This window comes from Nocardia sp. CDC153 (genome assembly GCF_035818515.1).
In the GTDB taxonomy this organism is placed as follows: domain Bacteria; phylum Actinomycetota; class Actinomycetes; order Mycobacteriales; family Mycobacteriaceae; genus Nocardia.
Window position 1 is genome coordinate 960,286 of sequence record NZ_JAYKYU010000002.1, and the last position, 112,050, is coordinate 1,072,335.

The 112,050-nt window shown below is 67.5% G+C and carries 110 protein-coding genes (2 of these 110 cut by a window edge); 48 read left to right on the forward strand and 62 right to left on the reverse strand.

Going from position 1 to position 112,050, the window contains the following annotated elements; all coding sequences use genetic code 11:
- A protein-coding gene (locus VMT65_RS12995) for an LmeA family phospholipid-binding protein (RefSeq protein ID WP_326308391.1) crosses the window boundary here: on the forward strand, nt 1–329 show its 3' end. 403 nt of this gene lie to the left of the window's left edge; 329 of the gene's 732 nt are visible here — the last part of the coding sequence; the start codon falls outside the window, past its left edge; it ends in the stop codon at nt 327–329.
- A gap of 237 nt (nt 330–566) precedes the next feature.
- On the opposite strand, the gene mhpA is transcribed toward VMT65_RS12995, so the two are convergent.
- The 5 genes from mhpA to VMT65_RS13020 are packed head-to-tail and all read right to left on the reverse strand — an operon-like array spanning nt 567 to nt 6,451.
- Complete coding sequence (mhpA, locus tag VMT65_RS13000) at nt 567–2,126, reverse strand: bifunctional 3-(3-hydroxy-phenyl)propionate/3-hydroxycinnamic acid hydroxylase MhpA (protein WP_326308392.1); 1,560 nt, start codon at nt 2,124–2,126, stop codon at nt 567–569.
- Entirely contained in the window at nt 2,123–2,479 is a 357-nt protein-coding gene (locus tag VMT65_RS13005; RefSeq protein ID WP_326308393.1) for a DoxX family protein, read from the reverse strand. Before VMT65_RS13005 ends, mhpA begins: the two co-directional genes overlap by 4 nt.
- Nucleotides 2,476–4,386, reverse strand: coding sequence for an acyl-CoA synthetase (locus tag VMT65_RS13010; protein WP_326308394.1), 1,911 nt, complete (start codon nt 4,384–4,386; stop codon nt 2,476–2,478). Before VMT65_RS13010 ends, VMT65_RS13005 begins: the two co-directional genes overlap by 4 nt.
- Nucleotides 4,383–5,321 carry a fumarylacetoacetate hydrolase family protein gene (locus tag VMT65_RS13015; RefSeq protein ID WP_326308395.1) on the reverse strand — a complete coding sequence of 313 codons (939 nt, stop codon included), beginning with the start codon at nt 5,319–5,321 and terminating at the stop codon, nt 4,383–4,385. Before VMT65_RS13015 ends, VMT65_RS13010 begins: the two co-directional genes overlap by 4 nt.
- Nucleotides 5,318–6,451, reverse strand: coding sequence for a VOC family protein (locus VMT65_RS13020; protein ID WP_326308396.1), 1,134 nt, complete (start codon nt 6,449–6,451; stop codon nt 5,318–5,320). Before VMT65_RS13020 ends, VMT65_RS13015 begins: the two co-directional genes overlap by 4 nt.
- Before the next feature lie 132 nt (nt 6,452–6,583).
- On the opposite strand from VMT65_RS13020, the gene VMT65_RS13025 reads away from it, so the two are divergent.
- Entirely contained in the window at nt 6,584–7,234 is a 651-nt protein-coding gene (locus VMT65_RS13025) for a TetR/AcrR family transcriptional regulator (RefSeq protein ID WP_326308397.1), read from the forward strand.
- A gap of 276 nt (nt 7,235–7,510) precedes the next feature.
- Here VMT65_RS13025 and VMT65_RS13030 read toward each other — a convergent pair whose 3' ends face one another.
- Nucleotides 7,511–8,338: an oxidoreductase gene (locus VMT65_RS13030; RefSeq protein WP_326308398.1), complete on the reverse strand. Its 828-nt coding sequence runs from the start codon at nt 8,336–8,338 to the stop codon at nt 7,511–7,513.
- 100 nt (nt 8,339–8,438) lie between these two features.
- Here VMT65_RS13030 and VMT65_RS13035 point away from each other — a divergent pair, with 100 nt between their 5' ends.
- Nucleotides 8,439–9,014 (forward strand): TetR/AcrR family transcriptional regulator, encoded by a 576-nt coding sequence (locus VMT65_RS13035; protein ID WP_326308399.1) that lies wholly within the window; start codon nt 8,439–8,441, stop codon nt 9,012–9,014.
- Between the two features lie 7 nt (nt 9,015–9,021).
- Here the strand turns inward: VMT65_RS13035 and VMT65_RS13040 are convergent, their stop codons facing one another.
- Both VMT65_RS13040 and VMT65_RS13045 read right to left on the reverse strand, forming a co-directional pair.
- A complete protein-coding gene (locus VMT65_RS13040) occupies nt 9,022–9,585 on the reverse strand; it encodes a hypothetical protein (RefSeq protein ID WP_326308400.1) in 564 nt (187 codons plus the stop codon).
- 385 nt (nt 9,586–9,970) lie between these two features.
- The gene (locus tag VMT65_RS13045) at nt 9,971–10,201 is read right to left on the reverse strand and encodes a DUF3039 domain-containing protein (RefSeq protein WP_326308401.1); all 231 of its coding nucleotides are present in this window, start codon (nt 10,199–10,201) and stop codon (nt 9,971–9,973) included.
- Nucleotides 10,202–10,383: 182 nt separating this feature from the next.
- Between VMT65_RS13045 and VMT65_RS13050 the strand changes: the two genes are divergently transcribed.
- Complete coding sequence (locus tag VMT65_RS13050) at nt 10,384–10,734, forward strand: DUF3099 domain-containing protein (RefSeq protein ID WP_326309161.1); 351 nt, start codon at nt 10,384–10,386, stop codon at nt 10,732–10,734.
- On the opposite strand, the gene VMT65_RS13055 is transcribed toward VMT65_RS13050, so the two are convergent.
- The gene (locus tag VMT65_RS13055; RefSeq protein ID WP_326309162.1) at nt 10,731–11,975 is read right to left on the reverse strand and encodes an MFS transporter; all 1,245 of its coding nucleotides are present in this window, start codon (nt 11,973–11,975) and stop codon (nt 10,731–10,733) included. The genes VMT65_RS13050 and VMT65_RS13055 overlap by 4 nt on opposite strands.
- A gap of 247 nt (nt 11,976–12,222) precedes the next feature.
- Between VMT65_RS13055 and VMT65_RS13060 the strand changes: the two genes are divergently transcribed.
- From VMT65_RS13060 to VMT65_RS13070, 3 genes are all read left to right on the forward strand, one after another.
- Nucleotides 12,223–13,215, forward strand: coding sequence for a GlxA family transcriptional regulator (locus VMT65_RS13060; RefSeq protein ID WP_326308402.1), 993 nt, complete (start codon nt 12,223–12,225; stop codon nt 13,213–13,215).
- A complete protein-coding gene (locus tag VMT65_RS13065) occupies nt 13,212–13,955 on the forward strand; it encodes a VOC family protein (protein WP_326308403.1) in 744 nt (247 codons plus the stop codon). The genes VMT65_RS13060 and VMT65_RS13065 overlap by 4 nt, the downstream gene beginning before the upstream one ends.
- Nucleotides 13,956–14,039: 84 nt before the next feature.
- Nucleotides 14,040–14,477, forward strand: coding sequence for an ester cyclase (locus tag VMT65_RS13070; protein WP_326308404.1), 438 nt, complete (start codon nt 14,040–14,042; stop codon nt 14,475–14,477).
- A gap of 578 nt (nt 14,478–15,055) precedes the next feature.
- Here the strand turns inward: VMT65_RS13070 and VMT65_RS13075 are convergent.
- Nucleotides 15,056–15,532 (reverse strand): macro domain-containing protein, encoded by a 477-nt coding sequence (locus VMT65_RS13075; RefSeq protein ID WP_326308405.1) that lies wholly within the window; start codon nt 15,530–15,532, stop codon nt 15,056–15,058.
- Between the two features lie 150 nt (nt 15,533–15,682).
- Between VMT65_RS13075 and VMT65_RS13080 the strand changes: the two genes are divergently transcribed.
- Nucleotides 15,683–16,222 (forward strand): hypothetical protein, encoded by a 540-nt coding sequence (locus VMT65_RS13080; protein ID WP_326308406.1) that lies wholly within the window; start codon nt 15,683–15,685, stop codon nt 16,220–16,222.
- Nucleotides 16,223–16,664: 442 nt separating this feature from the next.
- On the opposite strand, the gene VMT65_RS13085 is transcribed toward VMT65_RS13080, so the two are convergent.
- Entirely contained in the window at nt 16,665–17,243 is a 579-nt protein-coding gene (locus tag VMT65_RS13085; protein ID WP_326308407.1) for a DUF7691 family protein, read from the reverse strand.
- A 301-nt stretch (nt 17,244–17,544) separates the two neighbouring features.
- On the opposite strand from VMT65_RS13085, the gene VMT65_RS13090 reads away from it, so the two are divergent.
- The 3 genes from VMT65_RS13090 to VMT65_RS13100 are packed head-to-tail and all read left to right on the forward strand — an operon-like array spanning nt 17,545 to nt 19,499.
- A complete protein-coding gene (locus VMT65_RS13090; protein ID WP_326308409.1) occupies nt 17,545–18,168 on the forward strand; it encodes an ArsR/SmtB family transcription factor in 624 nt (207 codons plus the stop codon).
- Nucleotides 18,165–18,899, forward strand: a complete 735-nt coding sequence (locus VMT65_RS13095) for an SRPBCC family protein (protein WP_326308410.1) — start codon at nt 18,165–18,167, stop codon at nt 18,897–18,899. Before VMT65_RS13090 ends, VMT65_RS13095 begins: the two co-directional genes overlap by 4 nt.
- 27 nt (nt 18,900–18,926) lie before the next feature.
- Nucleotides 18,927–19,499 carry a dihydrofolate reductase family protein gene (locus tag VMT65_RS13100; RefSeq protein ID WP_326308412.1) on the forward strand — a complete coding sequence of 191 codons (573 nt, stop codon included), beginning with the start codon at nt 18,927–18,929 and terminating at the stop codon, nt 19,497–19,499.
- 66 nt (nt 19,500–19,565) lie between these two features.
- Here the strand turns inward: VMT65_RS13100 and VMT65_RS13105 are convergent, their stop codons facing one another.
- A complete protein-coding gene (locus tag VMT65_RS13105; protein ID WP_326308413.1) occupies nt 19,566–20,132 on the reverse strand; it encodes a CGNR zinc finger domain-containing protein in 567 nt (188 codons plus the stop codon).
- 115 nt (nt 20,133–20,247) lie between these two features.
- On the opposite strand from VMT65_RS13105, the gene VMT65_RS13110 reads away from it, so the two are divergent.
- Nucleotides 20,248–21,111: an NAD(P)-dependent oxidoreductase gene (locus tag VMT65_RS13110; protein ID WP_326308414.1), complete on the forward strand. Its 864-nt coding sequence runs from the start codon at nt 20,248–20,250 to the stop codon at nt 21,109–21,111.
- A gap of 62 nt (nt 21,112–21,173) precedes the next feature.
- Here the strand turns inward: VMT65_RS13110 and VMT65_RS13115 are convergent, their stop codons facing one another.
- The 7 genes from VMT65_RS13115 to VMT65_RS13145 all read right to left on the reverse strand — a co-directional run bounded on the left by VMT65_RS13115 (nt 21,174) and on the right by VMT65_RS13145 (nt 25,843).
- Nucleotides 21,174–21,746, reverse strand: coding sequence for a F0F1 ATP synthase subunit B family protein (locus tag VMT65_RS13115; RefSeq protein ID WP_326308415.1), 573 nt, complete (start codon nt 21,744–21,746; stop codon nt 21,174–21,176).
- Nucleotides 21,743–22,249, reverse strand: a complete 507-nt coding sequence (locus VMT65_RS13120; RefSeq protein ID WP_326308416.1) for a F0F1 ATP synthase subunit B — start codon at nt 22,247–22,249, stop codon at nt 21,743–21,745. The genes VMT65_RS13115 and VMT65_RS13120 overlap by 4 nt, the downstream gene beginning before the upstream one ends.
- 8 nt (nt 22,250–22,257) lie before the next feature.
- Complete coding sequence (locus tag VMT65_RS13125) at nt 22,258–22,515, reverse strand: F0F1 ATP synthase subunit C (protein ID WP_040810042.1); 258 nt, start codon at nt 22,513–22,515, stop codon at nt 22,258–22,260.
- Between the two features lie 44 nt (nt 22,516–22,559).
- Nucleotides 22,560–23,324, reverse strand: coding sequence for a F0F1 ATP synthase subunit A (gene atpB / locus VMT65_RS13130; RefSeq protein WP_442789966.1), 765 nt, complete (start codon nt 23,322–23,324; stop codon nt 22,560–22,562).
- Nucleotides 23,325–23,350: 26 nt separating this feature from the next.
- On the reverse strand, nt 23,351–23,662 hold the full coding sequence (locus tag VMT65_RS13135) for a hypothetical protein (protein ID WP_326308418.1): 312 nt from the start codon (nt 23,660–23,662) through the stop codon (nt 23,351–23,353).
- Nucleotides 23,663–23,894: 232 nt separating this feature from the next.
- Complete coding sequence (locus VMT65_RS13140; RefSeq protein WP_326308420.1) at nt 23,895–25,508, reverse strand: solute symporter family protein; 1,614 nt, start codon at nt 25,506–25,508, stop codon at nt 23,895–23,897.
- Nucleotides 25,505–25,843 (reverse strand): DUF485 domain-containing protein, encoded by a 339-nt coding sequence (locus tag VMT65_RS13145; protein ID WP_326308421.1) that lies wholly within the window; start codon nt 25,841–25,843, stop codon nt 25,505–25,507. Before VMT65_RS13145 ends, VMT65_RS13140 begins: the two co-directional genes overlap by 4 nt.
- Nucleotides 25,844–26,056: 213 nt before the next feature.
- Between VMT65_RS13145 and VMT65_RS13150 the strand changes: the two genes are divergently transcribed.
- From VMT65_RS13150 to VMT65_RS13160, 3 genes are all read left to right on the forward strand, one after another.
- On the forward strand, nt 26,057–27,574 hold the full coding sequence (locus VMT65_RS13150) for a DUF7782 domain-containing protein (RefSeq protein WP_326308422.1): 1,518 nt from the start codon (nt 26,057–26,059) through the stop codon (nt 27,572–27,574).
- Nucleotides 27,575–27,968: 394 nt separating this feature from the next.
- Nucleotides 27,969–28,937, forward strand: a complete 969-nt coding sequence (locus tag VMT65_RS13155; protein ID WP_326308423.1) for a sigma-70 family RNA polymerase sigma factor — start codon at nt 27,969–27,971, stop codon at nt 28,935–28,937.
- 288 nt (nt 28,938–29,225) lie between these two features.
- Nucleotides 29,226–29,594, forward strand: coding sequence for a hypothetical protein (locus VMT65_RS13160; protein ID WP_326308424.1), 369 nt, complete (start codon nt 29,226–29,228; stop codon nt 29,592–29,594).
- Here the strand turns inward: VMT65_RS13160 and VMT65_RS13165 are convergent.
- Nucleotides 29,587–30,420 carry an SDR family NAD(P)-dependent oxidoreductase gene (locus VMT65_RS13165; protein WP_326308425.1) on the reverse strand — a complete coding sequence of 278 codons (834 nt, stop codon included), beginning with the start codon at nt 30,418–30,420 and terminating at the stop codon, nt 29,587–29,589. The genes VMT65_RS13160 and VMT65_RS13165 overlap by 8 nt on opposite strands.
- Nucleotides 30,421–30,494: 74 nt before the next feature.
- On the opposite strand from VMT65_RS13165, the gene VMT65_RS13170 reads away from it, so the two are divergent.
- Entirely contained in the window at nt 30,495–30,902 is a 408-nt protein-coding gene (locus VMT65_RS13170; protein WP_326308426.1) for a winged helix-turn-helix transcriptional regulator, read from the forward strand.
- Here VMT65_RS13170 and VMT65_RS13175 read toward each other — a convergent pair.
- The 4 genes from VMT65_RS13175 to VMT65_RS13190 form a co-directional block, all read right to left on the reverse strand.
- Nucleotides 30,892–31,713, reverse strand: a complete 822-nt coding sequence (locus VMT65_RS13175) for a helix-turn-helix domain-containing protein (protein WP_326308427.1) — start codon at nt 31,711–31,713, stop codon at nt 30,892–30,894. The two genes, VMT65_RS13170 and VMT65_RS13175, sit on opposite strands and share 11 nt — an antisense overlap.
- A 117-nt stretch (nt 31,714–31,830) precedes the next feature.
- On the reverse strand, nt 31,831–33,978 hold the full coding sequence (locus VMT65_RS13180; protein WP_326308428.1) for an MMPL family transporter: 2,148 nt from the start codon (nt 33,976–33,978) through the stop codon (nt 31,831–31,833).
- A gap of 93 nt (nt 33,979–34,071) precedes the next feature.
- The gene (locus VMT65_RS13185) at nt 34,072–35,631 is read right to left on the reverse strand and encodes an MFS transporter (protein ID WP_326308429.1); all 1,560 of its coding nucleotides are present in this window, start codon (nt 35,629–35,631) and stop codon (nt 34,072–34,074) included.
- 29 nt (nt 35,632–35,660) lie between these two features.
- Nucleotides 35,661–36,017 (reverse strand): VOC family protein, encoded by a 357-nt coding sequence (locus VMT65_RS13190; RefSeq protein ID WP_326308430.1) that lies wholly within the window; start codon nt 36,015–36,017, stop codon nt 35,661–35,663.
- A gap of 219 nt (nt 36,018–36,236) precedes the next feature.
- Between VMT65_RS13190 and VMT65_RS13195 the strand changes: the two genes are divergently transcribed.
- Both VMT65_RS13195 and VMT65_RS13200 read left to right on the forward strand, forming a co-directional pair.
- Nucleotides 36,237–37,136: a LysR family transcriptional regulator gene (locus VMT65_RS13195; protein ID WP_326308431.1), complete on the forward strand. Its 900-nt coding sequence runs from the start codon at nt 36,237–36,239 to the stop codon at nt 37,134–37,136.
- 58 nt (nt 37,137–37,194) lie between these two features.
- Nucleotides 37,195–38,046, forward strand: coding sequence for an NAD(P)H-binding protein (locus VMT65_RS13200; RefSeq protein WP_326308433.1), 852 nt, complete (start codon nt 37,195–37,197; stop codon nt 38,044–38,046).
- Here VMT65_RS13200 and VMT65_RS13205 read toward each other — a convergent pair.
- Complete coding sequence (locus VMT65_RS13205; protein WP_326308435.1) at nt 38,036–38,608, reverse strand: TetR/AcrR family transcriptional regulator; 573 nt, start codon at nt 38,606–38,608, stop codon at nt 38,036–38,038. The genes VMT65_RS13200 and VMT65_RS13205 overlap by 11 nt on opposite strands.
- Nucleotides 38,609–38,693: 85 nt before the next feature.
- Here VMT65_RS13205 and VMT65_RS13210 point away from each other — a divergent pair, with 85 nt between their 5' ends.
- The gene (locus tag VMT65_RS13210) at nt 38,694–40,154 is read left to right on the forward strand and encodes an MDR family MFS transporter (RefSeq protein ID WP_326308436.1); all 1,461 of its coding nucleotides are present in this window, start codon (nt 38,694–38,696) and stop codon (nt 40,152–40,154) included.
- A 96-nt stretch (nt 40,155–40,250) separates the two neighbouring features.
- Here VMT65_RS13210 and VMT65_RS13215 read toward each other — a convergent pair whose 3' ends face one another.
- From VMT65_RS13215 to VMT65_RS13235, 5 genes are all read right to left on the reverse strand, one after another.
- Complete coding sequence (locus VMT65_RS13215) at nt 40,251–40,694, reverse strand: SRPBCC family protein (RefSeq protein ID WP_326308437.1); 444 nt, start codon at nt 40,692–40,694, stop codon at nt 40,251–40,253.
- Nucleotides 40,694–41,050, reverse strand: coding sequence for an ArsR/SmtB family transcription factor (locus VMT65_RS13220; protein WP_326308439.1), 357 nt, complete (start codon nt 41,048–41,050; stop codon nt 40,694–40,696). The genes VMT65_RS13215 and VMT65_RS13220 overlap by 1 nt, the downstream gene beginning before the upstream one ends.
- Nucleotides 41,051–41,169: 119 nt before the next feature.
- A complete protein-coding gene (gene ppc / locus VMT65_RS13225) occupies nt 41,170–43,932 on the reverse strand; it encodes a phosphoenolpyruvate carboxylase (protein WP_326308440.1) in 2,763 nt (920 codons plus the stop codon).
- 60 nt (nt 43,933–43,992) lie between these two features.
- Nucleotides 43,993–46,671, reverse strand: coding sequence for a bifunctional acetate--CoA ligase family protein/GNAT family N-acetyltransferase (locus VMT65_RS13230; RefSeq protein ID WP_442790245.1), 2,679 nt, complete (start codon nt 46,669–46,671; stop codon nt 43,993–43,995).
- Between the two features lie 28 nt (nt 46,672–46,699).
- Nucleotides 46,700–47,938, reverse strand: a complete 1,239-nt coding sequence (locus VMT65_RS13235) for an acetoin utilization protein AcuC (protein WP_326308441.1) — start codon at nt 47,936–47,938, stop codon at nt 46,700–46,702.
- 204 nt (nt 47,939–48,142) lie between these two features.
- Here VMT65_RS13235 and VMT65_RS13240 point away from each other — a divergent pair, with 204 nt between their 5' ends.
- Nucleotides 48,143–48,829, forward strand: a complete 687-nt coding sequence (locus VMT65_RS13240) for a metal-dependent transcriptional regulator (protein WP_326308442.1) — start codon at nt 48,143–48,145, stop codon at nt 48,827–48,829.
- Between the two features lie 3 nt (nt 48,830–48,832).
- The gene (galE, locus tag VMT65_RS13245) at nt 48,833–49,819 is read left to right on the forward strand and encodes a UDP-glucose 4-epimerase GalE (protein ID WP_326308443.1); all 987 of its coding nucleotides are present in this window, start codon (nt 48,833–48,835) and stop codon (nt 49,817–49,819) included.
- Nucleotides 49,820–49,823: 4 nt separating this feature from the next.
- On the opposite strand, the gene VMT65_RS13250 is transcribed toward galE, so the two are convergent.
- Nucleotides 49,824–50,960, reverse strand: a complete 1,137-nt coding sequence (locus tag VMT65_RS13250; protein WP_326308445.1) for a DUF4192 domain-containing protein — start codon at nt 50,958–50,960, stop codon at nt 49,824–49,826.
- 251 nt (nt 50,961–51,211) lie between these two features.
- On the reverse strand, nt 51,212–51,646 hold the full coding sequence (locus VMT65_RS13255) for a VOC family protein (protein WP_326308446.1): 435 nt from the start codon (nt 51,644–51,646) through the stop codon (nt 51,212–51,214).
- 95 nt (nt 51,647–51,741) lie between these two features.
- On the opposite strand from VMT65_RS13255, the gene VMT65_RS13260 reads away from it, so the two are divergent.
- Nucleotides 51,742–52,692, forward strand: a complete 951-nt coding sequence (locus VMT65_RS13260; RefSeq protein WP_326308447.1) for a helix-turn-helix transcriptional regulator — start codon at nt 51,742–51,744, stop codon at nt 52,690–52,692.
- 124 nt (nt 52,693–52,816) lie between these two features.
- Nucleotides 52,817–53,374: a hypothetical protein gene (locus VMT65_RS13265; protein WP_326308448.1), complete on the forward strand. Its 558-nt coding sequence runs from the start codon at nt 52,817–52,819 to the stop codon at nt 53,372–53,374.
- Nucleotides 53,375–53,524: 150 nt separating this feature from the next.
- Here VMT65_RS13265 and VMT65_RS13270 read toward each other — a convergent pair whose 3' ends face one another.
- Nucleotides 53,525–54,358 carry a sensor domain-containing protein gene (locus VMT65_RS13270; protein ID WP_326308450.1) on the reverse strand — a complete coding sequence of 278 codons (834 nt, stop codon included), beginning with the start codon at nt 54,356–54,358 and terminating at the stop codon, nt 53,525–53,527.
- A gap of 105 nt (nt 54,359–54,463) precedes the next feature.
- Here VMT65_RS13270 and VMT65_RS13275 point away from each other — a divergent pair, with 105 nt between their 5' ends.
- From VMT65_RS13275 to speD, 4 genes are all read left to right on the forward strand, one after another.
- Nucleotides 54,464–55,417, forward strand: a complete 954-nt coding sequence (locus VMT65_RS13275; RefSeq protein ID WP_326308451.1) for a proteasome assembly chaperone family protein — start codon at nt 54,464–54,466, stop codon at nt 55,415–55,417.
- A 46-nt stretch (nt 55,418–55,463) separates the two neighbouring features.
- Complete coding sequence (locus tag VMT65_RS13280; protein ID WP_326308452.1) at nt 55,464–57,974, forward strand: DEAD/DEAH box helicase; 2,511 nt, start codon at nt 55,464–55,466, stop codon at nt 57,972–57,974.
- A gap of 207 nt (nt 57,975–58,181) precedes the next feature.
- A complete protein-coding gene (locus VMT65_RS13285) occupies nt 58,182–59,282 on the forward strand; it encodes a type III PLP-dependent enzyme (RefSeq protein ID WP_326308453.1) in 1,101 nt (366 codons plus the stop codon).
- Between the two features lie 12 nt (nt 59,283–59,294).
- Nucleotides 59,295–60,509 (forward strand): adenosylmethionine decarboxylase, encoded by a 1,215-nt coding sequence (speD, locus tag VMT65_RS13290; RefSeq protein WP_326309165.1) that lies wholly within the window; start codon nt 59,295–59,297, stop codon nt 60,507–60,509.
- A gap of 115 nt (nt 60,510–60,624) precedes the next feature.
- On the opposite strand, the gene VMT65_RS13295 is transcribed toward speD, so the two are convergent.
- Nucleotides 60,625–61,662: a beta-ketoacyl-ACP synthase III gene (locus tag VMT65_RS13295; protein WP_326308454.1), complete on the reverse strand. Its 1,038-nt coding sequence runs from the start codon at nt 61,660–61,662 to the stop codon at nt 60,625–60,627.
- A 161-nt stretch (nt 61,663–61,823) separates the two neighbouring features.
- Here VMT65_RS13295 and VMT65_RS13300 point away from each other — a divergent pair, with 161 nt between their 5' ends.
- The 3 genes from VMT65_RS13300 to VMT65_RS13310 are packed head-to-tail and all read left to right on the forward strand — an operon-like array spanning nt 61,824 to nt 63,936.
- On the forward strand, nt 61,824–62,408 hold the full coding sequence (locus VMT65_RS13300) for a TetR/AcrR family transcriptional regulator (protein ID WP_326308455.1): 585 nt from the start codon (nt 61,824–61,826) through the stop codon (nt 62,406–62,408).
- A gap of 51 nt (nt 62,409–62,459) precedes the next feature.
- Nucleotides 62,460–63,443, forward strand: coding sequence for an aldo/keto reductase (locus VMT65_RS13305; RefSeq protein ID WP_326308456.1), 984 nt, complete (start codon nt 62,460–62,462; stop codon nt 63,441–63,443).
- Between the two features lie 55 nt (nt 63,444–63,498).
- Complete coding sequence (locus VMT65_RS13310; RefSeq protein WP_326308457.1) at nt 63,499–63,936, forward strand: RpiB/LacA/LacB family sugar-phosphate isomerase; 438 nt, start codon at nt 63,499–63,501, stop codon at nt 63,934–63,936.
- Here VMT65_RS13310 and VMT65_RS13315 read toward each other — a convergent pair whose 3' ends face one another.
- The 4 genes from VMT65_RS13315 to VMT65_RS13330 all read right to left on the reverse strand — a co-directional run bounded on the left by VMT65_RS13315 (nt 63,937) and on the right by VMT65_RS13330 (nt 67,786).
- Nucleotides 63,937–65,532, reverse strand: a complete 1,596-nt coding sequence (locus tag VMT65_RS13315; protein WP_326308458.1) for an acyl-CoA synthetase — start codon at nt 65,530–65,532, stop codon at nt 63,937–63,939. It abuts the gene before it with no gap.
- 34 nt (nt 65,533–65,566) lie between these two features.
- Entirely contained in the window at nt 65,567–66,025 is a 459-nt protein-coding gene (locus tag VMT65_RS13320; RefSeq protein WP_326308459.1) for a gamma-glutamylcyclotransferase family protein, read from the reverse strand.
- Nucleotides 66,022–66,807, reverse strand: a complete 786-nt coding sequence (locus VMT65_RS13325) for an MBL fold metallo-hydrolase (RefSeq protein WP_326308460.1) — start codon at nt 66,805–66,807, stop codon at nt 66,022–66,024. Before VMT65_RS13325 ends, VMT65_RS13320 begins: the two co-directional genes overlap by 4 nt.
- A gap of 67 nt (nt 66,808–66,874) precedes the next feature.
- Nucleotides 66,875–67,786, reverse strand: coding sequence for a hydrogen peroxide-inducible genes activator (locus VMT65_RS13330; protein WP_326308461.1), 912 nt, complete (start codon nt 67,784–67,786; stop codon nt 66,875–66,877).
- A gap of 106 nt (nt 67,787–67,892) precedes the next feature.
- Here VMT65_RS13330 and VMT65_RS13335 point away from each other — a divergent pair, with 106 nt between their 5' ends.
- From VMT65_RS13335 to VMT65_RS13350, 4 genes are all read left to right on the forward strand, one after another.
- Nucleotides 67,893–68,480, forward strand: a complete 588-nt coding sequence (locus VMT65_RS13335) for a peroxiredoxin (RefSeq protein WP_326308463.1) — start codon at nt 67,893–67,895, stop codon at nt 68,478–68,480.
- A gap of 20 nt (nt 68,481–68,500) precedes the next feature.
- Nucleotides 68,501–69,040 carry a carboxymuconolactone decarboxylase family protein gene (locus tag VMT65_RS13340; protein ID WP_326308464.1) on the forward strand — a complete coding sequence of 180 codons (540 nt, stop codon included), beginning with the start codon at nt 68,501–68,503 and terminating at the stop codon, nt 69,038–69,040.
- A gap of 189 nt (nt 69,041–69,229) precedes the next feature.
- Nucleotides 69,230–69,979: an HNH endonuclease family protein gene (locus VMT65_RS13345; RefSeq protein ID WP_326308465.1), complete on the forward strand. Its 750-nt coding sequence runs from the start codon at nt 69,230–69,232 to the stop codon at nt 69,977–69,979.
- 21 nt (nt 69,980–70,000) lie between these two features.
- Complete coding sequence (locus VMT65_RS13350) at nt 70,001–70,693, forward strand: PhzF family phenazine biosynthesis protein (protein WP_326308466.1); 693 nt, start codon at nt 70,001–70,003, stop codon at nt 70,691–70,693.
- On the opposite strand, the gene VMT65_RS13355 is transcribed toward VMT65_RS13350, so the two are convergent.
- Nucleotides 70,690–71,046 carry a VOC family protein gene (locus VMT65_RS13355; RefSeq protein ID WP_326308467.1) on the reverse strand — a complete coding sequence of 119 codons (357 nt, stop codon included), beginning with the start codon at nt 71,044–71,046 and terminating at the stop codon, nt 70,690–70,692. The two genes, VMT65_RS13350 and VMT65_RS13355, sit on opposite strands and share 4 nt — an antisense overlap.
- Nucleotides 71,047–71,208: 162 nt before the next feature.
- On the opposite strand from VMT65_RS13355, the gene VMT65_RS13360 reads away from it, so the two are divergent.
- Nucleotides 71,209–72,717: an MFS transporter gene (locus VMT65_RS13360; RefSeq protein WP_442790246.1), complete on the forward strand. Its 1,509-nt coding sequence runs from the start codon at nt 71,209–71,211 to the stop codon at nt 72,715–72,717.
- Between the two features lie 3 nt (nt 72,718–72,720).
- Here the strand turns inward: VMT65_RS13360 and VMT65_RS13365 are convergent, their stop codons facing one another.
- Both VMT65_RS13365 and VMT65_RS13370 read right to left on the reverse strand, forming a co-directional pair.
- Nucleotides 72,721–73,947: an aminotransferase family protein gene (locus tag VMT65_RS13365; RefSeq protein ID WP_326308469.1), complete on the reverse strand. Its 1,227-nt coding sequence runs from the start codon at nt 73,945–73,947 to the stop codon at nt 72,721–72,723.
- A 105-nt stretch (nt 73,948–74,052) separates the two neighbouring features.
- Entirely contained in the window at nt 74,053–74,730 is a 678-nt protein-coding gene (locus VMT65_RS13370; RefSeq protein WP_326308470.1) for a DUF5134 domain-containing protein, read from the reverse strand.
- Between the two features lie 191 nt (nt 74,731–74,921).
- Here VMT65_RS13370 and VMT65_RS13375 point away from each other — a divergent pair, with 191 nt between their 5' ends.
- Nucleotides 74,922–75,110, forward strand: coding sequence for a hypothetical protein (locus VMT65_RS13375; RefSeq protein WP_326308472.1), 189 nt, complete (start codon nt 74,922–74,924; stop codon nt 75,108–75,110).
- A 17-nt stretch (nt 75,111–75,127) separates the two neighbouring features.
- Here VMT65_RS13375 and VMT65_RS13380 read toward each other — a convergent pair whose 3' ends face one another.
- The 4 genes from VMT65_RS13380 to VMT65_RS13395 form a co-directional block, all read right to left on the reverse strand.
- Entirely contained in the window at nt 75,128–76,957 is a 1,830-nt protein-coding gene (locus VMT65_RS13380) for a vWA domain-containing protein (RefSeq protein ID WP_326308473.1), read from the reverse strand.
- A gap of 3 nt (nt 76,958–76,960) precedes the next feature.
- Nucleotides 76,961–78,001 carry an ATP-binding protein gene (locus tag VMT65_RS13385; protein ID WP_326309166.1) on the reverse strand — a complete coding sequence of 347 codons (1,041 nt, stop codon included), beginning with the start codon at nt 77,999–78,001 and terminating at the stop codon, nt 76,961–76,963.
- Between the two features lie 98 nt (nt 78,002–78,099).
- A complete protein-coding gene (locus VMT65_RS13390; RefSeq protein WP_326308474.1) occupies nt 78,100–78,828 on the reverse strand; it encodes an IclR family transcriptional regulator in 729 nt (242 codons plus the stop codon).
- Between the two features lie 5 nt (nt 78,829–78,833).
- Complete coding sequence (locus VMT65_RS13395) at nt 78,834–80,303, reverse strand: APC family permease (protein WP_326308475.1); 1,470 nt, start codon at nt 80,301–80,303, stop codon at nt 78,834–78,836.
- A 237-nt stretch (nt 80,304–80,540) separates the two neighbouring features.
- Here VMT65_RS13395 and VMT65_RS13400 point away from each other — a divergent pair, with 237 nt between their 5' ends.
- On the forward strand, nt 80,541–82,079 hold the full coding sequence (locus VMT65_RS13400) for an APC family permease (RefSeq protein ID WP_326308476.1): 1,539 nt from the start codon (nt 80,541–80,543) through the stop codon (nt 82,077–82,079).
- A 345-nt stretch (nt 82,080–82,424) separates the two neighbouring features.
- Entirely contained in the window at nt 82,425–82,886 is a 462-nt protein-coding gene (locus VMT65_RS13405) for a GNAT family N-acetyltransferase (RefSeq protein ID WP_326308477.1), read from the forward strand.
- On the opposite strand, the gene VMT65_RS13410 is transcribed toward VMT65_RS13405, so the two are convergent.
- Nucleotides 82,875–83,504, reverse strand: a complete 630-nt coding sequence (locus VMT65_RS13410) for a Pr6Pr family membrane protein (protein WP_326308478.1) — start codon at nt 83,502–83,504, stop codon at nt 82,875–82,877. The genes VMT65_RS13405 and VMT65_RS13410 overlap by 12 nt on opposite strands.
- Nucleotides 83,505–83,665: 161 nt before the next feature.
- Between VMT65_RS13410 and hrpA the strand changes: the two genes are divergently transcribed.
- Nucleotides 83,666–88,045 (forward strand): ATP-dependent RNA helicase HrpA, encoded by a 4,380-nt coding sequence (hrpA, locus tag VMT65_RS13415; protein ID WP_326308480.1) that lies wholly within the window; start codon nt 83,666–83,668, stop codon nt 88,043–88,045.
- Between the two features lie 210 nt (nt 88,046–88,255).
- Here the strand turns inward: hrpA and nrdR are convergent, their stop codons facing one another.
- The 3 genes from nrdR to VMT65_RS13430 form a co-directional block, all read right to left on the reverse strand.
- Nucleotides 88,256–88,732, reverse strand: coding sequence for a transcriptional regulator NrdR (nrdR, locus tag VMT65_RS13420; RefSeq protein ID WP_326308481.1), 477 nt, complete (start codon nt 88,730–88,732; stop codon nt 88,256–88,258).
- 102 nt (nt 88,733–88,834) lie between these two features.
- Entirely contained in the window at nt 88,835–90,064 is a 1,230-nt protein-coding gene (locus VMT65_RS13425) for a hypothetical protein (RefSeq protein WP_326308482.1), read from the reverse strand.
- Between the two features lie 105 nt (nt 90,065–90,169).
- On the reverse strand, nt 90,170–90,577 hold the full coding sequence (locus tag VMT65_RS13430) for a hypothetical protein (RefSeq protein WP_326308483.1): 408 nt from the start codon (nt 90,575–90,577) through the stop codon (nt 90,170–90,172).
- Nucleotides 90,578–90,747: 170 nt separating this feature from the next.
- Here VMT65_RS13430 and lexA point away from each other — a divergent pair, with 170 nt between their 5' ends.
- On the forward strand, nt 90,748–91,563 hold the full coding sequence (gene lexA / locus VMT65_RS13435) for a transcriptional repressor LexA (protein ID WP_442790220.1): 816 nt from the start codon (nt 90,748–90,750) through the stop codon (nt 91,561–91,563).
- A gap of 70 nt (nt 91,564–91,633) precedes the next feature.
- Here lexA and VMT65_RS13440 read toward each other — a convergent pair whose 3' ends face one another.
- From VMT65_RS13440 to VMT65_RS13460, 5 genes are all read right to left on the reverse strand, one after another.
- A complete protein-coding gene (locus tag VMT65_RS13440) occupies nt 91,634–92,098 on the reverse strand; it encodes a DUF2231 domain-containing protein (RefSeq protein WP_326308484.1) in 465 nt (154 codons plus the stop codon).
- A 126-nt stretch (nt 92,099–92,224) separates the two neighbouring features.
- Entirely contained in the window at nt 92,225–93,046 is an 822-nt protein-coding gene (locus tag VMT65_RS13445; protein ID WP_326308485.1) for a hypothetical protein, read from the reverse strand.
- Nucleotides 93,047–93,208: 162 nt separating this feature from the next.
- Nucleotides 93,209–94,687, reverse strand: coding sequence for an alpha/beta hydrolase (locus tag VMT65_RS13450; protein WP_326308486.1), 1,479 nt, complete (start codon nt 94,685–94,687; stop codon nt 93,209–93,211).
- A gap of 265 nt (nt 94,688–94,952) precedes the next feature.
- Nucleotides 94,953–95,261 (reverse strand): hypothetical protein, encoded by a 309-nt coding sequence (locus VMT65_RS13455; protein ID WP_326308487.1) that lies wholly within the window; start codon nt 95,259–95,261, stop codon nt 94,953–94,955.
- 104 nt (nt 95,262–95,365) lie between these two features.
- The gene (locus VMT65_RS13460) at nt 95,366–96,313 is read right to left on the reverse strand and encodes an acyl-ACP desaturase (protein ID WP_326309168.1); all 948 of its coding nucleotides are present in this window, start codon (nt 96,311–96,313) and stop codon (nt 95,366–95,368) included.
- Nucleotides 96,314–96,709: 396 nt separating this feature from the next.
- Here VMT65_RS13460 and VMT65_RS13465 point away from each other — a divergent pair, with 396 nt between their 5' ends.
- Nucleotides 96,710–97,747 (forward strand): lysylphosphatidylglycerol synthase transmembrane domain-containing protein, encoded by a 1,038-nt coding sequence (locus VMT65_RS13465; protein ID WP_326308488.1) that lies wholly within the window; start codon nt 96,710–96,712, stop codon nt 97,745–97,747.
- 10 nt (nt 97,748–97,757) lie between these two features.
- Here the strand turns inward: VMT65_RS13465 and VMT65_RS13470 are convergent, their stop codons facing one another.
- Nucleotides 97,758–98,012 carry a hypothetical protein gene (locus VMT65_RS13470; RefSeq protein ID WP_326308489.1) on the reverse strand — a complete coding sequence of 85 codons (255 nt, stop codon included), beginning with the start codon at nt 98,010–98,012 and terminating at the stop codon, nt 97,758–97,760.
- Nucleotides 98,013–98,182: 170 nt separating this feature from the next.
- Between VMT65_RS13470 and VMT65_RS13475 the strand changes: the two genes are divergently transcribed.
- On the forward strand, nt 98,183–98,458 hold the full coding sequence (locus VMT65_RS13475) for a YggT family protein (RefSeq protein ID WP_326308490.1): 276 nt from the start codon (nt 98,183–98,185) through the stop codon (nt 98,456–98,458).
- A gap of 351 nt (nt 98,459–98,809) precedes the next feature.
- Here VMT65_RS13475 and VMT65_RS13480 read toward each other — a convergent pair whose 3' ends face one another.
- From VMT65_RS13480 to VMT65_RS13490, 3 genes are all read right to left on the reverse strand, one after another.
- On the reverse strand, nt 98,810–100,324 hold the full coding sequence (locus tag VMT65_RS13480) for an HNH endonuclease signature motif containing protein (RefSeq protein ID WP_326308491.1): 1,515 nt from the start codon (nt 100,322–100,324) through the stop codon (nt 98,810–98,812).
- A 66-nt stretch (nt 100,325–100,390) separates the two neighbouring features.
- Nucleotides 100,391–100,840, reverse strand: a complete 450-nt coding sequence (locus VMT65_RS13485; RefSeq protein ID WP_326308492.1) for a hypothetical protein — start codon at nt 100,838–100,840, stop codon at nt 100,391–100,393.
- 52 nt (nt 100,841–100,892) lie between these two features.
- Complete coding sequence (locus VMT65_RS13490) at nt 100,893–102,143, reverse strand: MFS transporter (RefSeq protein ID WP_326308493.1); 1,251 nt, start codon at nt 102,141–102,143, stop codon at nt 100,893–100,895.
- A gap of 126 nt (nt 102,144–102,269) precedes the next feature.
- Between VMT65_RS13490 and VMT65_RS13495 the strand changes: the two genes are divergently transcribed.
- From VMT65_RS13495 to VMT65_RS13505, 3 genes are read left to right on the forward strand one after another with little or no spacing between them, the layout of a single operon-like run.
- Complete coding sequence (locus VMT65_RS13495) at nt 102,270–103,202, forward strand: LysR family transcriptional regulator (RefSeq protein WP_326308494.1); 933 nt, start codon at nt 102,270–102,272, stop codon at nt 103,200–103,202.
- Nucleotides 103,203–103,231: 29 nt separating this feature from the next.
- Nucleotides 103,232–103,744 carry a mycothiol transferase gene (locus VMT65_RS13500; protein ID WP_326308495.1) on the forward strand — a complete coding sequence of 171 codons (513 nt, stop codon included), beginning with the start codon at nt 103,232–103,234 and terminating at the stop codon, nt 103,742–103,744.
- Between the two features lie 31 nt (nt 103,745–103,775).
- Nucleotides 103,776–104,180, forward strand: coding sequence for a VOC family protein (locus VMT65_RS13505; RefSeq protein WP_326308496.1), 405 nt, complete (start codon nt 103,776–103,778; stop codon nt 104,178–104,180).
- On the opposite strand, the gene VMT65_RS13510 is transcribed toward VMT65_RS13505, so the two are convergent.
- Nucleotides 104,177–105,157 (reverse strand): oxidoreductase, encoded by a 981-nt coding sequence (locus VMT65_RS13510; RefSeq protein ID WP_326308497.1) that lies wholly within the window; start codon nt 105,155–105,157, stop codon nt 104,177–104,179. The genes VMT65_RS13505 and VMT65_RS13510 overlap by 4 nt on opposite strands.
- 250 nt (nt 105,158–105,407) lie before the next feature.
- Here VMT65_RS13510 and VMT65_RS13515 point away from each other — a divergent pair, with 250 nt between their 5' ends.
- Nucleotides 105,408–106,001, forward strand: coding sequence for an SRPBCC family protein (locus tag VMT65_RS13515; protein WP_326308498.1), 594 nt, complete (start codon nt 105,408–105,410; stop codon nt 105,999–106,001).
- A 96-nt stretch (nt 106,002–106,097) separates the two neighbouring features.
- The gene (locus tag VMT65_RS13520) at nt 106,098–107,357 is read left to right on the forward strand and encodes a KasA/KasB family beta-ketoacyl-ACP synthase (RefSeq protein ID WP_326308499.1); all 1,260 of its coding nucleotides are present in this window, start codon (nt 106,098–106,100) and stop codon (nt 107,355–107,357) included.
- Here VMT65_RS13520 and VMT65_RS13525 read toward each other — a convergent pair.
- Complete coding sequence (locus VMT65_RS13525) at nt 107,351–108,109, reverse strand: SDR family NAD(P)-dependent oxidoreductase (RefSeq protein ID WP_326308500.1); 759 nt, start codon at nt 108,107–108,109, stop codon at nt 107,351–107,353. The genes VMT65_RS13520 and VMT65_RS13525 overlap by 7 nt on opposite strands.
- Nucleotides 108,110–108,205: 96 nt before the next feature.
- Here VMT65_RS13525 and VMT65_RS13530 point away from each other — a divergent pair, with 96 nt between their 5' ends.
- Nucleotides 108,206–109,201, forward strand: a complete 996-nt coding sequence (locus VMT65_RS13530; RefSeq protein WP_326308501.1) for an SDR family NAD(P)-dependent oxidoreductase — start codon at nt 108,206–108,208, stop codon at nt 109,199–109,201.
- A 119-nt stretch (nt 109,202–109,320) separates the two neighbouring features.
- Here VMT65_RS13530 and VMT65_RS13535 read toward each other — a convergent pair whose 3' ends face one another.
- Nucleotides 109,321–110,766, reverse strand: coding sequence for a hypothetical protein (locus VMT65_RS13535; protein WP_326308502.1), 1,446 nt, complete (start codon nt 110,764–110,766; stop codon nt 109,321–109,323).
- Nucleotides 110,767–110,923: 157 nt separating this feature from the next.
- Nucleotides 110,924–112,050: the 3' portion of an MFS transporter gene (locus tag VMT65_RS13540; RefSeq protein ID WP_326308503.1), read on the reverse strand. It continues 232 nt past the right edge of the window; the window shows 1,127 of its 1,359 coding nt (coding positions 233–1,359); the start codon falls outside the window, past its right edge — the gene reads right to left on this strand; the stop codon is at nt 110,924–110,926.

The window sequence follows — 112,050 nt, forward strand, 5'->3', positions numbered from 1 at the left end:
ACCAGGCGATCGCGCAGACGCTGCACGGCCTGGCATCCGACGTCACATCGAACTCCGGCACGGGCACCGTCAGCATGACCGTCCTCGGCGGCCTGGCCCACTTCGAAGTTCGCCCACAGGTCGTCGACCACACGATCCAGATCGACACCGTCTCCAGCCGCGGCCTGCCGAGCGGGCTGGTCGACCAGATCATGGGCGTGCTCACCCAAAGCCTGCAGACCCTGCCGCTGGATACGAAGGCCGACAGCCTGACGGTGACCAACACCGGAATCACTGTGCAGCTCAGTGGCGGTCAGACCACCTTGCACGGCAGCGGCGATTCCTGTTGATACAGACACACCGATCCTCTCGCCGTCATGAGATCTCGGGAACCTGTTGCGATGTAACCTCGGGGGTCAATCGGTTCCCGAGTTCGACGCCGTCGATTTCGAGGCCAAGGCGAGAAGATAGCGGGACATGCGATTCCTCCTACCCAGACTTCGACAAGGGGTCCAGCGGTAGCGATCACGCATAATTCCGCTACCTTAACACCCGCTCTGACGGCATCGTCACGAGTGGCATTCGCATCAATCGGTGGCTTCCCGGGTCGCCGAGTCGGTATGCGCCGGACGCCTACCCGGAGTGAAACTCGGCAGTGACGAACACAGATCCGAGAGCGTTTTTCCGCAGGTCTGCACGGTGCCGTCGGGGCGAACCAGTACGGCGTCGGCGTGACCGTCGCGCAGCCAGCGATGCAGCGCGGTACCCGGCATGGCACGCAACACCACACCACCCCGCTGTTCGACGGTCGCCGCGTCCACCGGCGAGGGGGCGGATGTCGTGATGACCGTGTAGCGCCCGGCGATGAGGTCGTCGACTCGACGGCCGTCGGGTAGGCAGTCGTTGGGGACCAGCCGTCCGGCCAGACCTCGCCGCAGCGGCGGCGCGGTCACCAGCGCGGAGCGGTGCAGCGGTGGGGATTCGCCGCTGATGATCGTCTCGGTCAGGCCGGGTAGCAGGTGCAGTCGCGGAGCGAGCAGGCTGCGCAGTCGATTGCCCAGTTCGCCGCCCTCGGTCATGGTCAGGCCCATGAGTTTGGCCAGGCGGATCATCATGTGCGCGTGTGGTTTCCGCTCGGTTTCGTAGGTGTCGAGCACGGATTCCGGCAGTTCGCCGCGCAGCACCCCGGCCAGCTTCCAGCTGAGGTTGGCGGCATCGCGCACGCCCGCGCCCATGCCCTGGCCGATGAACGGCGGGGTGAGGTGGGCGGCGTCGCCGAGCAGGAACATCCGCCCGGCACGCCATCGGTCGGCCAGTTGCGCGCGGAAGGTGTACTCCGCCACCCGGACCAGCTCGAAGTCCTCGCGGTCGGCGTCGGACAGCCAGGGGCCCAGCAGTGGCCACAGGTGGTCGAGATCGCGGTAATCGTCCGCGGATTCGTCTGGCCGCAAACGGAATTCCCACCGGTGGCGGGCCGTGCCGATGCGCATGTAGGTCGCGGCTCGACGCGGGTCGCACACCTGGTGCACGCCTCCCCAATGCCCGGGATCGATCGTGGTCGCGAGGTCGACGACCAGCCAGCGCTGCTCGAATCGCAAGTCGCGCATGCGCGTGCCGATGGCGGTGCGCACCAGGCTGTTCGCGCCGTCGCAACCCAGCACGTAGCGGGCGCGCACCGACTCGGGTCCGCCGGTCGCGCGGTCTTCGAAATCCACTCGGACACAGTCCTTCTCGACTGTCAGTCCGGTGACTTCGACACCGCCGCGCAGCGAGACCGCCGGATGCTGGATCAGATTGGCCCGCAACAGCGCCTCCAGCTCCGGCTGGTCGAACAGGTTGGCTTCGGGGAAGCCATTGCGACCCCCGGCCGGATCGCGGTCGAATTGCGCCAGCACCCGATGCCGCGGATCCACCAGGCGCAGCCCGAGGGCGGGCCGGGTGATCGCGTCGAATCCCGAGCCGATGCCGAGAGTTTCGACGATCCGCCGGATCTCACCGTCGAGATGGACGGCGCGCGGCTGCGGGTAGACGCCCTCCCACCGCTCGAGGACCAGCGATTCGATGCCGTACTGGGCGAGCAGCGTGGCCGCGGTGAGCCCGGACGGACCCGCACCGACGATCACCACCGGAACCGGGGCGGCGTTCATGAGGGCTCACCCACCACCGTGGCGACATAGGCCGCGGCGGACACGGCGGTGAGAGCGGCGGGCACGAGATCGGCTGCGCCGTCACCGTTTCGGAGGTGACTGGCGACCGCACCGGCCATCAACAACACCAGTCCGGCACCTGCCGCCCGGCCGAGCGCGGGGCGGCGAAGTCCGAGCAGCAGCCCACCGGCCGCGAGGAGTTCGATCGCGCCGATGCCGCGGTAGGCGGTGGTGGAATACCCGAGATGGGCCGCGCGTTCGCGCATCGGCGCGACCGCCGCGACCTTGGCCGCCCCGAGGGACAGGAATTCCGCCGCCAGCACGCCCGTGAGCACCTTCGGCACGGTTTTCATTGCCGCACCTCGATTTTCGAGTCGATCGCATAGCGGCCCAGAATCGCTTCGACCCCATTGCGGTCGGCATCGGAATCGAGTATGACGGTGGCGGCGATCGTGCCGTCCTCGACGGCGGCGTTGACACCGGCGACACTGGGGACGGTCGCCAGCGCGTCGAGAAGTTCGCGGCGGGTGGCGTCCGCGCGCAGGCCCAGCTTGTAGGGTTTGCCGACATCGGTGACGGGCAGGGCGTCGAGGATGGTGACCGTCTTGGGCGCGGCGGCGCGCTCGTGCACGCGTTGTGCGGCCCATGCCACCAGGTCGTCCTCGGTCACCTCGGACTCCGGCGCGACCGTGACATAGGCGACCGGGACCTCACCGGCGTGCACGTCCGGTCGCCCGACCGCGCCGGCCGCAGTGACCCGCGGGTGGCTCAGCAGGGCGTCCTCGATGCTCGCGGGATCGATATTGTGGCCGCCGCGGATGATGAGATCCTTTGCGCGACCGTGCAGATGGATGAAGCCGTCGGCGTCGATGTGGGCCAGGTCGCCGGTGCTCAGCCACCCGTCTACCAGGGTGCCCAGGCCGTCGAGGCGATGGCCGTTTTCGTCGCGGTCGGTGACGTACCCGGCGAAAACCGTTGGGCCACTGATGGTGAGTATGCCGGTCTCGCCCGCGGACAGCCGCTCCCAGGTCCCGTCCTCGCTCGGGCGGACGACCGCGACCTGCTGATAGGGCATGCGCTGCCCCACCGCGCCGGGCCGGGGAGCGTCGGGATAACTGCGCGCCGTAGCGCAGGTGGCCTCGGTGAGGCCGTACCCCTCGACCAGGGTGACCCCCGTATGACGCTGGAAGTTCTCCCGCACCGCGAGCGGCAGGGGCGAGGCACCGACCATCGCGTAGCGCAGGCTCGAGATGTCGGCGTCGATCGGGCATTGGGCCAGTACCGCGTACACCGTGGGCACCGCGCTCATCGCGGCAATCCGGTAGTGCGCCACGATCTTCCAGAACTCCGCATACAGCGCGAAGTCCCGGTAGCCGAGCGGACCGGCCCACACCACCGGCTGGCCCCGGAACAGCGGTGCGAGCAGGGTCACGACCAGCGCGTTGACGTGGAACAGCGGCAGCGCCGCGAAGATCACCGATTCTTCGTCGACCATCGAGTTGGCGGCGATCATCCACGCGTTGGCGACCTCGCCGGAGTGGCGGTGCGCGGCCAGCTTCGGCACGCCGGTCGTGCCGCCGGTGTGGAACAAGGCCGCCAGGTCCGAGGCCGCCGGCGGCTGCCCGAGAAAGCGGGTCGAATCCTGCTCGGCGGCCAGGGCATCGAGGTAGCCGACCAGGATGTCCGCGATCACCGGCAATTCCGGTGCGGGCTCCGGAGCCTTGGTCGGACGCAGCACCAGCACGGCGTCGACCAGACCGCGTTCGGCCAATTCCCGTGCGCCGTCCCAGGAGTCGAGCGAAAGCTCGGGACCGGCGACGATCAGGACCCGCGCGCCCGAGCGGCGCAGCAGTTCGGCGATGTGATCGGGCGACAGGCCGCCGTTGATCGGCGCGGCGATGCCCGCCAGCTGGGCGGCCAGGGTCGCCGGGACCAGCTCCGCGCAATTGGGCGCGATCAGCGCCACCGCATCGGTGCGGCGCACGCCCAGCGTGTGCAGCAGGTTGGCGTACCGGTGGACGTCGCCCAGCAACTGGGAGTAAGTGCGCTGCAAGGGTTCTCGCCAGCGTGATGCCTCCGGAAGCACGGTGAGCGCGGTGCGCTCCGGCCACCGTGCCGCCGCGCGGACGAGCAGGGCGTAGGTCGATTCGGGCAAGCCTCGCGCCTCGAGCGGCACCGCCTCGATCGCGGCCAGGTCCTCCGGACCGGCGTAGCGGGGCCACAGCAGTTCCTCGGTGCCCAAGGTCGTCAAGTCGGTCATCGGGCGTACCTCACGACCGTGCGCTGGCGTCCCAGGTCCAGGGCGCCGTCGTCGGTGCCGATCGCCGCCTCGACCACGTCCCCGTCCTTCAGATACTTCGGGTTCTTGGCCTGACCCTGGAAGAACATCTTCCACTTGACCTTCGGCGGCAGCAGCGAGCCGATGATCTCCACCGGCTTCGGCGGGGCACTGAGCGCGGTGCCCACGGGGGTGCCGGTGAGCAGCAGATCTCCGGCGTCCATCCGCTGGAAGCGGGTCAGCGCACGCAGCGCCTCGACCGGCCGGTAGATCATGTCCGCGACCGTCATGTCCTGGCGCAGCTGGCCATTGACCCACAGTCGCAGCCGCAGATCGTCGAATCGCTTCAGCTCATCGGCGTCCAACAGCACCAGCGCCGGGCCGACGGGAGTGAAGGTCGGATACGACTTCGCCTCGTAGAACTGGGTTTTCGGCAGCTGGACATCGCGAGCGGAAACGTCGTTGGTGACGACCAGGCCCGCGATGTAGTCGGCCACGTTCTCCGCGCTGATCTCCGAACCGACCGACATCTCACGGCCGAAGACCAGACCGATCTCCACCTCGTAGTCGAGCAGGCTCACGTGCCCGGGCCGGATGATGTCATCGTGGGGTCCGCTGATCGATCCGGATGCCTTGCGGAAGAACGTGAGCGGCACCGTCTCCGGATCCATGCCCGCGTCCTTCACGTGGGAGGCGAAGTTCGTCATCTGCGCCACCACACGGCACGGCGCGGTCACCGGCGAGATCAGCGAAAGACTCTCCACCGCCACGGTTTCCGCGCCGGATGCGGCCGCGGCGATCGCGTCACGGTCGGCGATCAGTTCCCGCGTGGTCGTCGCGGCGGTGTCGATGCGGGCCGCGCCCGCGGGGGTCCGCACCCACCAGGCGTCGGCGGTGCGGAGGATGGATGTGCTCATGAATTGGCCACTTTCAACAGGCCGCGCAGGCGGCGGAGATCGAATTCGTTGTCCTCACGCAGCGCGTCGACAATCGAGCGCAGTTCGCGCAGCGATTCGGCGCCGGGCTTGATGCCGAGGAAGTCCTTGGTCACGGGCGGACCCCATTGCGCCAGACCGGAAGCGCTCATCGGCGCCCAGCCCGGCTCGAGGGTGCAGTCGAACATGTCGCCGTCGCTGAAGTGTTCGACCATGAATCCGTCGGGATCGCGCCAGTAGTCGAAGATCTGGCTGCCCTGGATATGGCGGCCGATCCCCCACGACCGGTGATAACCCTGCTCGCGCAGGTACTCTCCGCCCGCGGCGAGCGCATCCAAGTCGGCGACCTGATACGCCGAGTGCACATACCGGTTCGACGGCCCGAGCGTCAGCGCGAGCGTGTGATGGTCGGCCGGCACCGAACCCCGGTCACAGCGAATGAAACTCATGACCGGACCACGCTCCCGCTGGCCCGGGTAGTACAGGAAGTCGCTGACGATCAGACCCAGGTTCTGCAAATACCAGTCGAGGGTCTCGCGGTATCGCGTCGACTGGATCACGACGTGTCCGAGCCTGCGCACGCGCGCCGGTGCGCGCAGCGGTCGCTGCGTCGCATTCACCCGGGCCACCTCGTGCCCGAAGTTGAACACGTGCGGCCGTTGCGTCGGCAGGGCTTCCAGTTCGTGGGTCTCGGCGACCACCCGCACCCGCAGCCGACTCGGATCCACCAGATCGACGGTCAGTCCGCCCAGCGACTCCGGCAATGGCACGGCGCGCGCACCGGTCGCATCGGCTAGTCGCAGCAGATCGGCGGAATCGGCGGCACGGAAGGCCGGACCGACGAAACGCGAGCGGCTCCCCCGCCGGATGAGCACGCAGGGCGCGCCCGGATCAGTCCCGCGTAGCTGCAACTCGTCCACCGTGCGCGAGGCGGTCGCGAATCCGAAGGCGTGGGCGAAAGTCTCCGCCCGGTCCAGGTCGGGCTTCTCGAACTCCAGCCACGCCAGATCCAGCACCTTGACCACGGGATTGCCCGCCCGGCCCGGATGCTCGCCCGCGTGCGCCCCCTGCTCGCTGTGCAGACCGGTGTGTACGTCGTGATGGCCGCTCATCGACCACTCCCTTCCAAGTACTGACGATATCGTCACTTACGGACAGGGTGTCAGTCAAGCGTGTCTGACGATTCCGTCAAAATTGATTCGAGCGGCTACGATGGGGGCCTGGACAGCAGGAGAGGTGTATCGATGTCCGCGAGCAATGGGTCGGGACCCAACCGCCTGGAACGCCGCAAGGCCCGCACGCGCGCCGCGCTGATCGGCGCGGCGCAATCGCTGCTGGCCGAGGGCAAGATCACCGTGCCGATCCTGGAGATCACCCAGGCGGCCGACGTCGGCATGGGCTCGTTCTACAACCATTTCCAGAGCCGCGAGGAGCTGTTCCAAGCCGCCGTCGAGGAAGCGCTCGACCGCCACGGCGCCCTGCTCGATCTGCTGTGCGAGGACGTCGAGGATCCGGCCCAGGTCTTCGCGCAGAGCTTCCGCCTCACCGGCCGCCTGCACCGCCTGCATCCCACCCTGAGCAAGGTCCTGCTCAATGACGGTCTCCGCCTGGCGAATTCGGACCGCGGGCTCGCGCCCCGCGCCCGCCGCGATATCGAAGCCGCGGTCAAGGCCGGGCGCTTCGACATTCGCGATCCGGAACTGTCGATGACGATCGTCGCGGGCGCGGCCGTGTGCCTCGGCCAGCTGCTGCACGACCACCCCGAACGCGACGACGCCGAAGCCTCCGACCAGGTGGCCGAGGACCTGCTGCGCATGTTCGGCCTCTCCCCCGAGGAAGCCCACGAGATCTGCCGCCGCCCGCTGCCGTCATTGGACCTACTGCCCGCCGACTGACGGACGGCAGAACCGCATCAATGGACTTGCCCCACAACCGAACAGCGGCGACGCCAGCTGCGGCAGAGGAGGAATAGCCCGCCCACTCCCGCGCAGGAGCCCACCCGCTGAAAGGGCCCTGTCGATGCCCTTCCAGCGCTCGCCACTACAGCGCGAAATCGGCTTCGATCACCAGCCGACCAGTGCGGTCGTCCGCGGGAGACGAGATCTCTCCCTAACCTCGCCACCAGCCGGTTCCGTCAGCGGCATAGTGTGTTTGCCGCTGGCTATGATCTGTCAGTCACGGAACCCAGTGGCGCGCTTGATGATCGCGTCGAAGGCGCGGTCGGGCAGCAGCCATTTCACGAAGATCAACGGTCGGGCGCCGAAGCCGACGGTGTAGCGGGTCTTGGGGCGGCGCGCGGTGACGGCCTTGCCGATCGCGTCGGCGATCACCCGGGGCGGGGAGTTGCGGCGGGGGTTGGCTGAGCTCAGCGTGGTGGCCACCGCCTGGGCTTGGGTGGCGTAGGCGGTGTCGCCGGAGACCTTGCGCAGGTGATCGGCGGCGATGCCGCCCCATTCGGTGGCGATGCCGCCGGGCTCGATCACCACGACGTTGACACCGAAGGGCTGGGCCTCCAGGCGCAGGCAGTCGCTGAGTCCTTCGAGGGCGAATTTGGTGCCGTGGTACCAGCCACCGAGCGGGGTGTAGATCTTGCCGCCGACGGACGTGACGTTCACGATCGTGCCCGAGCGTTGTTCGCGCATATGCGGAAGCACCAGTTGCGCCAGCCGAGCCGCACCGAAGACATTGACTTCGAACTGGTAGCGGGCCTCGTCGAGGGGCACGTTCTCGACCGCGCCGTAGGAGCCGTATCCGGCGTTGTTGACCAGCACGTCGATGCGCCCGGTCTCACTGATGATCCGGGCGATGCCCGCGGTCATCGACGCGTCGTCGGTGACGTCCATGGCCAGCGGACGGATGCCGTGGTCGGTGAGTTTCTGCAGGCGGTCGACGCGCCGCGCCGCGCCGTAGACGGTGTAGCCGAGGTCGGCCAGTTTGCGGGCGGTGGCCTCGCCGATGCCGGAGGAGGCTCCGGTCACGAGGGCGGTCTTGGTGGTCATATGGCCTCCCAGCGGTAAGATGAACTGCGGTTCACGTTCTATCATGAACCGCAGTTCACGTTATTGGCAAGTATCGACCGACCACTGTGAGAGACATTCCATGACCCAGGCCCGAGCCCCGCGCGCCGACGCGGTCCGCAACCGCACCAAGATCCTGTCCGCCGCCCGCGAACAGATCACCGCCCACGGCCCCGACGCGGGCATGGACCAGATCGCCGCCGCGGCCGGGGTCGCCGTCGGCACCCTGTATCGGCATTTCCCGACCAAGACCGACCTGGTCGCGGCCGTGGTCATCGATCACGTCGCCAGGATCGCCGACGACGCCGAAGCCGCTTGCGCGCGTGTGGAATCCGGGGCACGCGCCTGGGACGAGATCACCGGGTTCCTGACCGGGGTCATCGAGCTGACCGCCACCAACCACGCCGCCAAAGCCGCCGCACAAGCCCTCGGCGCGGACCCCGCCGCCAAGACCGAGGAAGACCGCGCCACCACCGCGCTCGCCGTCCTCATCCAGGCCGGACAAGCAGCAGGCGACATCCACCCCGACGTCACCGTCGGCGACATCTACCTACTGTTCTCCTCCGCCCCCACCAGCCAACCGCACTCCGCCCGCACCCGATGGCTCACCCTCGTACTACCCGGCCTGACAACCCAGGCCAGAACCAGCAATCCCTGAGACACGTCTAGGTCGCTGCCAGTGCTCGCGCAGAGCCCAGACGCGGCGCACTCGCCACCGCGATACTGATGCGGGCGACGCTCACCAATGCGCCGAGCGTGACCGGAAGCACCACCAGATCCCTTGGCGCTTCGACGATCAGGGTCAGCAAGGTGATCAACAATGTCGCGTCGATGAACACCGCGACCGCCGCCGTGACGAGCAGCGCCTTCGCGGCCAACCGGGTTGGGACGCGCACGAACCGGCTCGCGCGTCCGGTCGCGGCGATGGCGGCGACGGCGCACGGCACACCGACCAGCACGGCGAATACCATCGCCACGAGTCCGATGACCGTCAGCGAGCGCGGTACGGCGCCGAAGGACCCCAGCAGCGCCGCGGCGCCCCACAGCAGCCCGACGACCTCATGCAGTTCGCTGTGGGCACCACTGGACCTACCGTGATCGGAGCGCGTTCGGCGGCCGAGTTGTGCGCTAGGTTTCCTTCGCGACGGCTCGTGGTGGAGATGCCACTCACACACCCGACCGATCGTTTCGTCGAGAGCTCCGAAGACGAGGGACTGGTCGTCTGGCAAGAGAGCGCGTATGCGGTGTGCCGCCTAGATGAAGGGCCGGAACAGGCGCGACGGATACTGCTGCAACATGATCCGTCGTTCTCATATCGCGCGTTCGTGACAGGCCATGAGTTTCCGCCACGTCGGCGGATGCTCAGAACATCGGTATCGAGGCGATCGTTGTCGGGGCCTACGACGGTGAAGGCGTCGTCGCAGCCATCCGCAAGTGAGCGGTACACAAACGCCCTGACCAGCAGAAACGGGCAGTCCTTCGTCATCCACCCACCGATGACGAAGGACTCGACCGAGCGGACCCGCTCTCGAATCCGCCGAAAGTGGCACTCAAAGTGGCACTTCAGAGCCACAAAACGCCCACCGAGCGGCCGAAATGCCTGGTCCTAGAACATCACTTTTTCATCATGTCGTAGATGCGCTTGCAGTCCGGGCAGACCGGGGAGCCCGGCTTGGGGGAACGGGTGACCGGGAAGACCTCGCCGCAGAGGGCGACCACGTGGGTGCCCATGACGGCGGACTCGGCGATCCGGTCCTTCTTCACGTAGTGGAAGACCTTGGGGGTGTCGTTGTCGGTCGATTCGTCGACGGTCTCGTCCGGACGGACCAGGGTGTCTGCGCTCACCCGTCCATGATGCCAGGGTGGGGCCGGGGCTTCAGAACAAGGCCCGGAGCGGGCGGCGTGTGCATCCGACGCGCTGTAGTGGAAGACTCGGGAGCATGCAGCGTGACGGCGAATCCCCAGCCGACGGCACCAGCGGCGAGGATCGCCCCGACGTCGAATTCCTTCCCGCCGGATCGATCCCCATGCCGCCGCGCCCGTCGCAGGGCTACTTCCCGGGCGAGCAGAAGCAGCATCCGGCGCTCATCACCGAGGCGCAGCTCTCGCTCGAGCAGCAGCATCGCAATCGGGTGCGGCGCTATATCGCGATCATGTCGTTCCGGATTCCGTGCCTGGTCGGCGCGGCCGTGGCGTACAGCGTGTGGCACAGCTGGTGGTTGTCGCTGCTGATCATCGGCGTGTCGATTCCGCTGCCGTGGATCGCGGTGCTCATCGCCAACGACCGCCCGCCCCGCAGCAAGGACGAGCCCAGCCGGTGGGACGGGCGACGCAATCAGACGGCGCTGGAGTCGCGGCCGCACAAGGCGATCGACTAGGCCGCGGCGAGCTCCACGCGTGGCCTGCGGATGCTCGCCGAGAACACCGCCGCGAGGCCGCACAATCCGCCAGCGATGAACCACGCCATCGTGTAGCTGCCCTGCGCGTCACGGATGACGCCCGCGCCGAAGGCAGCCAAGGCCGCGCCGATCTGGTGCGAGGCGAAGACCCAGCCGAAGGCGACCGGTCCGTCCGCGCCGAAGTTCTCCCGGCACAGCGCGACCGTGGGCGGGACGGTGGCGATCCAATCCAGGCCGTAGAAGATGATGAACGCCCACATGCTGGGGTGCACTTCCGGGCCGAACAGGATGGGCAGGTACAGCAGTGAGGTGCCGCGCAGGGTGTAGTAGACGACCAGCAGGTATCGGGAGTCGAAGCGGTCGGTGAGCCAGCCCGACGCGATGGTGCCCAGCACATCGAAAAGACCGGTGACCGCGAGCAATCCGGCCGCGGTGGTCGCGGGCATGCCGTGATCGTGGGCGGCGCTCACGAAATGGGTGCCGATCAGGCCGTTGGTGGACGCGCCGCAAATGGCGAAACCGCCTGCCAACAGCCAGAACACGGGCCTGCGGACGATCTTGGCCAGCACCGTGACGGCGCGGGCCGCACCACCGGGGGCCGAGGTGCGCACCCCCACCTCACTGCCGGGCTCGGCACCGTAGGCGAGGACTCCCGCGTCACTGGGAAAGTCGCGCAGGAACAACAGCACCAGCGGCACCACGGCCAACGCCAGCAACGACACCACGAGAGACGGTGTGCGCCAGCCGTGATCACGCGCCAGGCTGGCGATGAGCGGCAGGAACACGAGCTGCCCGGCCGCGCCCGCGGCGGTGAGGACACCGGTGACCAATCCCCGATTCCTCACGAACCAACGCCCGGTAATGGTGGCCACGAATGACATCGACATCGACCCCACGCCGACCCCGACCAGCACACCCCAGGTGGCGATGAGCTGCCAGGACTCGGTCATGAGCAAGGTCAGTCCGCTGCCCGCGGCGATCAGCAGCAGCGCGGACGCCACCACCCGCCGAATCCCGAACCGATCCATCAGCGCCGCGGCGAACGGTGAAATCAGCCCGTACAGCACGACATTCACCGACACGGCAGCGCCGATGGTGCCGTGCGACCATCCGAACTCGTCGTGCAGCGGATCCATGAGCACACCCGGCACCGAGCGGAACCCGGCCGCCCCGATCAGCGCGACGAAACTCACCGCCGCCACGATCCACGCCGGATGCAACCCGGTCCGCGCGGGCGGATCCGTCGGGTCCGCGCCGGACCGGGTCGCGCTGTCGGGTAGATCGGTCGCGGCGGGGAGCAAGCCACCAGGCGGGGTCGCGCCCAATGGCGTTGCGCCGTCGGTTGATTCCCGGTCGAGATCGTCCTTCAGTTCGCTCACCGGTCGAGCGTGACCGAAAACGGGTTTCCGGACGAGTGGCCTGAATGCCACAATGCGTCAAGATCCAGCCATCGAGACAGGGAGGATCATGCCGAACGCATCGACACCGCATCTGGTGGCCGTCCTCGTGGTGGAGCCGACCGTCGGGTTCGATATGGCGATTCCACCGGTCGTCTTGGGCGCGGCCGCCGACGAGGACGGGAACCCGCTGTACGAGGTCCACACTTGCGGGGTATCGACGGGTGGGGTCGCCGCGACCACCGGGTACACCGTCATTCCCGAGTACGGTCCGGAGTTGCTGGCGCGCGCCGACACCGTGATCGTGCCCGGCACCCGGATCCCCGGGCCGCGCCAGACTGGCGAGCTGCCGGCCGATCTCACCGCCGCGCTGGCCACCATTCGCCCCGACGCCCGCATCGTCTCCATCTGCACCGGCGCGTTCGTGCTGGGCGCGGCCGGGATTCTGGACGGCCGCCGCGCGACCACGCACTGGCAGTTCGCCGATCGGTTCCGGGCGCTGTATCCGAACGTTCTGCTGGACGAGAACCAGTTGTTCATCGCGGACGGAAACGTCTGGTCCTCGGCGGGTTTGGCGGCCGGAATCGACCTGTGCCTGCACCTGATTCGCACCGATCACGGCAGCGCGGTCGCCAATGGCGCGGCCCGCTACTGCGTGGTGCCGCCGTGGCGCGAGGGCGGGCAGTCGCAGTTCATCGAGCGGCAGGTTCCCGAGGCGGGCAGCGACGGCACCGCACCGACACGCCGGTGGGCGCTGCATCATCTGGATCGAGATCTGGACCTGAACTCCCTTGCCGCGCATGCTCATATGAGCGTGCGCACCTTCACCCGCCGGTTCAAGGCCGAGACTGGCATGGCGCCGGGCGCCTGGATCCTGCAGCAGCGCATCCGGCACGCCCGGCACCTGCTCGAGACCACGGATCTGCCGATCGACGAGGTGGCGCGCAGCGCCGGAATGGGCACCTCCGCCTCGCTGCGCCACCACATGCGCCTGGAACTGGGCGTGCCCCCGCTGGCCTACCGCAAGACCTTCCGCAAGCGCGAAACATTGGAGACAGCATGACAATTCGTTGGGTGTGGGCCTTCCTGGACCGTCCCGCCGCACAATTCGACACCGCCGCCGAGTTCTGGACCACCGTCACCGCCACCACCCTGTCGCCGACCCGCGGCGACCACGACGAATTCGTCACGCTACTCCCGAAATCCGGCGCACCCACTCTCAAAATGCAGCGGATCGACGGCCCGGCACGCATCCACCTGGACCTGGACGTCGACGACGTCTCCGCCGCCACCGACCGCGCGGTCCAGCTCGGCGCCACCCTGGCCGAGGACAACATCCTCACCGAGCGCATCGGCTACGCCGTCCTGCACTCCCCCGCCGGAATGCCGTTCTGCATCACGCCCTTTCACGACGACGCGGGCCCCCTCACCCCGACGGTCGAGGGCCCATCCGGCGACCTCAGCCGCCTGGACCAGATCTGTCTCGACATCGGAAACACCGACTACGACATCGAATCCCGCTTCTGGACCGATCTCACCGGCTGGGCGTGGCGCCCGAGCACCCTCCCGGAATTCGCCCGCCTCTCCGCCCGCCCCGACATCCCCGTCGACTTCCTCATGCAGCGCCTCGGCGAATCCCGCCCCACCGCGGCGCATCCCGATCTGGCCTGCACCGACATCGAAGCCACCGCCACCTGGCACGAATCCCTCGGCGCCCACCGCACCTCCCGCGGCAAACACTGGATAGTCATGTCCGACCCCACCGGCCACCCCTACTGCCTCACCAGCCGCAAACCCGCCTGACACCGCACCCGGGTTGACATGGTCTCACTGAGACCATACTCTCGCCTCATTGAAACCATCTCAATGAGACTATTGGAGAACCCGATGTCGACCTCGACCCTCGAAGCCGCCAACAAGGACGCCATCCGCCACTTCCTGAAGGTGGGTGACGTCGAAACCCGTGACCTCCAGGCGATCTGGGATTGCTTCACCCCGGATTGCGAGTTCCCGACCCTCGCCCAACGCACCGGCAAGGAAACCTTCACCGTCGACGACTACAAGCTCTTCCTCCTGACCTACTTCGAAGCCCTCCCCGACGCCACCTTCACCCCGGAAGAGCTTGTCGCCGAAGGCGATCGAGTATGGGTCCGCATCACCATCCGCGGCACCCACTCGGCCCCACTCCGCGGCATCCCCGCCACCGGCCGCCCGGTCGAATACACCCAACTCGGCATGTACACCCTCCGAGCCGGCAAAATCGCCTCCGCCCGAGCAGTTTTCGACGACCTCACCCTCCTCCGCCAAATCGGCGTCGAGCTGTAAGCGGGTGTACCAGCCGCATCAGCAGACGGGAAGAGCCCAGACCACCGACCCAGTGATTGCTGAAATGTTGCCACGGCGCTTTACTGAGGTATGGATGGTTCGGCTCTACTCCCGGTACTAATAATCGCGATCGGATTCTTCGGCCCGCTGACGTTGATGGTCCTGCGGTGGCGACGAATCAGGCGGTATGGCGTCAGCGGAGGCGAATTCAACCATCCGCTCGCAACGGCAGGGTACGGCGGAGTGCCACCGGCCACCGTCATCCAGGAAAACTTCGGCGGCACCACCACCGTGCAACCGCAAGTCACCACCAACACCGGCGCTGAGCCACACCCGACCATCGAAGGGCCACCAAGAACCGGTGATTGAACCTCTACCACTCCCCCTTGCCCGGTTCACGTCGGCGCGTGGTAGCGGCGAGATGCCCGCTCGAGTTGATCATGGGCCGAAACCTGCACAATGACCGTTGGTTTGACAGAAAACTGCCCTCCCAACGCGATTTGTGCACGAATAGGCCCATCGTCCGGAATCGACTCCCCAGCGGTCGACGGCAGATCAGAGCGTTGTGGGAAGCCAGCTCATTCCAGGTCGTACACAACGACACCGATGTGACGGCTGGATACGCGCGCGCGAATGAGGGGTTCGATCCGGTTCCAGGTTCCACCTGCCAGGCCGCATCCGATACGGGGCATGTGTACCGAGGCGTTCGATGCTGCGGCAAACTCGGCCAGTTTCTCGAGGGCACGATCGACCGCCTCATAGCGAATCGGCGCTCCGCCGCCGCTCGACCGGATCCCGTGCTGGCCGATCATGTTGGCCACGTGGACATCCGGTGCGACTTGGACGAACTGCACCGCGCCCAGCCCGAAGTCGTTGAACTCACGCCGCTTGTACCAGTCACGGTAGGCAAGCTCGGGTTGCTTCCATCGTGCGGACACACCGACAACGAAGCCCTTCCCCCACCGACCAAGGTCGTTGCAGATATGCGCGATGATCGCGGATCCGTCAGCCTTGGGGACGGTTGCGTCCCCGGTCCTATAGATGATCTCAGTCATGCCCATGGTGTCCTCCCGCGCCGAACATAGCTGCGGCCACCGACACATCCGGTCACCCAACCCGCCCGGGTTGCGGCAAGTAGTGTGTTGCCGTGGGTCCGGTTGGATTGTGGAGTGCGGGTTTGCCGCACATAGGACACGATGGTCTGCGTGGCGGATCCTTTGCAACTGTGTGTCGGTAGCTACTACGACTCCGGGATACAGCGCTGGCCAGGGGCAGAACTTGTTTTGACCACCGAAGGATGTTTGTTGCTCGTCGACCAGGTCTCTCCGACTGCTGAGCAGATTGCCGAGTTCGAAACCGCGCAAGCGGAATTCGCCTGGATCGAGGGGCGGCACAACGGGATCCTGCTCTATCGATTCGGCGAAACCCCTTGGAAGAGTGTTCCTTTCAATCCGCACGAAGACACACCGCCAGGCATGAGCGCCGGCCTTCCTTCGGTCGAATTCCGACAGCGTCTGGCGGTCTCGGTTGGCCTGGCCGACGTCGATCGTGCCCCGGTGGTGGCCGTACGCACCATTCGATGGCCCGAGCACTTCGCCAGCACGATCAGTGCGACAGTGCGGAGACTGGCGCGGCGGAGCTTCGATCACGCCGCCAGGATCGACGAGGCCAACTACCTGCACCTGTTCGTCGGGAACGAGCGGCTGCCCCAGCGTGCACAGGCGCGCTGCACGAGCACGAGCTGATTCGCAGTGCGCCGACGTCGTTTGCTGTGATTCGAGGAACGCGGTGCGCCAGACATGGGTAGTCGAGGGATGTTGGGTCGACGAAACTAATTGACTATCCGGCCGAAGATGTGCTGGTGTGCCCCAGTGACCAGACGCGTTTCGCCTCGAGAACTATGGGGTCGGATGTCGCCACAGGCCCGAGCCGAGTTCGACCATCTGATGATGTCGGGCAAACCCGTTCATGCCATCCGCTGCGTCCGTGAACATCTCGGGGAGCCGCTTCCACACCTTCACGACTGCATGGACCTACTTGGCCTACGCGCCGACGACCTCGGCTGGCGACCCCGGACCCCCCACGCCCAGACTGAATCAGAACCAAACCCGACTCCTGGGCAATAGCGCGTACTCGAGCCCACCGAAGCCAGTTGCAGCTTGCCGGGCATGGATCACGTTGCGGACGCTAACCGGCCCAGAAGCCGATGAGATCCTTGTTCTCGGTGACGGATTGGCGGAACCATGTGGCGAGGGGGGCCGCATAGCCGCCGTGGTCGTCGGGGCCCGCGGCGTTGGCTTCCCATTCGGGTAGCAGTTCGGCGCAGCTTTCCTTGCCGATATGGCCCCAGCCGGTCGAGTCGGTGAAGGGGAACAGGTCGCCGTCCATATCGCTGGCCAGGCTGAGGATCTCCTCGGGAAGTCCCTTGTAGCCGAACCAGAAACTGACGTCGCCGATGTAGGGGCCGAGATCCTCGCAGATCAGTTCCAGCGCTGAGATGTAGGCATCGGCGTGGTCCTCTTCGAAAGGCCCACCGGCGAAGATCGCCTGGAGTGCTTGTGGATGCTGCGCGTCCTCGCAGCGGTAGCACTCTTCACAGTCGGCGCCTTCGCAGTCCGCGGCATCGCACGGTTCGCAACAGCCGTCGCCGGGATCGTGCTTCGGCAGTTCGGCCAGCAGCCGCCCGAGAAACTCCTCGTCCTTGGACCCGATAACCGCCTCGACCTCCGCGAGATCGACCAGATACACGTGCAAAATATGTGACACGCTCGAATCCTATTCAGCCCCACCGACAACCCGGCCCGGCTGAGTTCTTCACGTAGCGAGCGCGCACCAAATGCATTGGTGCAGGCAATTTATCGACGTTTGGCTGCCAGAATGCATGCTCGTCGAGCATACGGAAATCGGCAACGCAGGACAGTTTTCGACGACCTCCCACCCTCCTTCGCCAGATCGGTGTCCGGGGCTGATCCAGTGCCACGGTGCGCTTTGGTTTGGGCTGGACATCCAGCCCACCGACAAGCAGAACTGTCTTGACAAAAAAATTTGTCGGTGAGACTGTGGGTGAGTGCTCGATGTTGCTGTGATCGCGGATCCTGCTGCGGCCTCTTCTTCCCTGGACCCGATTCGGTCCCGGATTCTGGCTGCGCTGGCCGAGCCTGGGTCGGCGGCCATGTTGGCCGTTCGGCTGGGGTTGCCTCGGCAGAAGGTGAATTATCACCTTCGGGAGTTGGAGCGGTTTGGGCTGGTGGAGCTTGATTCCGAGCGGCGTAAGGGCAATGTCACCGAGCGGGTGTATCGGGCTTGCGCCGCGTCGTATGTGATCTCGCCCAGCACGCTGGGGGCGGTCAGCCCGGATCCGTCGCGCGCGCCGGACCAGATGTCCGCTCGATGGTTGCTGGCGTTGGGGTCGCGGCTTGTGCAGGAGGTGGCCGAGCTGATCGGTGGGGCCAGCCGGGCCAAGCGGCGGGTCGCCACCTTCGGGATCGACGCGCACGTGCGATTCGCTTCGGCGGCGGATCGGGCGGCCTTCGCCCAGGAACTCTCGCAGGCCGTGGCGGCGCTGGTCGGCCGCTATCACGACGAATCCGCCGCGGGCGGGCGCACCCATCGCGTGGTGGTCGGCATGCACCAGATCCCCACTGTCGCACCGGGCGTCGAAAACGAAGCAGGACAGGAGAATCCGCGATGACCAATCCGTTCGAGATCGAGTTGGAGATCAGTCTCGACGCGACACCGGAGCAGGTGTGGGAGGCGATCGCGACCGGACCCGGAATCGACTCGTGGTTCATGGGGCGCAACGAAGTTCAGGCGCACGAGGGCGGGATCGCCGCCATGGACACCGGCGGCCGACGCGAAGAAGCGACCATCACCGCCTACGAACCCGGCAAGCGATTCGCCACCCGCACCGACGCCGACGCGGACGGCCGGTTCATGGCCTTCGAGTACCTGATCGAAGGCCGCGCGGGCGGCAGCACGGTGCTGCGGGTCGTGCACAGCGGCATGCTCGGCGACGACTGGCAGGACGAATACGATGCCCTGCGCCGCGGCTGGCCCTTCCATCTGCACACCCTGAGCGAATACCTCACCCATTTCCGCGGCCGCACCGGCACTCCGGTTTTCGCCGTGGCCAATGGCTCATCCGGACAACAGGTTCAGGCGGCGCTCGCCGAGGCCCTCGCCCTGCCCACTCCCCCGGCACCGGGTACGCCGGTGCACGCCCGGCCGACGGGACTGCCGCCGCTGGACGGCGAAATCGTGTGGGCCGATGACGAACGCTTCGAGATCCGCACCGGCGACGGACTTTTCAGCTTCCATCACGCGCCCACCGGGCTGACGGTGATGTTCCATCACCTGTTCGACACCGCCGGAGACGATGCCGAAAACGCCTGGCAGCGCTGGCTCACCGCCACCGTCGCCTGACAACCACACTCACACAAGGAGATTCCCATGCGCACACTCATCAGCTCGGCCTTCGTCTCCCTCGACGGCGTGGTCGAAGGACCCGGCGGCGAACCCGAATACCGCAACTCCGGCTGGACCTTCAAGGACATCGATTTCGTCCCCGAGGCCTACGAGATCAAGGGCACCGAGCAGGACGAGGCCACCGCGTTGCTGCTCGGCCGGGTCAGTTATCAGGCGTTCAGCCCGATCTGGCCGGACCGCGAGGAGTTCACCGGCTACAAGGCCATGCCCAAATACGTAGTCTCCACCACCCTCACCGATGCCGACCTGGTCACCAACTGGGGCGAAACCACCATCCTGCGCTCACTCGACGATGTCGCAGCGCTCAAGAACACCGAAGGCGGACCGATCCTCATCCACGGCAGCGCCTCCCTCAACCGGCACCTGGCCGACGCCAACCTGATCGACCGCTACCACCTGCTGGTGTTCCCCGTGCTCCTCGGCGCCGGAAAGCGCCTGTTCCCCACCACCGACAAGGACGCCCAGAAACTGCGCCTCGTCGATTCCGCCACCTACTCCAACGGCATCCAGAAAAACGTTTTCGACGTCATCCACTGATGGCACCGACTGGCACATCTTGGAGGGGTTTTGTCCAATTCCGCCTCCAGAATGTGCCACTCGGCCTTACAGGGGGGTGGGGTGGGTCATGCGGGACTTTTTGGCCTTGTTGCCGCAGGTGTTCATGGAGCACCAGCGGCGGTTGAGGGCTCGGCTGGTGTCTACGTAGAGGCCGGCGCAGCCGGGGCCCTCGCAGGATTTGATGCGGGGGCGGGTGGGGCCGCCGAGGGTGTGGATGGCGTTGGTGGCCAGGATGCTCAGGGCGTCTCGGACGGGGGATGTCTTCGTTAGGTGCCATTGGGCGCGTTTGCCTTGTTCCAGTACGGCTTTCGCGTGTCCGGCGGCGGCGATGGCGTTGAGGGTGTCGACGTCGGTGGGATTCGGGTGTTTTCCCGCGGTGATCGCCGAGCCGATGCGGTAGATCGCCTCGCGCAGCTCGAGGGCGTGGTGCAGGTCGGTCGACGACACGTGGGGGATGTCGAAGTCCGCGGCCTGCAGCCACAGTCGCAGTCGGGCGGGGGTGTCGAGTCGCTCGCGGGGTGCGGTGCTGGCGCGATCGCTGACGGTGGCGGTGAATCGGAACGCCAAGACCTCGTTGTCCAGTCGGAAAACCCGACGTGCGTCTTCGGTCATTCCAGCCTCCACGGTGCGCGACAGCAAACTTCTGAACCGTCTCGGGCGGTTCGACATCAGAATAGCCCGGATGGCATGCTTGAACCGTCTTAGACGGTTCTAGGAAGGGAAGCTCATGAGCGGCATCGCGGTCATCGGTCTCGGAGTGATGGGCCGGCCCATCGCACGCAACCTGCTGAAAGCCGGTCACGACGTGGTCGTGTGGAATCGGTCCGACGGGCCCGCGGAGGAACTGGTCGCGGCGGGTGCTCGTCGGGCCGAGTCGGTCGCGGAGGCCATGCGCGAGCCGGTGGTGTTCTCGATGCTGTCCGACGACCGGGCTGTCGCCGAAATCTTCCTCGACTCAGGGGTTCTCGCGCAGGCTCCCGACGGGGCCGTGCATGTCAACCTCGCGACGGTGAGCACCGAGCTGGCGCGGCGGGCGAGCGCGGCGCATGCCGAGCATGGGGTCGGATACCTCGCGGCACCGGTCTTCGGGCGTGGTCCGGTCGCCGAGGCGGGGATGCTCAACATCCTTGCCGCGGGCGAGCCCGCGCTGATCGATCGGGTGCAGCCGTTTTTCGATGTGATCGGCTCGCGGACATGGCGGCTCGGTGATCGTCCGGAGCAGGCCAATATCGTGAAGATTCTCGGGAACTATCTGATCGCCTGCGCGATTCAGTCGATGAGCGAGGCCGTCAGCGTCGCCGAAGCCGCGGGTGTCGACTCCGAAAAGTTCGTCGAGCTGTTGACGTCGACGCTCTTCCCGGGAGTCGTCTACTCCGGCTACGGGTCGATGATCGCCGAACGGCGTTACCAGCCAGCGGGATTCACCACGCTGCTGGGCAACAAGGATCTTCACCTCGCACTCGGAGCGGCCGCCGACCACGACATTCCACTCCCGATCGGCGAGCTACTGCGAACCGTCTTCGCCCAAGCCATCGCCGACGGTCACGGTGCCGACGACTGGGCGGTCATCGCGGAACAACAGCCGCGCTGAAACGAGCCCTGGTCGGGTCCGGTCGCAACCGGATCCGACCAGGGCTCGGAGTCGAAAGTTGGCTACTTGCGCTCGGTTTGGGGTTGTTTGCGCGCCTCGCCGGAGTTGGCCAGGGCTTCGAGGTCCTCGAGGAACTTGTCGATGCTGTCGGCGCGCTGCTGGGGCGAACCCAACTGCTCGCGGACCTTTTCCTCGGTGAGGGCCAGCATGGCCGCGGCCAGGTCGGCCTCCAGGTCCCGGATCATCTGCCTGCGGTACTGCAGGATTTGATCGCGGCCCTGTTTGCGAACCCGCTCCACCTCGGCGGCCGCCGCCTCGCGCATCTGCAGGATGATGCGATCGGCATCGGCCCGGGCCTCCTCGCGCATGCGCTCGAGTTCGGCCTGGGCCTCGGCCACGGCATTGTCGTAGGCGGCCTTGGCGGCGGCCAGGCGTTCGGCGGCCGCCTCGCTTTCCTCGAGTTGACGCCGAATCTGGTCCTGGGCGTTGTTCATGATCCGTTTCACCGGTGGCACAACGTATTTGACGAAGAACCAGACGATGACCGCGAAGCCGAACAACTGGCTGAAGAAGACGGGCCAATCGAAGGTGATGTCGTAAATACCCTCGGCGAGATGGGTACCGGTGAGGATCATGCGGACCCCCGTCCTCTCTGCTGGCCCGCGCTGGTCCGGGCACGATCGTTGCTGCCGAGGACCCGGCCTGCCAGGTCCTGGGCGAGCGGTTCGACGGCTTCGCGTAGTTCGGCGGCCACCTGGTCGGCCTCGGCGCGTAGGTGCGCCGTGGACTCGGCCACGATCTGGTCGGCCTCTTTCTGCGCCTCGCCACGCATTTCCTCGAGAATGGCCCGCCCCTGCGCCCGCGCCTGGTTACGGATGTCGGCCGCCTCCTGGCGGGCCTTCTCGAGTGCGGATTCGTAGCGCGCCTCGGCTTCGGCGAATGTTTCGCTCGCCTCCTTGGCGGTGGCCGTCGTGACCTCGACACGTGCCTCCCGTTCCGCCAACACTTTTCGTATCGGCGGAACCACGAAGAACCAGATGACCGCGAGCACGATCAGGAAGATCAATAACTCGGCGAAGAAGGTGCCGTTGGGGACCAGAAAGTTCCCCGCGGCCTCCACATCCGTTCTGGGAGACATGATGACGTCTACTTACCTGGAGTAGCGAATACGAACAAGGCCATGAACGCTAGATTGATGAAGTATGCCGCTTCGACCAGACCGACGGTCAGGAAGAAGTTGACGCGCAGGCGGCCTTCGGCCTCCGGCTGCCGGGTGACACCGTTGATCAGAGCGGCACCGGCCAGACCGTCACCGATACCCGCGCCGATGGCACCGCCCGCCAGAATGATGCCGCCGCCGATGAGAGCGCCCTGGACGATACTCGCGGTTGCTGGGTCTGCCATTTTTCACTTCCTTTGGGGAATTGTTCCTGAAACGCTGAAGCGTCTCAGTGGTTTTCACTCTCCAGCGACATCGACTGGCTGAAGTAGAGGATGGTCAGCAGGGCGAAGATGAACGCCTGAATGGCTCCGACGAAGAGGTCGAAGATTTTCCAGATGGCATTCGGACCCCAGCTGATCCAGAACGGGAACAACGTGATCACCGAAACCATGACGCCGCCCGCGAACATGTTGCCGAAAAGTCGCAAGGACAGCGACAACGGTTTGGCGATTTCCTCGACCACATTGATGAAAACCATGGGGCCCCACCCGGTGTGACCCTTGAGCAACTGCTTCACGTGCCCGCCGGGCCCGCGCCGCCACGCGCCCGCCGCGTGATAGAGCAGGAACACGAACAGCGCCAGCGAGAGCGTGAAGTTGAAATCGGAGGCCGGGGGTGCGATCAATTCGCCCGAACCGTACTGAACGGGCAAGACCGACAACCAGTTCGACAACAGGATGAAGGTGAACAGCGTGACCGCCAGCGGCAGCACGAACGGCGCGATCTTCATACCGATCGCCGTCTCGACCTGATTGCGCATCTGGACGGTGACGGTCTCGAAGAACAGCTGCACGCCGTTGGGGACGCCCGAGGTGATCTTGGCCCGTAGGTAGAAGGCCAGACCCAGCACGATCAGCGCCGCGACCCCGGTGGACACGATGGTGTCCACATTGAAGGTCATGCCCCACAGGTGGGCTTGCGCGTGATCGCCGACATGGATCTTGGACTCCCCCGAGGAATCCTCGGCGGCCAGCAGCGCGGGCGCCGACATGTGGGCAAAGGTGGCAACAGGAATGCTCATGATTGCTGTCGAAGCCCTTTCACCTCGGGCAGAACCGTATGCAGAACGAGGATCAATTGGAACAGGGCCAGCCCGAAGAAGATTCCGACACCGTAGGGCCGCGTCAGGAATGCCACCACTATGGACAATGCGGTCAGAATCAGCAGACGGGAGGCCGAGGAGAGCGCCAGCTTCTGTTTGCTGGGAGTTTCCGCATCGGTGATGCGCACAATCGACATCCAAGTGAGCCGGGCATTAACCCAGCCGAGTGTCAGACCGGTGGCGACGAATACGCCCAGCAACAATCGATCCAACGCCCCTGTGACCATCAATGCCAGTATGCCGAAAGCGATTGCAATAGCAGTCGCCCTGCGCATCCGGAGCCTGTTGAGGTCCAATACGACACCGCCTCGCCGTCATCCCACCTCGTAGTGGGGCCGTGCATGATCAATAGCATACACAGCCCAACCACGTTGCGTGCCAGTATTTTTGATCTTCAAAATGTTGATCTTGAAATTCTGGAACGGCTTTCAGCGAACTTTCGGCCACTTTATTCGAGCATCAATGATGCACAGCTTTTTCCGCTCCGACGCCGGTCAACGACCTAACCTGCATCTCGGCGTACTTCTCATCGTTGCGTTCACGCGAGAGCACGGTTCCCAGCCAGCCCAGAGCGAACGAAACCGGGATGGACACCAGCCCCGGGTTCGACAGCGGGAACCAGTGGAAGTCCTGCGATTTGATCATGGCGGTGGGCGCCCCGGAGACCGCCGGGGAGAACACGATCAACACGATCGTGACGGCCAGTCCGCCGTAGATGCTCCACAGCGCGCCGGCGGTGTTGAAGCGCCGCCAGAACAGCGAATACAAGATGGTCGGTAGGTTTGCTGAGGCCGCCACCGCGAACGCCAGCGCCACCAGGAACGCCACATTCTGATTCTTTGCCAGAATGCCGCCCACGATCGCCAGCGCGCCGACGACCACCGCGGTGATCCGCGCGACCCGCACCTCGTTCACCCGGCCCTCACCGGTGCCGCGCTTGATCACATTGGCGTACACGTCGTGCGCGAAGGACGCCGAGGCCGTGATCGTCAGGCCCGCGACCACCGCCAAGATCGTCGCGAACGCCACGGCCGCAACGAATCCCATCAACACCGGCCCGCCCAGTTCGAGCGCCAGCAGCGGCGCGGCCGCGTTCTCCTTGCCCGGCGCCTTGGCGATCTTCTCCGGCCCGACCAGCGCGCCCGCGCCATAGCCGAGCACCAGCGTGAACAGATAGAAGACACCGATCAACCCGATCGCCCACACCACCGAACGCCGCGCGTCCTTGGCCGTCGGCACGGTGTAGAACCGCATCAGCACGTGCGGCAGCCCGGCCGTGCCGAGCACGAGAGCCAGTGCGAGAGACAGGAAGTCGAGCTTGGTGGTGCCGTTCTTGCCGTACTTGAAGCCCGGCTGCAACAGCTTGGCCCCGGTCTTGCCGCCGTGGTCGACCGCGCTCTGCAGCATGCTCGAGAAGTTGAAGTCGAAGCGCCCGAGCACCCACACGGTCATGGCCGCGGCCGCGCCGACCAGCAGCACCGCCTTGACGATCTGCACCCAGGTGGTGCCCTTCATGCCGCCGACGAGCACATACACGATCATGATCGCGCCGACGATGGCGATCACGAGATTCTGTCCCGCCGAACTGGATACGCCCAGCAGCAGCGAGATCAGCACGCCCGCCCCGGCCATCTGCGCGAGCAGATAGAACAGACTCACCGCCAGCGTCGAGGTGGCCGCCGCGGCCCGCACCGGCCGCTGCCGCATCCGGAAGGCCAGCACGTCGCCGAGGGTGAATTTGCCGGTGTTGCGCAGCAATTCGGCGACCAGCAACAGCGCCACCAGCCAGGCCACCAGGAATCCGATGGAGTAGAGAAAGCCGTCGTAGCCGTACACCGCGATGGCCCCGGCGATGCCGAGGAAGCTGGCCGCGGAAAGGTAGTCCCCGGAGATGGCGATGCCGTTCTGCGCCCCGGAGAACGCGCGCCCGGCGGCGTAATAGTCCGCGGCCGTGCGGTTGTCGCGGCTCGCCCACACCACGATGCCCAGCGTGATGACGACGAAGATCGCGAAGATGGTGATGTTGAGGCCGGGGCGGCTGCCCTCGACGGCCGCCGCGAGGTAGGCGTTCACAGCGCCTCTCCTTCCAGTTCGTGTCGAATCGCCTCGGCCGTCGGATCGAGCTTGCGGTCGGCGTACCAGACGTAGAACCCGGTGATGGCGAAGGTCGAAATGAACTGCCCCAGGCCGAAGATCAGGCCGACGGTGATGTTCCCGCCGATCTTGTGCGACATGAAGTCGTGCGCGTAGTCGGCCAGCAGTACGTACAGCGCGTACCAGGCCAGGAACAGCGCGGTCATGGGGAAGACGAAGCGCCGGAAGCGCGAACGCAGACGCTGGAACTCGGGACTGTCATAGACCTGCGGCCAATCGGGGTCCGGTCGGCCGGTCTGGGTTTCAGTTGTCAACTGCGATACCTCCTGGTGATCCGGGTCACACTAGCAACGAACCCTGTTGCGAGCGGGCCGAATAACCGCAGGTGAGATCGCAAATTCATCGATAAGTGAGCTGAAATTCATGGGTTCGAGTCGCCAGCAACCAACCGGTTCCCCGCACAGCGGACTCCCAGACCCAGCCCCGCCACCGAATGCCCGAGGGTTGCGGTGGCAGAGTTCCTGCTCATGCCGACGAATCAGACGACCCGATCGTCCCTGCTCGCCGACCTCGCGCCCGACCTACGCGCCGCGTTGACCCGCGTCCGCTACGACGCGGACACCCTCCTGGACGCGCTGGGCGAGGCCGCGCACGCCGCCCTCGGCCGCGGCGAGCCCGTCCCCGTCCGCCGCGCCGCCGCGGACCTGGGCGAACTGGGCACCCTGGTGCGACTGCTGCTGCTCGGCGATCCGGTCACCGAAACCGATGCGGCCGCGGCCTTCTCCCCGTTGAGCATCGACCGGGCCGTCGCGGCGGGCCTGCTCGAGCGCGACGGCACCGAGATCCGCGCCGCCCTGGACCTGCGCCCCCTCGATCTGGGCGAGGGCACCCGCTGGGTGCTGTCCGATCTCGACGACTCCATGCGCCGCCGCAGCCTCGACACCGATCACGTCCTCGGCGTCGGCCAGGCCTCCCTTTCTCTCTTGCGCGCCACCCCGACCCACAAGGTCGGCACCGTCCTGGACCTCGGCACCGGCTGCGGCGTCCAGGCCGTGCACGCCGCCGCCTACGGCGCAACCGTCACCGGCACCGACCTCAACGAGCGCGCCCTGTGGCTGGCCGAGGCGACCGCCGCCCTCAACGACCTGGATATCGAACTGCTGCAGGGCTCCTGGTTCGAACCGGTCGCCGGTCGCCGCTTCGATCAGGTGGTGGCCAACCCCCCGTTCGTGGTCGGCCCGGCCCGCGTCGAACACACCTATCGCGACTCCGGCCTGCACCTCGACGGCGCGAGCGAACTCGTCATCTCAGGTATCCCGGACATGTTGAACCCGGGCGGCACCGCGGCCCTGCTCGCCTCCTGGGTGCACATCGAGGGCGAGGACTGGCGCAGCCGCGTCGCGAGCTGGCTGCCCGACCACGGCATCGACGCCTGGATCGTGCAGCGCGACATCGCCGATCCGGCCCTCTATGTCGGAACCTGGCTGCGCGACGCCGGATTGGATCCGCGCGAGGGCGCGGCCCAGGCCCGCGCCGAACGCTGGCTCGACGCCTTCGCCGAATCGCAGGTGGTGGGCATCGGTTTCGGCTTCGTCTACCTGCGTGCCATCGACGGCCCGACCGAACTGCTCGCCGAGGACCTCACCCACGGCTTCGACGATCCGCTGGGCGCGGAGGCGCTGGCCTACTTCGAGCGCTCGGCCTGGCTGCGCGCCGCGGCCGCCGACCCGGACCGCATTCTCGACTCCCGCTACGAGGTCGATCCGGCCACCGCCCTCGAACGCGTCTACCTCCCCGGCGACGAGGGCTGGGATCAGCGGGTGGCCCGGCTACACCGCGGCGACGGCCCGCGCTGGCAGCACGAGGTCGACGACACCACCGCCGCGCTACTGGCGGGCATGCGCCCCGACGGCCTGCCGCTGCGCGAACTCGTCGACCTGCTGGCCTTCGGCGAGACCGGCGAGGCGGCCACCCCGGAATTCGAGACCGCCGCCATGACCATCGTGGCCGGGCTGGTGCGCCACGGCCTGATCCACCCGCGCTGAAACCCCAGGAAACCGCCCCTGATCGGCGGTGAGCTCAATCACGATCGCATGTCGCCCGCCTAACGATGCGGCACGGCCCGGGAATGCGGGCGACCTGCGGATCGTTGCCCCTCGTGCTCGAATTTCGACGCCCGGGCAAGGCCCATACACACGTGCCGCGCACGTATTCGCTTGTCGCGTCAGGAAGTTCGGGCCCGGCGGTGGCAACCACCCGGACACCGAGGGCCTTCCGCCGGGGGGCGCGAGTTCGCAAGGATACGCGCTTCTCAGGAACTTCTCAGCCGTGCATCGTAAAAACCGCAGCTCAGGTGCGGTTTACCGGTGGTCCGGCGGGGAACTTTCCTGATGTCGGGTCCGTTGAACGGAGCGAGACACCACCGACAGGAGGCAAGTCATGACAAGCCCCGCCACCACTGACGTGCGCACCAGCGAACAAGACCTCGACGCCCAGAGCCCCGCCGCCGACCTGGTACGCGTGTACCTGAACGGGATCGGCAAAACGGCACTGCTCACGGCCGCCGACGAGGTCGAGCTGGCCAAGCGCATCGAGGCGGGCCTCTATGCTCAGCACCTGCTGGAGACGAGCAAGCGTCTGTCGGCCGCGAAGAAGAAGGATCTCGCGATCCTCGTCCGCGAAGGCCAGGCCGCCCGCCAGCACCTGCTGGAAGCGAACCTCCGCCTCGTGGTCTCCCTCGCCAAGCGCTACACCGGCCGCGGCATGCCGCTGCTGGACCTGATTCAGGAGGGCAACCTGGGTCTGATCCGCGCGATGGAGAAGTTCGACTACACCAAGGGCTTCAAGTTCTCGACCTACGCCACCTGGTGGATTCGTCAGGCCATCACCCGCGGCATGGCCGATCAGTCCCGCACCATTCGCCTGCCCGTCCACCTGGTCGAACAGGTGAACAAGCTCGCCCGCATCAAGCGCGAACTGCACCAGCAGCTGGGCCGCGAGGCCACCGACGCCGAACTGGCCCGCGAGTCGGGCATCCCGGTCGACAAGATCGCCGACCTGCTCGACCACAGCCGCGACCCGGTATCCCTGGACATGCCGGTCGGCAATGACGAAGAGGCCCCGCTGGGCGATTTCATCGAGGACTCCGAGGCCACCTCGGCCGAGAGTGCCGTGATCGCCGGACTGCTGCACCGCGATGTGCGCAGTGTGCTGGCCACCCTGGACGAGCGTGAGCAGCAGGTCATCCGCCTGCGCTACGGCCTGGACGACGGTCAGCCGCGCACCCTCGACCAGATCGGCAAGCTGTTCGGTCTGTCCCGCGAGCGCGTGCGTCAGATCGAGCGCGAGGTCATGTCCAAGCTGCGCAAGGGTGAGCGCGCCGATCGCCTGCGCGCCTACGCCAGCTAGCCCCGATCTGCGAGCCGGTTCCCGAACCGAACCGGTTGGCACGCGGTGGAGCTGGTCCCCCTGCCCGGCTCCACCCACCCTCGTCGGGCCATCTCGAGGCGCTGGCCCGATTACCGCCGGTCGATTCCGCTCCCCCATACGTCCCCCTCTGGGAGAGCAGAGTCGACCGGCGTTCTTGTACGCGGCGGCGAATCCGTTTGCGAGGTATGACCGTTTTTTGGGCGATCGACACGCGGAAGCGAGTCGGGTTGCGAGCCAAGCGGTCTCGGGGATGGGACTCTGGCGCGTGTGACCGATTCGCTGACGATGGCCGCCATCGACACCCTGTCGCAAATGGTGAACTCCTATGCGAGCGAGATCGCGGGGGCCTCGCTACCACCGGTGAGCTGGATGTGGGACTGCCGGGCCCGGTTGGAGGGCACGGATGCCGAATTCTGTGGCACGGTGCACCCGGATCTGTCTGCGGCCGAATCGAATACCCAGTTGCTCGCCTGGGCGCGCGCCCTGAATCTCGACGACGACACCGACGAGCGCGAGGCCTCGGCGGGACGGCGCGTCTTCACCGGACGGCTCGGCGATTCCCGCATCCGACTGACGGCGTTCATCGAATCCGTCTATCCGGCAACGGAAACCCAGCCTCTCATCGCGCTCATATAGCCGACCGGATCGCCAGGAGCTCCTCGGTGAGCGCCGCCAGCCGCCGGGCATTGCTGGGATCGAGGGTGGGCAGCGTCAAGGGCAGCTCTCGACCGCGATCGATGGCGGTGAGCGGCCGCGCGGGCGGGTGATCCACGAAATCGTGGATCGGGGCGATCGACTCCCGGACCGGACGGGCGCGGAGGCGGGCCAGTGCTCGGATGAGCGTGCGCGCCACCGGATTCAACGCCGACAGGTCGCCGCTGCGGGTAAAGCCCGGGTGGTAGTGCACGAAACGCACCGTCTCGCCGAATCTCGCGGCGTAATCGACGCCGAGCAGGTCATTGGCCCGCCCGGCCTGCACCTGCGCCCGGATCGCGCCGTAACCGTGCACCAATTGCGGGTCGTCCCAGTTGATTTCGCCCTTGGTGACGCCGACCCCGGAGACGCACACGATCACCGGATCGGTCCCGCGGGCGAGCAGCGGAGTCAGCCGGTGCGACAGCAGGTACCGGCTCAGGTAGTACAGGGCGAAGGTGCGCTCGAGCCCGTCGGCGGTCTCGACGCGATGCGGGGTGAGGCGATTGGCGAACAGGACGAGCGCGTCGATCGCCCCGGTGGCCGCGCCGATCTCGTCGCTCACCCGCTCGTTCTCCGCTATCGAGCTCAGATCCGCGCGCAGGAACCGCAGCCGATCCGCCGTGGCACCGGCCGCGGACTCGAGCGCCTCACCCTTGTCGGCATTGCTGCCGATCGCGAAGACGGTGTCCCCGCGCGCGAGCCGCTCCAGCGCGAACGCCCGCCCCATTCCATCCGTGCCTCCGCTGATGACAACGGTTCGCGTCATGAATCCTCCACTACCCTCGAAATGACCATTTCGATCCTGGAGACCACCCGGGAGCGGCGAAAGAAGGCACTCTCATGTCGGATACGCACACGCGTGTGCCCTCCATGCTGGCCACGGTCCTCGAGACGCCGGTCCCCGCGGCCGAGCACGAAGCCTGCCCTCTGACCGACATGCTGCGCCGCGTGGGCGACAAATGGAGCGTCCTGCTGCTGACCCTGCTCGGCAGCCGCCCCTACCACTTCAACGAACTGCACCGGGCGATCGAGGGCATCAGCCAGCGCATGCTCACCCGCACCCTGCGGTCCCTGGAAACCGACGGATTGATCACGCGCACGGTGTTTTCCACGCTGCCCCCGACCGTCGAATACGCGCTCACACCCCTGGGTGAATCACTGCTGCGCCCGCTCTCGGCGCTGGCCGACTGGGCCGTCGCGCACGAGGGCGAGATCGCCGCCGCCCGTGCGGCAGCGCTCAATTCGTGAAGCCGCGGGTGACCGTCTGGCAGGGGCTGGGAGCGGGGACCTCACCGCGGAAGTAGGCCGTCGGCGGGACACCCATGAGGGACCGGAAATCCGCCGTCATGTGCGACTGGTCGTAGTAGCCCGAGGCGCTGGCCAGATGCGACCACGGGGTGTTGCCCGCGGCGGACAGGACCTGGCGCAGGCGAACGATGCGCGCGTAATGCTTGGGCGACACACCGATTCCCGCCGTGAACAGGTTGCGGAGCTGGCGTTCACTGACGGCGAGAGCGGAGGCCAACTCGCCGATCGAGGCGGCGGAGTCCAGGACGGCGACGGCGGAGCCCAGCAGGCGGCGGTGGTCACGCCGGGTGGCGTCCTCGGAGAGACGTCGCGGGAGCTCGTCCGCCAGGTACGGCGCGACGTCCTCGGGCGCGAGTTCGGCGAGAGCCGCGGCGAGCTCGCCTGCGACGCCCGGCATGTCGGACAGCAGTGCGACGCGGTCGGTCAACTCGACGGCGGGTACACCCAAGAGCGACCGGGCCGCCCCGGGTGCCAAGCGAATCCGCGTACAACCGGCCGGTTTGTTCGGATCCGCGTAGGTGGCCCGGGTCCGCGGCCCCAACACCAGCGCATCCCGACCACCTCCCACCTCCCGCCGCACGACAATCGTGGTCGCGGCCTGCGGAACATGCGTGAACGCCGCGGCCGTCGGCCGAACGGTCGGAAGGTGCGCGATCTCGGAGATCCACGGCCGCAGCGCTTCCGGCGGTGTCAGCAGCTGCTCGAGATCCTCGGCGGTCACGATCGCGGCCGGGGTTTGCACGGTGGTCACCCCCTCCACTCTAGGCAGATCCGTGGGTCGTGACCGTGCCGGTTTTTCCTAGCGCGAAAACCGGCTGCCTCGTAGGACAGCCGGTTCCCGCGCCATTTCCTCGATCGTGTAGCGGCGTCAGCCGATATAGCTGGCTTCGGCCATGCGCCGATCCGTTCGGTCGTGATCGACGGCACCCGGACGCCTGCCGGTGCGCCCGGGCCACCAGGCGCGGCGGCCGAGCAGCGCGGTCAGGGCCGGGGTCAGGAACATCGCCATGACGAAGGCCGCGAGCGCGATGCCGAAGGAGATGGCGAAGCCCATCTGGGCCAGCATCGCATTGCCCGCCAGCATCATCGAGGCGAAGGTGCCCGCCAGGATGACACCCGCCGCGGCGATGGTCGGACCGGTGTGGCGCAGGCTCTCGGCGGCCGCGGTGCGCGGGTCGTTGCCCTCGCTGGCCTCTTCGCGCAGGCGGGCCACCATGAGGATGTTGTAGTCGGTGCCCAGGGCGATGACGAACATGTACATGATGATCGGGAGCGAGAAGATCAAACCCGAGTTGCCCTGTGCCCGTTGGAAGACCAGCACCGCCGCGCCCAGGGTGGCGGCGAAGCCGAGGCCGACCGCGCCCATCAGGTACCAGGGTGCGACCACGCTGCGCAGCAGGACGGCGAGCACCAGAGCGATGAAGACGGCCGCCACCGGGAACACGACCTTGTAGTCATGGTTCATGGCGGCCTTGAAATCGACCAGCACCGAGCTCATTCCGCCGACATAGGCGGTGGCACCGGCCGGTGCCGCCGCGTGCGCGCTGTCCCGCAGTGGGCCGCGGACCGTGGCGAGTGCGGCGTCGGAGGTCGGATCGGCGGTCAGGGTGACCTGGTATTCGGCGATGGACCCGTCGGTCGACAGGCGCGGTGCGCTCACTTGCCCGACACCGGGGGTGGCCGCCAGCGCGGTCCGATAGCTACCGAGTTGGTCGCCGGTGAGAGTGCTGTCCGAGTGCAGGTAGACCAGCGACGGCTGGGTCGCACCCGCGGGCATGCCCTTGAGCAGTTCCTTGCTGTAGACGCTGGATTCGGCGGTGTCGGAGGTGGATCCGGAGCTCATGTCGAAGGTCGGATGGAAGCCGAAGGCGGCGACGCCGAGCGCCACCAGCACCGCGCCCGCGGCGACGGCGAACATGCCGGGTCGGCGGCCGAGCCCGCGGCCCAGGGCCGCGAACACCGCGCCCTTGGGTTCGCGCTGCCAGCTCTTGGACGGCCAGAACACCTTGGTGCCGAGCTTCGAGACGATGGCCGGGACCAGGGTCAGACCCGCCAGCGCGGCGACCGCCACGGCGATGGCCAACGCCGGACCGAGCGCGCGGAACATGCCGAGCGTGGACAGGGTCAGCGCGAGGAAGGCGATGATCACCGCACCGGCGGCGGAGGTGATGGCCTCCCCGACCCGGGTGACCGCGCTGATCATGGCGGTCTTGGCATCCTCACCGGCGCGCAGGCGCTCGCGGTAGCGGAACATCAGGAACAGGATGTAATCCGTTCCGACACCGAACAATACGACGGTCAGCAGCGAGTTGACCGAACTGTCCACCTTCAGGTCGAAGGCGTGGGCGACGATGGCGATCAGCCCGCCCACCATGCTGGAGACCGCGCCGATGGTGATGATCGGCAGCAGTGCGATCACCGGACTGCGGAAGATGACGAGCATCAGCACCAGGATCAGCACCACGGTGGCAATGCCGATGATCGCCATGCCTTTGTTGCCGGATTCGGTCTGATCGAGGGTCTGCGCGGCCGTACCGGTGATACCGGCCTTCAGCTCCCCGGACACCTGCCCATGCAGGGCGTCGCGCAGCGCCTTGACCGCGTCGGTCTGCGTCTTGTCGCTCGGGTCGGTGGTCTTGGTCATCTGCACCGCGATGACCTGGATGGACCGGTTCGCCGCGGCCGGGGTCGCCTGAACTCCGGTGACGCCCTTGATGTTCCGACCGGACAGGTCGGCGGCAACGGTGGTGACGCGGTCGGAGTCGGCGGCGGTGAGCGGGGCCCCGTCGGTCCGCTCCACCACGATGAGCGCCGCGGGCGTCACATCGTCGGGAAAGGCCTTCTGCTGCAGATCCATCGCCTGGATGGATTCGTAATGCGAAGGCAGGAAGGAGGATTGGTCGGTGGTGGCGGTGAGTTTCGGTGCCAGTCCTACGATCGCGATGGTGGCGAGGACCCAGAGGGCTATCACCTTCCATGGATGTCTGACGGCAATGCGCCCGAGTAGAGCGAACATTGGCGGAGGTTCCTTTCGAAAGGACGGAGTCGGTGGATGCTGTTGCGCCGGAGCAGCGTCGCGAACGGGTCTGATATGGACCTGACACGCGGCTTATACGGCGGCGGAAACGGTGTCAGTACTGTCGGTCTCGGCCGCTGCCCGCGGTTCGGGCCGGTGACCGCGCACCACGACCAGGGCGAGCACCGCCGCGGCCAGCACGCCGAGCGCGCTCACCCCGAAGCTGACCGACATGGCTCCCGCGAAGGCGGTGCGCGCCGTGTGCGCCAGTCCGCCGTCACCGTTCGCGCCCGCCAGGGCCAGGGCGTCGGCGAGGGAATGCTTGGCCTGCGCCGGAGCGGAATTCGGCATCTTGTGGGTGAAGACGGCCGAGACCAGGCTGCCGAGGACGGCGACACCCAGTGCCGCGCCCGCCTGCTGAATGGTGTCGTTGAGCGCCGAGCCGACCCCGGCCTGCTCGGGCGGCACCGCGCCGGTGATGGTCGCGATGGCCGCGGGCATGGCCAGCCCGCCGCCCAGGCCGAACACGATCAGCGCGATCGAGATCATGCCGAAGCCGCTGTCCGCGGAAAGGGTTGCCAGCAGCAGTGATCCGGCCGCCATGAACAGCAGGCCCACCACCGTGAGCATCCGATTGCCGACCTTGGGGCCCAGGCCCGCACCCGCGCCACTGGCCAGCAGCGCCGCGATCGCCATGGGCAGGAACGCGGTTCCGGCCTTCAGCGGCGAATAGCCCAGGCCGAACTGGAGATACTGGGTGAGCACCAGCAGCAGTCCGCCATTGCCGACCTGCACCAGGGTGAGCGAGACACTGCCCCCGGCGAAATCGCGATCCCGGAACAACCCCAGCGGCACCATCGGATGCTCGACGCGCGATTCCCACCACAGGAAACCGATCAGGCCGACGATCGTGACGATCAACGCGACGACGGTGCCGGTGGAACCCATCCCGTGCGCGGGCAATTCGGTGATCGTCCACACCAGGGCGACCATGGTGACGGCCGACAGGAGCGCGCCGACCGGATCGGGTCGCCGCCACGGACCCCGCGATTCGGGGACCAGCGTCACCACCGCGACCAGCGCGGCCACCACGATCGGGATATTGATGAGAAACACCGCGCCCCACCAGAATCGGTCGATGAGCACGCCGCCGAGCACGGGGCTGCCGATCAGGCCGAGCATGCTCACGCCGCCCAGCGCGGACAGCGCCTTGTGCCGTTCCTCCTCGTCGAAGAGGTTGATGACGATCGAGAGCCCCGCGGGCATGATCAGCGCGCCGCCGATGCCCATCACCACGCGGGCGGTGATCAACTCCCCCGCGCTGCCCGCGACCGTCGCCAGCACCGAGGCCGCGCCGAACAGGGCCAGCCCGACGGTCATGATTCGCTTGCGCCCGAAGCGATCCGAGAGGCTGCCCGAGGTGAGCAGCAGACCGGCGAACACCAGCATGTAGGAGTCCAGGATCCACTGCGTGGCCTGGGCGTCGGCGTGCAGATCCGCGGCGAGGGCGGGCACCGCCACCGTCAGCGCCATATTGTCGATGACGAGGATGATCGTGGCCAGGCACAGCGCCACCAGGATCCACCAGCGCCGGGGATTGCGGGTGACGGCCGGTCCCGCTTCGGTTGTCGGGGGTGTGGATATCGATTCCATCGAATTCTCTTCTCGCAAGATGGATGTCGTCAGGGGTAGCCTGCGGGCGGGGTCCATTGGGTCAGCTCGATCTCGACCTGATTCGGGTCGGTGAGGCGCAGCAGCAGCGTCCCCCCGGCGGCCCGGCGCAGCGGCTCGCTGATGGGCGCGCCCGCCTCTTCCAGCCGCTCGTGCTCGGCGATCAGGTCGGGGACGTCGAAGGACATCCGCACGGTGTCCGACTGCGCTTGCCGCAGCACGATTTCCACGTCCAGGTCGTCGCGCTCGAGACAGATCGAGTCCTCGCCGATCGGTGTGGCACGGAATCCCAGGTGGGTGCAGAAGAACGTGCTCGAAGCCGCGGGATCGGAGACGGCCAGGGTAATGGCCGCGCCGAGGATTCTCATACCGTTCACTCCCTTCGCCAGATGTGGCCGCCGGGCTCGGCGGCCTTACTCAGCTTCGGAGTTTGCGCAGGTAGGAACAATGACGAAGATCGAAAGGTCGGTTAACCCAGGGGTTTACGACCGCGGTACGCTGGACATAACGGAGCGGCCGCTCTGTTATGGGTTACAGTGGTTGCGCTCATCGACTGTCGGCGAGCGGGCCGGAGAGCGGAGATCGTCATGGAGATGCGGGATATCGAGATCTTCATAACCTTGGCCGAGGAACTGCATTTCGGCCGGACCGCCGAGAAACTCCAGGTCACACCCGCGCGAGTCAGCCAGGCGATCAAGAAGCAGGAGCGGCGGGTCCAGGCCACGCTGTTCGAACGCACCTCCCGCTCGGTCGCGTTGACGCCCATCGGACGCCAGCTCTACGAGGACCTCAAGCAGGCCCAGAGCCTGATCGACAGCGGCCTGACCCGGGCCCGCGCCGCCAGCCGCAGCGTCCAGGGCAGCTTGCGCATCGCGGTCATGAGCATTCTGGGCCTGTATCTGAACCCGGTGATCGAGGCCTTCAATGACCGATACCCGGACTGCACGGTCGAATTGGTCGACTTCCCGCACAGCGAGCCCTTCACCGCGCTGCGCGCGCAGGCCGTCGATCTCGGCCTGATCTGGCTACCGGTTCGCGAACCCGATCTGACGGTCGGCCCGGTGGTCATGACCGAGGGCCGGGTGCTGGCCACCCCGACCACCTCCGATCTCGCTCGCCGCACCACGATGACGATGGAGGATCTGGCCGACTGCGTCTTCCCGGAGCTGGGCAACGTGCCGGGCTATTGGGCCGAAAGCATGCTTCCCGCAACGACTCCCAGCGGCCGACCGATCGCGCGCGGCCCGGAAGCGGCCTCGTTCTTCGAGATTCTGCCCCTGATCATGTCCGGCACGGTGGTCTCCACCATGAACGCCCACGTCGCCTGGACCTATACCCCGCCCAACATCACCTACGTTCCGATCGTCGACGCGCCACCGACCGAATGGGCACTGGTCTGGCTATCGGCAGCGGAAAGCGCCGCCATCCGCGCCTTCGTCGACACCGCCCGCGAGATCGGCGTCCGCGCGATCGTCGCGGACCGGTAGCGCGGGGTGTGCCGGTTTTTCCTATAGCCACGGGGCCGGGGTCGGCAGGGTTATGGGCATGATCGTAGTTACCGGTGCCACGGGCACCATTGGCAGTGAAGTGGTTCGGCAGCTGGCCGCGCGCGGTGTGAAAGTGCGTGCGGTGACCCGGAATCCGGAGACGGCGGCGGTTCCCGAGGGCGTGGAGGTGGTGCGGGGCGACTATCTCGATCCGGCCTCCTTGGCCGCGGCCCTCGAGGGTGCCGAGGCGGCGTTTCTCAATGGGCAGGTGTCGATCGAGGCGAGTGATACCGATACCGCGCTGATCGAGGCCGCGCGGGATGCGGGGGTCCCGCGGTTGGTGAAGCTGTCCGCGATCGGTACCGGGGATACGCTCTTGGGGCCGTTCGCGGCCTGGCATATGCCGGGCGAGAAGGCGATCAGTGAAAGCGGGGCGGTGTGGACGATCCTGCGGCCCAGCTCTTTCGCGTCGAACACGCTGAGTTGGGTCGCGCCGATCAAGGCCGGGCAACCGGTGCCCAATATGACCGGAACCGGCGCGCAGGGCGTGGTCGATCCCCGGGACATCGCCGCGGTGGCCGTCGAAATCCTGCTGTCCGACGACCACGCGGGCCGCGTCTACACCCTCACCGGGCCGGAGGCGCTGTCGGTGCCCGACCAGGTGGCGATTCTGGGTGCGGCACTGGGCCGTCGGCTCGAGGTGGCCGACATTCCGTTCGATCAGGTCAAGGCGGCGTTGATCGCGGCGGGCCGGAGCGAGAAATTCGCCGAGCGCGCGACGGCCGGCAATGCCTTCGTCCGCAATGGCGGGAACACCACCGTCACTCGGGATGTCGAGCGAGTGACTGGTCGCGCACCCCGAACCTACGCCGACTGGGTACGCGATCACCTGGCGGCCTTCACGGCTTGAGGATTGAGCCCCAACCCTTTTCGAGCAGTTCGAAGATGCGATCGAGGTCGCCCGCCGGATCATCGCGACGGCGGGCGACATCGAGGGCGCCGAAGACGAGGTGCGCCAAGGACACGACGGCCAGATCGTCGGGTTCCCGGCCGAGATCCTCGGCGATGGCCCGAGCCAGCGCACCCTCGTGCCGCAACCACATCTTGTGGAAGTAGCTCGACAGCGCCGGGGTCTCCTCGATCAGGCGCATGAAGTCGCGCATCTCCGCGGTGTCGCCCGGCCGCGGGTTCTTCGCGAAGCCTTCGCGCAGACCCTCCAGCACGGTCGTGCCCGGGGCACGGTCGCGAACGGCGGCCACCAGGGCCGCCTCGCGATCGCCGTCCATATCGAAGACCAGTGATTCCTTCCCGTCCGGGAAGTGCGCGAACAGCGTGGGCACCGAGACCTCGGCGGCCTCGGCCACCTCCTTGACGCTGACCGCGTCGTAGCCGCGTTCCAGGAACAGTCGCAGGGCCGCATCGGCCAAGGCCTTGCGGGTCTGGGCCTTCTTCCGCTCGCGCAGTCCGCTCATGGGGAACCACCCTACCGACAGTTGCCTAAGTCATACAAATCTCTTATCGATTGAATTTCTTTAGTCGCTATGGTTTTCTGGTGGCATGAACTCGATTACCACAGCTCAGGCTCCGCGCAACGTGCGCTGGATCCTGCTCGGCGTCATGCTCGCCATGCTGCTGGGCATGCTCGACAACATGATCATCGGCACCGCCATGCCGACCATCGTGGGCGAACTCGGCGGGCTCGACCGGCTGTCCTGGGTGGTGTCCGCCTACACCCTGGCCACGGCCGCATCCACGCCCATCTGGGCCAAACTGGGCGACCTGTTCGGCCGCAAGACCAACTATCTGACCTCGATCGCGATCTTCCTGATCGGCTCCGGACTGTCCGGGGCGGCGCAGAATATGGATCAGCTCATCGGTTTCCGCGTGCTGCAGGGCATCGGCGCGGGCGGGCTGGCCGCGGGCGCGTTCGCCATCATCGGCGAGCTCATTCCGCCGCGCGAACGCGCCAAGTACATGGGCATGACCGCCTCGGTCATGGCCTTCGCCACCATCGGCGGGCCGCTGGTCGGCGGGTTCGTGACCGATCACCTCGGCTGGCGGTGGGCGTTCTACTTGAATCTGCCGCTGGGCATCATCGCGTTCGCATGGTGCCAGGCCACCTTGCACCTGACGGCGCGGCGACCGAACGCCAAGATCGACTATCTGGGCGCGGCACTGCTGACGGTCACCATCTCGGCCATCGTGCTCATCGCTACCTGGGGTGGCTCCGAATATGCCTGGGGCTCACCGCAGGTGCTCACCGCGATCGCCGTGGCGGCAATCGGGCTGCCCGCGTTCCTGTGGTCGCAGACGCGTGCGCCCGAGCCGATCATTCCGCTGAATCTGTTCGGCAACCGCAACTTCGCGCTCGTCTCGGTGCTGTCGGTGGTGGCCGGGGTGACCATGTTCGGCGCGGTCAGCTTCCTGCCGCTGTTCCAGCAGACCGTGCAGGGCGCATCGGCCTCGAACTCCGGGCTGCTACTGCTGCCCATGATGGTGCCGATCATCGTGGTCTCGCAGCTCGCGGGACGGGTGATGAGCAAAACCGGTCGGTACAAGGTGTTTCCGATCGCGGGCGGCGTGCTGCTGACCGCGGGCAGCATCGCGCTGGCCACCATGGACACCGACACCAGCCGGTTCACCGCGGGGGTGTACATGGCGATGCTGGGCGCGGGCATGGGGTTTCTCATGCAGATGACGGTGCTCATCGCGCAGAACAGTGTGGCGATGAAGGACATCGGCGCGGCCTCGGGCGTGCAGACGCTGTTCCGGACCCTGGGTGGTTCGTTCGGCGTGGCCCTGTTCGGGGCGCTGTTCAACCGGCAGGTGCGCGGTCACGAGCATCTCGCCGGGGTGGCCGCCGGTATCGACAGCATCTTCACCTGGTCGGCGGTGCTGTGCGCGATCGGTTTGGTGGCGGCGCTGTTCATCGTCGAGGTGCCGCTGCGGCAGCCGGGCGCTCCGGCCGCCAGCGCGGGCGATCGGGCTCCGGCGAAAGAGACTGTGCCGCAGGGGTGATACCCCCGAAGCAGCCGAGCGGGCTGTGCCGCTTCCCCGAGCGTCTCGCGGCGAGACGCGGAGCGACACAGCCCGTCGAGTGTTGTCCTCGACCGACTAGGCGGCGGCGATGACGGCATCCAGCTTGCCGAGCATGGCCTGCCAGCCATTGCCCATGATGCTGCGCGCCCGCTGCATGACCTGATCCTCCGGATCGAAGCCGCTGTGGCTGAACAGGATTCGGGTGCCATTGCCCTCGGGCCGCAGCGCCCAGCTGATGACCCAGCCGCTCTCGCGATCGGCCTGCGCGTCGTTCCAGGTGATGCTGAGCAGTTCCGGCGCGATGACCTCGAGGACCTTGCCGCGGATTTCGCCGGAGAAGTTCTGGCCCGGCATGGCCTGGGTCTTCATCTCGAACTCGTTGCCCACCACCGGCTCGAAGCCGATGGGCTGCATCATCCACTGCCCCATGAGTTCCGGGGTGGTCAAGGCCCGCCACACCTTCTCCGGCGGATGCGGATAGAACTGGTCGAGTTCGATCTTGGTGATGTCGTCGGTCATCATCGGTCCTTCTCCTCGGTTTCCTCGGGCATGGCATCGAGTACCGCACCCAGATCACGCAGCCGGGCCCGCCAGAACCGTTCGAACGGATCGAGCCAGGACTGCAGGTCGTGCAGGGGATCCGGTTCCACTCGGTAGAACCGCTGCCGACCGCGCTTGTCCTCGGCCACCAATCCGGCGTCCCGCAGCACCTTCAGATGCTCGGAGACACTCGGCCGCGCCATATCGAAGCGCTCGGCAATGACCTGCACCGACTGCTCACCCCCGAGCAGCAGCTCGAGAATGTCGCGCCGGGTGGGATTGGCCAGCGCCCCGAACACTCGATCGGCGCTTCCGGATTTCAAGCGGTACGGCATACGCCAACAATAGGTAGGACTTTACCTACGTGTCAACCGTAGGATTTTTCCTACGTAAATAGTCGAAGGATGGCCACGGCATGCGATGCCGTGGCCATCGAGACGAGATGCCCGATCGGCTAGCCGGAGTTGCGCAGGGCGGTGGCCAGGCCGTTCATGGTGAGCAGGATGCCGCGTTCGACCAGTTCGGAGGTGTCGCCCGCGCGGCGGCGGCGCAGGAGTTCGACCTGAAGTTGGTTCAGCGGCTCGAGATACGGGAAGCGGTTGTGAATGGATTCGGCCAGCGCCGGGTTGTCGGCGAGGAGTTCGTCGGTGCCGGTGATGGCGGCGTGCATGCGGACGGTGCGGGAGTACTCGTCGCAGATCATGCCGAAGACCTTGTCGCGCAATGCCTTGTCGGGGACCAGGTCGGCGTAGGCGGCGGCGATGTCCATATCGGCCTTGGCCATGACCTGGGCCAGGTTCGACAGGACGGTCTGGAAGAACGGCCAGCGGCGGTAGAGATCGGACAGGGTGGCCAGGCGGTCCGGGTCGTCGCCGATCCACTGTTCGAAGGCGGTGCCGGTGCCGTACCAGCCCGGGAGCATGACCCGCGATTGACTCCAGGCCATGACCCACGGGATGGCGCGCAGGTCGTAGACGGAGTTGGTGGGTTTGCGCGAGGCGGGGCGGCTGCCCAGGTTCAGGTCCGCGACCTCGGCGATGGGAGTGGAGGCGCGGAAGTAGTCGACGAAGCCGGGGGTCTCGTGGACCAGCTTCGAGTAGGCGACGCGCGCGGATTCGGCGAGCTCGTCGAGGATTTCGTAGGCGGGCTCGGCATCGGGGCCCAAGCCCTCGACATCGAGCAGGGTCGATTCCAGGGTGCCGGCGACGAGGGCTTCCAGGTTGCGGTAGGCGGTGCCCGGGTCGGCGTACTTGGTGGAGATCACCTCGCCCTGTTCGGTCAGGCGCAGTGAGCCGCGCACCGCACCGGCGGGCTGGGCCAGGATGGCGTCGTAGCTGCGGCCGCCGCCGCGGCCCACCGTGCCGCCGCGACCGTGGAAGAGCCGCAACCGGATTCCGGTCTTGCGGGCGGTGTCCACCAGATTCAACTCGGCGCGATACAGCGCCCAGTTGGCGGCCAGATAGCCGCCGTCCTTATTGGAATCCGAGTAGCCGAGCATGACCTCCTGCTGCATGCCGCGCGCGGCCACCAGCCGCTGATAGGCGGGCACTTCCAGTGCGGCCGAGAGGATTTCGGCCCCGTGGCGCAGGTCGTCGATGGTCTCGAACAACGGCACCACGCCCACCGGACTCGACGGCGGGGTGTCCGCGTCGCCCGGGTCGAGAATGCCCGCCTCCTTCAACAGCAGGGCGGCCTCGAGCATGTCGCTGACCGAGGTGCACATGCTGATGATGTAGTTGGGCACGGTGTCCGGGCCCAGATCGTCGAGCGCGGTCTTGGCGGCGCGCACCACCGCGAGTTCCTTGGTGGCCAGCTCGCTGAGCGTGGCGTTCGGCCCGACCAGCGGGCGGCGGGTGGTCAGCTCGGCGGAGAGCAGTTCGACGCGCTCGCTCTCGTCGAGGGAGGCGTAGTCGGAATGCACTCCGGCCCAGGCGAACAGCTCGGCGACGACCTGCTCGTGGGATTCGGAGTTCTGGCGCATGTCCAGGCCCTGCAGGTGGAAACCGAAGGTCTCCACGGCCGCCCGCAATGCGGCCAACTGATTGTCGGCGAGCAGTCCATCGCCGGAGGCGCGCATCGAAGCGTCGACGATGCTCAGATCGGCCAGCAGACCCTCGGGCCCGGCGTACGGTTCCGCACCGACATCGATTCCGTCCGTGGGGATCTCCCCCAGCGACCGGCAGGCCGTGGCGCTGAGCCGGGCCCGGATGCCGCGTATCGCACGGCGATAGGGCTCGTCCGCGCGCTGCGGCGAATCGTCGAATCCGGCATCGGCCAGCGCCGCCAGCTCCGGGGTCACCGGCACCAGCCGCGCCGACTGCGACAGCGTCTTCTCCAGCTCCACCAGCGATTTCAGATACCGGTCGAAGGCCACCGCGCCCGCCCGGTGGGTGGCGCGGTGCACCACGTCGGCGGTGACGAAGGGGTTGCCGTCGCGGTCGCCGCCGATCCAGGAGCCCGGCCGCAGGATCGGACGGCGCAGCAGGTCGTGGCCGGGCCAGCGCGAGCGCAGCGCGGCCCGCACCTGATCGTTGATGCGCGGGATGACGTCGAACAGCGTCAGGTCGTAGTAGCGCAGCCCGACCTCGATCTCGTCCTGAATTCGCAAGCGCGCCAGTCGAATCAACGCCGCCCGCCACAGCTGCAGCACCTGCCGCCGGATATCGACCTCGAGCTCGGCGAACTCGGGCTCGAATTTGTTGTAGCGGCCCCGCTGGCGCATGAGTTCGGTGATCCGGGCCTGCACGTCGAAAATGGTGCGCCGCCGGGTCTCGGTCGGATGGGCGGTGATGACCGGGGAGACCAGGGCGTCGACCAGCAGGTCCGCGACGTGGTCACCGTCGGGTCCGGTGGCGTCGAGCTTGCGGTAGGTGGCAGCCAGGCTGGAGTCCTGGGGCGGCTCCCCCGCCGCGATGTGCACCGCGCGCCGCCGATCGCGCTGCAGGTCTTCGGCCAGATTGGCCAGCAGCAGAAAGTGACTGAAGGCGCGGATCACCGGAATGGCGGTGTGGATGTCCACATCGCGGAGCATTTCGGCGACCGCGCTGCGCTCCACCTCGGAGCGGCGCACCTTGAACGCCTCCACGCGCACGGCCTCGATGAGGTCGAAGATCTCCGCGCCCTCGTGGTCGCGAATGGTGTCACCGAGGATCCCGCCGAGGAACCGGATATCGTCGCGCAGTGGCGCGGTGGCCGTCTCGATCTGGTTTACCTGCACTACGTTCACCTCTCCGAAGCGATTGCTTCTTCTCCTGTCGCGGCCGTTCGTGGCGGCCGCTCAACCCATTCGGCGCGGACCGATGTCGAACCTGTTGGGTTCCGGCCCGATCCGCACCCGCCCGTACAGCACGGCCGCGCCCTCCGGCGAGGCCAGCACCGGTTCGCACTGCAGCTCCCGCACCTCCGGCAGGGCGTCGCAGAGCGCCGAGATCCGTTGCGCCAGTTCGGCCAGCGCGCCCTTGTCCACCGGCTTGCCGATATCGCGGCCGCCCACCGTGCCCGACAGCAGCGGGGCCGCGCGCGGGGCGTCGATGAGTTCGGCCGATTCCGCCTCGGTCAGCGGGAGGGCCCGGTACACGCGGTCGCCCAGCAGATCGATGATGGTGCCCGAGAGTCCGAAGCTGATGACCGAGCCGAACGACGGGTCGTCCTGCACCCGGAAGGTGCAGCCGACGCCCTTGGTGGCCATGCGCTGAATGTGCACGGGATTGCCGGAGATCTCGGTCAAATCGGTGAAGGCGCGCCGTACGGCGTCCGCACGCCACAGATCCAGGCGGACGCCGGTGAGATCGGGCCGGTTGCGCCACATCTCGCCGGTGGCCTTGGCCGCCACCGGGTAACCCAGCTGATGGGCGGCGGCCACCGCGGCATCGGCGTCGCGCACCTCCCGGAAGTCCACCACGTGAATTCCATAGCAGCCCAGCAGTTCCGCGGCCTGCAGGTCGGTCAGCCAGTGTCCGGCGTCGTCTGATATCCACTGCCCCAACAGCTCTCGCGCTCGGGCGGTGTCCACCCCGTCGGGTCGGGCGATGGGCGAGAGCGGGCGGGTGCGCCACTCGGCATAACGACGGGCCCGCGCCAGAGCGCGGGCCGCCCGTTCCGGGTCGCCATAGGAGGGGATGGATCCACGTTCGAGAATGCCGCCCAGCCCGCGGGTGGCGAGCAGATTGGGCATGCCCTGGTCGGCGACGAAGGTGGTGAGAACCGGTGTGGCCGGATCGGATTGGGCTCCCGAGCGAATGGCCTCGGCGAAGGAGGCGACGGCGGCGGGCACCGGCGGCGAGTAGATGACGATGACCGCGTCCACCGCCGGGTCGGTGACGGCCGCGGCGACCGCGGTCAGATAGTCGGCCGGGCTCGCCTGCGGGCCGAGGTCGATGGGCTCGCCCACCTCGAGTCCCTCGCCGCGGGCCGCGTCGACGGCCAACCAGCTCAACGCGGCGCTATTGCCGATCACCGCCAGCCGCGGTCCGGCGGGCAGCGGCTGATAGGCCAGCAGCATGGCGCAGTCGAAAAGCTCGGTGATGGAGTCGACCTGGATGATTCCGGCCTGCGCGAACAGATTGCGCACCAGCGACCGATCCAGGTCCCGGTCCCCGTCCATGCGCGCCACATTGCGGCCGCTGTTCACCGCCACAATGGGTTTGGTGTGGGCCACCCGGCGCGCGATGCGGGAGAACTTGCGCGGATTGCCGAAGGTCTCCAGATACAACAGCACCACATCGGTGTCCGGGTCGCTGTCCCAGTACTGCATGAGGTCGTTGCCGGAGACGTCGGCGCGGTTACCGGCGGACACGAAGGTGGACAGGCCCAGCTGCCGTGCCGCCGCCTCGCCGAGGATGGCCGCGCCCAAAGGTCCGGACTGACAGAAGAATCCGATGCGCCCGCGCCCGGGCAGGACCGGGGCCAAGGTGGCGTTCAAGGCGATCGCGGGGTCGGTATTGGCGATGCCGAGGGCGCTCGGGCCCACCACGCGCATGCCGTGCGCGCGGGCGGCGTCCACCAGTTCCCGCTCGGCCTCGTACCCGCGCGGCCCGGATTCGGAGAATCCGGCGGTCAGTACCACCAGCCCCTTGACGCCCTTGGCCATGCAGTCGTCGAGCACCGAGCCGATCTCCTTGGCGGGCACCGCGATCACCGCCAGGTCGACCTCGTCCGGAATATCGCGCACCGTCGGATAGGCGCGGACGCCGCGCACCGCCGTGCGGTGCCGGTTCACCGGGAACACCGGCCCCTGATACGCGCCCGAGAGCAGGTTGGCCAGCACCGCGCCACCGACCCGGCTGGTCGAGGGCGTCGCCCCGATCACGGCGATGGACTTGGGCGACAACAGGTTCCCGACGCTGCGCGCCTCCGAGGCCCGCTCGCGCGAATCCCGCACCGACAGCAGCGCCTCGGTGGGGTCGATGGCGAACTCCAGGTGCAGCACCGAGCCGTCGCGACTGCGCTGCACCTGATATCCGGCGTCCCGGAACACCTGCACCATGGCGTTGTTCTCGGCCAGCACCTCGGCCACGAAGGTCGCGATATCGTTCTCGGCCGCCGCGCCGTTCAAATGCTCGAGCAGGATCGAGCCCAGCCCGCGCCCCTGATGCCCGTCGGCCACCACGAACGCCACCTCGGCCGCGCGCGGCCCGGGCCGATCGGCGAGGTATTCGTACCGCCCGACGGCGATGATCTCGTCGCCGAGCTCGATCACCAGCCCGACCCGGTCCCGATAGTCCACGTGCGTGGTCCGATACAGGTCCTTGGGCGTCATGCGCGGATACGGCCCGAAGTACCGCAGATACCGTGTGCGATCCGACAGCCCCTCGTGAAACCGCTCCAACCCCTCCGCATCGGCGGGCGTGATCGGCCGCAACCGCACCACACCGCCGTCGGAGGCCAGCACATCGGCGAACCAATGCTCCGGCGGCGGAGGCGGATTCACCGGCGTGCCGGGGGTATCGGGCGGCAGCGGCGGGGTGAAGGTCGGATCGGCGGGGTCAGTCACGGGGATCCTCCGGATCCAGGCCGAGCAGGCCGAAACTCGCCCGGCGCGTTGCCAATACGGATGTGTCGAGGGCCCGGCGGGCGCGGTCGGCGCGCTCGTCGCCGGTCTCGCGGCCGCCGCCGGGGCCGTCCCAGCGGGCGAAGGCGGTGTCCGCGCCGTCGCCCATGGTCTCGGGGGCGGCGACCATGGGCGCGTATCTGCCCACCTGCTCACGCCATTCGGGCGGGGTCGGCGTGGCCGGGTCGATGGTGCGGTCCAAGGCGGTGGCCAGCAGATGGGTCCAGGCCCGCGGCACCACCCGGATCAGCCCGTATCCCCCGCCGCCGACCGCGAGCCAACGGCCCTCGGCGTAGCGGTCCGCGAGCTCGCGCATGGCCAGGAAGGCGGCGCGCTGACCGTCGACACTGAGTTCCAGATCGGCCAGGGGGTCCTCCCGGTGGGTGTCGACGCCGCACTGGCTGATCACGATCTGCGGCCGGAACGCCGCCAGCGCGCCCGGCACCACGGCGTGGAAACCGCGCAGCCACAGCGGATCCCGGGTGCCCGGCATGATGGGCAGATTGATGGCGGTGCCCTCGGCCGCGCCCGCGCCGGTCTCCTCGGGCCAGCCGGTATTGGGCCACAGGGTGGCCGGGTGCTGGTGGATGGACACGGTCAGCACGCGCGGGTCCCCGTAGAACACGCGCTGTACCCCGTCGCCGTGGTGGACGTCCACGTCGATATAGGCGATGCGGTCGAAACCGTTGTCCAGCAACCACGAAATGGCCACCGCTACATCGTTGTACACACAGAACCCCGCTGCCGAGGCGGGCATGGCGTGATGCATGCCACCGCCGATGCTCACCGCCCGCCGGGTGCGCCCGGCCGCGATCTCCCGGGCCGCGGCCAGGGTGCCGCCCACGATCACCGACGCCGCCTCGTGCATGTGCGGGAAGACCGGATTGTCGGCCGACCCGAGTCCGTAGGGCGGGTCGGCCGGGGCGGGGCCGGGCGGTTGCTGGGCGTGCTTGACCGCCTCGATGTAGTCGTGGGTGTGCACCCGCAGCAGTTCCGATTCCCCCGCCTGTGTCGGTGTGAGCCGCTCCACTCCGTCGAGCAGTCCGAGCCCCTCGGCCAACGCCATGGTGAACTGCAGCCGGACCGGCCGCATCGGATGCTCGGGCGTCCAGGTGTAGTCCAGGAACCGATCGGTCCAGACAACGGTTCCGTCACCACCAGCTAGGCCAGGCATACCTGCCACGCTAATGCGTCGGAGGGCTTCGTACGCTCTAGGCACCGCAATGCTGTCGTACCGGGATGGCAGGATGCCGCTCGGAAAACGCGCAGGGAACACGCTGTGCGTCCTGGGTGTTGACAGTGCGTTCGCGAAATAAGCTGTCGCCCGGTGCAGCCGCCGTGCATGGGTAGAATTCGTGCCGACGAAGGGGTTTAACAGGTGAAGGATCTGGTCGACACCACGGAGATGTACCTCCGTACCATTTACGACCTCGAGGAGGAGGGTGTCACGCCGCTGCGCGCCCGCATCGCGGAGCGCCTCGAGCAGAGTGGACCCACGGTGAGCCAGACGGTCGCGCGCATGGAGCGCGACGGTTTGCTGACCGTCGCCGGTGATCGCCATCTCGAGCTGACCGACAAGGGCCGCTCCATGGCCGTCGCCGTCATGCGCAAGCACCGGCTGGCCGAGCGGTTGCTGGTCGACATCATCGGGCTCGAGTGGGAGAACGTGCACGCCGAGGCGTGCCGCTGGGAGCACGTGATGAGCGAGGAGGTGGAGCGCCGCCTGGTCGAGGTGCTCAACCACCCCACCACCTCCCCCTACGGCAATCCGATTCCGGGCCTGGACGAGCTGGGCGTCAAGCCCGGCTCCGGCGATGTCGAGAAGCTGGTCCGGCTCAGCGATCTGCCCTCCGGGCAGGCGCAGGCCGTGGTGGTGCGCCGGCTCTCCGAGCACATCCAGACCGATCCGGAGACCATCAATCAGCTCCGCGAGGCCGGTGTCGTCCCCGACGCCCGCGTCACCGTGGAGACCAAGCCGGGCGCGGTGATCATCTCGGTGCCCGGTCACGAGGGATTCGAACTGTCCGACGAGATGGCGCACGCCGTCCAGGTGAAGTTGGTCTGATACGTGAAGCTTCTGGTTACCGGAGGCGCCGGGTACGTCGGTGGCGTCTGCGCGCAGGTCCTGATCGAGGACGGCCACGAGGTCGTGGTCGTCGACGATCTGTCCACCGGCAATGCCGACGGCGTCCCGGCGGGCGCGAAGTTCGTGGAGGGCGATATCGCCACCGCGGGCGTCGAGCTCATCGCCGCCGAATCCTTCGACGGTGTGCTGCATTTCGCGGCCCAGTCGCTGGTCGGGGAATCGGTGGTGGAGCCGGAGAAGTACTGGCACGGCAATGTCGTGAAGACCCTCGCGCTGCTCGAGGCCATGCGGGCCGCGGGCACCCCGCGCCTGGTGTTCTCCTCGACCGCGGCCGTCTACGGCGAGCCCGAGCGGGTGCCGATCGTCGAGGACGCCCCCAAGCTGCCGACCAATCCCTACGGCGCGTCGAAGCTGTCCATCGACTACGCCATCACCTCCTACGCGAACGCGCACGGGCTGGCGGCGACCAGCCTGCGCTATTTCAATGTGGCCGGCGCGTACGCCGGGCTCGGCGAGAACCGTGTGGTGGAAACCCATCTCATCCCCCTCGTGTTGCAGACCGCGTTGGGTCAGCGCGAGTCGATCTCGGTGTTCGGCACCGACTACCCGACGCCGGACGGCACCGCGGTGCGCGACTACATCCACATTCGCGATCTGGCGCAGGCGCATCTGCGGGCGCTGGCGCAGTCGCAGCCGGGTGTACACCGCATCTTCAATCTGGGCAGCGGCACCGGTTTCTCGGTGCGCGAGGTCATCTCGTCGTGCGAGCGGGTGACCGGCCTGCCGATCAACGCGGTGGACGCCCCGCGCCGTGCCGGCGACCCGGCCGTGCTGGTGGCCTCCAGCGACAAGGCCATCGCCGAACTCGGCTGGCGGCCCGAGCACACCGATCTCGACGAGATCGTCTCCGACGCCTGGGATTTCCTGCGCTCCCTGGGCGATCGCGCGCACTCCGCGCGCCGGCGCTGACCCCTCATCGCGGCTCCGGCCCGAGGTGGATGCCGAGTTCGGCGGCCATCTCGCGGCCGGACTCGGCGAGGCTGCTCAATCGCGCCGGCGGTACGCCCAGGCGCAGACCGGATTCCAGCAACTGGGCCATCCGATGGTCGGGATCGGCGGCCAACGCGACCTCCAGGGCCACACCGGCCAGCGGTCCGTCACCCCGCGTGTAGGCGCAATAGGCCAGCAGGGCGGCCGCCGCCGCGCGGTCCGGGTCCGGCAAGGCCCGAACCAGTTGCAGCCACAGCGCTTCCGCGCCGTCGGCGCGGGGACCCGGGGCGAGTGCGAACATGATGTCGCGCAGCGCCTTGTCCCGCAGCGCCACTCCCACCTCCGCCACCTCGGCGGCGGTGAGCCGGGCACCGGACTCGACCCGTTCGAGATACCGCAGCACCCTGCACACCTCGACGCGCAGGTGCACCTGCGGACTGCCGTGCCGCACAACGCGTGCCAGCCGTTGCACCGCGGCGGCGACGGCCACGGGAATGGCCGGGACGGTCGCCTCCCGCAGAATCGGGTCGAAGGCGAGTTCCTCGGTGAGCTCCTGCCGGGAGGCCCGCAGCGGGCGTCCCTCCAGCACGTGCCGCAGGGTGACCATCGAGGTCGCCGGATCGGGTTGCGGCCCGCGCGACCACACCCCGGTCACGGTCCACCACGGCAGGTCGGGTCCGATCTCCCGCACCGCCCAGGCTCCGGCCAGCGGGACCGCCTCGGCGTCCAGCCGATGTTCCAGCGCCGCAATGAGATCCCGGTGTTTCCCGGCACGCTGTCCGCTGTGTTTGCGAGTCGGCACCGTCGCGCGGTCGTCGACGATCACCGCGAGGGCCGCCACGGCCCGGTGTCGCACACACAGTCCCGCGACCTGGTCGACCAGGATGCGGGTCGCGCAGCGCCCCGGATTGTCCAGATCCATCCGGGTCACCATCTCGACCGCGGCACCGCCCGGCCGACCCGGATCCGCCGTTAGCAGCGCGACCACCAGGGACCTCGCGGGCATGAAGCCGAGCATGGCCGGGATGGCGGCGATCAGGTCGCCGGGTGCCCGCAGACAGGTGCTGGGCGGGGTGGCGTCGATGGGATCGGGTGCGGCGGAGTCGATGTGCGCTGTCATGCCGTCGAGCGTGCGCCGGGTGGTAAACCGGGCCAGATGGCCGACCTGGGGTTTTGCCGAGGCTGTGGATCTTTCGGGGAGTTTCCGGCGCGTCCCGGATGCCTCGGCGTGGCCCGAAGCCGCTGGCTCGAATGTGTCGGTGGCCGTGGCTATCCTGCGCCGCGGCCAACCGAACTCAAACTTGAAATGGATTCATTTCATTTCACCCGAACGGTCGCGTCCCCGCTGCTACAGTCCGCCAATGCACAGCACTAGGCAGGCCGGGACTCCCTGGACTCCCCGGACTCCCGGGACTTCGCGAGCATCTCCAGGTAGTGCGGATTCGACATGATGCCAAGCACATTGCCGAACGGATCCACCACCGAGGCCGTCACGAATCCGGTCCCCTCACCGCGTTCGATGATCGGCTCGTGGACGGTGGCGCCCATGTCGAGCAGTCGCTGAAAAGTGCCCGCCACATCATCGACATGCCAGTTCACGATCTGCCCGCCCGGTCGATCCGGGTGGGAAGGCGCGAACTTCTTGTTGATGATCCCGAGCTCGGCCTGGTAGTCGCCGATGCGGAACTCGTAGTACCCGCCCGGCACGGTGAAATACGGTGCCACACCGAGCAATTCGCTGTACCAGTCCTTGGCCGCCTCCAGGTCGTCGGCGTAGTAGTTGACGGTCGCCATTCCGCGCAGCATTTCGGTCTCCTCGATCGGGGTGGTGCTCGATGTGAATCAATCATCGCGCCCAAAGTGCTCACCAATTGAGCACTTTTTTGGAGACAATTCCGGGTATGCGCGCGGATCGATTGGTGGCCACCCTGCTGTTCCTGCAGACCCGGGGTCGGGTGACCGCGGCGGAGGTCGCGGCCGAGCTCGAGGTGTCGGTGGCGACCGCCCGCCGGGACCTGGAAGCCCTGTCCACGGCCGGGATTCCGGTCTATCCGCAGCCGGGGCGCGGCGGCGGCTGGGCCCTGGTCGGCGGCGCGCGCACGGATCTGAGCGGGCTCACCGCCACCGAGGCCCAGGCGCTGTTTCTGCTGCTGGGCCCGGTCGCCACGGCCACCCCGGCCACCAAGTCGGCGCTGCGGAAGCTGTTGCGCGCCTTGCCGCAACCGTTTCGGCTCGAGGCCGAAGCGGCGGCGGGCGCGATCGTGGTCGACCCGGCGCGCTGGGGCGAATCCGATGAGCGACCGCCCGCCCTGGTGGACGAGCTGCAGCGAGCGGTGGTGCGCCGCCGCCGGATTCGGCTCGGCTACACCCGGGCGGGGCAGCGCACGCGGCGACTGGTCGATCCGTGGGGCCTCGTCGACAAGGACGGCGTCTGGTACCTGGTGGCCGGAACCGAGCAGGGGCAGCGGACGTTTCGGGTGGACCGCATCGCGACGGTGGAGAGCACCGACGAGATCGCCCACCGCCCGGACGATTTCGACCTCTCGACGGCCTGGTCGCAGGTGGTCGAGGAGGTCGAACGGCATCGGTCCACGCTCGCGGCGACCGTGCTGATCGAGGCGGCGCTGGCGCCCGTGTTGCGCAAACAGCAAGGGCGACATTGCGTCCTGGACGGCACGGCCGATGACGGACGGGTTCGAGCCCGGATCACCGCGCCGACGCCGCTCATGATCGCCCAGCAGTTGGCGGGCTGGGGCGCGGCGCTCGAGGTGGTCGAGCCGGAATCGGTGCGGGCCGAACTCGCCCGGCTCGGCAGCGAGTTGGTGCGGCGGTACGCGCCTACTCACCGGTAGCCGCTTCGCAGTCATGCGATAACCGAATCATGTTGCAGCAGTGTCGATTTCGCAAAATTCGGCGGTTCGTCACTGTTACAGTCCGCCCGGCGCGACCCCTTCAACGCGCCGAAAGGAACCACCCATGAAAACTCAGCTCCACCGACCAGCCGTAGGTGTCGGCGCGGCGGCCGCGCTCGCCGTCCTGGTCGGCACGATGGCGGCCCCGGCCGGTGCCTCGATCGATAAGATCCAGGTCGCCGGTCTCACCAGCGACAAACCGTGCTCGGTCGCCGACGGTTGCATGATCGAGGTCGCGCTCGATGGCTCCGACCAGCTGAGCCCGGTCGATTTCCTGGTCAACGGCGCGGTCATCGGCACCGTCACCCCGACCTCCTTCGGTGCGGGCGCGGCCGCCAACATGCCCTGGCACCCGACCGACCAAGGCACCTACACCGTCGGCGCGCACCAGGGCCTGTCGACGGTGACCACGGTCTACAAGGTGGGCTCGGCCAGCACCTGCCCGCCGATCTCCTCGTTCCTGCCGGGGTCGGCCAGCGGCGGCTCCTCCGGCACCGGCTCGGGCGACAGCGGATCCGGCGGCACCGGTTCGCTCAGCGGTTCGGGCGGGAGTGGTTCGGGCGGTTCGGGTTCCGGCAACGGTTCGGCGTCGGGTTCCAACACCCCGCTGCCGGTCTGCTGAATCTCGCTACCCGCCCGCGGAGACCGGGAGCCGAACGGGCAGGGGTCGGCTCCCCACCGGGGCCCTCGCCCGTCTCGGCACTCAGTCCTCGCGCGCCTTGCCGTCCAGCCCTTGCGCGCCTTGCCATCCAGCCCCTGCGCGCCTTGCCGCTCAGCCCTTGCGCACCTTCCGCAGCGCTGTGGTGAACAACGCGTCGAGCGCCTCACCGTCCGACGTGGACCCGGATGTCATGTAGGTCACAGCGATTCGCACATCGCCGATCTGGCCGATGAGCGATTGCATGGTGCGGGTGAGCCCGCTCGCGCTCTTCTCGCTGCCGACCGTGCGCTTGATGGCGAGCGTGTCGTCGGCATTGGCGGGCGGCGGCGGATCCAGTTGCGTGGTCACCACCGAGGTGGACCCGGCGTGCCCGAGCCGCACGGTTCCGCAGCGCTGCAACTGATCTCGCAGTGTCGACAGCGGCTTGTCCGAGCGCGTGAGCACCACCGTGAGCGTGGCGCGCGTGGTGTCGTCGGTGCCGACGGCGGTCACCGGCCCGGCCGTGGGCGCCAGGGGCGCGCAGCCGCTCGGATCCACCTGTGCCCCCGGCAAGTAGCCGTCGAGATCGTCGGCGGCCTGTTTGGCGGTGTCGGCCGGAAGCACGAGCGCGGTGTAGCGCGAGGGGAATTGCGAGGGGTCGGGCAGCAGCTTGGTCAGCGCGCTGTCGGCGCTCGCGGCGGGTGTGACCGGACCCCGCACCGCGGTCGGATGTCCCGACACCGAGGTCGCGCATCCAGCCAGCAGCCCTCCCAGCACCACCGCTCCCACGGCCTGCCCCACTGCTCCCACGGCCTGCACGGACCTGCGATGCCTGCTGCGCATGGGAGTTCGGAAGGCCACCGTCACCTCGACCACTATGCCGAAAAGCGGCTGTTCGCACCGATTGCCACGCCGCAGGTCGCGTTTGTTGCCCGCAGTGATCGGAGCGCCGGGAATGCGTGTCACCCTTCGGCGTGTTGCACCGCTGGTGCGGGTGGTGCACACCTGTCATGCCCATGAGGGACAATGTTTGTTGGTCGCGCAAGTGGGCCACGCAGGAAGGAGCGCGCGATGGACTACGAGTCGCGAATGTACGAGCTGGAATTCCCGGCTCCGCAGCTGTCGTCCGACGATGGCTCGGGTCCGGTTCTGGTGCACGGTCTCGAGGGCTTCACCGATGCCGGGCACGCGGTGCGCCTGGCCACCACGCACCTCAAGGAGAGCCTCGAGCACGAGCTGGTCGCCTCGTTCGACATGGACGAGCTGCTCGACTACCGGTCGCGGCGTCCCCTCATGACCTTCAAGACCGATCACTTCTCCGACTACACCGAGCCGGAGCTGAGCCTGTGGGCGCTCAAGGACACCGCCGGAACCCCGTTCCTGCTGTTGGCCGGGCTCGAACCGGATCTGCGCTGGGAGAAGTTCGTCACCGCGGTGCGCCTGCTGGCCGAACAGCTCGGCGTGCGCCGCACCATCGGACTCTCTGCCATTCCCATGGCGATTCCGCACACCCGTCCCCTCGGCGTCACCGCGCACGCCTCGGATTCGGATCTGATCGGCGATCACCAGCGCTGGCCGGGTGAGCTGCAGGTGCCGGGCAGCGCCTCCTCGCTGCTGGAATTCCGTATGGCCCAGCACGGGCACGAGTCGGTCGGCTTCTCGGTGCACGTGCCGCACTACCTGACCCAGACCGCCTACCCCGAGGCCGCGCAGACCCTGCTCGAGAACGTGGCCGAGAACGCGGGTCTGGAACTGCCGCTCGCCGCGCTCACCGACGCCGCCGCGCGGGTGCGCGAACAGGTCAACGAGCACATCGCGGGCAACTCCGAGGTGGAGACCGTGGTGCAGGCGCTCGAGCGTCAGTACGACAGCTTCGTCACCGCTCAGGAACGCCAGTCCAGCCTGCTGGCCAGCGAGAACGACCTACCCACCGGCGATGAGCTGGGCGCGGAGTTCGAGCGCTTCCTGGCCGAGCAGGCCGGGTTCGGCGAGGGCGACGAGCCGGAGAACCCGCCGCTGCGGTAGTGGTCGTTGCGGGGATTCGGGTCGGTGACCGGTAACGTTGGGCGGCGTGCAGCTGTCCGAATTGGTTCCCGACCGTGCCGTATCCGACGTGGACCCGGAGTGGTTGTACGAGACATTCGCCGAATGGGCCGGCGGTGAGGGCCTGAACCTGTATCCGGCGCAGGAAGAAGCGCTGCTGGAGCTGGTCACCGGCTCGAATGTCATCCTCAACACCCCGACCGGGTCCGGCAAGTCGCTGGTCGCGCTGGGCGCGCACTTCGCGGCCCTCAACAAGGGCGAGCGCAGCTACTACACGGCACCGATCAAGGCGTTGGTCAGCGAGAAGTTCTTCGCCCTGTGCGAGATCTTCGGCGCGGACCGGGTCGGCATGGTGACCGGTGACGCCGCGGTCAACCCCGAGGCCCCGATCATCTGCGCGACCGCGGAGATCCTGGCGAATCTGGCACTGCGCGAGGGCGCGGCGGCCGATGTCGGTCAGGTGATCATGGACGAGTTCCACTACTACGCCGATCCCGATCGCGGCTGGGCCTGGCAGGTGCCGCTGATCGAACTGCCGAAGGCGCAGTTCCTGCTCATGTCGGCCACCCTCGGCGAGGTCGACTTCTTCGCCCAGGACCTGACCCGGCGCACCGGGCGCGAGACCGCGATCGTGTCCGGCTCGGAACGGCCGGTGCCGCTGAGCTTCTCGTATGTGCGCACCCCGATCACCGAGACCCTCGAGGATCTGGTGACCACCAGCCTCGCCCCGGTCTACGTCGTGCACTTCACCCAGGCCGCCGCCATGGAACGCGCGCAGGCGCTGATGAGCGTGAACATCTCCTCCAAGGCCGAGAAGGAGGCGATCGCCAATGCCATCGGCGAATTCCGCTTCGCCACCGGCTTCGGCAAGACGCTCTCGCGGTTCATCCGCCACGGCATCGGCGTGCATCACGCGGGCATGCTGCCCAAGTACCGGCGACTGGTCGAGAAGCTCGCACAGGACGGACTGCTGAAGGTGGTGTGCGGCACCGACACGCTCGGCGTCGGCATCAACGTCCCCATTCGCACGGTGATGCTGACCGGGCTCACCAAATACGACGGCGTGCGCACGCGACGGCTCAATGCCCGCGAGTTCCATCAGATCGCGGGGCGGGCCGGGCGCGCGGGCTACGACACCATGGGCACCGTCGTCGTGCAGGCGCCCGAGCACGAGGTCGAGAACGCGCGGCTGATCGCCAAGGCGGGCGACGATCCCAAGAAGCTCAAGAAGGTCCAGAAGAAAAAGCCGCCCGAGGGTTTCGTGTCCTGGTCGGAGGAGACCTTCGACCGGCTGGTGGCGGCTTCGCCGGAACCCATGGTGTCGCGGTTCAATGTGACCAACTCCATGCTGCTGAATGTGATTGCGCGCAAAGGCAATTGCTTCTACGCCATGCGGCATCTGCTGGAGGAGAACCACGAGCCGCGCGCGGCGCAGCGCAAGCACATCCTCAAGGCGATCCGGCTGTACCGGGCGCTGCGCGACGCGGGCGTGGTGCAGCAGCTCGACGAACCCGACCAGTACGGACGCCATGCCCGGCTCATGGTGGATCTGCAGCGCGACTTCGCCCTCGATCAGCCGCTCTCGCCGTTCGCGCTGGCGGCGCTGGAACTCCTCGACAAGGAGTCGCCGACCTACACCCTCGATGTCATCTCGCTCATCGAGTCCACCCTCGAGGATCCGCGCCAGCTGCTCATGGCCCAGCAGCACAAGGCGCGCGGTGAGGCCGTCGCGGAGATGAAGGCCGCCGGCATCGAATACGAGGAGCGCATGGAACTCCTCGAAGAGGTCACCTGGCCCAAACCCCTGGCAACCGAACTCATCGAGCCCGCGTTCGAGACCTACAAGGCCGGACACCCGTGGGTCTCGGAGTTCGAGCCCTCCCCCAAATCCGTGGTGCGCGAGATGGTCGAGCGGTCCATGACCTTCGCCGAACTCGTCTCCGGCTACGAGCTGGCCCGCTCCGAGGGCGTGGTGCTGCGGTACCTGGCCGACGCCTACCGCGCGCTGCGGCGGACCGTGCCCGAACAGGCGCGGACCGAGGAACTCGACGACATCACCGAATGGCTCGGCGAGCTCATTCGCCAGGTCGACTCCAGCCTGCTCGACGAATGGGAGCAGCTGACGAATCCGGGCGCGGAGTCCGACGAGCAGCAGGTGGCGTTCGGGGCCGAGACCGTACGCCCGATCTCCGCCAATGAGCGCGCCTTCCGGGTGCTGGTGCGCAATGCCATGTTCCGGCGCGTGGACCTGGCCGCCCTGAAGCGCTGGGACGTGCTCGCCGAGATGGGCGATGAGCTGGACTGGGAGGCCGAACTGGGCCCCTATTTCGACGAATACGAGACCATCGGGACCGGCCCGAACGCCCGTGGACCACAACTGTTCCGGGTCGAGCAGCGGCCCGGATTCTGGGATGTGCGCCAGGTGCTCGACGATCCCAATGGCGACCACGGCTGGTCCATCAACGCCATTGTCGATCTGGCCGAGTCCGACGCGGCGGGGGAAGTGGTGTTCGACGAGGTTTCGGTCACCGCGGGCTGAGTTCGGGACCGATCGCGCGCGCGGGGGTCACACTCTTGTAAGACGTCGCGCGGGGCATCCTAACGAATCCCGGCGTTAGAGTGACGTAATCGATCGTCCACCGGTTCGTTTTTCCAGGCTCAACGCGTGTATTGTCGCGCAGGTTGCCTGAGTCCCCTGCCACTGCGGCCGACAGAAAAGAGTTCCCTTAGATTGCCCGGTCGAAACATGCCCGAGTCGCCGTGTCTGGTCATCGACCTCGACAAGGTCCGCGCGAACTACCGCGCACTGCACGCCGCCCTACCTGCGGCACGAATTCGCTTCGCCGTCAAGGCGAGTCCCGTGCCGGAGATCATCCGGCTGCTGAACGACGAGGGCGCGGAGTTCGACGTCGCCAGCGTCGGTGAGATCGAACTCTGCCTCGCGCAGGGCGTCGATCCGGCCGTCATGTGCTACGGCAATCCGATCAAGAAGGCCTCCCAGATCGCCACCGCCTACGCGGCGGGCGTGCGACGCTACGCCTTCGACACCGAGGACGATCTCGAGCGCATCGCCGAGCACGCCCCGGGCTCCGAAGTCGAGTGCCGGTTCCTGTCCTCGGCCCCGCAGTCGCAGACGCCGTTCGGGACCAAGTTCGGCTGCGCGCCGGGTGAGGCCAAGCGGCTGCTGGTGCGGGCGCACGATCTGGGTCTGCAGGTCGTCGGTCCCTACTTCCACGTCGGCTCCCAGCAGCTGGATCCGAAGGCGTGGGGCATCGGCATCGAACAGGCGGGTGCCATCGCGGAAGCGTTGGCGGTCAAGGATATTCCAGTCACGGCGGTGAATATCGGTGGGGGACTTCCGATTTCGTACGCCGATCCGGCTCCCGGACTCGCGGAGCTGGGCGCGGCCATCGCCGAGGCGGCGAGCCGCTATCTCCCGGAACACACCTCGCTCGTCGTGGAACCCGGTCGTGCCCTGGTGGGCAATACCGGCGTGATCCACGCCGAAGTGGTGAATGTTCGCGTAGCGCCGGACGGGCGGCGCTGGGTATACCTCGATATCGGCCGCTACAACGGCATGGCCGAGACCGAGAACGAGTACATCGCCTACCGATTCCAAACCGATCGGGACACGGATCCGAAGGACGAGGCTGTCGTAGCCGGTCCTACGTGTGACGGCGACGATGTACTCTATCAACGCACGCGTGTCCTCCTTCCGACCACGTTGCGAGCCGGTGATCCCGTTCGGATCCTCGAAACCGGTGCCTATACGGCGAGCTATTCGTCGGTGTCCTTCAACGGTTTTCCGCCTTTGACTGTGCATGTCACTGGCGCTGAGCGAGAGTGAGTTTTAGCCATGATCACGGCAGAATTCACCGGCTGGCATGTGCTGGCCGAGTTCGGTGGTGTCGACGCCAACCTCTGCGACGACCTCGAACGACTCGAAACCGCGCTTCGAAAATCGTTGGTCGCCGCGGGGGTGACCATCTGCGATGTCGTGAGCAAGAAATTCGAGCCGCAGGGTGTCACCATCCTGGCCCTCCTCGCGGAGTCGCACGCGTCCATCCACACCTACCCTGAGTCCGGCGACATCTTCGTCGACGTATTCACCTGCGGCAGCATCGGTTCCGGCGCCACCAAGGCGGTCGAGCTGCTGCAGCAGGAGCTGGCTCCGGGTTCGGTCAACATCGAGGTCATCCAGCGCGGCCACACCGCCCGCCGGATCCACGAGCCGGTGGGCGAGGGTCTGACCCGGGTGTGGAACACGACGGAAACCATCGTCGACACCAACACCCCCTTCCAGCACATGGTCATCGCGCGGACCGAGCAGGGCATCTCCCTGTTCTCCGACGACGACCGGCAGTCCACCGAGTTCTCGCAGCTCACCTACCACGAGGCCATGCTGGTCCCGGGGTACGCGCTGGCCGCGAAGCTGGACAAGGTGCTGATCATCGGTTCCGGTGAGGGCGTCGCCTCGCAGATGTCGGTGGCCGCGGGCGCCTCGCTCGTCGATCACGTCGACATCGACCAGCTGGAGGTGGAGCTGTGCGCCAAGCACCTCCCCTACGGCTACACCGAGGCCGATCTGGCCGAGGCGGTCGCGCAGACCGGCCCGATCAAGATGCACTACGCCGACGGCTGGGACTTCCTGGCCAAGGCCGAGGCCGCGGGCGTGCGCTACGACATGATCTGTATCGACCTGCCCGACGAGCGGGTCGAGGACGCGCAGCACAACCGGCTCTACGAGGACGACTTCCTCAACCGCTGCAAGGCGCTGCTGTCCGAGGGCGGCGTGCTCGCCGCGCAGGCCGGTTGTCAGACCATGTGGCGCAACGAGACTCTCAAGCGCTCGTGGACCCGCTTCCACAACCTGTTCGAGACCGTCGTTCCGTACGTGTCCGACGAGCACGAGTGGACCTTCATCTTCGGCACCCCGAAGGCGATCGCGGATCCGGTGGCCAAGATGACCGAGACCCTGTCGACGCTGCCCTACAAGGCCGCGACCATCGACGAGAAGGCCCTGGTCCGGGGCGCGATCGAGCCGCACGCGCTGCGTGTGGGCGTGAGCGTCTAGGTTCCGACGGCTTTCACCCGTTGCACCGAAGCGGCCCCGGCACACCACTGTGCCGGGGCCGCTTCGTTTTTCGTTGTTTCACACAACGGATTTCGTTGAGTGGCGACGTCGAAGGTCAGGAAATGGCGGGGAGCTTCACGACCTGCCCGGCGTAGGCCAGACCCGCACCGAAGCCCAGCAGCAGCGCGGTGTCACCGGGCTTGGACTCGCCCGAACGCAGCAACTGCTCCATCGCCATCGGGATCGAGGCGGCGCTGGTGTTGCCCGTCTGCGCGATATCCCTTGCGACAGCGATGGTTTCGGGCATGTGCAGGGCGCGCAGCAGTGCGTCGGTGATGCGCCCGTTGGCCTGATGCGGCACGAAGGCGTCCAGATCGTCCACCGTCACGCCCGCCTTGTCCAGGGCGTCGCGGCACGCCTTCTCCAAGAACGTGACGGCCCAACGGAATACGGCCGCGCCGTTCATGCGAATGTAGGGCCGCACGGTGGTGCCGCCGGTCGCCTCGGCCTCGGCCACCTCGGCGAAGTACTGCTGAAAGTCCTTGTCCTGCTTGATGGCGGCGGTCTGACTGCCGTCCGAGCCCCAGGCCACCGGGCCGATGCCCTCGACGTCGGAGGCGCCCACCACCACCGCGCCCGCGCCGTCGGCGAAGATGAACGCACAGGTGCGGTCGTCCTGATCGAGCAGGTCCGAGAGCCGCTCGACGCCGATCACCAGCACGTGGCGGGCCTGCCCGGCGCGCACCAGGTTGGCGGCATTGGCCAGGGCGTAGCAGAAGCCCGCGCAGCCGGCCGAGACGTCGAAGGCGGCGGTGTCGTGCATGCCGAGTTCGGTGGCGACCACCGCTCCGGCGGAGGGGCCCAGCACCATCTGGGAGGAGGTGGCCAGGATGACCGCGTCGATCTGCTGCGCGGTGACGCCCGCGGCCGCGAGCGCGTCGGTGGCGGCGGCGGTGCTCATGGACACGATGGTCTCGTCGGCCTCGGCCCAGTGGCGGGCCTCGATGCCGGACCGGGTCCGGATCCACTCGTCCGAGGAATTGATGCGGTCGACGATCTCGGCATTGGGCACCACCCGGCGCGGGCGGTAGACGCCCAGGCCGAGCAGCGCGGCATGGGCGACCGGGGTGGCGGTGGCGATCTGGGCGGGCATCCTCTGAATTCCCCTTGGGTTTGAAACACGGCCGATTTCGGTAGCGCGGCCGCGTTGGATACACGAGTATGTGAACCGATCGGTTCATACGGGAAAGGTTTAACATGGACCGATCGGTTCACACAAGTGCCGACGCAATTTCCATACCTGGAGGGATTCGGATGACGGCGGGACCGCGCGCCCGATTGATCGCGAGCACGATCACCACGGTCCAGGAGCACGGCGTCCACGCCGCCGGACTCAATGAGCTGCTCAAGCGCAGCAACGCCTCCCGAAACTCCCTCTACCAGCACTTCCCTTCCGGCAAGAGCGAATTGGTGGCGACCGCGGCCCGTCTGGTCTCGCGCATGGTCTACTCCCACGTGAGCCGCATGTCCGACGCCCTCCCGACCGCGCCGTCCCTGTCCGGCTGGGTCGACGAACTCCTCGCCTTCTGGCGCGGCCAACTCGAAACCAGCGACTTCCGCGCGGGCTCGTTCATGATGGCCGCGGCCCTCGACGAAACCGACCCCACCCTCCAATCCGCCGCCGGCCAAGCCTTCTCCGAATGGACCGCCCGCCTGGCCGACGGCCTCGTCGAAGCGGGCATCGAACGAGCCACCGCCTGCTCCCTGTCCGGCTTCACCCTCTCCATCATCGAAGGCGCGATCGTCCAAAGCCGAGCCCTCAAATCCGTCCTCCCCTTCACCGACGCCGGCACCCAACTAACCGTCCTCCTCCACCACCACCTCCCCAACCGCACCTGAGCCCCGAATCGGGTTGACTTGGAGCGCACTCCAAGTCGTAGCGTCGAGTGCATGATCGCGACCAGGAAACTCGGAGAACTGACCGTCAGCGCGCAGGGCCTGGGCTGCATGGGCATGAGCAGCGCCTACGGCGTCCGCGACAATGACGCCGAATCCATCGCCACCATCCACCGGGCCCTCGACCTCGGTGTCACCCTGCTCGACACCGCCAACATCTACGGCCCCGAGACCAATGAGCGCCTCGTCGGCCGCGCCATCGCCGACCGCCGCGACAAGGTCGTCCTCGCAACCAAATTCGGCATCGTCTGGGGCGAGCAGGGCACCATGGGCGCACGTGGCGACGCCGCCTATGTGAAGCAGTGCTGCGACGAATCCCTTTCCCGCCTCGGCGTCGACCACATCGACCTCTACTACCAACACCGCGTCGACCCGAACGTCCCGATCGAGGAGACCTGGGGCGCACTCTCGGATCTGGTCCAGGCGGGCAAGATCCGCTACGCGGGCATCTCCGAAGCCTCCGCCGACACCATCCGCCGCGCCCACGCCGTCCACCCGGTGACCGCCCTGCAAAGCGAATGGTCTCTGTGGACCCGCGACATCGAAGCCGAAATCCTGCCCACCTGCCGCGAACTCGGCATCGGCATCGTCCCCTTCTCCCCTCTCGGCCGCGGCTTCCTCACCGGCGCAATCAAATCCACCGCCGACCTCCCCGCCGACGACATGCGCCGCAATCTCCCCCGCTTCTCCGACGACAACTTCGACCGCAACCTAGCGATTGTCGCCGCACTGCGGGAACTCGCGGACGAAAAGGGAGCCACCCCCGGCCAACTGACCCTCGCCTGGGTCCAGAGCCGCGGCGACGACGTGGTCCCCATCCCCGGCACCAAACGCCGCACCTACCTCGAACAAAACGTGGCCGCCACCGAAATCACATTGACCACAGACGATCTGGCCCGCATCGAGGCAGCCGCCCCGCCCGAATCCATCGCCGGAGCCCGCTACCCCGAACACCTGGCCCGCGCCGCCGGCCGCTAGCCAAGCAGCGCATCCATCACTGCGCCAGTCCGGACCAGCGGCGATAATGCACTCCATGAGGATTTCGGTTGCTGCCGATGAGGAGACGGGTGTTGCCGCGGCTGTGGTCGAGGAGTTGCGGGGGCGCGGGCACGAGGTCATCGTGCACGGGGCGTTGGAGCCGTCGGAACGGGACGACTGGGCGTGGGCGAGTGAGGCTGCGGCCCGGGATGTCGCGGAGGGGCGGGCGGAGCAGGGGGTGGTGTGTTGTTGGACCGGGACCGGGGCTTCGATTGCGGCGAACAAGGTGCCGGGAGTGCGGGCGGCGCTGTGTGTGGATGCGTACAGCGCTGAGGGGGCGCGGAAGTGGAATGACGCCAATGTGCTTGCGCTCAGTTTGCGGTTGACGTCGCGGGCACAGTTGACGGAGATCCTCGATGCCTGGTTCGCCGGGGCTCCGAGCGAGGAGCCCGGCGATCGGGCGAATATCGCGCACGTGGATCGGATCGGATGATCAGGATTCGGCGGCCAGGTGGGCGTGTTGGGTGCGTAGTTCGCGTTTGAGGATTTTGCCGCTGGGGTTCTTGGGGAGGGATTCGACGAAGGTCACGTATTTGGGGACCTTGTAGCCTGCGAGGCGCTGTTTGCAGTGGGCGATGATGTCGGCGGGCGTGGGTTCGGTTCCGTTGCGGGCCACCACGATCGCGGTGACTGCTTCGATCCAGTGCGGGTGCGAGATGCCAATCACGGCCGCCTCGGACACGTCCGGGTGTTCGTAGAGGACTTCTTCGACTTCGCGGCTCGCGACGTTCTCGCCGCCGGTTTTGATCATGTCCTTCTTGCGGTCTACGACGGTGAGGTAGCCGTCGGCGTCCAGGACGCCGAGGTCGCCGCTGTGGAACCAGCCGTTGCGGAAGGCTTCCGCGGTTTTGGCCGGGTCGTTCCAGTAGCCGAGCATGGCCTGCGGGGAGCGGTGGACGATTTCGCCGATTTCGCCGGCGCCGACGGGGATGTCGTCGTCATCGACCACGCGGGTCTCGACATTGAGGGCGGGACGGCCCGCGGAGCCGGGCTTGGTCAGCTGGTCCTCGGGGGCGAGAACCGTTGCCAGCGGTGCCAGTTCGGTTTGGCCGTAGAAATTGGTGAGGCCCACGCCGGGTAGTCGCTCGGACAGTTCCATCAAGACCTCGACGGGCATGATGCTCGCGCCGTAGTAGCCCTTGCGCAGGGAGGACAGGTCGTAGCTGTCGAAATCCGGGTGGCGCAGCAGGGAGACCCAGACCGTCGGCGGGCAGAACAGTTTGGTGGCGCGTTCGGTTTCGATGGTGCGCAGGATGGTCGCCGGGTCGGGGCCCGGGAGCAGGATGCTGGTCGCGCCCAGCCACAGATCCGGGGTGAGGAAGCAGTGCAGTTGGGCGCAGTGATAGAGCGGGAGCGCGTGAACTTCGATGTCGGCGGCGCTCATTCGGCCGTCCACGACCACGCTCGTGTACTGGGCGATGAGGGCGCGGCTGGACAGGACCGCGCCCTTGGGGCGGGACTCGGTTCCGGAGGTGTACATGATCTGGATGGGATCGTCGTCGCCGACGCGGACCTCGGGCGCGGAGGCGTCGGGGTGCGTCCCCCAGTCGCGCACGTCCTCCCATCCGGCCGCGGCGGGCCGACCGCTGAGCCCGATCCAACCGAACAACCGAATCTCACTGTCCCCCAGCTGTTTCACCGCCGACTCCGCCTCGGCGGCCAACGCGTCCTCGCTGATCAACGCGATGGCACCGGAATGCTCGAGAATGAACGCCACCTCGTCGGCGGTGAGCATGAAGTTGATCGGCACCGAGATCGCGCCCAGCCGGGCCAGCGCGAAGAACGCCAGCACGAACTCCCGGCAGTTGTGCGAGTAGATGGCGACCCGATCCCCCTGCGCCACACCGCGATCGGCCAGACTGTGCGCGACCCGATTCACGGCGGCGTCGAGTTCGGCATAGCTCTCGCGCCGCTCCCGCCACACCAGCGCGGTCTTGTCCGGAACCCGGGCGGCGCTGCGCCGCAGCAGATCTCCGAGCGCCTGCGACCGCGCGCCCGCCACCGTCGATTCATGGCCCTGTGCATCCATGCGATCAACTTCTACCGCAGAAATGTGTCCCGCGTCATACAGTCTCGCTGAGCAGGATCAGATCTCGCCGCCACGCAGCGCATTTCCCCACGTAGGACGGCAGCTGCTCGACGGCGAAAGTCGACGCCGACCAGTCGCGCTCCTCGACCTCCACGGTCCACAGATACGTCCACGCGTACCCGACCCGCTCCCCCACCGTCACCGAAACCGGCACCAGATCGTATTCGTCGTCCTCGAAGGCATCGAGCACCCGCCAGTCGTCGGCCGTCAGCCCGGTGAGCAGGAAACCCTCGGTGACACCCCCGCCCGCCGCGATGAGCCCGGGATAAGCCCGCCCCGGCAGCGCCGCCGCCCGCCGACCCGGCACCCGCGCCGACTCCATTTCCGGTACCCGCCCGATCAATTCGGCCAACACCTCACCGAACCGCAGCGTTCCGTAAACAAAAAGCGGATCACTCGCGAACGGAAGTTTCCGCGCCCACCGGTCGATCATCGGCCGACTGTACGCGCTGTGCGCGCGAAGATTCCCGCATCGTGCGAGTTGATGATGGTGACCTGATGCCCGTGCAGTTTCCGCAGCTCACGCAGCCGCCGCTGATTCGCCCGGTAGGCATCCCCCACGATCGACCCGGTCTCGTACACCTTCCACCAGAACGGCGTGAACGGTTCCTCGGGATGAATGCTCGACTCCGCGAAGAACGCGTCCCCCGCGTGCAACAGCCACCCATTTCCGTGATCGATCGCCACCCCCGCATGCCCCCGCGTGTGGCCCGCCAACGGCACCACCAGAATCTCCGGCGGCAACCCCGGCAGATCCCGCACCGCGGTGAACCCGAACCAGTCCTCGCCGCCCTCGACCTCGTTCACCATCCACTTGGGCCCGTGCGCCCACTGCGCCGCCCGATACCGCAGCCGCTCCGACAGCGTGGGAGTGGCGGTGGCGGCCCGGAATTCGGGGCCGTGGATGTGCACGGTGGCCTCGGGGAAGTCCGAGAGTCCACCGGAGTGGTCCAGGTCGAGGTGGGTCAGGATGACGTGCCGGACATCGTGCGGGTCGTAGCCCAGCGCCCGAATCTGCCACGCCGCGGTCTCGGCCTCGGTCGGCTTCGCGCCCAGCAGGAACCGGCTGGCACCCAGAATCTTCGCGGGCTGTCGTACGGCCTCGAGCCCGAACCCGGTGTCGACGAGCACGAGCGCGTCCCGGGTCTCGACGAGCAGGCAGTGGTCGATCAGGCCGAATCCCATGGTGCCGCAGTTCAGGTGGTGAATCCGCATGGCCCGAGCGTTTCAGACACGCCGGGACGGTGCAACCGCGCAGGTGCCGGAATTGTCGGGCTGCCCGTCAGGCGGCCGGACGGCACTCGCGAATGATCTCGGCCAGCAGGTCGTAGTCGTCGCCGCGGGTGGTGGAGGACCGAAACGCCAGCCCGACCGTGCGGCCCGGCGTTGGCGCGGCGAAGGTCGCGATGTCCAATGTGCCGCGCGCGGTTTCGGCGGCCACCGCCATGGCCGGAATCAGCGTGACGCCGAGATCGCCCGCGACGCACTGCACCACGGTCGCCAGCGACGTCGCGCGGGTGTCACCGACCGCGCCCGGATGCGCGTCACCGGTCCGGCACAGGTCCAGGGTCTGATCGCGCAGGCAGTGCCCCTCGTCGAGGAGCAGCAGCGGAAGCCCGTCCAGGTCGGCGGGTTTCAGGTTCTCGCGTCCGGCCAGCTCGTGCCCGCGCGGCAACACCAGCACGAACTCCTCGGTGTACAGCGGTATCTCGACCAGTCCGCTGGCCTCGCTCGGCAACGCGAGCAGAGCGACATCGAGCACGCCCGAACGCAATCCGTCCAGCAGTCGCGCGGTCTGATCCTCGATGATGTGCGGCACCAGATTCGGCATTCGCCTGCGCAATTCGGGCAGCAGCGTGGGCAGCACGTACGGGGCGACGGTCGGGATGATGCCCAGGCGCAGGGTGCCGCCGACCCCCTGCCCCGCCGCGGATGCGACAAATCGGTCAGCCGCCTCGAGGGTGGCAATGGCTTGCGGCAGTAGCCGTTTGCCGTCACCGGTCACCAGCACCCGCCGCGTACTGCGCTCGATCAGCTGGAGCCCCAGTCCGTTTTCCAATGATGCGAGGGCCTGCGATAACGTGGGCTGGCTCACGCCGAGCCGGGTCGCCGCGGTGCCGAAATGCCGGTATTCCGCGATGGCCACGAACGCACGCAGCTGTGACAGGGTGGGCTGATAAGACTGATCAGTCACTCCTATGAGTGTAGTGCGAGTGATCACGTTTACCTGTCACCGCAGTTCGGCAAGGATCGTATATACGTCTCGACACAATCGGCACGACTACATATGAGGAGCAAGCATGGCCCTGCTGACCATCGGCGACCAGTTCCCCGCCTACAACCTGACGGCAGTCATCGGCGGTGATCTCTCGAAGGTGAACGCTCAGCAGCCCGACGACTACTTCACCCAGATCTCGAGCGACGACTACGCGGGCAAGTGGCGCATCGTCTTCTTCTGGCCCAAGGACTTCACCTTCGTCTGCCCCACCGAGATCGCCGCCTTCGGCAAGCTCAACGACGAGTTCGAAGACCGCGACGCGCAGGTCCTCGGCGTGTCGGTCGACAACGAGTTCGTGCACTTCCAGTGGCGTGCCCAGCACGAGGACCTCAAGACCCTGCCGTTCCCCATGCTGAGCGACCTGAAGCGCGAATTGGCCACCGCCACCGGCGTTCTCAATGCCGACGGCGTCGCCGACCGCGCCACCTTCATCGTCGACCCGAACAACGAGATCCAGTTCGTGTCCGTCACCGCCGGTTCCGTGGGCCGCAATGTCGACGAGGTGCTGCGGGTGCTCGACGCCCTGCAGTCCGACGAGCTGTGCGCGTGCAACTGGAAGAAGGGCGATCCCACCATCAAGGCGGGCGAGCTCATGACCGCTTCCGTCTAAGGCACCCAAGGACTTTCGCTGTGACCATCGAGAATCTGAAGAACTCCCTACCCGAGTACGCCAAGGACCTGAAGCTCAACCTGTCCTCGCTGTCGCGCACCACCGTGCTGGGCGAACAGCAGCTTTGGGGCACCTTGTTGGCGTCGGCCGCGGCCACCCGCTCGGCCACCACGCTGCGGGAGATCGCCGAGGAGGCGGCCGATGTGCTGTCGGCTGAGGCGTACAACGCCGCGCTCGGGGCGGCGTCGATCATGGCCATGAACAATGTGTTCTACCGCGGCAAGGCGTTCCTGGAGGGCCGCTACGACGATCTGCGCGCGGGTCTGCGCATGCAGATCATCGGCAATCCGGGTGTGGACAAGGCCGATTTCGAGCTGTGGTCGTTCGCGGTCTCCTCGATCAACGGCTGCCAGCACTGCCTGGAGGCGCACGAGCACACGCTGCGGGAAGAGGGCGTGTCGCGCGAGGTGATCTTCGAGGCGCTGCGCGCGGCGGCGATCGTGGCGGGCGTCGGCCAGGCGGTGGCCGCGACCGAGGCGCTGGCGACCACCTCGGTGTAACCCGGGGCACGAGGCCGCAACTCGAAGAGAGGCTGTAGCTCGAAGAGAGGCCGTGTACCGCCAGGTGCACGGCCTCTCTCTCGCTTGTCATACGGCCCCTTCACCTAGTTGCCATTGGATTGCTGCAATCAGGTCACCACTCAGCAACAATGCCCGTATCGCCCGATTTGCCCCCATAGACTCCCCGGCATGCCCAAGCGCTCCCGGACCACTGCCCGGCGTCGTTGGCGCAAACTCTTCGCCACCTCCGTACTGCTCATCACCGCCGGTGCGGTCGGCTTGGGGCTGTATCTGAATCACCATGAGGTGACGCACGCGCAGACGCCGCCCGCGGGGGATCCGGAGGGCACACGGTTGCTCGGCGCGGCGCAGGCGCGGACCGGATTGGATCGGCTCACCGTCGCCTGGAATCGCAATTGGGAGTCCTACGAGCGCACCGCGTTCGGGCCCGGCTGGTCGGGGCGCGGCGGCGAACCGGTGCTGTCGGACGGATGCACCGCCCGGGAGGATGTGATGAAGCGCGATCTCACCGAAACGCGTGTGGGCGACAGTAATTCGTGCATCGTGTTGACGGGTGTGCTCATCGATCCCTACACCGGCGAGCGACTGCCCTACGACCGATTCAAGGCCTCCGACATAGAAATCGATCATGTGGTGGCGCTCGGCGACGCCTGGCGTTCGGGCGCGTCCGGCTGGAGTCCCGAGCAGCGCGAGAAGTTCGCCAATGACATCGGCAATCTGCTGGCGGTGCAGAAGCAGGCCAACCAGGACAAGGGCTCCAAGACGCCGGACCAGTGGAAACCGCGCGAGGCCTATCAGTGCGATTACGCGCGCCGGTGGGTGAGCGTGAAGGCCCGCTGGGGTTTGACCGTGCAGCCCACCGAGAAGAGCGCCCTGGCGGACATGCTCGAGACCTGCGCCCCTCCCGTGAACCGATAACTGTCGGTAAGCTCGACTGCCATGACCGTTCCGGAAAGCGATGGCGCTCAAATCGAAGTCGTCCGCGTGTTCACCGACCAGGCAGGACGTTTCGGCAATCCGCTCGGCATCGCGCGGTACTCGTCGGTCGCCGACGCCGACCACCAGGCCCTGGCCGCGCGGGTCGGTTTCAGCGAGACGGTGGTGCTCCACGATCCGCGGGACGGGCGCGCCACGATGCGCATCTACACCCCGGCCGTGGAACTGCCCTTCGCCGGACACCCCAGCGTCGGCGCGGCGTGGTGGCTCAACGAGCAGCAACATCCGGTACAGGTCCTCGATGTGCCGGCCGGGCCGGTCGAGGTCGCCGTCACCGACGGCATGACCTGGGCGCGGGCCCGCGCCGAATGGGCCCCGGTCTTCGAATTCCACCAGTTCGAGGACGCCGCCGAGATCGCCACCCTGGACCCTGCCGACTTTCCGGAGGGCAAGCACTACTGCTGGGGTTGGACCAATGAGTCGCGCGGTGCGGTGCGCGCGCGAATGTTCGCCCCCGCCATGGGAGTTCCCGAGGACGAGGCCACCGGCGCGGCGGCCATTCGCCTGACCGCATTGCTCACCCGCGGCCTGAACATCACCCAGGGTCAGGGCTCGCAGATCTTCACCGAATGGGATTCCGACGGCTGGGCCCGCGTCGGCGGACGCGTGGTCGCCGACCATCCGATCGTGATCTAGCCGATTCGCTGCCCGAACGCGAGCCGATGCCCACCGGGGATGCGGAGTACGAAATCCCGCAGCCCCCAAGGGTGTTCGGTGAGCGGCATAACTATATCCACTTCGCGTAACACACAATGCTCGTGCAGCGCGTCCACATCGCTCACCCCGACATACCCGGCGGTGGTCTCGTTGACGGCCGGATTCTCGGTGCGAACGATGCCCAACCCGACCCCATCCCGACGCACCAGCGCCAACCCCATCCCGGGTTCGTCGACCTCGACCACGAACCCCAGCACGTCCCGCAGGAACTCGACGGTCGGCTCGAGATCAGCCACCTCGAGATTCGCCCGATAGCTCTCGAACTCGGTCATTTCCGCAGCGTACCGCCGGTCGGCCGGAGAGTACGGCCGTGCGAATGTGTCGGCGGGCGATGAGATTTGTCGGCGGGCGATGAAAGTGTGGAGCCCACACCGTCACCATCGGCAACAGCTCGTCCACCCCCGAGAGGACGATTCATCGTGGAGACCACAGCGATGCCACCGGCCGCCGCCCCGGAGCGAGACGACCGTGCGGGACGACGGGAGTGGATCGGCCTCGGGGTGCTGACCCTGGCCTGCCTGGTCTACGCCATGGACCTGACGGTGCTGGACCTGGCGGTACCGAAGATCAGCGCGGCCCTGCACCCGAGCAGCTCAGAGCTGCTGTGGATCATCGATATCTACGGTTTCGTGCTGGCCGGTCTGCTGCTCACCATGGGCACCCTCGGCGACCACATCGGCCGTCGCCGTCTATTACTGCTCGGCGCAGCGGTTTTCGGCACCGTCTCCATCGTTTCGGCCTTCTCCCCCAACGCCGAATGTCTCATCGCCTGTCGAGCCCTGCTGGGTATCGCCGGAGCCACCATCGCCCCCTCGACGCTGTCCTTGATCTTCACCATGTTCCGCGATCCACGCCAGCGCGCACTGGCCGTCGGCACCTGGGTCAGCGCCTTCTCCGCCGGGGGCATCGTGGGCCCGCTACTGGGCGGCGTTCTGCTGGAACGCTTCTGGTGGGGTTCGGTCTTCTTCCTGGCGGTCCCGGTGATGGCCCTGCTGCTGATCGTCGGACCCCGCGTTCTGCCCGAATTTCGCGATCCCGAGGCCGGTCGGCTCGACCTGACCGGTGCCGCACTGAGCGTCATCACCATGGTCTCGCTGGTGCTGGCCATGAAGAAGATCGCCCAGGACGGCATCGGCACGCTACCCGTGGCGGCGGCCCTTCTTGGACTGGTCGCGGGCGCGCTGTTCGTCCGCCGTCAGCTCACCCACCCCGATCCCCTGCTCGACCTGCGGCTTTTCGCCGTGGGCAGGTTCCGAACCGCGCTGGCCATCAACGTGATCGCGGTTTTCGTGCTGTTCGGCTACTTGCTGTTCATTGCCCAATACTTCCAACTGATCCTCGGTCTGACCCCGATCCAGACCGGCATGGCCATGGTCCCCACCAGCATTGCCTCCGTCATCGGAGCCCAGGCCGCCCCGTATCTCGTGCGCGTCCTGCGTCCGGCCTACCTCATCGGTGCCGGGATGGCCTTGGCCGCAAGCGGCCTGCTCCTGCTGACGCGGCTGTCGGCCGACGATGGCCCGGCCCTCGCGGTCCTGGCCTCGTTCATCATCTCCCTCGGCCTGGCACCGGTCTTCGGCATCACCACCGAACTGATCGTCGGCTCCGTGCCACCCGAACGGTCCGGAGCGGCGTCCGGCCTTTCCGAAACCGGCTCCGAACTGGGTGGCGCCCTGGGCATCTCGATCCTCGGCACCATCGGCCTGGCCATCTACCGCGGTGACCTGGCCCGATCGCTACCCCATGGCCTGCCCGGCACGAACACGGTGCGCGACACCCTGGGCGGCGCGGTCCAGGTGGCCGGAACCCTACCCGGCGAGCTGAGCTCCACGATTCTGACCGCCGCCCGCGCGGCCTTCCTACACGGCATCCATGTCACCGCCTGGGTCGCCGCCATCGGCGCGATCGCGATCGGAGTGCTGGCCCTGGCCCGCCTGCGGTGAACCTCAGCCCAACGCCTTGGCGAAGCGGTCTGCCATGTCGGCGACCTGAGTCTCGGTGATGACGAATGATGGGGAGATCTGGAGGGCGCCCTGGCCGGCGGCGCGGGTTGAGACGCCGTGGGTGCGTAGGGTTTTCACGAATGGGAGGGCTTCGGCGGGGTCGGCCAGTTGGACCGCGGCGACCGCGCCCAGGCCGCTGCGGACCTCGGCGACGCGGGGGTGGTCGGCAAGGGGTGAGAAGTGGCGGTGGAGTAGGGATTCCAGGTTCTTGCTGGCGTCGAGGAGGTTCTCGCGCTCGAAGATGTCGAGGTTGGCCATGGCCGCGGCGGCCGCACCGGCGTGGCCGCCGTAGGTGTAGCCGTGCCGCCACCAGGTGCCGCCGGCGAAGAAGGGTTCGGCGATGTGGGGTGCGATGAACACCGCGCCCATGGGGACGTAACCGGAGGTGAGGCCCTTGGCGGTGGTCATGAGATCGGGTTCGAGGTCGAAACGCGAAGAGGCGAACCAGGATCCGCCGATGCGGCCGAAGCCGGTGACGACCTCGTCGGCGACGAAGAGGATGTCGTTGTCGCGGCAGATCCGGCGGACCTCGGTCAGGTAGCCCTCGGGCGGGAGGTAGACGCCGCCCGCGCCGATGATGGGTTCGGCGAAGAAGGCGGCGATGCGGTCCGCGCCCACCTCCTCGATGAGCGCGCTGAGCGCCTTGGCCTGATCCCATTCGATGGTGCGGGTGTCGGGCATGAAGACGCCGGTGTAGCCCTCGGCATTGACCGGGATGCCCGCCAGCGAGGTGCCGCCGACATGCATGCCGTGGTACGCCTTCTGCCGGCCGACCAGGATGGTCTTCTCGGGGCGGCCCATTTCCTGCCAGTAGCGCCGGGCCAGCTTGGCGGCGGTGTCGACGCCGTCGGAGCCGCCGGAGGTGAAGAAGATCTTGCTGCCGGGCACCGGGGCCAGCGCCGAGAGCCGCTCGGCCAGCTCGCGGGTCACCGGGGAGGCCAGGTCACCGAAGTTGGAGTAGTGCGCGACCCGGGTCAACTGCGCGGCCACCGCGTCGGCGATCTCGCGTCGACCGTGGCCGATATTGGCGAACCAGAGTCCGCCGGTGGCGTCGAGGTACTGCGTGCCACCCTCGTCCCAGATGACCGCGCCCTCGCCGCGGGCCACCACGAACGCCCCGTCCCGCTCGACCGCACCCATATCGGCGAAGCCATGCCACAGCGAACCCATCCAGTGCACCTCCATCACCCGATACCGGCCACACCCATCCGGGCGAACCGACCTAACCTCACCATCTCACCAGAGCGACGGTGATCAGGTCGAACGGCCCCCGGGTCAGGCGGCCGCGGCGGCCACCAGCATGTAGGCGGTACCGAGATCCATCACCAGGTGCGGGACCACGGCCAGCGATCCGGCCGCACCGGCGGGATGCGGGAACACGCGCGGCAAACGATTCCGCAGAACGGGCACCGACATGACGAGCGCGTCCACGGTGAACAGCGCCGCGAGCGCGAGCATGGGCCCGGACGCGGGCCCCCCGTGCCCGAACAAGGCCGACCCCGACGAGGCCATGGCGTGCCCCGGCGAAGACATGGCGTGCCCGGGCGACCCGTGCCCGCTCATCGCATACAACATGGCCGCGGCCGCCATCACGTGATACACGAACGCGCCGACCCCGCCTCCCGCACGGCCGGTGTCCGATATCCCATCGCGCCACCGCGGGATCCCCTTGCGCCACCGCAGGATCCGCTCGCCCAGCACCAGTGAGTACACCACCACCATGGCCGTCAGCACCCCGCGCACCGCGTCGGGTGCGACGGCCGTCGGAAACACCAGCATTCCCAACATGACCCCGCACATCACCAGGTGCGCGGCATCGGACTCCTGATCCGCGCACTCCCCCGCCCCGAGCCGGTACCGCCCCAGCCGGGCCACCACCAGTGCCGCCGCCAGGCAGAAGGCGACCACCGCGATCCACCGCACCGCCCCGTACTGCTCCACGAATTCCGCCACACCCCACCACCTCTCACCGCGGCGACCGGCCCACCTCCATGGTGACACCGCTCACGCCGGGCACGTCCGCCCTTGCGCTGCCGAATCCCCCGCCCCGGCACCGCCACTGATGACCGATTACCCGGCCGATTCGCTCGCCGCCGTCGCACTGAAGGGTTGCTACGCAGACGAATGAACAGAGGAGTACCCGCATGCGGTCCCGCCCGAACGCCGACCCCATCGACCCCATCGCCGACTTACGCGCCAACCTCGAGCTCCTGCGCCATTCGGTCGAGCAGATGACCGAGGCCATGCGCGGCATCCTCCAGGAGATGCGCGGCTTCGACGCCCGCCTCAGCGCCCTCGAGGCCCACCTCGGCGACCGCGAGCCCAACGACTAGCTAGAAGTCGCTGAGGCTCAGCGGATTCGGAAGACCGGGCCGGTGGGGCGGAAGGGGAGGGATGCGGCCGCGGGGATGAGGTAGGCGTGTTCGCGGCGGATGCGCAGGACGTCGATCATGCCGTCGGTGATGATGAGGATCGGGCCGTCGGGTGGGAAGTCGTCGGCGCGTTCGAGGAGGCGGATGCCGGGTTGGAGGACGGTGCCGCCGCGGCCGCGAACGCGGACACCGGCGGCGATCGCGTCGACGGGAAGGTAGCCGGCGTCGTGGGCGGCGGCGTCGCAGTAGACGACCCGGGCGCGCGGGACATCGCGGGCGGTGGCGTAGGAGGCGATCGCGCCCAAGCCTTTTCCCATGAGTTCGGCCGACATGGATCCGGACGTATCGAGCACCACGCCGAAGGTGGGCAGCCGCACCGATTCCTCGGGCCGCATCCAGGCGGGTCGGGGAATGTCGGGCGTCGAGGACTGGCGACGGGACGCGCGCGCGTAACTGCGCCGCTTCTCGACCGCCGGAATGTGTTCGTCGAACCATTGCGCCAGTTGGGCATCCCACGGCAGCGGCGGCTGATCGAGGGCGCGGATCTCCTGTTCGAGTCCGGCGGGCAACAGCCCGCGCCCGCCGGACTGGTGGTAGGCCAGCCCGGTGTTCAGCGCATTGCGGTAGTACTCGTCCAGATCTAGATAGCGGCCCGGGGTTCGGCCGTGCGGCAACGGTTCTCCGAAGATGTCGCTCTTGCCGCGACCGCGCAGGGTGGCGATCTTGCGCAGCCGCCGCAGATCCGAGGCGATGCGGTCGTAAACCTGTTCGGAGGACAGCCCTTTCAGCTGCGGGTCGTAGAGCAGCCCTTCGGGCAGTTGCCCCACGCCCATCTCGACGAGCCAACCGTTGACCACGTAATCGCACGCGACATTGAACAGGTAGTGGTCGCGCCACCCCGCGCGCTCCCCGTGACGCAGTGCGGCGTGCAGCATTTCGTGCGCGAGAACGAACTTCCACTCCTCGTCGGACAGCCCGACGAGCGGATTGATGTAGATCTCGGCGACCTCGGCATTGACCGCCGCGATCGAAATGTCCCAGCCGCGCGCCAGATCCGCGTCCGCGACGATCTTCATTCCCGCAGCCAGCGCACCCAGCAGCGGATACGAGGAGACGAACCAGTTCAGCGCGCGATCCCACGCCCGCATGGTCTTCGCCTGCCCGCGCGTGACGTCCCGCCCCGCCACTTCGAGCGCCTCGCGCGCGGCCTCGCCGATCCCGGTGGCGAATAGTTTCTGGTGGTCGCGCTCGGTCGCGACCTCCACGCTGCCGACGAAGAAGTCCGGATACTCGGCGCGCCGGTAGGGTTCCGGCACGCTGGCCTGCCACCAGCGCCGTGTCAACGCCACCTCGTCGGCACCGCCCGGCGCGGGCGGCAGCTCCACCGGCGGTCGGCCGAGCTTCAAGGTCATCAGGTACTGGTCGACCACCGTGCAGCAGGCCGCGCGATAGATCGGATGCGGCTGCCGCGCGGCCCTGAGCCAGGTGCGCGCGTAGGTATTCGATTCCAGGGCCCGCTCGGGTGCGTTGCGCGGATCGAGGTGCCCGAAGCCCGCGTGCAGGAGCAGATGCGCGAATACCCACGCCCATTCCTCGGCGGTGCCGCGACGTTTCGGGTTGTAGGTGATCGTGCCCCAGTCCGAGATGACCGCCCACACGTCGTCGGGCAGCTGCCCGTCCGACTCGCTGAGTCCATTCCGCAGCCGCCGGAAGACCGCGTGCTGACGCACCTGCGCCCACCCGTTGACCAGGTTCTCACGCCACGGGTCGGCCACCCTGCCGCGCTTGCGATTCGAGCGTCCGGCCACGGTTCACCTCCGGGCGGCCAGCCGCGGCAGATCGCGGGTGACCTCCACCAGGAACCAGGTCGGCAGCACCGGCAGTCCCTGATCGTCGGAGGCGATCACCAATTGCGCGCACTCGACCGAGATTTCGGCCAGTTCGGTGAGCATGGTCTTGGCGCGCAACGAGAATCGCTTGATGCCGGGTGAGGCGTGCTCGCGGGAGGCGGGCAGCTCCTTGATCAGCCGGGCGCGGAAGGCCTCGGACAGGAAGTAGAGCAGGTCGCGGTCGGCGGGTTCGCGCGGCCAACCGACCTCGCCCTTGATGACGGCCTCCAGATCGAAGGCGTGGCGCACGGTCTTGACGAAGGCGCGGAACCCGGAAGCGTGTGCGGTGGTGAGGATTCCGGACGCGAGCACCCACAGCACCGTGTCGTCGATGCCCTCGCCGTAGGAGTGCAGCGCGTCGGAGAGCATGTGCCAGCCGCGCGGTGTCGAGAACGGCTGTTCGGTCTTGGGCGGCTGCGACCACAGGTGATCGGGCCGCTGCATGAGGTATTCGATCACCCACGGGTGAATGCCGCCGGTACTGGCCCATTTCAGCCAGTCGTCGACGTCGGCGCGCAAATGCACGTGCACCATGCGATTCACCAGCGCCGAGGCCATCGGCCGGGCCAGGGCGTTGTCGGTCGCGCGATTACCGGCCCCGATCACCACCGATCCGGCGGGCAATTCGTAATTGCCCACGCGCCGATCCAGAATCAGCGAGTAGAAGGATTTCTGCACTTCCGCGGGCGCGGCATTGAGTTCATCGAGAAACAGGCAGTACGGCTGGTCGCGCGCGATCATCTCCGGCGGCGCGAACCGGCTGCGGTTCTCCACGATCTGCGGCACACCGATGAGATCCTCGGGTGCCAACTGGGTGCCCAGCAGCGTGACGCATTCCAACCCGAGGCTCTCGGCGAAATCGCGCACAAGCGAGCTCTTCCCGGTTCCGGGGGCTCCCCACAGAAATACCGGACGCACGACCGCGACGTGTAGCAGTAGCTCCGGCAACTGATCCGGAGTCACCGTGACAGTCGCTTCCAATTGGTCCTTTCCATATCGAATGTCGTCTCAGGTTAGGAGCGCACATCCGATCGAAGCCACCGATTTTCGCGGCGACGGGATCAATACAGCAGCGGGCCGAGGTGGGTGGCGCAGTCGCGGGCGGGGTCGCGATGGGATTCCAGCGCGGGCAGTCGATTGCTCGGCCCGGTCAGACACAACGCGCCGGACAGCGTGCCGGTGCCGTTGTAGATCGGCAGCGCCAGACAGGCCACGCCGGGCACGAGTTCGTCTGCGGCCCTGGCATATCCGGTGTCGCGCACGGCCTGCAGGTCCCCGGCCAGGGCCGCGTGATCGACCTTGGTGCGCGCGGCGATCCGCACCGGATGCGCGACCAGCGTGCGCCATTCGGTCCGCGAGGCCAGCAACAGCTTGCCCGCCGCGGAGGCGTGCAGATGCCGGGCCAGCTCCCGCTCCCCCGGGATCGGATGGTCGGGATCCTCACTGAGCACCTGAACCGCGGCGGGCCGAAAGTGCATGAGGTGCACGGCGAATCGGGTCGAGGCCCGGAATTCGTCGAGCAGCCCGCGCGCGGCGGTGGGCACGGCGGGCACGTTCACCGCCGCCGCGAAACCGCGCAGCCGCGCGCCCAGCGCGAACCCGCGCAGATCGGCGGTGCGCACCAGATATTCGTCGGCGACAAGGGAATTCAGCAGCCGATAGGTGGTGGCGGGGGCGATGCCGAGGCGCTGGGCGATCTCCTTGGCGGTGACGCCCACCCCACAGTCGGCGACCGCCTCGAGAATGGCGATGGAGTTGGAGACGGTATTGGTGCGACGCGAATCCGGCATGGCGGCTACCGGAAGGTCACGGTGGGCAGCAGGTCTTCCGGGCGCGGCTCGTCGTAGATGCCGATGCCGCGCAATCGATTCGGCGCGAACACCCGCAGCGCGAGGGTGAACAGCGCCGCGGCCGCCATGATCGCGGCGTAGGCGATCACCACGGTGACATTGTCATTGCGGGCCGAGACGGCGGCCGCGACCATGAGCGCACCCAGCAGGATCGCGGTGACCGAGCCGAGCACCGCCAAGCGACGGCTGGATTCGCCGATGCGGCGCAGCAGCGCGGGCGTGGCCAGGCAGGCGGGCAGATACGAGCCGAGGTAGCCGAGCGCGCTCAGGGTGAGGAAGCTGCGAATCCCGTCCTGCGGTTCGGCTCCCGAGAGCAGATAGCACAGCGCGCACGCGGCGACGGCACCCACGGCCGCGACGATGGCGGGCGCGGGCGTGTGGAATCGGGGATGCGCGCGACCGACGGCGGCGGGTGCGATGCCCTCGCGGCCCATGGTGAACAGCACCCGCACCAGGGCATTGATCGAGGCGACGGTGCACGCGAAGAACGAGGCCGCCACGCCGAGATCCAGGACCGCCACCAGGAATTCGGAGTTGTCCAGCATCAACAGGTCGGTGACCGGGGTCGAACTCGTGGCGGTGCCCGCGGGCGCGCAGGTCAATGCCACCGCCTGCGCGGCGACCGCGAACAGGTAGATGACGGCCGCGGCCACCGGCGTCCACATCAGGGTCCGGGGCACCGAGCGGAACGGCCGGTACGCCTCGGCGGACAGGGTGGTCGCGCTCTCGAAGCCGACGAAGGCGCTGATGGCCACCACCGCGCTCATGGCCAGAGTGCCGGTGCCGCCGTGCCATTCGAAGACCGGTGCCGGGCGCGGGCGGTGCGCGTCGCGGGTCAACAGGTAGCCCATGACTACCAAGACCGTGACGACCGAGACGCATTCGATCAGCAGCGTCACCGACGCGGACAGCCGAATGCCGCGCACCATGAGGACCGCCGCCACCGCCGCCGCGGCCACCAGCAGCCCGACGATCGCCGCGGTCCCGCCGAAGCCGGCCAGGCCCGCGGTGACGGCCATTTGATTCAGGTAGATGCCCACCGAGATCAGCCCGGACACACTGACGCTGGCGTACCCGACAATGGCTGACCAGCCGGTCGGTACAGCGACAGCGGGCCCGAGCCCCTTCGCCACATAGGTGTACAGCCCGCCGGTCACCGCCAGCCGCTGCGCCATCGGCCGAATCACCAGCGCCACCGCCCACGCCAATACCGCCGCCGCCAGAAACACCGCGATACTCGCCCCGCCACCGGCCGCGCCAATCACGAACGCCGGAGTGACCACCGCCGTCCCCGAGGGCGCGATGGCCGCCACCGACTGCGCGAACACCGGGACGAAAGGCAGTTCGCGCCGGGTCAATCCGCGCAGCGGCGATCGTTCGACCGCGGGTAAAGGGCTCGGCGGGGCCGATCTCATCCGCACACGCCTCTCTCTCGCCGGGGTTTGCCACAGCGTCGCCGATGCGTATTGCGCCGACGTAAACGCCGGTAACGACCGCTTGTCGCGAGGCGAGACAAAACTCTCGCGGCTTTCTCGCCGAGGGACACCGTCGAACGCCCGCCCCCGTTACAGACCCTCTATACCGTTCCGCCGCATTGGTAATGAACCCGCCACCCGGGGATTCGGGTGCGGGAGCAGGAGAAAGACGGATCCATGACGCAGCAGATCGACCGCGCCACCGCCGCGCCACCCGCCGCACCACCCGACGGGGTGCACTCGCTGCAAGCCGACGGGGTGCACCGGCTGAAAGCCAATGCCGTGGGCTTGCTCGGCGTCGTGTTCATGGCCATCGCCACGGCCGCGCCCATTACCGCCATGACCGGCAATGTGCCGTTCATGATCTCGGCGGGCACCGGCAAGGGCACGCCCGCCGCCTTCCTCATCGCCATGGTCGTGCTCGCGGTGTTCTCGGTGGGCTTCACCACCATGAGCAAGCACATCACCGCGACGGGCGCGTTCTACGGCTTCATCTCCTTCGGCCTGGGCCGCTCGGCCGGGCTGGCGTCGGGACTGCTGGCGACCTTCGCGTACATGGTGTTCGAGGGCTCGCTGGTCGGCATCTTCTCCAGCTTCGGCGCGAATACCGTTGCGGCGCAGTTCGGTTGGAACGTGCCATGGTGGGTGTTCGCCGTGATCATGCTGGCCATCAATGCGATGGGCACCTGGTTCGGCGTCGCCGTGGCCGAGAAGTTCCTGGTGGTGCTGCTCGGCACCGAGTGTCTGGTGCTAGCTGTCATGGGTGTCGCGGTGGCCTTGCACGGCGGTGGGCCGCACGGGTTCTCGTTCGCGCCGCTGAATCCGATCAATGCCTTCGCCGGGCCGTCGGCGGGTCTGGGTCTGTTCTTCGCGTTCTGGTCGTGGGTCGGCTTCGAGTCGACGGCCATGTACGGCGAGGAGTCGCGCGATCCCAAGCGGATCATTCCCAAGGCCACCATGATCGCGGTCATCGGCGTGGGCATCTTCTACGTGTTCGTGTCCTGGATGGCCATGTCCGGCAACGGCATCGAAGAATCCGCCCAGCTGGCCGGGTCCGACAATCCGATGGACGTGTTCTTCCACCCGACCCAGACCTATGTCGGGCACTGGGCGGTGAGCGCCATGCAGTGGCTCATGATGACCGGATCGCTGGCCTGCGGCATGGCATTCCACAACTGCGCGGCCCGCTACCTGTACGCGCTCGGTCGCGAGGGCGTGTTCCCGGTGCTCAAGCGCACGGTCGGCCGGACGCACCCCAAGCACGGGTCGCCGCACATCGCGGGTCTGGTGCAGACGGTGGTCGCGATCGCGCTGGTGGCCGGTTTCGGCATCGCCGGTAAGGACCCGTACTCCGGCACCTACACCCTGCTGGCGATTCTCGGCACCATGGCCATCCTGGTGGTCCAGGCCACCTGCTCGTTCGCGGTCCTCAACTACTTCCGCACCAACCATCCCGAAACCCGGCACTGGTTCCGGACTTTCGTCGCGCCGCTGCTGGGCGGACTGGCCATGATCGGTGTCGTGCTGCTGCTGGTCTTCAATATGGGCACCGCCGCGGGCACCGAATCCGGCTCCCTGGTGTTGAAGGCGACCCCGTGGCTGGTGGCCGCGATCGCCCTGGGCGGCTTCGGTTTCGCCGAATACCTCAAGCGCCGCTCTCCCGACCGCTACGCCCTCGTGGGCCGAACCGTCCTGGAGGAAACACACGAACGCTGACCCCCATGCCTCCTCATCGCATGGCAACGGCCCGGTCGCCTTTCGGCGGCCGGGCCGTCAGTGGAGCTTCGAGACACCGTGCACGTATCCGACGCCCCGCGGTGGCACCCTCGGACAGTGCACGATGCGGTTCGCCCCACGGCGTTCCGAACAGTCGGACCGAGTGCCGCGAGGTGATCACGAAACCCGTCCGCCCACAACGAGTGTCACCGCTGCGCGGGCCGGACGCCGCCCGCACCGCGGGGAACGGCACGGGAGGTCGGCCGGTTGGCGCGGGAGGTCAGCCGGGCGGGCCGCCGCCCCCGGGCGCACAACGGCATCGACCTCGGCCGATAGCCTGGCGGCATGCGCATCATGATCGACGATCTGACCGGGGCCGAGGTGATCGGGCTCTTGGCAGCCCACGTGGCCGAGATGCTCGACAACTCGCCGGAGGAGAGCATGCACGCCCTGGACGTGGATGCGCTGCGCAAGCCGGAGATCACCTTCTGGTCGGCGTGGGAGGGCGACAGGCTGGCGGGGTGCGGGGCGCTCAAGGAACTCGACCCGACCCACGCGGAGATCAAGTCCATGCGGACCACCGCCGAATTCCGGGGGCGCGGGGTGGCCTCACAGTTGTTGGCGCACATCCTCTCCGCGGCCGAGGCACGCCGGTACGAACGAGTCAGCCTGGAGACCGGTGCGTCGGAGTTCTATCTGCCCGCGGTGCGACTCTACGAGCGCTACGGGTTCGAGCACTGCGGGCCCTTCGCCGACTACACCGAGGACCCGCACAGCGTCTTCATGACCCTGGCGCTACCCCGCTGACCGACGCTCGCGCCAGCGGGTCGCCATATCCCCGAGCGCGGCGACGGCGACCGCCAGGATCACGAAGGCGATGACGAGGAACACCAGTCCGATCGACATCGAGACGTAGCCCTTGTCTCGGGGATCGATGAACGGGTACGGATACCAGTCGACGATCGGCCCGCGGATCAGCGTGTAGACGCCGTAGACGAGCGGGTAGGCCAGCAGTGAGCCGATGAGCCGGACGCTGAGGCCCACCGCGGCCGGAACCAGCAACCAGTCAGCGAGTGCGACCAGCGGGGTGACCCGGTGCAGCACGTCATTGGTCCAGGGGTACTGGATGCCCACGGCGATCTTCTGCAGCAAGACCGCGTAGACGACGCCGGTAATGACGATGTAGAGCGTGGCCGCACAGCGCACGAGCTGCCAGCGCTCGCCCTGCGGATCGAACAGCCCCACACCGAGCCAGACCGCGATGACGATCAGATTGGACTGGATCGTGAAGTAGCTGAAGAAGTTTCCGAGGGTCCCGCCCGCCGCCAGATGCGTGGCCGTCCACGCCGCCGCCGCGATGTCCAGCGCCGCGAACGCCAACAACAGCGCCCGACCCCACAGCGGATGTACCGCACTGCCGTTCATTACCCGATATTCGCATGCCGACCGGTCCAAATGCGGACGATACGCCGATACCAGCATCCATCGGGCAATCCGCGCGGGCGGGCGCTCGACCTCCGCACGGGCGGGCGCTCGACACCGCGCCGACCGGCCCGGATCAGATCTTCGCTATCGTTGACGGTGCAATGACCAGGACCGCCGCCACCTCTCGCGAGCTTCGTTCCCGCCTGGCCGATCTCTCGATCCGCGACGAATACCGATTGCGTCGCCGGCTCGACAAGGCCCGCGGCGGCGATCTCACCGACCTCGAATCCGAGTTCGACGCCGCCCAACGCCGGGTCGATGCCCGCCGGGCCGCCGTCCCGACCATCCGGTACCCCGAACAGCTACCGGTGTCCGCGCGCCGCGACGATATCGCCAAGGCCATCGCCGAGCACCAGGTCGTGATCGTGGCCGGTGAGACCGGCTCCGGCAAGACCACCCAGCTACCCAAGATCTGTCTGGAACTCGGGCGCGGGATTCGCGGCACCATCGGCCACACCCAGCCGCGGCGACTGGCCGCGCGCACGGTGGCCGAGCGCATTGCCGAGGAACTGGGCACCGAACTCGGTGACGTGGTCGGCTATACGGTCCGCTTCACCGATCAGGCGTCGGATCGCACCTTGGTCAAGCTCATGACCGACGGCATCCTGTTGGCCGAGATCCAGCGCGACCGGCTGCTGCGACGCTACGACACGATCATCATCGACGAGGCGCACGAGCGCAGCCTCAATATCGACTTCCTGCTGGGGTATTTGAAGCAGCTGCTGCCCAAGCGGCCGGATCTGAAGATCGTCATCACCTCGGCGACCATCGACCCGGAGCTGTTCGCCCGGCACTTCAGCGACGAGAACGGCACGCCCGCACCAATTGTCGAGGTGTCGGGGCGGTCGTATCCGGTGGAGATCCGCTATCGCCCACTGTCGCTGGAACTTCCGGTCACCTCCGAGGATCCCGACGACGAGGACACCCGCATCGTCGACCGCGACCCCACCGACGCCATCGGCGACGCGGTGCGCGAGCTACAGGCCGAGGGCGACGGCGACATCCTGGTCTTCCTCTCCGGCGAACGCGAGATCCGCGACACCGCCGACTCACTGCGCGATATGCGCCTGCCGCGCACCGAGATTCTGCCGCTGTACGCGCGGCTGTCGGCGGCCGAGCAGCACAGGGTGTTCGAGTCGCACACCGGGCGGCGCGTGGTGCTGGCCACCAATGTGGCCGAGACCTCGCTGACCGTGCCGGGCATCCGGTACGTGATCGACCCTGGCACGGCCCGCATTTCGCGCTACTCCATGCGCACCAAGGTGCAGCGGCTGCCGATCGAATCGATTTCGCAGGCCTCGGCTCGGCAGCGGTCGGGCCGCTGCGGTCGTGTCGCCGACGGCATCGCCATTCGGCTCTACTCCGAGGACGATTTCGAATCCCGGCCGCAGTTCACCGAACCGGAGATCCTGCGCACGAATCTGGCCGCCGTCATCCTGCAGATGACCGCGCTGGGGCTCGGTGATATCGAGAGCTTTCCGTTCGTGGAGGCGCCGGACGGTCGCGCCATTCGAGACGGCATCGCGCTGCTCGAGGAACTCGGCGCGCTGGCCCGCGCGGAGGCGGAGTCCAGTCGGCGACAGGACATTCCGGACGCGGGCCTGATCCTCACCCCCATCGGCCGCGAGATGGCGCAGATCCCGGTCGACCCGCGCATGGCTCGCATGCTGGTCGAGGCCAACCGCGGCGGCTGCCTCGCCGAGGTCCTGATCATCGTCGCGGCCCTGTCCATCCAGGACGTCCGCGAACGCCCGGTCGAGCACCAGCAGGCCGCCGACACCAAGCACGCCCGCTTCACCATCGAGGGCTCCGACTTCCTGTCCTACCTGCGCCTCTGGGACTACCTGCGAGAACAGCGCAATGCCCTGTCCTCCAACCAATTCCGCCGCATGTGCCGCGACGAGTTCCTCCACTACCTCCGCATCCGCGAATGGCAGGACCTGCACGGCCAACTCCGCACCATCACCCGCGGCCTCGGCTGGACCACCGCCGGCACCGACGCCCAATTCGACCGCACCGCAGCATTTTCCGAGCCCATCGAGGGTGCCACCCGCAGCGGCAACGGGCGCGGCAACGCCCCTGGACGTGCCAACGCCACCCTCGAGGCGGCCGACTCGCAGCGCGCCGGACAATCCGGCCGACGGCCGGAATCCGGGCGCGGTGGCGATGCCTCGGCGCGCCGTGGCCATGCCGATCGCCGCGGCGACTCCGGACGAGGCGGAGACTCTCAACGCGGCGGAGATCGCGCGATCGGCGGAAGCGGATCGCAGCGCGGCGGTGCGGACTCGGGGCACGCTGCCCGTGAATCCCAAGGTGGCCAGGCCAATACGCGCCGCTCTGGGTCGGGCGGCGGCAGGGCGGAGCTTGCCGAGTCGGTGGCGGCCAAGGCGGGGCTCGACAACGATTCGCTGCCCTGGGATGTGACGTCGATTCACCAGGCGCTGCTGGCGGGGATGTTGTCGCATATTGGCGTGCGGGAGGCCGAGACTCGGGAGTTTCTCGGGGCGCGCAATGCGAAGTTCATGATCTTCCCGGGGTCGTCGCTGGCGAAGAAGCCGCCGCGGTGGGTGATGGCGGCGGAGTTGGTGGAGACCTCGCGGCTGTGGGGGCGGACGGCGGCTCGGATCGAGCCGGAGTGGGCCGAGAAGCTGGCCGGGGATTTGGTGAAACGCACCTATTCCGAGCCGCATTGGTCCGCCAAGCGGGGTGCCGCCGCGGCTTATGAGCGGGTGACGCTGTACGGGATTCCGCTGGTCACGCAGCGGCGGGTGGATTTCGGGCGGATCGATCCGGAGTTGTCGCGGGAGCTGTTCATTCGGCATGCGCTGGTGCAGGGCGAGTGGCAGACCAAGCACGAGTTCTTCGAGCGGAATCGGGAATTGCTCGAGGATGTCGCCGATCTCGAGCATCGGGCGAGGCGGCGCGACATCCTGGTCGACGATCAGGTGCTGTTCGACTTCTACGACCAGCGCATTCCCTCCGACATCGTGTCGGTGCGGCATTTCGACAGCTGGTGGCGCAAGGCCCAGCGCAAGGACCCGAACCTGCTGGACTTCACCGCCTCCACCGTGGTGAACGAGGATGCGGCGGTGCTGGATCCGACCGCCTACCCTGACAGCTGGCGGCAGGGCGAGCTCACCTTCCCGCTCACCTACCAGTTCGAGCCGGGTCAGGCCGATGACGGTGTGACCGTGCACATTCCGATCGCCCAACTCGCGCACGTGCGTTCGGTCGGCTTCGACTGGCTGGTGCCGGGCATGCGCGAGGAGCTGGCCGCGGCCTTCATCAAGACCTTGCCGAAACAGTTGCGCCGCACCGTCGTCCCCGCCCCGGACTTCGCCAAGGCCGCGCTGGAGCGACTCACCCCGCGCGCGGAGCCCCTGCGCACCGGACTCGCCCGCGAACTGTCCCAACTCGGCTCGGTCACCATTACCGCCGGACACCTGGACCCGGCGGGGCTACCCGACCATCTGCGCATGACCTTCGCCGCGACCAACCCGGCGGGTGAGATCGTGGCCCGCAGCAAGAGCCTCACCGAGCTGAAAACCCGTCTCGCCGAACAGGTCTCGAAGTCGGTGGCGCGCGCGAATACGGGGTCCGAGCGCGCGCCCGCCACGGTGTGGACTTCGGAATCGCTGGGCACCCTGCCGACCTCGGTCAAACGCGAGGTCGGCGGGCAGACCATCACCGGCTACCCAGCGCTCGTCGCGGAGCCCGAGGGGGTGGCCGTGCGCGTGCTCAGCTCGCCCGCCGAGCAGGCGACGGCCATGCGCACCGGCACCCGCGCGCTGCTCTTGGGCGCGATCACCACCAATACCCGTGCTGTCACCGCGGGCCTACCGCCGACGGATCGCCTTGCGCTGAGCCAGAATCCGTACGGGTCCCTCGATGCCCTCGTCGAGGACTGTCGAGCCTGCGCCGCCGACGAACTCATCGCGGCCCACGGCGGCCCCGTCCGCAGCCCCGACCAATTCAAAGCGCTGGTCGACAAGGTGCGGCCCCAATTCACTACGGCGGTAGCGAATATCGTCCGTTCCGTGGTCCCGGTGTTGGCCGAGGCCCACCGGCTGCGCGCCACCCTCGCCGAGTCTCGCGACCGCGACGCCACCGACGATGTCGCTCATCAGCTCGACGACTTGGTCTTCCCCGGCTTCATCTCCGAATGGGGCAGTGCCCGTTTGCGGGAACTCCCCCGCTACCTCCAAGCCGCCCGCCTCCGCCTGGAGGCACTGCCCGCCGCCGCGAATCGCGACCGGGCGGGCATGGCGGAACTGGATCGCGTGCACGCCGCCTACGACCGACTGGTGGCCAACCTCCCGGAGAACCGCCGGGGCGGCCGCGACATCATCGAAATCTGGTGGATGATCGAGGAACTCCGGGTCAGCCTGTTCGCCCAACAGCTCGGCACCCCGTACCCGGTCTCGGCCAAGCGCATCGAGAAGGCCATCGACGCGGCGCGGCGGCCACCCCAGCAACGCTGAAAACCCAAGAGCCAAAAGACGCCTGGATCAGGGAGAGGGGCCGGCTGGGTTGGGAGCCCGGGCGGCGGTCCCAGCCTCCTCTAGGCCCGAATCGCGTTGGCATCCCGGCGTAATGGCCGAGTTGTCCCGTTCCCGCGGGACCCAACCGCCGAGTGGTACATCCTGGAGGGGATTTGTCTGGTTTGGCCTCCAGGATGTGCCACTCGGTGATTACTTCGTGGCTGTGGCTATCGAGGTTTCCTCGCGGTGTTGGCGGAGGTCGGCTATTTCGCGTTCGAAATCCTCGGCGGAGCTGAAGGATCGGTACACCGAGGCGAAGCGGAGGTAGGCGACCTCGTCCAGATCGCGCAGCGGGCCGAGGATGGCCAGGCCTACCTCGTGGCTGGGGACCTCGGGGGAACCCTTGGCGCGCACCGCATCCTCGACCTGCTGGGCCAGCAGGTTGAGGGCGTCGGAATCGACCTCGCGGCCCTGACAGGCGCGACTCACACCGCGGATGACCTTTTCGCGGCTGAACGGTTCGGTGACGCCGCTGCGCTTCACCACCGACAGAATCGCGGTTTCGACAGTGGTGAACCGGCGCCCACACTCCGGGCAGGCACGCCGCCTCCTGATGGCGGTGCCTTCCTCGGCCTCACGTGAGTCGACCACCCTCGAATCGGGGTGTCGACAATACGGGCAATGCATCCGGGATCCTTCGTCGATGCCTGGGATCAGAAACCTTAAGCAATCTCGAGGATACCGTGACGGCGGCGGTAAGCGGCGTCCGCCCGGGTCGCGCGGCCGGAATCAGGTGGTCAGCTGCCATTCCTTGGTCATATCCGCGAGCACGTCGGGCAGCCGCTGCACCAGGCGGCCGTTCACCAGCATGGTCGAGAAGGGCACGGCCAGAACCGCTCTCGCGACGGCCGGGTTCTCGCACAGTTCCAGGTAGCGCGGCAGCAGGTCGTGGGTGATGTAGTTCCAGCGCGTGTCGCGGTCGGCCCAGTTGAAGTCCGGCAGCGGGGCGCGCAGCGACATACCGCCAGCTGTCAGTGTGACGGGCGCGAACACGCCGGGCGCTCGCACGCCCGGGACGGCGGCCTTTCCGGCGACGGTGCTCACATACGTCATGACCCGACCCATGGTTCCGCGGCCGTGCGAGGTGGCATCCCACTGGTCGGCGATGATCTGGTTCTGCTCGCGATCGGTCATGCGCAGTGCCGCGTCGGCCAGCCCGTCCTGGGTGCCGGAGGCGATGTCGCGCCAGGCGAGGATGGCGTTCTCGTCGAGCACGCCCGCCCGGTACATCTCCTCGACCCCGGCCAGGCCGTCGGCCGCGTAGGCCTCGTGCATGGGGACCTGATCGATGAAGATGTGCTTCTGCATGATCATGAGCCGGGTTTGGTACCAGGCCAGATCCTCCGCGGTGAGCCGCTCACCCGCGGTGCCGAGGTTGGCGATATCGGCGGGCAGGATGTCCAACAACTGCGACGGGGTGCCGCGCAGCAGATCCGCGACCGCATTGCCGAGCTGATGGACGCCCGGCACACTGATGATCGAGGCGACATCGCCCATATCGAAGAAGCCCGAGGCGAACGAGCCGCCCGCCAGCCCGGCCAATCCGGTCCACCAGTAATCGGGATGAGCGTTGTTCAGCCGCAGGTAGTTCACGTAGACCTGGGTGAAGGTGCGGGTGTTGGCCGCGACACCGAGCGCGGGATCCCAGGTGGCCAGGTCGATATCGGCATTGCGGGTGGCGACCGTCAGCCAGTACTGGTGCAGCAGTGTGGCGTAGTGCCGGGGCTCGATGCCCGCGCCGCGCGCCTGATCGAGCGCGTCGCGCAGCACGTCCGGGTCGAGGGGCAGCGCCGGATTCAAACCGCCTCCGCCCGCGCCGTCGCCATTGACCGACGGGAGATCCAAGTAGGCGGTATAGCTCGATCCCGATTCCGCGTGCGCGGCCGGTGCCGTCACCAACCCGATCATCAGGCAGGTGAGGACCCCGGCCAGCCGGATCAGCCCTCGAACTCTCGGCATGACGCCCCCTGTTTGCGTTGTAGCCTCGATCACAGTCAGGGGGACGGTAGCAACGCGTTTCAGTTTTCAATCTGCATTTCCGGCCAACCCTGTGACCGGGGATCACTAGTGCGCCGGAGCGGGAGCCGTCTGCACCGCGGGCGGCGGGGTGGTCTGGGAATCGAAGTCGCCGGAACGTAATTGGGCCAAGCCGATCAGACCGGCGACGGCGAGGGCGCTCACGAGCGCGGTGATGGCCAGGGCGGCGAAACCGGTCTGCGCGCGCTGCACGCGGTCGAGCGGATGGACTCCCCGGGCGCGTCCGGCCGCGTGTCGCACGACGACATGATCGCGTCGAGCGCCGGGGCGAACCATGGGCCGGGCCGTCGAACGGCAGGACCGGCGGTCGCCGAGGGGACGCACGACGGCGTCCTCCGGGCCGGTGGCAGACCGATCCGAGCGCAGCTCCCACGGGATGCTGTCGAAGCCCAAATCGCTTCCGAGAGTGTCGATTTCGCTGACCACGGCGCGCATCGAAGAAACCTCCAAGGTAGGGCGGACCGAATGATGCTGGACAACTGACTCGATCATGTGTTCGAAGAACTGATGTTCGAATTTCTACCACGGCCCACCGACAATGTCACTGATTTCCCCGACATGCGTCGAACAGATGTTTGATCACACGCGTCACACGGACTACAGTCATGGCACGAGTTCAACGAATTCCAATGAGCCACAGCAGTGAATGGAGGACGGCGGCGGTGAGCGAACACGGCGGCGCGGAAGGTGACAACGGACCCCTTGGTCTTCCAGGAGACGATTCCTCCTCCGCCGAGTCGTCCGGCAGCGGCGCGGAACTGACCGTGCGGCAGCGCAAGGTCCTGGAGGTCATCCGCACCTCGGTGCACGACCGCGGGTATCCGCCCAGCATTCGCGAGATCGGCGATGCCGTCGGCCTCACCTCGACCTCCTCGGTCGCGCACCAGCTGCGCGCGCTCGAGCGCAAGGGCTATCTACGCCGCGATCCGAATCGTCCACGCGCCGTGGACGTCCGGGGTCTGGACGAGACGGCCATGCGCGCCACCGCCGGGGTCTCGCAGCTGCGCCCGGTGAACACGGAGGCCGAATCCTCCGACGAGCACCCGATCCCGACCTACGTCCCGGTCCTCGGCCGGATCGCCGCCGGTGGTCCGATCCTGGCCGAGCAGGCGGTGGAGGATGTCTTCCCGCTGCCGCGCGAACTGGTCGGCGAGGGCTCGCTGTTCCTGCTCAAGGTCGTCGGTCAGTCCATGATCGACGCCGCCATCTGCGACGGCGACTGGGTGGTCGTGCGGCAGCAGAACGTGGCCGAGAACGGTGACATCGTGGCCGCCATGATCGATGGCGAGGCCACCGTGAAGACGTTCAAGCGCACCGGTTCCCAGGTGTGGCTGATGCCGCACAACCCCCTGTTCGAGCCGATTCCGGGCAATGACGCCCAGGTCCTCGGCAAGGTCGTCACGGTGATCCGCAAGATCTAGCCGTGCCGCACTGTCGTGACCCGGTGACCGCCCCGCAGACCGGCCGCCGGGTCACGACAGTCGTCCTCTCTCAACGATTCAGCACGCCGTTCCACACCGCGTGCGCGCCCGAATCCCCGACCCGGTAGGTCTGCCAGGCGGCCGCGCCCCCGGCCGCGATGGCCACCAGCGCGATGAGCGCCACCGCCACCCGCCCGGTCGGCTTTCCCCGGCCCTGCCGCACGTGGGCGATCACCAGCAGTACCGCCGAAACCAGCAGCGGCGCAACGAAGTACAGCATCTGATGGCCGAGCCGCGCATGCTCGTCGATCACCGGCGGCATGCCCAGCTGCTGCTGGAACCACTCCCCCGCCGCCACGGTGACCGGCGTCAGCACGGTCACCACGACCGCCAGTGCGGCGGTCGGCCAGATCAGCCGGGCGCGGGCCGCGGGCCAGAGCGCGCACGCGATCAGCGACACCGCCGTCAGCGGGACCAGCACCACGACCACGTGCACGAGAAGGACATGGGCGGGCAGCCCATTGATTGTCGACATATATCGGCTCTTTCGAACTCGGCGAAAAGCCCGGCGTATCAGTACAACGTATGTCGACGGCCGCTGGTTCGGTGCGGACCCGGGTCGGCTCGGCGAGCCCGGAGGCCCGGGTCCGTTGGCTGCGCCTCAGTCCGCGTCGGTGGGCACCACAATGCGGGTGAGCAACTGGGTGGGCGCTTCATCGGCGTGCGCGACCGGCTGCCCACTCTGCTCGACCGCTTCGGAAGCGGACTCCGCGGCGGGCGCGGCCTCGACTTTCGGGGTCGCTTCGGGTTCGGGGGTCGCCGCGGCCTCGCCATTTCGCGTCGCGGCGGCATCCTGAACCGGGGTCGCGGAACGGTCGGGGGTCGAAACAGAGGCATCGGAGGTCAGGGCGGCCAGGCGGCGAGCGCGCAGGTCCTCACTCAATACCGCCGCGGACGGCTCGGCGGCGGGCGGGGTGTGGACGATGCGGCGGGTCGGGGTCTCCTCGACCGGTGCGGCCTCGGCCGCGCTCGACAAGCCGGAACCGGCGGCGAAACCGAGCACCTCGTACTGGGTGCCGATGGTCATGACGGCCGAATTCTTGTCGTGCGCAATATATCCCTGGCTGGTGCCCATGACGCGCCGCAGCGATTCCAGCCAGCGGTGGTCCAGAACCCGGCAGTCGGCCCAGGGGAAGTACTCGAGCCCGGTGCGCAGATAGAAGCGGTCGCCAATGCGGGCGCCGCGCAACAGCTCCAGCAGCCAGGCGTCGATGAGATTCGGCTGGGCATTTCGGTAGATGCGCGTGCGCGGCGCGACCGAGCCGTTCGCGAATTCCCCGAAGGAGTTCAGCAACTCACCCGGAAACTCTTCTAACTTCCCAAAACCGACGACATCCAAACCATGAAGTTGCTCTGGAAGTTGGGCGGCAATCCTGCGCTCGTCATGCAGTTTGAACTTCCTATTGATGTTCTCAGTGCGCATTTGTCTCCGACTTCCCGCTCCAACCTCACGGAACCCTAGCATGAACCCAACCGTTTCAGACCAGTTTGGTCAGCCGCCCAATGTACCGATACGGCATACTCGGCTACGAACCCGCAACCTGCAGTTACGGCTATCACGGCGCAACGGGCTGGTCGGTCTCACTCATGGTCGATAGCGGTCCGCGATGATTTCCCCCTGGGTCGCGAGACCCGGATTACCCTGCTCCCAGTAGTTTCCGTGGGCCAGCGCGTCAACGGGCATGCCCCGCACCACCGGCAGGTCGATAGTCGGGCCGGAAGATGTGAAAACCGTTGCGCGAAATTCGCGATCGGCCGGATCGACCCCGTGTAAAAACTGCCCGAATCTCGGCACCGGGTCGGCGGGGTCCGCGGTGGCAAACACGTGCGCGGCGTTGCGGCCCGCAGGAATACCCTCGAGCCGCAATTCCGAAACATCCCCGACACCCACTCCCGGGCTGCCCACGAACACCATCGCGTCGACGGCCAAGGAGTTAGCTCCGGAGGCCGCGGCCCCGATCACCGTGCTTCCGTAGCTGTGCCCGATGACCGAATTGTGCGACCGCAACCCGGCATGCGTGGCGCGCAGTCCCTCCTCGAACCGGTCCAGCGCGGGCGCACCCTCCCGGGCTCGCCAATCCGCCGCCGCCTCCGCCAGATTCGGCGGGGCGTCGTAGCCGTACCAGGCGATCACCGAGGTACGCGCCGACGGATCCGCGCGCTCGGCCGCACCGAGCAGGGCTCGGGAACGATCCAGGCCCTCCCCGATCGCGGTGATCGGGGATCCGGTGCCGGGTACGAAGGTCGCGATATTCGCCGCGGTGTCCGGATTGTTCAGCGCGATCGCGCCATGGCCGTACTCGTCGACCTCCAGCAGCAACCGCCCTGCCCCGGCAGCGCCCGATTGCTCGCCGAGTACCTCATAGCCCGCCAGTTTGGTTTGCACGGCATCCCGCGCGGCTGCCCACTGCCGCAATCGAATCCATCCGTCGGCGGTCGTGGGGAGGTTCTCGCCGCGAGACCAGTCGGGGTGCTGGTCCACCAGCCGCAGGCCTTCGGAGGCCGAGTCCTCGGCCAGCCGGGCAACCGCAAGCCGGTTGTAGTGATCCCGCGCCAATGCGGGCAGCCCGTCGCGATCGCCGATCAGCGGATCGAAGGCGAACAGCGCGTCCTGATCGGCGGGCGAGAGCGAATTCCACAGCGAGTAAAGGGCTTTCGGATCATCCGGCAAATTCTCCGTTCCCTGGAGGAACCCGGTGATCCGCGAACTCGGCCCTCCCCCTTGCGGATCAACGGCGAACCCGGCCAAGGCGGTTGCGGCGGCATCGAGCCGCGCCCCCGCCCGCTCGTCGGTCTCCCCCGCCACCTCCAGCAACGGCACCAACCGTGCCTGCAACTCACGCGCCTTGGCATCGAACCCGGCCTGAAAGATCACGTCCAGGGCCGTATTCCCCGTCATGGACCGCGGCCCGACTACCGTCCCATCCTCCGACACCCGGCATCCATGGGCGGCGGCTTCGGCCTCCAACTCCCGAACGAGCTCGCCTACCCGCTCCAGCGTGGAGGCTTCCGTCAGCGCTTCCGCGATATCGAGCAGGGCCGCCCCAATGCGGTTGGCAGCCAACTGCGACTCCACCGCCCGCAGTGCACCGGCGGCCCCCGCAGCCCCGTGCCAGCCACTCAACGCCGCATCGACGAACTCACCGAAACGCCTGATTGCGCCGGAAAAGTCCGAATCCGCCTGGGTCGCAGCCAGACTGGCCCTGGAAGCGCTTACATCCCACCCACGCACCTGCGACAGATTTGCCCGCCCCACGCCACCCCTCCCGCCCGCTCCCAAACCCATTTCCCCGGCCCGACCCACCACCCTTCAAAGCGTCAGGAGACGGTCAGGGTGTGGGATGGAGGTAGGAGTCGAGTTGGTGTTCGAGGTCCGCCTCGATTTGCTCGTAGGTGGTGGTGGCGTGGGCGGTGGTGTCGGCGATGGCCTCGAGTTGGTCGGCCATTCGGGACAGGGCGGTGCGCAGCGGTTCGCAGACGCCGGTGGCGGCCGCGCCGGTGGCGGAATTGGGCATGGATTGGGCCACCTTGGCTATCAGGTCCACCGGGTCGATGGCCGCGATGGCGTCGGCCTCGGCGCGGATGCCCGCGGCCATGATTCGGAGCGCGGTGATGTCCGCGCGCAGCATGTCGGTCATGCTTCCCCCTTCGTCGTGGACCGAACATTAGCGGCGCGACGACGGCGAGGTGGGATGAGAAGTCCAGGATGTGGACAACTCAGTGGCTGTTCACATGTGGGGGTTCAACGGGCGACGCGCTCGCGGCGGGCAGCCTCGCGGGCCAGGGAGCGGTCGCGCTGCTCTTCGAAGCGGATCACGTCCTTGTCGAGTTTCTCCAGGTAGGTGCCCAATTCGTCGCGGGTCTGCTCGCCGCGGGCGCTGAAGTCGCTGCGGTCGAAGATGTTCCACTTGCGCAGCACCGGCATGATGACCTCTTCCACATGCTGACGCAGGTCATAGATGCCGTGCTTGGCGATGAGCACGCTATTGCGCCGAAAGTCCGGCATGCCCGCGCCGGGCATGCGGAAGTTCTTGATCACCGCGGTGATTGCCGCCAGCGCATCGTCGGGAACCAGGTCCAGGGTCGCGCCGCAGATATTGCGGTAGAAGACCATGTGCAGGTTCTCGTCGGCCGCGATGCGCGTGAGCATGCGGTCGGCTATGGGGTCCTGGCAGGCCTTTCCGGTATTGCGGTGGGAGACCCGGGTGGCCAGTTCCTGAAACGTCACGTAGGCGACGCCGTGCAGGACCTCGTGATCACCAGTGCCCGTGGGGTCGTCGACGCCCTGCGACATGCACGCCATGCGGGCCTGCTCGAGCGCGACCGGGTCCACGCCGCGGGTGACGACGAGATAGTCACGCAGCACGATGCCGTGCCGGTTCTCCTCGGCGGTCCACCGATCCACCCAGTTCCGCCACGCGCCGTCGCGGGAGAAGGCGTCGGAGATGAGCCGGTGGTAGGAGGGCAGATTGTCCTCGGTGAGCAGATTGGTGATCATGGCGGCGCGCGCCACCTCGCCCAGCCTGGATTGTTCGGGCTCCCAGTCGATTCCGCCCATGGCCGAGAAGTTGCGGCCCTCGTCCCACGGCACATAGTCGTGTGGATGCCATTCCTTGGCCAGCGATAGGTGCCGGTTCAGATTCGCTTCCGCCACCGGTTCGAGTTCTGCCAGCAATGCTTTCGCGGTCATGGATTCAGCCACGTCGGGTCCCTGCTCATCGACGACTTGTCCGCCCGCCACCCTACTCGGATAACCGCCGAATCGCCTTGCCGCTCTTGAAAGACGACCGTTCTGCAAACACACCGGCGTGCTCACCATTTGCGCGCGGCTGGCCGAAGCGGTCCATGTCTGGCGAGCAAAGCGTCTCAGACGCAAGTAGTCTGAGCTCGGCCCGCTATCGTCTACGTCGATACCTCTCGGGATGATTCGGGCATTGGAGGCGACCCGCTCGAATCTCCTGTTCACCGGCTAGTGCCCACTGTTGTGCCGGAATGCGGGTCGCCTCTTCCCCGATCACGTTAATGTTGGATCGCGCGTGCACGATTCAATCGGGGAAGTACGTCTGCGGTACCTGAGGAGGGGCAGATGGCGGCCGTTCCCGCAGCTGCGAGGAAGGCATTACCCACCGTCGGCTCCACCGTTCTGGTGGCGGGCGCGGCGGTGTGGCAGCGGGATGCGGTGCTCACCGGGGTGCACGCGCTGATGGGGGCCGATCCGCGGTGGCTGGTGGTGGCCGGGCTGGCCACCTTGGCGCTGTGGCCCACTTCGGTTTTCATGTTGCGGGGGTCGATTCCATCGCGGACCGATGCGCGGCAGCTGTTCGCACTGCAGTTGGCGGTGCCCGCGATCGGTCTGGTTCCGGCGGCGTCGCTGCTGCTGCGACTGCGGTTTCTGCGACGCACCGGATTGAGCCACACCGGAGCCATGGCGTCGATGGCGTTGATGGGATTCGCGGCGTTGATGGTGCGGGTTCCGCTGGTGATCATCGCCGCACTGGCCGCGCCGAGTCTGATGAGTCGACACGGAGCGGAACCGCCGTGGCACGATCTGGGTGGGCGGGCGTCGGCCGGGTGGCATCACCTGGTCGGTGAGAATCCTTGGCGCACAGCGGGAATCATGATCATCGCGGTGGCCGTGGCTGCCGCGGTGGTGGCCGCGATCGTGGTCGGTTTGAACCGGCGCGTTCAGGGCGAGGGCGGATGGCGGCGACTGCCCGCGCGCATTCGGCATGCGCGGTCGGACGCGGAGGTCGCGTGGAAATCGGTGGCGGCCACGGCGGTGCGGCCGAGGCGGGCGGCGGCGCTGTGGATCTGTGCGCTGCTGCAGCCGTTGCTGATGGTGGTGGCGCTGTGGGCGGTGCTGCACGCGGTCGGCGCGGACCTGAGCCTGCCGGACACTTTCGTGGTGGAACTGGTGACGGTGGCGTTGGCGCCGCTGCTGCCCTCACCCAATGGGGTCGCCACCAAGGAGATCACGATTGCCGCCGGGCTTACCGCCGTCGCGGGACTCACCGCCGGGGTGGCGGTCGGAGTGGCCCTGGGGTATCGACTCCTTACTTTCTGGTGCCAGATTCCCCTGGGCCTGGCCTCCTTCGCCTACCTGAACCACCGCCGCGCGATCTGAGCGCGCGGGGTTACTTGTTCAGCTGGCAGTCGATCGTGGCGTACTTCGCGGTGCCACGCCAGTTGGTCTGGGCGACGCCGATGGCCTGACGCTTGCCCCACTTCGCTTCGATGACCTGGGTCGGAAGGGTCTCCCCCTCCCAGGTCTGCGCGTTGCAGGTGTAGGTCGGGACTCCGGCCTGGGCTGGGGCGGCATCGATGGCGCCGACGGCCGGAGCCATCGCGAAGACGGCGATGGGAAGGCCGAGCAGGTACTTCTTGCTCACTTCGACTCCTTGTGCGATCTCGGGGTGAGCTGGTCGAACAGCAGCCCAGATTCTTGCACGGCTTCGGCGAGCTTGCCGCGGAACCTGGCGATCATGGTCGACGATGGGGGCACTTTCGGCGCTCGCGGAGCGTTGATCAGCGTGAGGGCGGCAATACGAAGGAGTTCGCCATGTCGGTCATTGGGAGCCTGCTGGGGCTGGTTCTTACTCTCTTCCTGCTGTTGCTGATCGGGCGGTTGATCGTGGACTGGATCGTGACGTTGAGCGAGAATCCGCAGGGGGTTCGGAGGCCGCAGGAGATCTTGCATCGGCTTACCGAGCCGGTGATCGCGCCTGTTCGGAGGGTGCTTCGGCCGGTTCGGCTCGGGGGCGTTCAGATCGATCTGGCGTTCACGGTGGTGTTCGTTGCGGTGCTGATTCTTCGGGCTGTGGCATTCAGCCTTTGAGGGCAAAAGATAAAGGACCAAAAGAAAAAGAGAGAAAAGATAAAAGACGCCAGGAGGAGGGAGAGAGGCGGGTCGAGCTTGCGAGGCCCCCTCACCCACCAGCCCCCTCACCGCTCGGCCGTTCATCGTCTCTATGGAATTGTCAAAGAACCTGAAAACTGTGGAGCTGTCGAACGGTTCGGTGGTTTTCGAGTTCTTGGGTTGTCTCGAGAAGGTGATGCGTGCAGTCCGTGGGCTGGGAGGTGAGGTGGCGGCTCCCAACCCGGCGTCAGCCCAAGTCCGGTAGGGCAGGCGAGACGACCACACTTCCCCGTCCCTGCGCACGCCAGCCGGAGACGAGCAGCCCGGGTTTCACGCTGCCCGTGAGCCCCACCTCCGGCAATTCGAATCGACCGCCGTGGCGACCCGCCGCCCCGCGTGATGTTTGTCGTTGACGTGCGGGGTGTGGGAGGGGTCCAACGCCGCCGGGGCAATCCACCCCACCCGGCCCGGGTGGGCGGATTCCTTGCCCAACATCACTGTCTGCCACCCGTGTTCGCTGTCGTTGACCATGGCGTGGTGGTGGTCGCAGACGAGGGCGAGGTTGTTGAGGTCGGTGGGTCCGCCCTTGGCCCAATCGATCACGTGATGCGCGGCGCACATCGAGGCGGGCACATCACAGCCGGGGTGGGTGCAGCCACGATCGCGGGCGATCAACGCCAGGCGCTGCCCTGAGGTGGCGAGGCGTTCGCCGTGGGCGAGGTAGAGGGGGATCTCGTCCTTGTCGAGGATCGCGAGCACGGGGCGAGAGTTCTTGGCCAGCTTGAGGGCTTCGTTGATCGACAGGTGCCCACCCGACGCGGTGGTGGCCACGCCAGCGCCCTTTTCGAGGTCGGCCAGGCTCATGGTGACCACGACCTCGACGGGCAGGCCACGGTGCTTACCCAGCTTCACCGGCTTACCCGCCTTGGCCGCAGCGACACCAGCGGCATCGATACCAGCGGTGGTATCGGAGACCGGCTGCAACGCGGTGACGAGCGCGAACAGCGCATCGTGGGTGCGCTGCCCAGCGTCGCGACGATCACGACGCGCGGCCGCTTCCAACACCTTCGAATCGACCTTCGCAGTGGCGGCGAGGATCTCGGTGTCGGCGTCGTCGAGGTTGCACATGCCCGGGCGGGCCAGCTTGGCGAAGATCGCATCCAACAACGCCCGCAGTTCGGGGGTGAGCCAGCCTTCGATCTTCGACATCCCATCCACCCCCGGGCGGCTGATCGTGATGCCGCGACGGCGACGACGATCGGCATCGGAGACCACCGTGCCCTCCGGATCCAGGCGCGCGAGGATCTCGCGCCCGATCTTCGGGAGGTCGTCGGGGTGCCCGGTCACGCAGTGCTCGACCAACAGTGCCTCGGTCTCGACCCGCGCGGGCGCGGGAACGTCGGCGGGCAGGTGGGTCATGATGTCGACGATGCCGCGCACGTGATCGCGTGAAATCACGCCCGCTTCAAACGCGTTCGCGGTGGCGGCCAACGTGACCGGGCGCGGCGTGCCGTCGGCTCCGAGGAACTCCCCACACGCCCCAGCGATCTTCACCCGCATCGCCGCGTCATACCGCGACAAACCCAGGGTTTGACGCAGGAACGGCACCACATCCTTGACCCCAGCCTTGCGCGGCAGATCCCGCTCCGCGATCTCGATGACCAGAGCCGAATCCAGGGCGGCCAGTTGACGCTTGCAGATCTCCAGATCGCGCATGAATTCCACGGCATCGATATCGGTCCGAGCCTTGAGTTTGCCGTGCAGGACGGTATCGGCGACGTTGGTGATCGCGGTCATCAGCGCGCCGATGCCGGTGGTGTCGAGTGTTTCCCCCTTCGAATTCATGCTCTAATTCTACCGCTTTTATGATCACAATAGAAGCCGAATTTCGTTGTGATCTAACGCTTTTCACTATACCGGCTTGATCCGAATCAATGTCGTGTATTGCGCAGCCGAAATAACATCATCCGGATCCGGCAACCCATCATCCCTATTCCGAACCCCGTAATACTTGGAATCCCCAGGCATTTCAGTCAGAAACGCTCCAAGGCTGGACGCCACCGCAGTCCGATCCGTGATCGGTGTAGCGATACCACGAACTGTGCGCCCCGCGAGCAGCATCGAAACCGGCGCTCCGCCACGCAGGTTCTGCCACCACTTGCTGTCGGTGTAGCAGGTGATGGTCTCCCCTTCAGGGAAGTAGCGCACAATGGCGGTGTATCGCTTGCCGGTTTTGCGGCCGACGAATTCGAGCAGCATGGTGTTCTTGCTCATGACGCGATGGAACGGCGATTTGAGCAAGGCTTTCACCATGACGTTGACATAGCCCGGAACTGTGGGCGGGGTGGCTGTGGTAGTCATGAGACCACGCAACCACCACCCGCCCCACCGCACATCGGGCTTTTCCCTGAAATCAGCCCGGATTCACCGCGGGTACCGGCTCGGCAGGCGCCGAATCAGGGAATCTATTGGGGCGCAAAAACACAGCGGTTCCAAGAATCAGCAACCCGGCCAGAGCGATTGCCGTGCGTGGCGTCGTCAGTGCGGCGATCAATCCCCATGCGGCCGTCAAGGCTGCCGTGCTCGCACTGCTGGTGATCGACCATGCGGACAGCACCCGCGTCGTGCGATCGGCGGGAGTCTGTTCCAGGCGATAGGTCGCATACACCGGGTTGAAGATGCCGCAACAGGTGATGAGTCCGAACTCCACCACGATGACCAACAGCAGTCCCCCGAGCCCGGGCCCGATGAACGCGAGCGCGAAAGACCAGCAGGAGCGCAGGATTCCGGCGATCACCAGGATCCGGCGTTGGCCGAATCGGGCCGCCAAGGGTCGCGCCAGCCGCGAGCCGACCAGGCCGCCGATGCACGGCACTCCGAAGGCGAGCCCGTACTGCAAGGCCGTGAACCCGTTGTCGCGCAACATGATGAGCGCCAACAGCGGCGCGGTCGCCATGATCAACGAATTCACCAGCACCGAATTGAAGTACAGCGGCCGCAGCGCTCGGTGCGTCAGGATGTAGCGCCAGCCTTCGACCAGATCCGCCGGCCGAAAACCAGCGGACGCCCGCTGCTCGGTGCGCTCCTCGCCACCACCAATGGCCCGAATTCCCAACGCCGACAACAGGAAACTGACCGCGTTCGCGGCCACCGTCACTACCGGCCCGAAGATCCCGATCGCCGCACCGCCCAGCGGCGGACCCAGCACCGTCGCCGTCCACATGGTCGATTCGAAGCGCCCGTTCGCGGCGAGCAGATCCTCCTTGGCCACCAAGGTCTTCAGATACGCCCCGGACGCCGCCTTGAACGCGATGTCCGCCGCCGCGACGACCACCGACACCACCAGCAGCTGCGCGAAACTCAGCACCCCCATCGCGAAGGCGATCGGCACGCTCAGCACCACCGCGAACCGCACCACATCCGCCGCGATCAGCACCGGCCGCTTGGGCCGGAATTCCATCCACGGCCCCAATGGCACCGCGACCACCGCGCCCACGGCCAGCCCCGCGGCCGCCAGCAGCGACACCTGTTCCGGGCCCGCATGGAGCACCAACACCGCGATCAAGGGAAACGCGTCGAAGGCCAGCCACGATCCGGCGGTGCTCACCGCATAGGCCGTCCATAACCACCCGAAGTCGCGCCCAAGCGACCGCCTGTCCGACATACCCACCCGCCTCGTGCCATCCCGTCATCGTTGTTCCGCGAGATCGAAGCAGACCCCCGACCTCGGGATCAAACAACCGGCTCCTCGGCGAGCCACAACCGATGGTTGTATGCCTAAGCTCGGGGCATGGATTTCGAGGCCGTCCGCACCTTCGTCGCCGTCGTGGACGCGCAGCGGTTCCAGGACGCCGCCGCCGATCTGGCCGTCAGTCAGCAGGCGGTCTCCAAACGCATTGCGGCGCTGGAGAAATCGCTCGGCGTGCGATTGTTCACCCGGACCCCGCGCGGAGCCCGGCTCACCCTCGACGGCCACGCCTTCCTGCCGCACGCGCGAACGGTCCTCCAGGCCACCGAGCGGGCACTGGCCTCCGTGCGTCCGGGCAGCCGTGCCCTCCGTGTCGATGTGGTCGGTCGCAAGCTCGCCCCGGCCGGACTGCTGCGCGCCTTCCACAGCGCCCACCCGCACGTCGAGCTCGATGTGGTCACCCTCGAGCACGCGGGCGCGGCGATGGAGGCGCTGCTCGCGGGCACCGTGGATGCGGCCATTCGATGTGTTCCCACCCCCGCGCATCCGCTGCCCGACGGCCTGCGGGCCCGCCCGATCTTCGACGAGCCCTTGGAGTTGCTGGTCGGCCCCGACCACAAGCTGGCCAAGGCGCGGACGGTGGCTCCCGAAGAGCTTGTCGGCCATCGCATCTGGATGCCGGGCATCGTGACCGGCACGGAGTGGGCGGCCTATTACGAATCCCTCGCCGCCGCTTTCGATCTCACCATCGATGCGGTCGGACCCAACTTCGGGCTGGAACCCTTGCTCGACGCGGTCGCCGACTCCCCCACCGTGGCCACCCTGGTCGGCGAGGACACCCGCTTCCTCTGGCCCGCCACCCACCAGCTGCGCCGCATCCCGCTGCGCGATCCCACCCCCGCCTACCCGCACTCCCTGCTCCACCGCGCCGCCGACCCGCACCCGACACTCGCGGCACTCCACGACCACTTCGCCGCGGGTGTCGGCCCGCGCGCCGGCATCTGGGTTCCGGATTGGGCGCGCGCCACGGAATAACTGTCGGACCCCGGTGATTGGATGAAGGCATGACGAGCGCTGACTTGCTGGTGGACGCATTCGGACGAATCAAGGAGAACGTGCACGGCGCGGTCGCCGACTTGACCCAGGAGGAGCTGACCACCCGCCCCGACGGCACCGGTAACTCGATCGCCTGGCTCATCTGGCACCTGACCCGTGTCCAGGACGACCATGTCGCGGATGTGGCCGGGCTCGAACAGGTGTGGACCGCCGCCGGCTGGGCCAAGCGTTTCGACCTGCCCTTCGACGACGCCGCCACCGGCTACGGCCACAGTTCCGCGGACGTGGCGAAGCTGGAAGGCGTTACGGCCCAACTCCTTCTGGACTACTTCGACGCGGTCCACGACCAGACCATCGCCTACGTGTCCAAGCTCACCGATCCGGACCTCCCCCGCGTCGTCGACACCCGCTGGAACCCGCCGGTCACCCTCGGCGTGCGCCTGATCAGCGTCATCGACGACGACATCCAACACTCCGGCCAGGCCGCCTATGTGCGCGGACTCCTATTGCGCCGCCGTTGATCTCGGTCCGGTCCACGGACAGAATGCGTAGATGGCATTCACCGTGGACCGGTTCGATCACGTGGTCATCAACTGTCTCGACCCGATAGCGACTGCCGACTGGTATGCTCGGGTGCTCGGCATGCGCGTGGAGCGGTTCGGCCCGGCCGGACGGCTCGCGCTCGCCTTCGGGAATCAGAAGATCAATCTGCGCCCGGTCGGCGCGCAGGAATCCGATCCGGCCTGGACCACCGGGGCCGTCGAAGCGGCTGGGGCTCAAGACCTTTGCTTCGTCACCACCGTCTCACCCGAGGAGGTCGCGCAGCACTTGACCGCGTGCGGCGTCGAGATCGTCAACGGGCCCGTGGTCAAGATCGGGGCGCTGGGTGAGATGGTGTCGCACTATTGCCGCGACCTCGATGGGAATCTGATCGAGGTCGCGGTCTATCCCTCCTAGCGGGTCCAGTCGTAGGTGATGCCGGTGAGCTTCTCGCTCAGCGCCCAGAGCCTGCGCGCTTCCGTGCGGCTGTAGGCGATCGGGTTGCGCAGGGTTCGGCGTGGATAGCCGAAAGCCTCGAAAGCCGGTCCGACATAGGAGTTTCCGGCGAGATTCGGCATCGTGGCCGCGTACAGCTGCGGAAGCGCGCCCCGGGAATCGGATTGGGCGAAGGAGACGAGCAGGCGTTGCTGTGCTGCCGCCAGGCGGCCCGCGACGCCCTTCTCCGCGTCGGAGTCGTAGAGGTTGGTCGCCGATAGGCCGGGGTGGGCGACCACGGCGGTGAGCCGAACACCCGCGGCTCCGGCGCGTCGGTGTAGCTCCGCGGTGAACAAGAGATTGGCGAGTTTGGATTGGCTGTAGGCGAGCCACCGGATGTAGACCATTCGCCAGTTCGGGTCGAGCCAGTTGATCAACCCACCCCAGGCCGCGATCGAGGAGACGGTGACAACGCGGGGTTCGGGGGCGCGCAGCAACACGGGCAGCAACAGACCGGTTAGGGCGTAGTGCCCCAGGTGATTCGTCCCGAATTGCGCGTCGAAGCCGTCGGCCGTGCGCTGATGACGAGGCAGCGCCATGACACCCGCGTTGTTGACCAGAATGTCGATCGGGGTGCCCCGCACCTCGAGATGGTCCGCCGCGCGCCGGATCGAGCTCAGATCGGCCAGATCCAGAGGCAGCACTTCGGGTTTGGGTCCGGTGGCGGCATTGCTCACCTGCTCCAGCGCCGCCGCGGCCTTGAGTTCGTTGCGGCAGGCCAGCAGCACGTGAGCGCCCTTGGCGGCCAGCGCTTCCGCCGTGCGCAGGCCGAGGCCGCTATTGGCCCCGGTGACGATCGCGGTCTTGCCGGTCTGGTCCGGAATGTCGTCGGCCGTCCACCGCCGGGCGATCAGGGGCGGGCTGGCCACGGCGGGTCGATCGGGCAGGGCCTCGGTCATACGGTCGTTCTCCTCGCTCGAATTCCGTCTCAGACAATGTACCCGCCACGACCGAGGCGCAACACCCGAGGCGATGGACCCGCCCCGAAGAAGGCGAATGCAAACGAGCAGCGCGACGACGAGCAACCAGTTCGGTTACGGCGCAGCCTCATCACCGCAACGCTGACGCCCGCACCGAGATTCGACCACCTGGCACGAACGATCGCCCGAACCTATTCTGTCTGGGACACTATGGAAGAGGGTTCGGGCAATGTCTACCACCATCATCGTCATCGCGGCCGTGCTCATCGCGCTGGGAGTGCTCGCCGCGAGCATTGCCGCCTCGGTCCTCCGGGCCTGGTCCAAAGCCGTCCTGGCCGGTGGCGGTTTCTCGGTGCGGCCCCTGTCCGCCGAAGAGCTGGATCCGTTTCTCACCGACGCCACCTTCACCGTCACCGCGCGCCGTAGATTCCCGTTTCCGCCGGACAAGGTCTGGGACGCCCTGCAACTCGACGGCACCTTCTCTTGGATTCCACTCGTCAACGGCATCCACTACGGCGACGACAACCGGCGCGAGGGCGCGGCACGCAGCTTCGACGGAGTGCTGTTCGCCTGCGCGGAAAAGGTGGTCACCACGGCCCCGGACAAGCGGCTCTCGGTGACCGGCACTCGAATCTCCCTGCCCTTCGTCATCGACGCGTTCGCGCAGGACTATCGACTCGACGAAGCCGACGGCGGCACCATTCTCCGCTGGACCATCGCCTTCCACCCGAGGCTGGGCGGCTTCCTGCCGCTGCGCTGGGCCGCGCCGTTCGTGAAACCTGTGATGTCCCTGAGTATCAAGGGATTGGCGTCTCGCATCTGAGTGTCGTCCTGCCGCAGTGGGATTCTCGGGATAGCCTCGCAAGCGCTCGCGAAAACTCTGCAGGACTTGCCAATTGCTCGCCGAAGGATACGAAAAGTGAATAGCCTCGCAGACTTCTCCACTCGCAACGGTGGATTCCGCAATGTCGTGGTGACCGCCGTGGAGATGACCACCTCGATCGCTCCCGATACGGAAGGCACCTGGCAGGGGCTGCTTTCCGGGGCCAGCGGAATTTCCACGCTCACCGATCCCGAGATCACCGAGTTGGGCCTGCCGGTCACCATTGGCGGCAAACTCGTGGCGGATCCGACCGCGGAACTCGACCGGATCAAGAAGCGCCGCATGTGTTATGTGCAGCAAATGTCGTATGTCATGGGAAAACGCCTGTGGGCCACCGCCGGTAGCCCCGAGGTCGACAAGGATCGCCTGGGCGTGTGCATCGGCACCGGGCTCGGCGGCGCGGACACCATTGTCGACGCCAATGACGCCATGCGCGAGTACGGCTATCGCAAAGTGTCGCCGTTCGCGGTGCCCATGTCCATGCCCAATGGGGTGTCGGGTGTGGTGGGTTTGGAGATCGGGGCGCGGGCCAGTCTGGTCACCCCGGTCTCGGCGTGCGCGTCCGGCAATGAGGCGCTGGTGCACGCCTGGCGGTCCATCGTGCTGGGCGAGGCCGACATGATCGTGGCCGGTGGTGTGGAGGGCTACATCAATCCCGTTGCCATCGCCGGATTCTCCATGGCGCGGGCCCTGAGCACGCGACTCGACGAACCCGAACGCGCCTCCCGCCCCTTCGACCGCGACCGCGACGGTTTCGTCTTCGGCGAGGCCGCCGCGCTGCTGCTGGTCGAGTCCGAGGAGCACGCCCTGGCCCGCGGCGCGAAACCGCTGGCCCGACTACTCGGCGCGGGCCTCACCGCCGACGGCTATCACATGGTCGCCCCCGATCCAGAGGGCCTGGGCTGCGCCCGCGCCATGCGCCGCGCCATCGAATCCGCGGGCGTCGGGGCGGCCGAGGTTGATCACGTCAATGCCCACGCCACCGGCACCAGCATCGGAGACCTGGCCGAGGCCAAGGGGATCGCCGCGGCCATCGGCACCCATCCCTCGGTGTACGCGCCCAAGTCCGCGCTGGGGCATTCGGTGGGCGCGGTCGGCGCACTCGAGGCGATCATCTCGGTGCTGACCCTGCGCGACCAGGTGATCCCGCCGACCTTGAACCTGGAGAACCAGGACCCCGAGGTCGAGTTGGACGTGGTGCACACCAAGCCCCGCCACACCGAAGTCGAATTCGCGCTGAACAATTCGTTCGGTTTCGGCGGACACAATGCGGCGGTGCTGTTCGGGCGCTACTGAGTGACGCAGGATCGTCGGCCGGTCAGCCGGTCCGGCCGGAGGACCCGCGCCGCCCATCGCACGCCGCGCGGCGCGACGCGGGTCGCCAGATACCGGGCGCGGGCTTCGATCGGCGTGGGCACGACCGCGGGATTGCGCGCGGCCACCCGAACAATGGTGCGGGCGATGCTTTCCGAGCTGTGCGCACCCAGGGCCGGGCACACCGCCGTGACTCCCACGCCGGTCCCCGCGAATTCCAATCGCAAGCTCTCGGTGAGCATTTGCGCGGCGGCCTGGGTCGCGCAGTACGCCGCGCTCAGCGGAATCGGGGTGAAGGCCGCCACCGAGGTCACATTGATGATCCGTCCACCCCGCCCGGAGTCGATCATCTGTCGCCCGAAATACGTGGACCCGTGCACCAATCCCCACACATTGACGCCCATGAGCCGATCCCATTCGTCGAGGGTGTGCTCGAGAAATGGTCCGGCCGTGGTGTATCCGGCAGTGTTGACGAGCACCTTCGCCGTGCCGAACTCGTTGCGCACATCCTGTGCGAAGTGCTCCATCGCCACCGCGTCGGCCACGTCCACCGCGAACGGCGTGGCGTCCCCGCCGAATTCCTCGATGCTCTCGACGGTCCGCACCGCGCGCTCCTTGTCCGGATCCGCGACAATCACGATGGCTCGCTCGCGGGCGAAGCGCTGTGCCACCGCGCGGCCGATGCCGTCACCGGCGCCGGTAACGACGACCACGTCGTTGTCCAAACCTGTCATGCGTGGTTCCCCGTTTCCGCTGCCGCGGCACCGCTTTCGAGTGGCGTCTGCTGTCCCAGACAATATATACTCCGGATTCTCCAGCGGAGGAGCGGAATGCAGCGCCCGAGAGCCAAACCCTTCCACCCCGAACTCGCGGTGGTGACCGGGGCGGGCAGCGGCATCGGCCGCGGCACCGCCAAGGCGCTCGCCGCCCGCGGGGCCGAGGTCGTGGTGGCCGACATCAATTTCGCGACCGCCGCGGACACGGTGGCGCTGATCCGTTCGGCCGGTGGGTCGGCCTTTCCGTACGCGCTGGATGTGGGCGACCCGCTGGCGCTCGAGACCTTCGCCGACTATGTGCGCACCGCGCACGGGATTCCGGACGTGGTGGTCAACAATGCCGGAATCGTGGTCGGCGGGCCGTTCTTCGACATCCGCCCCGCCGACCTGCACCGCATCGCGGCGGTGAACCTGACCGCGATCGTGCACGGCTGCAGGCTCTTCGGCGCGCAGATGGCCGCGCGCGGGCGGGGCGGGCACCTGGTGAACATCTCCTCCATCGCGGCCTTCACCCCGGTCCGGCTGGCCACGCCGTACTCCGTCGCCGCGGCGGGGGTGAAGCATTTCAGCGAAACCCTGCGCACCGAACTGGCTTCCGAGCGGATCGGCGTCACGGTGGTCTGCCCGGGCCTGATCGCCACCAATCTCGCCGCCACGGCCACCCTGGCCACACTCAGCGCCGAGCAGGTCGCCATCACCCGGCAGCTCGTGGTCAAGGCGATGACCCTGCTCGGCATGCATCCCGACAGGGCCGGGCGCAAGATCGTCGCGGCGATCGAGAGCAATCGCGCATTACTGCCGCTGCGACTGGAATCATGGCTGGCCTACCGGCTGACTCGCGCTTTCCCCCGGACCAGCCGCACTCTCATGCGGGTGGTCAGCGGACCCGAGGTCGAGCGCGTGGTGCGTTTCATAATCGATCACCCCGGTTTCATTGGCGTGGCGCGGGAGGCGGCAGCGATAATGCCCCAACGTCGCGGACTCCAAACGTATTGGGAGCCGCCCGAATACGATGACCCTCCACCACCACCCATACCACTGAGGAGATAACCCGATGAGCGATCAGCCGCCCGCCGAACCGCCGACCCGCAGCGCCCGGGTGATCCTGGTATTCATGGCGATCGCCGTCATTACCGCGCTGGTCACGGCGGGCATGCTGGCCGGTTGAGTCACGCGCCGAGATCGCGCAGCGCGGCGGCGAGGGCGGGCGCGATGGGGACCAGCAGGTCCACATTGCGATCGGCGGGGGTGCCCGCCGAGTGCGGACCGCCCACCCGGGTCGGCTCGTTGTAGGACAGTTCGCGGTGCCAGGCCGCGAGATCCCACAGGTTCAGCTCGGCGCCCGGGCGGGCCGGGGCGGCGTGATCGATCATGGTCGAGCGAATCACCAGCAGGTCCTCGCCCGAATCCGCCGGTGCCAGCGACAGCTCCAGGGCGCGCGTCTGGCACGGCCATTCGCACAGGCCCGAGGTGAGCACGTGCCAGAAGCCGCCGCCGTCCCGGGTGTGCGGGACGACGGAGTTGCGGTGTTCGTGACCGGCGATCCACAGCACCACATTGCCGAAGCGGTGCGCGAGGGCCTCCAGATCGGCGGCGTGGTAGCGCCTTTCGGCGTCGGGGACGGTGTTGTCCATCATGGTCAGGCCGTGATGCGAGGCGAGGACCACGATCCGGTCGGGATTGCCGGTGCGGACCAACGCCCCGTCCTCGTCCCGGTACTCGGAGTGGACCTCGGTCAGCCGGTCGATCAGCCAATCCCGCTGCCGGGCACCGATGCTGCCGGTGACGTGGCCGGAGGGGTGGGTGGAGTCCAGCACGATCATGCGCAGGCCCGGGACCGCGTCGTAGCAGTAGTAGGTGGTGCCGTCGGCGAGGTTCTGTTCGGTGAAGCCGTGGCCGGGCGGCTGGGTGGGGCTGTCCAGGTGCGCCCGGACGTACTCGGCCGGACCGATCACGCGACGGTCCGCACGCGGCTCGATGGGCCGGGATGGGCCGTGGGACAGGGCGGTCGGGTCGGCCAGGTACAGATCCATCGGGCGATCCGGCGGTTCCATGCCCAGATCGATCGGCTGCCGGTCCCCCGTCACCAGCGCCTGGAATTGCGGGGTGAGCGGCGCGCGGCCCTGGACCAGGCAATCGTGATTGCCGAAGCAGCCCAGCCACGGGACGCCGAGGCCCTCGGTGACGAAGGGGCGACCCGCCGCGGTCAGCAGGCCCGGGACGTCCGGGAAGCCGTGCTCGCGTTTGTAGACGTCGCGGGATTCCGGTTCCGGGTTGTAGAACTCCGCGGAAACCGCCTGCGCGGGATGCGCTTTCGGGTCGTCGACGCCGAAGTTCGGGTCCAGTTCGGTGCCGCCGTCGAGCAGGGCCAGCAGCGCGGTCAGTTCATTGGCTTGCGCGCTGTCGATGCTGTCGCCGGTGGTGATGACGAAATCCGGTGCGGTGCCGTCGATTTCCCGCACGGACCGGACACTGGCCTCGATGGCCTGCAAGAGCAGCGGTTCCTGCGGACGGTAGGCCGGGAACATGAACTCCCAGCCGGGTCGTCCGGCCAGGCGGTGCAGGAAGGTGAGCCGTCCGGGCGAGTGGGGATCGGCGAGCTGGAAATCGGTCATCTGCACGAACCGCGCTACCCGAGAGCCGCTGGCGAGCACCGAGCGGCCGGGCACGAGATCGTCGCGTTCCCTGTGCGGTTCACCGGGAGCGCGCGTCAGGGCACGGTACCGACCGGAAGATGCTGGGGCGAGGGTGAATTCGTCGGAGGTCACGCGCTCAGCCCCGCACCGCCGCCGGTTCGACACGGCGGGAGTGCGCCGCGGACAGCTCCTCGAGGGTCCGGCCCTTGGTTTCCGGCGCGAGCGCCACGGCAATGGCCAGACCGATCACACTCGCCCCCACGAAGAGCCAGAGTACGTGGTGCAGACCCCATTTCGAGATGAGGGTGGGCAGCCACAGGGTGCCGATGATCGCGCCGATGCGGGAGACGGCGGTGGCCAGGCCATTGGCGGTGGCGCGCACCGGGGTCGGGAAGACCTCGCTCGGATAGACCAGGTTCACGATGCCGGGACCCGAATTCGCGAACAGTACGGCCGCGCCCAGCAGGATGACCAAACCGGTGAGACCGGGACTCCGCCACAGCGCCAAGGTCGTCAGGGCCAGGAACATGCCGGTGAATCCGGTGATCAGCAGCGGACGCCGCCCGACCCGATCGACCAGCAGCACACCGGTGACGGCACCGACGACACCGACCAGGGCGATGATCAGCGACCCCGCGTAAGTGCCCGTCGTGCTGGTCGTCACCTGCTTGAGAATCGTCGGCGTGTACAGCGTGATGCCGTAGTACGACATCGTGTACATGAACCAGAACCCGCAGCAGAAGAACGTGAAGCGCACCAGCGGCAGCGTGAGCAGCATCCGCCACGGCGAAACCGGCTCGGGGCCGGGCGTTTCCGCACGCACCGCGCCCGTGTCACCCAACTCGGTCAACACCGCGCGCGCCTCCTCCGCACGCCCCTGCGCGGCCAGCCAGCGCGGCGACTCCGGAATGCTGCGCCGCATCCACAGCACCACCAACGCGAACACCGCGCCCAGCACGAGCATCACCCGCCACATGGCGCTGCCCAGCGGCAACAGCAGCAGCGCGAGCACGTAAGTCGTTGCCGCCCCGACGAACCAGGTCGCACCCAGTCGCGTCATGAGCGTGCCGCGGCGGCGGGCCGGAGCGTACTCGGCCAGCAGCGAGGTCGAGATCGTGTAGTCCGCGCCGAGCGCCAGGCCGAGCAGGAATCGCGCCGCCAGCAGCTGCCAGGCGTCCTGGGCGAGTGCGGCCAAGAGCGCCAGCACCACGAAGCCGATCAGATTGACCAGATACATCCGCTTGCGACCCAACCGGTCGGTGA

What these genes read in the sequence shown, in the direction of transcription:
- VMT65_RS13360 (WP_442790246.1), top strand. Translation starts at nt 71,209, where the DNA reads ATGCCACCGGCCGCCGCCCCGGAGCGAGACGACCGTGCGGGACGACGG.
- VMT65_RS13110 (WP_326308414.1), top strand. Translation starts at nt 20,248, where the DNA reads ATGAGCGGCATCGCGGTCATCGGTCTCGGAGTGATGGGCCGGCCCATC.
- VMT65_RS13530 (WP_326308501.1), top strand. Translation starts at nt 108,206, where the DNA reads ATGCAGCGCCCGAGAGCCAAACCCTTCCACCCCGAACTCGCGGTGGTG.
- VMT65_RS13165 (WP_326308425.1), bottom strand. Translation starts at nt 30,420, where the DNA reads ATGACGCGAACCGTTGTCATCAGCGGAGGCACGGATGGAATGGGGCGG.
- VMT65_RS13285 (WP_326308453.1), top strand. Translation starts at nt 58,182, where the DNA reads ATGCCCGAGTCGCCGTGTCTGGTCATCGACCTCGACAAGGTCCGCGCG.
- VMT65_RS13490 (WP_326308493.1), bottom strand. Translation starts at nt 102,143, where the DNA reads ATGTCGGACAGGCGGTCGCTTGGGCGCGACTTCGGGTGGTTATGGACG.
- VMT65_RS13050 (WP_326309161.1), top strand. Translation starts at nt 10,384, where the DNA reads ATGCCGCCGCGCCCGTCGCAGGGCTACTTCCCGGGCGAGCAGAAGCAG.
- VMT65_RS13315 (WP_326308458.1), bottom strand. Translation starts at nt 65,532, where the DNA reads ATGGATGCACAGGGCCATGAATCGACGGTGGCGGGCGCGCGGTCGCAG.
- VMT65_RS13170 (WP_326308426.1), top strand. Translation starts at nt 30,495, where the DNA reads ATGTCGGATACGCACACGCGTGTGCCCTCCATGCTGGCCACGGTCCTC.
- VMT65_RS13250 (WP_326308445.1), bottom strand. Translation starts at nt 50,960, where the DNA reads ATGACAGCGCACATCGACTCCGCCGCACCCGATCCCATCGACGCCACC.
- VMT65_RS13210 (WP_326308436.1), top strand. Translation starts at nt 38,694, where the DNA reads ATGAACTCGATTACCACAGCTCAGGCTCCGCGCAACGTGCGCTGGATC.
- VMT65_RS13535 (WP_326308502.1), bottom strand. Translation starts at nt 110,766, where the DNA reads ATGACCGATTTCCAGCTCGCCGATCCCCACTCGCCCGGACGGCTCACC.
- VMT65_RS13480 (WP_326308491.1), bottom strand. Translation starts at nt 100,324, where the DNA reads ATGAATTCGAAGGGGGAAACACTCGACACCACCGGCATCGGCGCGCTG.
- VMT65_RS13505 (WP_326308496.1), top strand. Translation starts at nt 103,776, where the DNA reads ATGGCATTCACCGTGGACCGGTTCGATCACGTGGTCATCAACTGTCTC.
- VMT65_RS13150 (WP_326308422.1), top strand. Translation starts at nt 26,057, where the DNA reads ATGCCGACGAATCAGACGACCCGATCGTCCCTGCTCGCCGACCTCGCG.
- VMT65_RS13475 (WP_326308490.1), top strand. Translation starts at nt 98,183, where the DNA reads ATGTCGGTCATTGGGAGCCTGCTGGGGCTGGTTCTTACTCTCTTCCTG.
- VMT65_RS13400 (WP_326308476.1), top strand. Translation starts at nt 80,541, where the DNA reads ATGACGCAGCAGATCGACCGCGCCACCGCCGCGCCACCCGCCGCACCA.
- nrdR (WP_326308481.1), bottom strand. Translation starts at nt 88,732, where the DNA reads ATGCATTGCCCGTATTGTCGACACCCCGATTCGAGGGTGGTCGACTCA.
- mhpA (WP_326308392.1), bottom strand. Translation starts at nt 2,126, where the DNA reads ATGAACGCCGCCCCGGTTCCGGTGGTGATCGTCGGTGCGGGTCCGTCC.
- VMT65_RS13025 (WP_326308397.1), top strand. Translation starts at nt 6,584, where the DNA reads ATGTCCGCGAGCAATGGGTCGGGACCCAACCGCCTGGAACGCCGCAAG.
- VMT65_RS13320 (WP_326308459.1), bottom strand. Translation starts at nt 66,025, where the DNA reads ATGATCGACCGGTGGGCGCGGAAACTTCCGTTCGCGAGTGATCCGCTT.
- VMT65_RS13405 (WP_326308477.1), top strand. Translation starts at nt 82,425, where the DNA reads ATGCGCATCATGATCGACGATCTGACCGGGGCCGAGGTGATCGGGCTC.
- VMT65_RS13410 (WP_326308478.1), bottom strand. Translation starts at nt 83,504, where the DNA reads ATGAACGGCAGTGCGGTACATCCGCTGTGGGGTCGGGCGCTGTTGTTG.
- VMT65_RS13430 (WP_326308483.1), bottom strand. Translation starts at nt 90,577, where the DNA reads ATGCGCGCCGTGGTCAGCGAAATCGACACTCTCGGAAGCGATTTGGGC.
- VMT65_RS13035 (WP_326308399.1), top strand. Translation starts at nt 8,439, where the DNA reads ATGACCCAGGCCCGAGCCCCGCGCGCCGACGCGGTCCGCAACCGCACC.
- VMT65_RS13375 (WP_326308472.1), top strand. Translation starts at nt 74,922, where the DNA reads ATGCGGTCCCGCCCGAACGCCGACCCCATCGACCCCATCGCCGACTTA.
- VMT65_RS13100 (WP_326308412.1), top strand. Translation starts at nt 18,927, where the DNA reads ATGCGCACACTCATCAGCTCGGCCTTCGTCTCCCTCGACGGCGTGGTC.
- VMT65_RS13095 (WP_326308410.1), top strand. Translation starts at nt 18,165, where the DNA reads ATGACCAATCCGTTCGAGATCGAGTTGGAGATCAGTCTCGACGCGACA.
- hrpA (WP_326308480.1), top strand. Translation starts at nt 83,666, where the DNA reads ATGACCAGGACCGCCGCCACCTCTCGCGAGCTTCGTTCCCGCCTGGCC.
- VMT65_RS13440 (WP_326308484.1), bottom strand. Translation starts at nt 92,098, where the DNA reads ATGTCGACAATCAATGGGCTGCCCGCCCATGTCCTTCTCGTGCACGTG.
- VMT65_RS13310 (WP_326308457.1), top strand. Translation starts at nt 63,499, where the DNA reads ATGAGGATTTCGGTTGCTGCCGATGAGGAGACGGGTGTTGCCGCGGCT.
- VMT65_RS13265 (WP_326308448.1), top strand. Translation starts at nt 52,817, where the DNA reads ATGAAAACTCAGCTCCACCGACCAGCCGTAGGTGTCGGCGCGGCGGCC.
- VMT65_RS13350 (WP_326308466.1), top strand. Translation starts at nt 70,001, where the DNA reads ATGACCGTTCCGGAAAGCGATGGCGCTCAAATCGAAGTCGTCCGCGTG.
- VMT65_RS13205 (WP_326308435.1), bottom strand. Translation starts at nt 38,608, where the DNA reads ATGAGCGGACTGCGCGAGCGGAAGAAGGCCCAGACCCGCAAGGCCTTG.
- VMT65_RS13510 (WP_326308497.1), bottom strand. Translation starts at nt 105,157, where the DNA reads ATGACCGAGGCCCTGCCCGATCGACCCGCCGTGGCCAGCCCGCCCCTG.
- VMT65_RS13365 (WP_326308469.1), bottom strand. Translation starts at nt 73,947, where the DNA reads ATGGGTTCGCTGTGGCATGGCTTCGCCGATATGGGTGCGGTCGAGCGG.
- VMT65_RS13515 (WP_326308498.1), top strand. Translation starts at nt 105,408, where the DNA reads ATGTCTACCACCATCATCGTCATCGCGGCCGTGCTCATCGCGCTGGGA.
- VMT65_RS13075 (WP_326308405.1), bottom strand. Translation starts at nt 15,532, where the DNA reads ATGACTGAGATCATCTATAGGACCGGGGACGCAACCGTCCCCAAGGCT.
- VMT65_RS13010 (WP_326308394.1), bottom strand. Translation starts at nt 4,386, where the DNA reads ATGACCGACTTGACGACCTTGGGCACCGAGGAACTGCTGTGGCCCCGC.
- atpB (WP_442789966.1), bottom strand. Translation starts at nt 23,324, where the DNA reads ATGTCGGCGCCCGCGCTGCTGGCCGCCGAGGATTCCTCGGGGGAGTCC.
- VMT65_RS13190 (WP_326308430.1), bottom strand. Translation starts at nt 36,017, where the DNA reads ATGAGAATCCTCGGCGCGGCCATTACCCTGGCCGTCTCCGATCCCGCG.
- VMT65_RS13020 (WP_326308396.1), bottom strand. Translation starts at nt 6,451, where the DNA reads ATGAGCGGCCATCACGACGTACACACCGGTCTGCACAGCGAGCAGGGG.
- VMT65_RS13105 (WP_326308413.1), bottom strand. Translation starts at nt 20,132, where the DNA reads ATGACCGAAGACGCACGTCGGGTTTTCCGACTGGACAACGAGGTCTTG.
- VMT65_RS13300 (WP_326308455.1), top strand. Translation starts at nt 61,824, where the DNA reads ATGACGGCGGGACCGCGCGCCCGATTGATCGCGAGCACGATCACCACG.
- VMT65_RS13005 (WP_326308393.1), bottom strand. Translation starts at nt 2,479, where the DNA reads ATGAAAACCGTGCCGAAGGTGCTCACGGGCGTGCTGGCGGCGGAATTC.
- VMT65_RS13070 (WP_326308404.1), top strand. Translation starts at nt 14,040, where the DNA reads ATGTCGACCTCGACCCTCGAAGCCGCCAACAAGGACGCCATCCGCCAC.
- VMT65_RS13460 (WP_326309168.1), bottom strand. Translation starts at nt 96,313, where the DNA reads ATGACCGCGAAAGCATTGCTGGCAGAACTCGAACCGGTGGCGGAAGCG.
- VMT65_RS13325 (WP_326308460.1), bottom strand. Translation starts at nt 66,807, where the DNA reads ATGCGGATTCACCACCTGAACTGCGGCACCATGGGATTCGGCCTGATC.
- VMT65_RS13125 (WP_040810042.1), bottom strand. Translation starts at nt 22,515, where the DNA reads ATGGCAGACCCAGCAACCGCGAGTATCGTCCAGGGCGCTCTCATCGGC.
- VMT65_RS13255 (WP_326308446.1), bottom strand. Translation starts at nt 51,646, where the DNA reads ATGCTGCGCGGAATGGCGACCGTCAACTACTACGCCGACGACCTGGAG.
- VMT65_RS13390 (WP_326308474.1), bottom strand. Translation starts at nt 78,828, where the DNA reads ATGCCGGATTCGCGTCGCACCAATACCGTCTCCAACTCCATCGCCATT.
- VMT65_RS13030 (WP_326308398.1), bottom strand. Translation starts at nt 8,338, where the DNA reads ATGACCACCAAGACCGCCCTCGTGACCGGAGCCTCCTCCGGCATCGGC.
- VMT65_RS13455 (WP_326308487.1), bottom strand. Translation starts at nt 95,261, where the DNA reads ATGACCGACATGCTGCGCGCGGACATCACCGCGCTCCGAATCATGGCC.
- VMT65_RS13525 (WP_326308500.1), bottom strand. Translation starts at nt 108,109, where the DNA reads ATGACAGGTTTGGACAACGACGTGGTCGTCGTTACCGGCGCCGGTGAC.
- VMT65_RS13295 (WP_326308454.1), bottom strand. Translation starts at nt 61,662, where the DNA reads ATGCCCGCCCAGATCGCCACCGCCACCCCGGTCGCCCATGCCGCGCTG.
- VMT65_RS13495 (WP_326308494.1), top strand. Translation starts at nt 102,270, where the DNA reads ATGGATTTCGAGGCCGTCCGCACCTTCGTCGCCGTCGTGGACGCGCAG.
- VMT65_RS13465 (WP_326308488.1), top strand. Translation starts at nt 96,710, where the DNA reads ATGGCGGCCGTTCCCGCAGCTGCGAGGAAGGCATTACCCACCGTCGGC.
- VMT65_RS13445 (WP_326308485.1), bottom strand. Translation starts at nt 93,046, where the DNA reads ATGCGCACTGAGAACATCAATAGGAAGTTCAAACTGCATGACGAGCGC.
- VMT65_RS13275 (WP_326308451.1), top strand. Translation starts at nt 54,464, where the DNA reads ATGGACTACGAGTCGCGAATGTACGAGCTGGAATTCCCGGCTCCGCAG.
- VMT65_RS13155 (WP_326308423.1), top strand. Translation starts at nt 27,969, where the DNA reads ATGACAAGCCCCGCCACCACTGACGTGCGCACCAGCGAACAAGACCTC.
- VMT65_RS13185 (WP_326308429.1), bottom strand. Translation starts at nt 35,631, where the DNA reads ATGGAATCGATATCCACACCCCCGACAACCGAAGCGGGACCGGCCGTC.
- VMT65_RS13065 (WP_326308403.1), top strand. Translation starts at nt 13,212, where the DNA reads ATGACAATTCGTTGGGTGTGGGCCTTCCTGGACCGTCCCGCCGCACAA.
- VMT65_RS13260 (WP_326308447.1), top strand. Translation starts at nt 51,742, where the DNA reads ATGCGCGCGGATCGATTGGTGGCCACCCTGCTGTTCCTGCAGACCCGG.
- VMT65_RS13500 (WP_326308495.1), top strand. Translation starts at nt 103,232, where the DNA reads ATGACGAGCGCTGACTTGCTGGTGGACGCATTCGGACGAATCAAGGAG.
- VMT65_RS13135 (WP_326308418.1), bottom strand. Translation starts at nt 23,662, where the DNA reads ATGGTCACAGGGGCGTTGGATCGATTGTTGCTGGGCGTATTCGTCGCC.
- VMT65_RS13335 (WP_326308463.1), top strand. Translation starts at nt 67,893, where the DNA reads ATGGCCCTGCTGACCATCGGCGACCAGTTCCCCGCCTACAACCTGACG.
- VMT65_RS13305 (WP_326308456.1), top strand. Translation starts at nt 62,460, where the DNA reads ATGATCGCGACCAGGAAACTCGGAGAACTGACCGTCAGCGCGCAGGGC.
- VMT65_RS13345 (WP_326308465.1), top strand. Translation starts at nt 69,230, where the DNA reads ATGCCCAAGCGCTCCCGGACCACTGCCCGGCGTCGTTGGCGCAAACTC.
- lexA (WP_442790220.1), top strand. Translation starts at nt 90,748, where the DNA reads ATGGCACGAGTTCAACGAATTCCAATGAGCCACAGCAGTGAATGGAGG.
- VMT65_RS13215 (WP_326308437.1), bottom strand. Translation starts at nt 40,694, where the DNA reads ATGACCGACGACATCACCAAGATCGAACTCGACCAGTTCTATCCGCAT.
- VMT65_RS13015 (WP_326308395.1), bottom strand. Translation starts at nt 5,321, where the DNA reads ATGAGCACATCCATCCTCCGCACCGCCGACGCCTGGTGGGTGCGGACC.
- VMT65_RS13395 (WP_326308475.1), bottom strand. Translation starts at nt 80,303, where the DNA reads ATGAGATCGGCCCCGCCGAGCCCTTTACCCGCGGTCGAACGATCGCCG.
- VMT65_RS13180 (WP_326308428.1), bottom strand. Translation starts at nt 33,978, where the DNA reads ATGTTCGCTCTACTCGGGCGCATTGCCGTCAGACATCCATGGAAGGTG.
- VMT65_RS13195 (WP_326308431.1), top strand. Translation starts at nt 36,237, where the DNA reads ATGGAGATGCGGGATATCGAGATCTTCATAACCTTGGCCGAGGAACTG.
- VMT65_RS13355 (WP_326308467.1), bottom strand. Translation starts at nt 71,046, where the DNA reads ATGACCGAGTTCGAGAGCTATCGGGCGAATCTCGAGGTGGCTGATCTC.
- VMT65_RS13485 (WP_326308492.1), bottom strand. Translation starts at nt 100,840, where the DNA reads ATGACTACCACAGCCACCCCGCCCACAGTTCCGGGCTATGTCAACGTC.
- VMT65_RS13200 (WP_326308433.1), top strand. Translation starts at nt 37,195, where the DNA reads ATGATCGTAGTTACCGGTGCCACGGGCACCATTGGCAGTGAAGTGGTT.
- VMT65_RS13115 (WP_326308415.1), bottom strand. Translation starts at nt 21,746, where the DNA reads ATGATCCTCACCGGTACCCATCTCGCCGAGGGTATTTACGACATCACC.
- VMT65_RS13120 (WP_326308416.1), bottom strand. Translation starts at nt 22,249, where the DNA reads ATGTCTCCCAGAACGGATGTGGAGGCCGCGGGGAACTTTCTGGTCCCC.
- VMT65_RS13425 (WP_326308482.1), bottom strand. Translation starts at nt 90,064, where the DNA reads ATGCCGAGAGTTCGAGGGCTGATCCGGCTGGCCGGGGTCCTCACCTGC.
- VMT65_RS13060 (WP_326308402.1), top strand. Translation starts at nt 12,223, where the DNA reads ATGCCGAACGCATCGACACCGCATCTGGTGGCCGTCCTCGTGGTGGAG.
- VMT65_RS13220 (WP_326308439.1), bottom strand. Translation starts at nt 41,050, where the DNA reads ATGCCGTACCGCTTGAAATCCGGAAGCGCCGATCGAGTGTTCGGGGCG.
- VMT65_RS13235 (WP_326308441.1), bottom strand. Translation starts at nt 47,938, where the DNA reads ATGCCTGGCCTAGCTGGTGGTGACGGAACCGTTGTCTGGACCGATCGG.